The organism is Streptomyces sp. NPDC001222 (assembly GCF_042896945.1).
Lineage (GTDB): Bacteria > Actinomycetota > Actinomycetes > Streptomycetales > Streptomycetaceae > Streptomyces > Streptomyces gibsoniae.
This window is the reverse complement of the sequence record NZ_JBIAXT010000001.1, coordinates 554,786-667,181: the sequence shown is the minus strand read 5'-3', so window position 1 is coordinate 667,181 and position 112,396 is coordinate 554,786. Positions and strand designations below refer to the sequence as shown.

The 112,396-nt window shown below is 71.6% G+C and carries 103 protein-coding genes, 3 pseudogenes and 1 riboswitch (1 of these 107 only partly in view); of the genes and pseudogenes, 56 read left to right on the top strand and 50 right to left on the bottom strand.

Annotated features, from left to right (window positions below; all coding sequences use genetic code 11):
• Window positions 1–415: 415 nt before the first annotated feature.
• The 3 genes and pseudogenes from ACFY2Z_RS03065 to ACFY2Z_RS03055 all read right to left on the bottom strand — a co-directional run.
• Window positions 416–695 (bottom strand): annotated as a pseudogene (locus tag ACFY2Z_RS03065) (DNA-3-methyladenine glycosylase); the annotation flags it as partial.
• Window positions 696–800: 105 nt separating this feature from the next.
• Window positions 801–1,412: a DNA-3-methyladenine glycosylase gene (locus tag ACFY2Z_RS03060; RefSeq protein WP_390742402.1), complete on the bottom strand. Its 612-nt coding sequence runs from the start codon at window positions 1,410–1,412 to the stop codon at window positions 801–803.
• 14 nt (window positions 1,413–1,426) lie between these two features.
• Window positions 1,427–1,684 (bottom strand): annotated as a pseudogene (locus ACFY2Z_RS03055) (DNA-3-methyladenine glycosylase); the annotation flags it as partial.
• A gap of 177 nt (window positions 1,685–1,861) precedes the next feature.
• On the opposite strand from ACFY2Z_RS03055, the gene ACFY2Z_RS03050 reads away from it, so the two are divergent.
• From ACFY2Z_RS03050 to ACFY2Z_RS03040, 3 genes are all read left to right on the top strand, one after another.
• Window positions 1,862–2,647, top strand: coding sequence for a sporulation protein (locus ACFY2Z_RS03050; RefSeq protein ID WP_390742401.1), 786 nt, complete (start codon window positions 1,862–1,864; stop codon window positions 2,645–2,647).
• A 211-nt stretch (window positions 2,648–2,858) separates the two neighbouring features.
• Window positions 2,859–3,398 carry a YbhB/YbcL family Raf kinase inhibitor-like protein gene (locus ACFY2Z_RS03045; RefSeq protein WP_390742400.1) on the top strand — a complete coding sequence of 180 codons (540 nt, stop codon included), beginning with the start codon at window positions 2,859–2,861 and terminating at the stop codon, window positions 3,396–3,398.
• 161 nt (window positions 3,399–3,559) lie between these two features.
• Window positions 3,560–4,066, top strand: coding sequence for an HNH endonuclease (locus ACFY2Z_RS03040; RefSeq protein ID WP_311698192.1), 507 nt, complete (start codon window positions 3,560–3,562; stop codon window positions 4,064–4,066).
• A 288-nt stretch (window positions 4,067–4,354) separates the two neighbouring features.
• Here ACFY2Z_RS03040 and ACFY2Z_RS03035 read toward each other — a convergent pair whose 3' ends face one another.
• From ACFY2Z_RS03035 to ACFY2Z_RS03025, 3 genes are all read right to left on the bottom strand, one after another.
• Window positions 4,355–5,317, bottom strand: a complete 963-nt coding sequence (locus ACFY2Z_RS03035) for an SPFH domain-containing protein (protein WP_390742399.1) — start codon at window positions 5,315–5,317, stop codon at window positions 4,355–4,357.
• Window positions 5,318–5,448: 131 nt separating this feature from the next.
• Window positions 5,449–5,877, bottom strand: a complete 429-nt coding sequence (locus ACFY2Z_RS03030) for an NfeD family protein (protein WP_390742398.1) — start codon at window positions 5,875–5,877, stop codon at window positions 5,449–5,451.
• Window positions 5,878–5,957: 80 nt separating this feature from the next.
• The gene (locus ACFY2Z_RS03025; protein ID WP_390742397.1) at window positions 5,958–6,755 is read right to left on the bottom strand and encodes an ABC transporter ATP-binding protein; all 798 of its coding nucleotides are present in this window, start codon (window positions 6,753–6,755) and stop codon (window positions 5,958–5,960) included.
• Window positions 6,756–6,906: 151 nt separating this feature from the next.
• On the opposite strand from ACFY2Z_RS03025, the gene ACFY2Z_RS03020 reads away from it, so the two are divergent.
• Window positions 6,907–7,689 (top strand): hypothetical protein, encoded by a 783-nt coding sequence (locus ACFY2Z_RS03020; RefSeq protein WP_390742396.1) that lies wholly within the window; start codon window positions 6,907–6,909, stop codon window positions 7,687–7,689.
• Window positions 7,690–7,764: 75 nt separating this feature from the next.
• On the opposite strand, the gene ACFY2Z_RS03015 is transcribed toward ACFY2Z_RS03020, so the two are convergent.
• From ACFY2Z_RS03015 to ACFY2Z_RS03005, 3 genes are all read right to left on the bottom strand, one after another.
• Window positions 7,765–8,010, bottom strand: coding sequence for a chaplin (locus tag ACFY2Z_RS03015; RefSeq protein ID WP_390742395.1), 246 nt, complete (start codon window positions 8,008–8,010; stop codon window positions 7,765–7,767).
• A gap of 119 nt (window positions 8,011–8,129) precedes the next feature.
• Window positions 8,130–8,771, bottom strand: a complete 642-nt coding sequence (locus ACFY2Z_RS03010) for a response regulator transcription factor (protein ID WP_355903185.1) — start codon at window positions 8,769–8,771, stop codon at window positions 8,130–8,132.
• Entirely contained in the window at window positions 8,764–9,909 is a 1,146-nt protein-coding gene (locus tag ACFY2Z_RS03005; RefSeq protein WP_390742394.1) for a GAF domain-containing sensor histidine kinase, read from the bottom strand. Before ACFY2Z_RS03005 ends, ACFY2Z_RS03010 begins: the two co-directional genes overlap by 8 nt.
• 860 nt (window positions 9,910–10,769) lie before the next feature.
• Between ACFY2Z_RS03005 and ACFY2Z_RS03000 the strand changes: the two genes are divergently transcribed.
• Complete coding sequence (locus tag ACFY2Z_RS03000; RefSeq protein ID WP_390742393.1) at window positions 10,770–11,495, top strand: transglycosylase SLT domain-containing protein; 726 nt, start codon at window positions 10,770–10,772, stop codon at window positions 11,493–11,495.
• An 86-nt stretch (window positions 11,496–11,581) separates the two neighbouring features.
• Here the strand turns inward: ACFY2Z_RS03000 and ACFY2Z_RS02995 are convergent, their stop codons facing one another.
• On the bottom strand, window positions 11,582–14,113 hold the full coding sequence (locus ACFY2Z_RS02995) for an FHA domain-containing protein (protein WP_390742392.1): 2,532 nt from the start codon (window positions 14,111–14,113) through the stop codon (window positions 11,582–11,584).
• Between the two features lie 240 nt (window positions 14,114–14,353).
• On the opposite strand from ACFY2Z_RS02995, the gene ACFY2Z_RS02990 reads away from it, so the two are divergent.
• Window positions 14,354–16,129, top strand: coding sequence for a streptophobe family protein (locus ACFY2Z_RS02990; RefSeq protein ID WP_390742391.1), 1,776 nt, complete (start codon window positions 14,354–14,356; stop codon window positions 16,127–16,129).
• Between the two features lie 181 nt (window positions 16,130–16,310).
• Window positions 16,311–17,522 (top strand): phosphoserine phosphatase SerB, encoded by a 1,212-nt coding sequence (serB, locus tag ACFY2Z_RS02985; protein WP_390742390.1) that lies wholly within the window; start codon window positions 16,311–16,313, stop codon window positions 17,520–17,522.
• A gap of 95 nt (window positions 17,523–17,617) precedes the next feature.
• Here the strand turns inward: serB and ACFY2Z_RS02980 are convergent, their stop codons facing one another.
• The 4 genes from ACFY2Z_RS02980 to ACFY2Z_RS02965 form a co-directional block, all read right to left on the bottom strand.
• The gene (locus ACFY2Z_RS02980; protein ID WP_390742389.1) at window positions 17,618–18,136 is read right to left on the bottom strand and encodes a SixA phosphatase family protein; all 519 of its coding nucleotides are present in this window, start codon (window positions 18,134–18,136) and stop codon (window positions 17,618–17,620) included.
• 142 nt (window positions 18,137–18,278) lie between these two features.
• Window positions 18,279–18,497, bottom strand: a complete 219-nt coding sequence (locus tag ACFY2Z_RS02975) for a hypothetical protein (protein WP_390742388.1) — start codon at window positions 18,495–18,497, stop codon at window positions 18,279–18,281.
• 173 nt (window positions 18,498–18,670) lie between these two features.
• A complete protein-coding gene (locus tag ACFY2Z_RS02970; RefSeq protein ID WP_311698178.1) occupies window positions 18,671–18,787 on the bottom strand; it encodes an SGM_5486 family transporter-associated protein in 117 nt (38 codons plus the stop codon).
• A gap of 149 nt (window positions 18,788–18,936) precedes the next feature.
• Window positions 18,937–20,274, bottom strand: a complete 1,338-nt coding sequence (locus ACFY2Z_RS02965; RefSeq protein ID WP_390742387.1) for a CynX/NimT family MFS transporter — start codon at window positions 20,272–20,274, stop codon at window positions 18,937–18,939.
• 88 nt (window positions 20,275–20,362) lie between these two features.
• Between ACFY2Z_RS02965 and ACFY2Z_RS02960 the strand changes: the two genes are divergently transcribed.
• Complete coding sequence (locus ACFY2Z_RS02960) at window positions 20,363–21,052, top strand: FadR/GntR family transcriptional regulator (protein ID WP_390742386.1); 690 nt, start codon at window positions 20,363–20,365, stop codon at window positions 21,050–21,052.
• 102 nt (window positions 21,053–21,154) lie between these two features.
• Here ACFY2Z_RS02960 and fabI read toward each other — a convergent pair whose 3' ends face one another.
• Both fabI and fabG read right to left on the bottom strand, forming a co-directional pair.
• A complete protein-coding gene (gene fabI / locus ACFY2Z_RS02955; protein WP_311698175.1) occupies window positions 21,155–21,922 on the bottom strand; it encodes an enoyl-ACP reductase FabI in 768 nt (255 codons plus the stop codon).
• A 5-nt stretch (window positions 21,923–21,927) separates the two neighbouring features.
• Window positions 21,928–22,632: a 3-oxoacyl-[acyl-carrier-protein] reductase gene (gene fabG, locus ACFY2Z_RS02950; RefSeq protein WP_311698174.1), complete on the bottom strand. Its 705-nt coding sequence runs from the start codon at window positions 22,630–22,632 to the stop codon at window positions 21,928–21,930.
• A gap of 270 nt (window positions 22,633–22,902) precedes the next feature.
• Here fabG and ACFY2Z_RS02945 point away from each other — a divergent pair, with 270 nt between their 5' ends.
• From ACFY2Z_RS02945 to tyrS, 3 genes are all read left to right on the top strand, one after another.
• A complete protein-coding gene (locus tag ACFY2Z_RS02945; RefSeq protein ID WP_390742385.1) occupies window positions 22,903–24,426 on the top strand; it encodes a TldD/PmbA family protein in 1,524 nt (507 codons plus the stop codon).
• Window positions 24,423–25,817, top strand: a complete 1,395-nt coding sequence (locus tag ACFY2Z_RS02940; protein ID WP_390742384.1) for a metallopeptidase TldD-related protein — start codon at window positions 24,423–24,425, stop codon at window positions 25,815–25,817. The genes ACFY2Z_RS02945 and ACFY2Z_RS02940 overlap by 4 nt, the downstream gene beginning before the upstream one ends.
• A gap of 78 nt (window positions 25,818–25,895) precedes the next feature.
• On the top strand, window positions 25,896–27,164 hold the full coding sequence (gene tyrS, locus ACFY2Z_RS02935; protein WP_390742383.1) for a tyrosine--tRNA ligase: 1,269 nt from the start codon (window positions 25,896–25,898) through the stop codon (window positions 27,162–27,164).
• Window positions 27,165–27,208: 44 nt separating this feature from the next.
• Here tyrS and ACFY2Z_RS02930 read toward each other — a convergent pair whose 3' ends face one another.
• Window positions 27,209–27,487: a GlsB/YeaQ/YmgE family stress response membrane protein gene (locus ACFY2Z_RS02930; RefSeq protein WP_390742382.1), complete on the bottom strand. Its 279-nt coding sequence runs from the start codon at window positions 27,485–27,487 to the stop codon at window positions 27,209–27,211.
• Between the two features lie 243 nt (window positions 27,488–27,730).
• On the opposite strand from ACFY2Z_RS02930, the gene ACFY2Z_RS02925 reads away from it, so the two are divergent.
• Both ACFY2Z_RS02925 and ACFY2Z_RS02920 read left to right on the top strand, forming a co-directional pair.
• A complete protein-coding gene (locus tag ACFY2Z_RS02925) occupies window positions 27,731–28,126 on the top strand; it encodes a DUF3099 domain-containing protein (protein WP_390742381.1) in 396 nt (131 codons plus the stop codon).
• A 259-nt stretch (window positions 28,127–28,385) separates the two neighbouring features.
• Entirely contained in the window at window positions 28,386–28,622 is a 237-nt protein-coding gene (locus ACFY2Z_RS02920; protein ID WP_390742380.1) for a hypothetical protein, read from the top strand.
• A gap of 21 nt (window positions 28,623–28,643) precedes the next feature.
• Here the strand turns inward: ACFY2Z_RS02920 and moaA are convergent, their stop codons facing one another.
• From moaA to ACFY2Z_RS02905, 3 genes are all read right to left on the bottom strand, one after another.
• Complete coding sequence (gene moaA, locus ACFY2Z_RS02915) at window positions 28,644–29,633, bottom strand: GTP 3',8-cyclase MoaA (protein ID WP_390742379.1); 990 nt, start codon at window positions 29,631–29,633, stop codon at window positions 28,644–28,646.
• 145 nt (window positions 29,634–29,778) lie between these two features.
• Window positions 29,779–31,398 (bottom strand): cation acetate symporter, encoded by a 1,620-nt coding sequence (locus ACFY2Z_RS02910; RefSeq protein WP_390742378.1) that lies wholly within the window; start codon window positions 31,396–31,398, stop codon window positions 29,779–29,781.
• Window positions 31,395–31,751: a DUF485 domain-containing protein gene (locus tag ACFY2Z_RS02905; RefSeq protein WP_311698166.1), complete on the bottom strand. Its 357-nt coding sequence runs from the start codon at window positions 31,749–31,751 to the stop codon at window positions 31,395–31,397. The genes ACFY2Z_RS02910 and ACFY2Z_RS02905 overlap by 4 nt, the downstream gene beginning before the upstream one ends.
• Window positions 31,752–32,049: 298 nt before the next feature.
• Here ACFY2Z_RS02905 and ACFY2Z_RS02900 point away from each other — a divergent pair, with 298 nt between their 5' ends.
• From ACFY2Z_RS02900 to ACFY2Z_RS02890, 3 genes and pseudogenes are all read left to right on the top strand, one after another.
• The gene (locus ACFY2Z_RS02900) at window positions 32,050–33,582 is read left to right on the top strand and encodes a S8 family serine peptidase (RefSeq protein WP_390742377.1); all 1,533 of its coding nucleotides are present in this window, start codon (window positions 32,050–32,052) and stop codon (window positions 33,580–33,582) included.
• Window positions 33,583–33,715: 133 nt separating this feature from the next.
• Window positions 33,716–35,149, top strand: coding sequence for a CoA transferase (locus ACFY2Z_RS02895; protein ID WP_390742376.1), 1,434 nt, complete (start codon window positions 33,716–33,718; stop codon window positions 35,147–35,149).
• Between the two features lie 39 nt (window positions 35,150–35,188).
• Window positions 35,189–35,884, top strand: a pseudogene (locus tag ACFY2Z_RS02890) (CopD family protein); the annotation flags it as partial.
• On the opposite strand, the gene ACFY2Z_RS02885 reads toward ACFY2Z_RS02890, so the two are convergent.
• Together ACFY2Z_RS02885 and ACFY2Z_RS02880 are read right to left on the bottom strand one after the other, a co-directional pair.
• Window positions 35,885–36,931, bottom strand: coding sequence for a zinc-dependent alcohol dehydrogenase family protein (locus ACFY2Z_RS02885; RefSeq protein WP_390742375.1), 1,047 nt, complete (start codon window positions 36,929–36,931; stop codon window positions 35,885–35,887).
• 158 nt (window positions 36,932–37,089) lie between these two features.
• Complete coding sequence (locus ACFY2Z_RS02880; protein ID WP_390742433.1) at window positions 37,090–37,800, bottom strand: VIT family protein; 711 nt, start codon at window positions 37,798–37,800, stop codon at window positions 37,090–37,092.
• A gap of 341 nt (window positions 37,801–38,141) precedes the next feature.
• Here ACFY2Z_RS02880 and ACFY2Z_RS02875 point away from each other — a divergent pair, with 341 nt between their 5' ends.
• The 5 genes from ACFY2Z_RS02875 (at window position 38,142) to ACFY2Z_RS02855 (ending at window position 43,007) form a co-directional block, all read left to right on the top strand.
• Window positions 38,142–39,170, top strand: a complete 1,029-nt coding sequence (locus ACFY2Z_RS02875) for a DEDDh family exonuclease (protein WP_390742374.1) — start codon at window positions 38,142–38,144, stop codon at window positions 39,168–39,170.
• A gap of 93 nt (window positions 39,171–39,263) precedes the next feature.
• Window positions 39,264–39,497: a hypothetical protein gene (locus ACFY2Z_RS02870; protein WP_311698160.1), complete on the top strand. Its 234-nt coding sequence runs from the start codon at window positions 39,264–39,266 to the stop codon at window positions 39,495–39,497.
• Window positions 39,498–39,545: 48 nt separating this feature from the next.
• Window positions 39,546–40,334 carry an SURF1 family protein gene (locus ACFY2Z_RS02865; protein ID WP_390742373.1) on the top strand — a complete coding sequence of 263 codons (789 nt, stop codon included), beginning with the start codon at window positions 39,546–39,548 and terminating at the stop codon, window positions 40,332–40,334.
• 127 nt (window positions 40,335–40,461) lie between these two features.
• Window positions 40,462–42,246 (top strand): glycoside hydrolase family 15 protein, encoded by a 1,785-nt coding sequence (locus ACFY2Z_RS02860; RefSeq protein WP_390742372.1) that lies wholly within the window; start codon window positions 40,462–40,464, stop codon window positions 42,244–42,246.
• Window positions 42,247–42,251: 5 nt separating this feature from the next.
• Complete coding sequence (locus ACFY2Z_RS02855; protein WP_390742371.1) at window positions 42,252–43,007, top strand: SDR family oxidoreductase; 756 nt, start codon at window positions 42,252–42,254, stop codon at window positions 43,005–43,007.
• Between the two features lie 125 nt (window positions 43,008–43,132).
• Here the strand turns inward: ACFY2Z_RS02855 and ACFY2Z_RS02850 are convergent, their stop codons facing one another.
• From ACFY2Z_RS02850 to ACFY2Z_RS02840, 3 genes are all read right to left on the bottom strand, one after another.
• Window positions 43,133–43,945 (bottom strand): enoyl-CoA hydratase/isomerase family protein, encoded by an 813-nt coding sequence (locus ACFY2Z_RS02850; RefSeq protein WP_390742370.1) that lies wholly within the window; start codon window positions 43,943–43,945, stop codon window positions 43,133–43,135.
• Between the two features lie 137 nt (window positions 43,946–44,082).
• Window positions 44,083–44,304 (bottom strand): helix-turn-helix domain-containing protein, encoded by a 222-nt coding sequence (locus ACFY2Z_RS02845; protein WP_010987827.1) that lies wholly within the window; start codon window positions 44,302–44,304, stop codon window positions 44,083–44,085.
• A gap of 367 nt (window positions 44,305–44,671) precedes the next feature.
• Window positions 44,672–46,270, bottom strand: a complete 1,599-nt coding sequence (locus ACFY2Z_RS02840; RefSeq protein WP_390742369.1) for an ABC-F family ATP-binding cassette domain-containing protein — start codon at window positions 46,268–46,270, stop codon at window positions 44,672–44,674.
• Between the two features lie 323 nt (window positions 46,271–46,593).
• Between ACFY2Z_RS02840 and ACFY2Z_RS02835 the strand changes: the two genes are divergently transcribed.
• Entirely contained in the window at window positions 46,594–47,022 is a 429-nt protein-coding gene (locus ACFY2Z_RS02835) for a VOC family protein (RefSeq protein WP_390742368.1), read from the top strand.
• Window positions 47,023–47,029: 7 nt separating this feature from the next.
• Here the strand turns inward: ACFY2Z_RS02835 and ACFY2Z_RS02830 are convergent, their stop codons facing one another.
• From ACFY2Z_RS02830 to ACFY2Z_RS02820, 3 genes are all read right to left on the bottom strand, one after another.
• On the bottom strand, window positions 47,030–48,493 hold the full coding sequence (locus ACFY2Z_RS02830; protein WP_390742367.1) for a hypothetical protein: 1,464 nt from the start codon (window positions 48,491–48,493) through the stop codon (window positions 47,030–47,032).
• A 226-nt stretch (window positions 48,494–48,719) separates the two neighbouring features.
• The gene (locus ACFY2Z_RS02825) at window positions 48,720–49,847 is read right to left on the bottom strand and encodes an alpha/beta hydrolase family protein (protein WP_390742366.1); all 1,128 of its coding nucleotides are present in this window, start codon (window positions 49,845–49,847) and stop codon (window positions 48,720–48,722) included.
• A 111-nt stretch (window positions 49,848–49,958) separates the two neighbouring features.
• Window positions 49,959–50,678, bottom strand: a complete 720-nt coding sequence (locus ACFY2Z_RS02820; protein ID WP_390742365.1) for a class II aldolase/adducin family protein — start codon at window positions 50,676–50,678, stop codon at window positions 49,959–49,961.
• 462 nt (window positions 50,679–51,140) lie between these two features.
• On the opposite strand from ACFY2Z_RS02820, the gene ACFY2Z_RS02815 reads away from it, so the two are divergent.
• From ACFY2Z_RS02815 to ACFY2Z_RS02800, 4 genes are all read left to right on the top strand, one after another.
• The gene (locus ACFY2Z_RS02815) at window positions 51,141–52,424 is read left to right on the top strand and encodes an anion permease (protein WP_390742364.1); all 1,284 of its coding nucleotides are present in this window, start codon (window positions 51,141–51,143) and stop codon (window positions 52,422–52,424) included.
• A 15-nt stretch (window positions 52,425–52,439) separates the two neighbouring features.
• Window positions 52,440–52,652, top strand: coding sequence for a hypothetical protein (locus tag ACFY2Z_RS02810; protein WP_390742363.1), 213 nt, complete (start codon window positions 52,440–52,442; stop codon window positions 52,650–52,652).
• A gap of 249 nt (window positions 52,653–52,901) precedes the next feature.
• The gene (locus tag ACFY2Z_RS02805) at window positions 52,902–53,759 is read left to right on the top strand and encodes a helix-turn-helix domain-containing protein (protein ID WP_390742362.1); all 858 of its coding nucleotides are present in this window, start codon (window positions 52,902–52,904) and stop codon (window positions 53,757–53,759) included.
• 45 nt (window positions 53,760–53,804) lie between these two features.
• Window positions 53,805–54,290 (top strand): hypothetical protein, encoded by a 486-nt coding sequence (locus tag ACFY2Z_RS02800; protein WP_390742361.1) that lies wholly within the window; start codon window positions 53,805–53,807, stop codon window positions 54,288–54,290.
• Window positions 54,291–54,555: 265 nt separating this feature from the next.
• On the opposite strand, the gene ACFY2Z_RS02795 is transcribed toward ACFY2Z_RS02800, so the two are convergent.
• Window positions 54,556–54,765, bottom strand: a complete 210-nt coding sequence (locus ACFY2Z_RS02795; protein WP_390742432.1) for a DUF397 domain-containing protein — start codon at window positions 54,763–54,765, stop codon at window positions 54,556–54,558.
• 374 nt (window positions 54,766–55,139) lie between these two features.
• Window positions 55,140–55,215: riboswitch (cobalamin riboswitch) on the top strand.
• Window positions 55,216–55,335: 120 nt separating this feature from the next.
• On the opposite strand from ACFY2Z_RS02795, the gene ACFY2Z_RS02790 reads away from it, so the two are divergent.
• The 13 genes from ACFY2Z_RS02790 (at window position 55,336) to cobC (ending at window position 72,659) form a co-directional block, all read left to right on the top strand.
• Entirely contained in the window at window positions 55,336–56,304 is a 969-nt protein-coding gene (locus ACFY2Z_RS02790; protein WP_390742360.1) for a cobalamin biosynthesis protein, read from the top strand.
• Window positions 56,301–57,809 (top strand): cobyric acid synthase, encoded by a 1,509-nt coding sequence (locus ACFY2Z_RS02785; RefSeq protein WP_390742359.1) that lies wholly within the window; start codon window positions 56,301–56,303, stop codon window positions 57,807–57,809. The genes ACFY2Z_RS02790 and ACFY2Z_RS02785 overlap by 4 nt, the downstream gene beginning before the upstream one ends.
• Entirely contained in the window at window positions 57,806–61,459 is a 3,654-nt protein-coding gene (gene cobN / locus ACFY2Z_RS02780; protein ID WP_390742358.1) for a cobaltochelatase subunit CobN, read from the top strand. Before ACFY2Z_RS02785 ends, cobN begins: the two co-directional genes overlap by 4 nt.
• Window positions 61,456–63,462 (top strand): putative cobaltochelatase, encoded by a 2,007-nt coding sequence (locus tag ACFY2Z_RS02775; RefSeq protein ID WP_390742357.1) that lies wholly within the window; start codon window positions 61,456–61,458, stop codon window positions 63,460–63,462. Before cobN ends, ACFY2Z_RS02775 begins: the two co-directional genes overlap by 4 nt.
• A complete protein-coding gene (gene cobO, locus ACFY2Z_RS02770; RefSeq protein WP_390742356.1) occupies window positions 63,462–64,061 on the top strand; it encodes a cob(I)yrinic acid a,c-diamide adenosyltransferase in 600 nt (199 codons plus the stop codon). The genes ACFY2Z_RS02775 and cobO overlap by 1 nt, the downstream gene beginning before the upstream one ends.
• Window positions 64,061–65,416 carry a cobyrinate a,c-diamide synthase gene (locus ACFY2Z_RS02765; protein WP_390742355.1) on the top strand — a complete coding sequence of 452 codons (1,356 nt, stop codon included), beginning with the start codon at window positions 64,061–64,063 and terminating at the stop codon, window positions 65,414–65,416. Before cobO ends, ACFY2Z_RS02765 begins: the two co-directional genes overlap by 1 nt.
• Window positions 65,413–66,162: a precorrin-2 C(20)-methyltransferase gene (cobI, locus tag ACFY2Z_RS02760; RefSeq protein ID WP_390742354.1), complete on the top strand. Its 750-nt coding sequence runs from the start codon at window positions 65,413–65,415 to the stop codon at window positions 66,160–66,162. The genes ACFY2Z_RS02765 and cobI overlap by 4 nt, the downstream gene beginning before the upstream one ends.
• Window positions 66,163–66,344: 182 nt before the next feature.
• Window positions 66,345–67,163: a precorrin-4 C(11)-methyltransferase gene (gene cobM / locus ACFY2Z_RS02755; RefSeq protein WP_390742353.1), complete on the top strand. Its 819-nt coding sequence runs from the start codon at window positions 66,345–66,347 to the stop codon at window positions 67,161–67,163.
• The gene (gene cbiE, locus ACFY2Z_RS02750) at window positions 67,160–68,401 is read left to right on the top strand and encodes a precorrin-6y C5,15-methyltransferase (decarboxylating) subunit CbiE (protein ID WP_390742352.1); all 1,242 of its coding nucleotides are present in this window, start codon (window positions 67,160–67,162) and stop codon (window positions 68,399–68,401) included. Before cobM ends, cbiE begins: the two co-directional genes overlap by 4 nt.
• Complete coding sequence (gene cobJ, locus ACFY2Z_RS02745; RefSeq protein WP_390742351.1) at window positions 68,398–70,080, top strand: precorrin-3B C(17)-methyltransferase; 1,683 nt, start codon at window positions 68,398–68,400, stop codon at window positions 70,078–70,080. The genes cbiE and cobJ overlap by 4 nt, the downstream gene beginning before the upstream one ends.
• On the top strand, window positions 70,077–70,661 hold the full coding sequence (locus ACFY2Z_RS02740) for a precorrin-8X methylmutase (protein ID WP_390742350.1): 585 nt from the start codon (window positions 70,077–70,079) through the stop codon (window positions 70,659–70,661). Before cobJ ends, ACFY2Z_RS02740 begins: the two co-directional genes overlap by 4 nt.
• On the top strand, window positions 70,658–71,596 hold the full coding sequence (locus ACFY2Z_RS02735; RefSeq protein ID WP_390742349.1) for a sirohydrochlorin chelatase: 939 nt from the start codon (window positions 70,658–70,660) through the stop codon (window positions 71,594–71,596). The genes ACFY2Z_RS02740 and ACFY2Z_RS02735 overlap by 4 nt, the downstream gene beginning before the upstream one ends.
• Complete coding sequence (gene cobC / locus ACFY2Z_RS02730) at window positions 71,586–72,659, top strand: Rv2231c family pyridoxal phosphate-dependent protein CobC (RefSeq protein ID WP_390742348.1); 1,074 nt, start codon at window positions 71,586–71,588, stop codon at window positions 72,657–72,659. The genes ACFY2Z_RS02735 and cobC overlap by 11 nt, the downstream gene beginning before the upstream one ends.
• Window positions 72,660–72,693: 34 nt before the next feature.
• Here cobC and ACFY2Z_RS02725 read toward each other — a convergent pair whose 3' ends face one another.
• From ACFY2Z_RS02725 to ACFY2Z_RS02705, 5 genes are all read right to left on the bottom strand, one after another.
• Window positions 72,694–73,656 (bottom strand): SCO1860 family LAETG-anchored protein, encoded by a 963-nt coding sequence (locus tag ACFY2Z_RS02725; RefSeq protein WP_390742347.1) that lies wholly within the window; start codon window positions 73,654–73,656, stop codon window positions 72,694–72,696.
• A 241-nt stretch (window positions 73,657–73,897) separates the two neighbouring features.
• A complete protein-coding gene (locus ACFY2Z_RS02720) occupies window positions 73,898–74,989 on the bottom strand; it encodes an amidohydrolase family protein (protein ID WP_390742346.1) in 1,092 nt (363 codons plus the stop codon).
• A gap of 22 nt (window positions 74,990–75,011) precedes the next feature.
• Window positions 75,012–75,806: an amino acid ABC transporter ATP-binding protein gene (locus ACFY2Z_RS02715; protein ID WP_390742345.1), complete on the bottom strand. Its 795-nt coding sequence runs from the start codon at window positions 75,804–75,806 to the stop codon at window positions 75,012–75,014.
• Window positions 75,803–76,648 carry an amino acid ABC transporter permease gene (locus tag ACFY2Z_RS02710; protein ID WP_390742344.1) on the bottom strand — a complete coding sequence of 282 codons (846 nt, stop codon included), beginning with the start codon at window positions 76,646–76,648 and terminating at the stop codon, window positions 75,803–75,805. Before ACFY2Z_RS02710 ends, ACFY2Z_RS02715 begins: the two co-directional genes overlap by 4 nt.
• Window positions 76,645–77,493, bottom strand: coding sequence for a transporter substrate-binding domain-containing protein (locus ACFY2Z_RS02705; protein WP_390742343.1), 849 nt, complete (start codon window positions 77,491–77,493; stop codon window positions 76,645–76,647). The genes ACFY2Z_RS02710 and ACFY2Z_RS02705 overlap by 4 nt, the downstream gene beginning before the upstream one ends.
• A 230-nt stretch (window positions 77,494–77,723) precedes the next feature.
• Here ACFY2Z_RS02705 and ACFY2Z_RS02700 point away from each other — a divergent pair, with 230 nt between their 5' ends.
• From ACFY2Z_RS02700 to thpD, 5 genes are all read left to right on the top strand, one after another.
• Window positions 77,724–78,830: a pyridoxal-phosphate-dependent aminotransferase family protein gene (locus ACFY2Z_RS02700; protein WP_390742431.1), complete on the top strand. Its 1,107-nt coding sequence runs from the start codon at window positions 77,724–77,726 to the stop codon at window positions 78,828–78,830.
• A gap of 445 nt (window positions 78,831–79,275) precedes the next feature.
• Window positions 79,276–79,818: a diaminobutyrate acetyltransferase gene (ectA, locus tag ACFY2Z_RS02695; protein ID WP_390742342.1), complete on the top strand. Its 543-nt coding sequence runs from the start codon at window positions 79,276–79,278 to the stop codon at window positions 79,816–79,818.
• Between the two features lie 97 nt (window positions 79,819–79,915).
• Window positions 79,916–81,187: a diaminobutyrate--2-oxoglutarate transaminase gene (gene ectB / locus ACFY2Z_RS02690; protein ID WP_390742341.1), complete on the top strand. Its 1,272-nt coding sequence runs from the start codon at window positions 79,916–79,918 to the stop codon at window positions 81,185–81,187.
• A gap of 20 nt (window positions 81,188–81,207) precedes the next feature.
• Complete coding sequence (locus tag ACFY2Z_RS02685) at window positions 81,208–81,606, top strand: ectoine synthase (RefSeq protein ID WP_390742340.1); 399 nt, start codon at window positions 81,208–81,210, stop codon at window positions 81,604–81,606.
• A 1-nt stretch (window position 81,607) separates the two neighbouring features.
• Window positions 81,608–82,498: an ectoine hydroxylase gene (gene thpD / locus ACFY2Z_RS02680; protein WP_390742339.1), complete on the top strand. Its 891-nt coding sequence runs from the start codon at window positions 81,608–81,610 to the stop codon at window positions 82,496–82,498.
• Between the two features lie 71 nt (window positions 82,499–82,569).
• Here the strand turns inward: thpD and ACFY2Z_RS02675 are convergent, their stop codons facing one another.
• From ACFY2Z_RS02675 to ACFY2Z_RS02655, 5 genes are all read right to left on the bottom strand, one after another.
• The gene (locus tag ACFY2Z_RS02675) at window positions 82,570–83,619 is read right to left on the bottom strand and encodes an aminotransferase class V-fold PLP-dependent enzyme (protein ID WP_390742338.1); all 1,050 of its coding nucleotides are present in this window, start codon (window positions 83,617–83,619) and stop codon (window positions 82,570–82,572) included.
• A 99-nt stretch (window positions 83,620–83,718) separates the two neighbouring features.
• Window positions 83,719–84,435, bottom strand: coding sequence for a DsbA family oxidoreductase (locus ACFY2Z_RS02670; protein WP_390742337.1), 717 nt, complete (start codon window positions 84,433–84,435; stop codon window positions 83,719–83,721).
• A 77-nt stretch (window positions 84,436–84,512) separates the two neighbouring features.
• Window positions 84,513–85,016 carry a GNAT family N-acetyltransferase gene (locus ACFY2Z_RS02665; RefSeq protein ID WP_390742336.1) on the bottom strand — a complete coding sequence of 168 codons (504 nt, stop codon included), beginning with the start codon at window positions 85,014–85,016 and terminating at the stop codon, window positions 84,513–84,515.
• Between the two features lie 85 nt (window positions 85,017–85,101).
• Window positions 85,102–85,710 carry a DUF1349 domain-containing protein gene (locus tag ACFY2Z_RS02660; RefSeq protein ID WP_390742335.1) on the bottom strand — a complete coding sequence of 203 codons (609 nt, stop codon included), beginning with the start codon at window positions 85,708–85,710 and terminating at the stop codon, window positions 85,102–85,104.
• A 96-nt stretch (window positions 85,711–85,806) separates the two neighbouring features.
• On the bottom strand, window positions 85,807–87,336 hold the full coding sequence (locus tag ACFY2Z_RS02655; protein WP_390742334.1) for an aldehyde dehydrogenase (NADP(+)): 1,530 nt from the start codon (window positions 87,334–87,336) through the stop codon (window positions 85,807–85,809).
• A gap of 141 nt (window positions 87,337–87,477) precedes the next feature.
• On the opposite strand from ACFY2Z_RS02655, the gene ACFY2Z_RS02650 reads away from it, so the two are divergent.
• From ACFY2Z_RS02650 to ACFY2Z_RS02640, 3 genes are all read left to right on the top strand, one after another.
• A complete protein-coding gene (locus ACFY2Z_RS02650; protein ID WP_311700487.1) occupies window positions 87,478–88,251 on the top strand; it encodes an IclR family transcriptional regulator in 774 nt (257 codons plus the stop codon).
• Window position 88,252: 1 nt separating this feature from the next.
• A complete protein-coding gene (locus ACFY2Z_RS02645; protein ID WP_390742333.1) occupies window positions 88,253–88,726 on the top strand; it encodes a GNAT family N-acetyltransferase in 474 nt (157 codons plus the stop codon).
• Between the two features lie 117 nt (window positions 88,727–88,843).
• The gene (locus ACFY2Z_RS02640) at window positions 88,844–90,301 is read left to right on the top strand and encodes a peptidoglycan D,D-transpeptidase FtsI family protein (protein ID WP_390742332.1); all 1,458 of its coding nucleotides are present in this window, start codon (window positions 88,844–88,846) and stop codon (window positions 90,299–90,301) included.
• 42 nt (window positions 90,302–90,343) lie between these two features.
• On the opposite strand, the gene ACFY2Z_RS02635 is transcribed toward ACFY2Z_RS02640, so the two are convergent.
• The 8 genes from ACFY2Z_RS02635 to ACFY2Z_RS02600 form a co-directional block, all read right to left on the bottom strand.
• On the bottom strand, window positions 90,344–91,654 hold the full coding sequence (locus tag ACFY2Z_RS02635) for an NCS2 family permease (protein WP_390742331.1): 1,311 nt from the start codon (window positions 91,652–91,654) through the stop codon (window positions 90,344–90,346).
• Window positions 91,655–91,996: 342 nt separating this feature from the next.
• Window positions 91,997–92,791, bottom strand: a complete 795-nt coding sequence (locus tag ACFY2Z_RS02630; protein WP_390742330.1) for an HAD family acid phosphatase — start codon at window positions 92,789–92,791, stop codon at window positions 91,997–91,999.
• A gap of 74 nt (window positions 92,792–92,865) precedes the next feature.
• Window positions 92,866–94,599 (bottom strand): L-arabinonate dehydratase, encoded by a 1,734-nt coding sequence (gene araD / locus ACFY2Z_RS02625; RefSeq protein ID WP_390742329.1) that lies wholly within the window; start codon window positions 94,597–94,599, stop codon window positions 92,866–92,868.
• Entirely contained in the window at window positions 94,596–95,504 is a 909-nt protein-coding gene (locus ACFY2Z_RS02620) for a dihydrodipicolinate synthase family protein (RefSeq protein ID WP_390742328.1), read from the bottom strand. The genes araD and ACFY2Z_RS02620 overlap by 4 nt, the downstream gene beginning before the upstream one ends.
• Window positions 95,501–96,163 carry a GntR family transcriptional regulator gene (locus ACFY2Z_RS02615; protein WP_390742327.1) on the bottom strand — a complete coding sequence of 221 codons (663 nt, stop codon included), beginning with the start codon at window positions 96,161–96,163 and terminating at the stop codon, window positions 95,501–95,503. Before ACFY2Z_RS02615 ends, ACFY2Z_RS02620 begins: the two co-directional genes overlap by 4 nt.
• 114 nt (window positions 96,164–96,277) lie before the next feature.
• Window positions 96,278–96,694 (bottom strand): DUF6010 family protein, encoded by a 417-nt coding sequence (locus tag ACFY2Z_RS02610; RefSeq protein ID WP_390742326.1) that lies wholly within the window; start codon window positions 96,692–96,694, stop codon window positions 96,278–96,280.
• 133 nt (window positions 96,695–96,827) lie between these two features.
• The gene (locus ACFY2Z_RS02605; RefSeq protein WP_390742325.1) at window positions 96,828–98,006 is read right to left on the bottom strand and encodes a hypothetical protein; all 1,179 of its coding nucleotides are present in this window, start codon (window positions 98,004–98,006) and stop codon (window positions 96,828–96,830) included.
• The gene (locus tag ACFY2Z_RS02600) at window positions 98,003–98,944 is read right to left on the bottom strand and encodes a 5-dehydro-4-deoxyglucarate dehydratase (protein ID WP_390742324.1); all 942 of its coding nucleotides are present in this window, start codon (window positions 98,942–98,944) and stop codon (window positions 98,003–98,005) included. The genes ACFY2Z_RS02605 and ACFY2Z_RS02600 overlap by 4 nt, the downstream gene beginning before the upstream one ends.
• Window positions 98,945–99,193: 249 nt before the next feature.
• Here ACFY2Z_RS02600 and ACFY2Z_RS02595 point away from each other — a divergent pair, with 249 nt between their 5' ends.
• The 7 genes from ACFY2Z_RS02595 (at window position 99,194) to ACFY2Z_RS02565 (ending at window position 106,683) form a co-directional block, all read left to right on the top strand.
• The gene (locus tag ACFY2Z_RS02595) at window positions 99,194–100,003 is read left to right on the top strand and encodes an NAD-dependent epimerase/dehydratase family protein (RefSeq protein WP_390742323.1); all 810 of its coding nucleotides are present in this window, start codon (window positions 99,194–99,196) and stop codon (window positions 100,001–100,003) included.
• A 327-nt stretch (window positions 100,004–100,330) separates the two neighbouring features.
• Window positions 100,331–101,101, top strand: a complete 771-nt coding sequence (locus ACFY2Z_RS02590) for a DeoR/GlpR family DNA-binding transcription regulator (RefSeq protein WP_390742322.1) — start codon at window positions 100,331–100,333, stop codon at window positions 101,099–101,101.
• Window positions 101,102–101,193: 92 nt separating this feature from the next.
• Window positions 101,194–102,567 (top strand): ABC transporter substrate-binding protein, encoded by a 1,374-nt coding sequence (locus tag ACFY2Z_RS02585; protein WP_390742321.1) that lies wholly within the window; start codon window positions 101,194–101,196, stop codon window positions 102,565–102,567.
• On the top strand, window positions 102,564–103,502 hold the full coding sequence (locus ACFY2Z_RS02580) for a carbohydrate ABC transporter permease (protein WP_390742320.1): 939 nt from the start codon (window positions 102,564–102,566) through the stop codon (window positions 103,500–103,502). The genes ACFY2Z_RS02585 and ACFY2Z_RS02580 overlap by 4 nt, the downstream gene beginning before the upstream one ends.
• Window positions 103,499–104,374, top strand: coding sequence for a carbohydrate ABC transporter permease (locus ACFY2Z_RS02575; protein WP_390742319.1), 876 nt, complete (start codon window positions 103,499–103,501; stop codon window positions 104,372–104,374). The genes ACFY2Z_RS02580 and ACFY2Z_RS02575 overlap by 4 nt, the downstream gene beginning before the upstream one ends.
• Entirely contained in the window at window positions 104,371–105,360 is a 990-nt protein-coding gene (locus ACFY2Z_RS02570) for a zinc-dependent alcohol dehydrogenase family protein (protein ID WP_390742318.1), read from the top strand. The genes ACFY2Z_RS02575 and ACFY2Z_RS02570 overlap by 4 nt, the downstream gene beginning before the upstream one ends.
• Window positions 105,361–105,477: 117 nt before the next feature.
• The gene (locus ACFY2Z_RS02565; protein ID WP_390742317.1) at window positions 105,478–106,683 is read left to right on the top strand and encodes a TerD family protein; all 1,206 of its coding nucleotides are present in this window, start codon (window positions 105,478–105,480) and stop codon (window positions 106,681–106,683) included.
• A 222-nt stretch (window positions 106,684–106,905) separates the two neighbouring features.
• On the opposite strand, the gene ACFY2Z_RS02560 is transcribed toward ACFY2Z_RS02565, so the two are convergent.
• A complete protein-coding gene (locus tag ACFY2Z_RS02560) occupies window positions 106,906–107,472 on the bottom strand; it encodes a TetR/AcrR family transcriptional regulator (protein WP_390742316.1) in 567 nt (188 codons plus the stop codon).
• A gap of 143 nt (window positions 107,473–107,615) precedes the next feature.
• On the opposite strand from ACFY2Z_RS02560, the gene ACFY2Z_RS02555 reads away from it, so the two are divergent.
• A complete protein-coding gene (locus tag ACFY2Z_RS02555; protein ID WP_390742315.1) occupies window positions 107,616–108,083 on the top strand; it encodes a nuclear transport factor 2 family protein in 468 nt (155 codons plus the stop codon).
• 80 nt (window positions 108,084–108,163) lie between these two features.
• Here the strand turns inward: ACFY2Z_RS02555 and ACFY2Z_RS02550 are convergent, their stop codons facing one another.
• Window positions 108,164–109,609, bottom strand: a complete 1,446-nt coding sequence (locus ACFY2Z_RS02550; protein ID WP_390742314.1) for an alkaline phosphatase PhoX — start codon at window positions 109,607–109,609, stop codon at window positions 108,164–108,166.
• Window positions 109,610–109,965: 356 nt separating this feature from the next.
• On the bottom strand, window positions 109,966–111,393 hold the full coding sequence (locus tag ACFY2Z_RS02545) for a hypothetical protein (RefSeq protein WP_390742313.1): 1,428 nt from the start codon (window positions 111,391–111,393) through the stop codon (window positions 109,966–109,968).
• Between the two features lie 469 nt (window positions 111,394–111,862).
• Here ACFY2Z_RS02545 and ACFY2Z_RS02540 point away from each other — a divergent pair, with 469 nt between their 5' ends.
• Window positions 111,863–112,396: the start of an endonuclease/exonuclease/phosphatase family protein gene (locus ACFY2Z_RS02540; RefSeq protein ID WP_390742312.1), read on the top strand. It continues 1,293 nt past the right edge of the window; the window shows 534 of its 1,827 coding nt (coding positions 1–534); it begins with the start codon at window positions 111,863–111,865; its stop codon lies off the right edge, out of view.

Here is a 112,396-nt window from a genome sequence, read left to right as displayed (position 1 = left end):
GTACTCACCCGAGAGACTCTCTCAGGCTTTCCTCCGGGCACTTCCCTTCGGTGTTCCCGACTCTATCAGATCTTTTCTCGACCCGATTTCCTCGGCGCTTTCCAGGTTCCCGCTCCCGCGTTTCCCTTTCCGGCTTTCCCGACTCTATCAGACCTTTTCGGATCCGATTCCCGGTCGGCGGGATTCGCCTTGGGTCCGGGTTTTCGGCCCGGCCTTTCGACATTCACTACGTTAGCCGATTCCCGTCGCGACTCATAATCGAGTTCCGCGGGTTTGAATTCGGACGTGCGGGCACACCGAATTCACCCTCTGCGAGGGAGGACGTGAGTAGTGGGTTGGCCGCTTCCGGCTGCTGGCGAAACGCCGTACCCGGTTCAAGCGGCTCGGGCTACCTTACGCATCTCCCAGGGGCGCGTCAACTTCGGCGTCGGCGGGGTGTGTGGGCCCGATAGGGGCTCACCGTCGGGTCGTTGGCGATCCAGAAGCGCCAGGGGTGGACCGCTCCCTCCCCGGCGACACCGGTGCGCGGACCGCTGCGTACCTGGCCGGAGGACACCGGCGTGCCCGTCAGCATGCGCAACGGGGTCTCGCCGACCGCGCACGCGCGTGCCGTCGAGCGCGCGGTCCACGTCCAGGGCCGTCGCCAGGCGCGCGGGGCCTTTGGCCAGTTCCTTGTCGTTGCGGGCCGAGAACCGACCGGCCAGGGACGCGTCACGTGCCACGCGCGCGGGCGATCACGCGTCTCCCGGCCCAACTCCGCGCCGGCTCAACGGCGAGCCGCGAGCGAGGCCTACAACGGCTCAGGCGCCGGCGGGCGGCTTGGCTCTCGGGCTCAGTCGGTACGCCGAGACCGTTGGATCATCGGCGAGGTAGAAGCGGTGCTGCCAGTCGTGGGCTTTGCTCACACCTACCCGGGGACCAACCCGGATGAGTGCGGCGGGTACCGGCTCGCCCTCGGACAGCGCGACCGAGGCGCCTGTCAGCAGGTCTGTGCCGTTGTGCTCTGCCGTGATGCCGAGCGCTTGGCAGAAGTTCCCCGGGCCCCGCGCGAGACGTGGGCTCTCGACCTTGCTCCCTCGCCGCTCGCGGGCCAGGTCCTCCCCTTCGATGACCCTGCCTGCCCGAATGAGGACAGCTGTAGCGATGCCGTCTGCCCCGGTGACGACGTTGGCGCACCAGTGGAGTCCGTGAGACCGGTAGACGTACAGGTACCCCGCAGGTCCGAACATGACGGCGTTTCGTGGCGTCCTGCCTCGGTAGGCGTGGGAGGCGGGATCGGCCGAACCGGAGTACGCCTCGGTCTCCGTGATGGTGATGCTCACGGTTCCCTCGGGGGTTTCGTGGGTGAGGATGGCGCCGAGCAGCTTGGGGGCGACTTCTTCAGCCGGGTGAGCAAGATCCATGGCCTTCATGCTGACCGCCTTGACATGCCATGGGTGAAGTAGACGTACACATGCCCGGGCGGACCGAACGTCACCTCGTTGCGGGGTGTGCGGCCGCGACAGGTATGGGAGCCGGGGTCGTTCTGGCCGTCGTAGGCCTCGACCTCCGTCAGGCGCAGTTCTATCGGGCCGTCCGGAGTGGTGCGGACTGGGATGCGGCCCAGCAGGTCGGGGGCGACCTCCAGGACGGGGCGGTCGAAGAAGTCCCCGGGCAGGGGCGTACGGTCGAGGGTCGCGATCACGCCGTACGAGCGTAGTCCAGATGGCTGCGTACCAAGGGGTGGTCAAGGGTCCTCGCCCTTGTAAGGGTGTGGCACGGAACCGGCCCGGGGCCGGATCGCGTTTGTAGGGATCAAGGATCCACGTACGCGTGCACGAAGCGGGGCGACGGATCGGACGTCGTCCGGGAGGGAAGATTCATGGGGTTCAAGCGGCTGCTCGCGAGCCTGGGGGCCGGCGGGGCGTCGGTCGAGACGGTGCTGACCGAGGGCAACGTCGTACCGGGTGGTGTGGTCCAGGGCGAGGTGCGGATCCAGGGCGGGTCCGTGAACCAGTCGATCGAGGGCCTGAACGTGGGTCTGCAGGCCAAGGTCGAGGTCGAGGGACACGACGACACGGAGTACAAGCAGAACATCGAGTTCACCAAGGTGCGGCTCGGTGGTGCCTTCGAGCTCCAGGCCGGCGCCGTGCACACCGTGCCGTTCGGGCTGGAGATCCCCTGGGAGACGCCGATCACCATGATCGACGGGCAGGCGCTGCGCGGGATGCACATCGGGGTGACCACGGAGCTGGAGATCGCGCGTGCCGTGGACTCCGGGGATCTGGACCCGATCAATGTGCATCCGCTGCCGGCACAGAAGGCGACCCTGGACGCGTTCATCCAGCTGGGCTTCCGCTTCAAGAACGCGGACATGGAGCGCGGTGTCATCCGCGGCACGCGGCAGCGGCTGCCGTTCTACCAGGAGATCGAGTTCTTCCCGCCGTCGCAGTACCGCGGGCTGAACCAGGTCGAGCTGAGCTTCGTCGCGGACGAGCGGGAGATGGACGTCATCCTGGAGATGGACAAGAAGCCGGGCCTGTTCAGCGAGGGCAGCGACTCCTATCGGGCCTTCACGGTCGGTCTGCACGACTTCCACGGCACGGACTGGGCCGGCTACCTCCACCAGTGGCTGTCGGAGGTCGGCAGCAAGCGCAGCTGGTTCTAGTGCCCCGACGGGCGAAGTTCGCCCCGTAGCGACGCCAGGCACGCCACCTCGCCGCGTGGTCGCATCACCCGGGTACATCCAGTACACGCGATGCTCCGCCTTGCGATGCACCGCACGGGACGCCGCGAGCTGTCCGGCAGACCTTCCCGGCCACAGCACTAGGCTCTGCACTTGGAACCGGATGATCCACTGATTTCTTGGAGGTGCCGAGGTGACCGACCTGAAGAGGCCGCCACTGCCGCACGACTTCCTTCCGCCCGTGCCGTCGTTCACGGTGACGAGTGAGGACGTCGAGCCGGGGGCCACACTCAAGGACGCTCAGGTCTACGCGGCTGGGAACACCTCGCCGCAGCTCCGCTGGGAGGGCTTCCCGGCCGAGACCAAGAGCTTCGCCGTGACCTGCTACGACCCGGACGCCCCGACCGGCAGCGGGTTCTGGCACTGGGTGCTGTTCGACATCCCGGTGTCGGTCACCGAGCTGCCGGCGGGCGCCGGCACCGGGAAGTTCGAGGGGCTGCCCTCGGGTGTGCACCAGGCGCGCAACGACTACGGGACGAAGGACTTCGGCGGTGCCGCGCCGCCGCCCGGGGACGGGCCGCACCGGTACGTCTTCACCGTGTACGCCGTCGACCAGGAGAAGCTCGGTCCGGACTCGGACGCCTCTCCCGCGGTGGTCGGCTTCAATCTGCGCTTCCACACGCTGGCGCGCGCCCACCTCATCGGTGAGTACGAGAACCCCGCTGAGGGCTGACACACGTCGAAGACTGACGTTCATTGAACGTTTGCCCGCCTCCGGTCTTGGAAGTGATCGGAGGCGGGCATTTTTTATTGCGTTGTCCATCTCGGCGCGCCCGTCCAGAGTTGATCCAAGCCCGCCTGGGAGTGGGCCGGTGCACACGGGAGGTGGGCTGGATGCGTGACACGCTGGTGCTGAACGCGAGCTTCGAGCCGCTGTCGACGGTGACGCTGAACCGAGCCGTCGTGCTGGTGCTGCAGGACAAGGCCGTCGTCGAGCAGGCCCACCCCGAACTCCGGATGCGGGGCGCCGATGTGGACATACCGGCGCCCCGCGTCATCAGGCTCTGCCGATATGTACGGGTGCCCTTCCGAAGACAAGCTCCATGGTCGAGGCGGGGTGTCCTGGTGCGGGACCGGCACAGGTGCGCGTACTGCGGGCGGCGGGCGACGACCGTGGACCACGTGGTGCCGCGGTCGCACGGCGGCGGCGACACCTGGCTGAACACGGTGGCCTCCTGCGCCGAGGACAACCACCGCAAGGCGAACCGCACCCCGGAGCAGGCGGGGATGCCGCTGCTGCGGCAGCCCTTCGAACCGACGCCCGCGGACGCGATGCTACTGGCGCTCGGGCACGACGAGTTCGAGGCGCTGCCGGAGTGGCTGGGACAGCCTGCGGCCTAGGACGTGTTCGAAAGCCCCGCCCGGCCCGCGACGCCTGGCACGGCACCTCGCCGCGTTGTCGGGATCGTCCGCGTACGCCCAGTGCGCGCACGACCGCTCCTCCTTGCGATGCGCGGCACCAGACGCCGCGGACCCCGCCCTTCGGCGGACGACGCTGCTTTCGAAACATGCACTAGCCCCACAGACGGCTCCATAGCGGCCGCTCGCGGGGCCGTGAGGCCAGGGGATGTGCACCGGGGCCCGCCTCCTTCGGAAGGCGGGCCCCGGTGTCGTACGACCGCTGTCGGGTCAGTCGATGGACGGGCGCTCGCGGCGCTCGGTCGCGGTGCTCGAACCGCCGCTGCCGGAGGAGCCGCCGTTGCCCGAACCGCCGCTCAGGGGACCGAAGTTGCCCATGGCGCCGGAGAGTCCCTTCAGGGCGTCGCCGATCTCACTGGGGACGATCCAGAGCTTGTTGGCGTCGCCTTCGGCGATCTTCGGGAGCATCTGGAGGTACTGGTAGGAGAGCAGCTTCTGGTCCGGGTCGCCGGCGTGGATGGCCTCGAAGACCGTACGGACGGCCTGCGCCTCACCTTCGGCGCGCAGGGCGGCGGCCTTGGCCTCACCTTCGGCACGCAGGATCTGGGACTGCTTCTCACCTTCGGCGGTGAGGATGGCGGCCTGTCGCGTACCTTCCGCGGTGAGGATCGCGGCGCGCTTGTCACGGTCGGCGCGCATCTGCTTCTCCATCGAGTCCTGGATGGAGGTCGGGGGCTCGATCGCCTTCAGCTCCACGCGGTTGACGCGGATGCCCCACTTGCCGGTGGCCTCGTCGAGGACGCCGCGCAGGGCCGCGTTGATCTCCTCACGGGAGGTCAGGGTGCGCTCCAGGTCCATGCCGCCGATGATGTTGCGGAGCGTGGTGACGGTGAGCTGCTCGATGGCCTGGATGTAGCTGGCGACCTCGTAGGTCGCGGCCCGGGCATCGGTCACCTGGTAGTAGATGACGGTGTCGATGTTGACGACCAGGTTGTCCTGGGTGATCACCGGCTGCGGCGGGAACGGCACGACCTGTTCGCGCAGGTCGATGCGGTTGCGGATCGAGTCTATGAACGGGACCACGATGTTCAGGCCCGCGTTCAGGGTGCGTGTGTAGCGGCCGAAGCGCTCGACGATGGCGGCGCTCGCCTGTGGGATGACCTGAATCGTCTTGATCAGGGCGATGAAGACCAACACCACCAGAATGATCAGGACGATGATGATCGGTTCCATCGTGATTCCCCGTACCCTTCTCCGCCTCGGCGCCTGTGGAAGATCTTATGGTTGTTGAAGATCTTGCTGGTCGAGTCTGACAGACCGTCGCGTGCCTCGTGGCCTGTTCGGTCGAGTTAAGTCCTACGAGGTCACATCACAATCGCCGTGGCTCCGTCGATGTCCACGACGTCGACTTCCTGGCCGACCTCAAAGGCGAGTTCGGCGTCGAGCGAGCGCGCCGACCAGACCTCTCCGGCGAGCTTGATCCGGCCGCCGTTGCCGTCGACGCGCTCCAGGACGAGGGCATGCCTGCCCTTCAACGCATCGATGCCGGTGGCGAGTTGGGGCCGCTGGGCGCGGTGCCGGGCGGCGATGGGCCGGACCACGGCGATGAGGGCGACGGAGACGACGGCGAAGGCCACGACCTGGAGGACGGCGTCGCCGCCCACGGCGCCGACCGCGGCGGCCGCGACGGCGCCCGCCGCGAGCATCCCGAGCTCCGGCATCGCGGTGATCACGAGCCCGATGCCGAGCCCCGCCGCGCCGATCAGCCACCACACCCACGCGTCGATGTTCACATGGTCATGGTAGGGGCGGGGCCCGGTCGCGGACAGGGCGCCTTCGGGGTTGTGCGAGCCTGTGTCAGGGGCGTTCGGGGTCAGGACAGGGGCAGACCGTGAGCGGTCCAGCGCTCGCCGACCTGCTCCACCACGAGCGGGAGGCCGAAGCACAGGGAGAGGTTGCGCGAGGTCAGTTCCAGCTCCAGCGGACCCGCGGCGAGCACCTTGCCCTGACGGATCATCAGGACATGGGTGAAGCCGGGGGCGATCTCCTCGACATGGTGGGTGACCATGATCATGGAGGGGGCGATCGGGTCGCGGGCGAGGCGGCCGAGACGGCGTACGAGGTCCTCGCGGCCGCCGAGGTCGAGACCGGCGGCGGGCTCGTCGAGCAGCAGCAGCTCGGGGTCGGACATCAGGGCGCGGGCGATGAGGGTGCGCTTGCGCTCGCCCTCGGAGAGGGTGCCGAACTTGCGGTCCAGGTACTCGCTCATGCCCAGGCGGTCGAGGAAGGCGCGGGCGCGCTGCTCGTCGACGTCCTCGTACTCCTCCTGCCAGCCGGCCGTCATGCCGTACGCGGCGGTCAGCACGGTCTGCAGGACCGTCTGGCGCTTGGGGAGCTTCTCGGTCATGGCGACGCCGGCCACGCCGATGCGCGGGCGCAGCTCGAAGACGTCGGTGCCGGGCCTGCCGAGGGTCTCGCCGAGGATGGTGGCGGTGCCCTTGGTCGGGTAGAGGTAGCTGGAGGCGACGTTCAGAAGGGTGGTCTTGCCGGCGCCGTTGGGGCCGAGGATGACCCAGCGCTCGCCCTCCTTGACCGACCAGGAGACCTGGTCCACGAGAGCCCGGCCCTCGCGGACCACGGATACGTCCTCCAGCTCCAGAACATCGCTCATGAGCGCGTTGTCTCCCCTTGCAGTGTGGCCGGTGTCGGCTCTCGCGTACGCCTGTGGGCGTGGTCCGCCACGCCGGTGGGCGGGGCCCCCATGAAATCTACGCCACTGGTCGCCCGGTCGATTCCGTAGGTCCGGTCCGTAGGGTGGAGGCATGCTCTCGGAACCACGCTCAGGTCGATTGGCCGCATGGGGGAATGCCCTGTTGGCCGGATTTGTCTCGCCGGACGACGCCGCGTCCGCCATCGTCGGGGAGGACGCGGTGCACCGGGTGGAGGGGCTGCCGGGTGAGTCGGCGCCCGTCGGTCTCACCCTCGCCCTGGGGCGGCTGCGCACGCTCGGGGTGACGGGTCTGCGGGTGGCGCTGCCCGCGCCGGGGCATCCGCTGGGGCTGAGCGGCCCGCCGGAGTTCAACGCGCGGGCGCTGGAGGCCGAGGAGGCGGTGGTCTGTCACGGGGCCGCGTTCGGGCTGGTGCCGCAGGTCGACGAGGCGGGGCCGGACGGCGATGTGCATGTCGAGGTCGTCTGGCACTGTCTGCCGGTGCGGGAGGCGCCGCCCGCCGACGTGCCCTCGCTCGGGGAGGCCGAGCGGGAGCTGGCGGAGGCGCTGCGCGAGGCGACGGAGGTGCTCTCGCGGCTGGACGTGGCGGCGTCGGGTCCGGTGGCGGAGGCGGCGATCGACGCGTACCGGGCGCGGGCCGAGCGGGGACGGGAGGTTCTGGCACCGGGGTATCCGCCGCGGGCGGTGCGGGTGCTGGAGCTGGCCCGGCGTGTGGGGCTGCTGATCTCGGTCGCGTACGAGAACGGGCAGGGGGGCGCGGTGAGCGCCTCCGAGATGGCGGCCCGGACCCAGGCGCTGCGCCCGGTGGAGCGGACGGCCCGGCGGGCGCAGGTGGCCGCCTACAACGCGATCGTGGAGCAGCGGGAGATGCGGTGATCCGTGGCCGCACCCGAAACCGGCCTCCCGGGAGTCCCCGGGAGGCCGGTCAGGAAGAGTGGACCGTCGCCGGCGTCAGCGGTTGAGGCCCAGGTTGCCGAAGGCCGGGTTCAGGAGGCCGATCACGTTCACGGTGTTGCCGACCGCGTTGACGGGGACGTGCACCGGGACCTGGATGACGTTGCCCGACACGACGCCCGGGGAACCCACGGCCCGTCCGTCGGCGTGAGAGCCGTCGTGGGCCGAGGCGAGGCCGGCGCTGGCGGCGATCAGTCCCCCGGCCACCATGGTGACGGCTGCGGCCTTCTTCAGGTTCTTCACTTCTGAGCCCTCTCCTTGCGATCACTGCGGCAGGCGCCGCAGTACGCCTTGGAGAACGGCCGGGATCGATCGAGGATGCGCCACCCGGGGGACATACACCCGACGGTATGAAGATCCGCTCAGCCGTTAACGCCGTGGCGGACGGCCCAGAGCGCGGCCTGGGTACGGTCGGCCAGGTCCAGCTTCATCAGGATGTTGGAGACATGGGTCTTCACCGTCTTCTCCGAGAGCACCAGCGCGCGGGCGATCTCCCGGTTGGACCGCCCGTCCGCGATCAGACCCAGCACCTCCCGCTCCCGCTCCGTGAGCGAGCCGCCCCTGCCCTGGCCGGCATTGGTCTCCTCCTGGGACAGCAGCGCGCCCGCCACCTCCGGCTGGAGGAGGATGTGGCCCGCGTGCACCGACCGGATGGCTCCGGCCAGGGCATCGGGGTCCACGTCCTTGTACACATAGCCGGCGGCGCCCGCGCGCAGGGCCGGCACCACCGTGCGCTGCTCGGTGAAGCTGGTGACGATCAGCACGCGTGCGGGGTGGTCGAGTTCGCGGAGCCTGCGGAGGGCGTCGATGCCGTCCATCCCCGGCATCTTGACGTCCATGAGGATGACGTCGGGGGTCAGCTCCTGGGCGAGGGCGACTCCTTCGGCGCCGTCGGAGGCCTCTCCGACGACCTCGATGTCGTCCTGCACCTCGAGGAAGGTGCGCAGCCCCCGGCGGACGACCTGGTGGTCGTCGACGAGCAGCACCTTGATTGTGTCAGCCACCAGGGACCTCCATCTCGATGGTGGTGCCCTTCCCGGGCGCCGATTCCACGGTCAGCGTGCCGCCGACCCCGCTCGCCCGGTCGCGCATGGAGACCAGGCCGAGGTGGCGTCCCGCCCGGCGCACCGCCTGGGGCTCGAATCCGCCGCCGTCGTCCGTGACGCGCAGGACGGCGCCCGGGCCGCTCTTCTCCAGGGTCACCCCGACCCGCTGGGCGCCGGAGTGCCGCAGGGCGTTGTGCAGCGCCTCCTGGGCGACCCGCAGCAGCGCCTCCTCCTGGGCGGCCGGCAGGGCGCGGACCCCCAGGCTGACGAAGGTCACACGCGCGGTGTGGGCGCGGTCGAGGACCTGGACCTGGGTGCGCAGGGTGTTGACGAGCCCGTCCTCGTCGAGCGCGGCGGGGCGCAGCTCGACCACGGCGGCCCGCAGTTCGTCGGCGGCCTCGGCGGCGAGCGCGGCCACCTGCTGCAGCTCGCCCTTGGCCCGCTCCGGGTCCCGGTGGACCAGGGCGGCCGCCGCCTGGGCGGTGAGCCGCAGGGAGAAGAGCTTCTGGCTGACCGCGTCGTGCAGCTCGTGGGCCAGCCGGGAGCGCTCCTCGGCGATGGTCAGCTCGCGGCTGCGCTCGTAGAGGCGGGCGTTGGTGAGGGCGATCGCGGCGTGCTGGGCGAGGATCGAGAGCAGTTCCACGTCGTCCTCGGTGAAGCCGCAGCCGCCTTCCTGTCTCGCGCACCTCTTGTTGGCCAGGAACAGTGCGCCGATGGTCTCGTCGCCGTCGCGGATGGGCAGGCCGAGGAAATCGGACATCTGCGGGTGAGCGCTCGGCCAGCCCTCGAAGCGCGGGTCCTCGCGGACGTCGGCGAGCCGTTCCGTCTTCGCCTCGCGCAGCATCGCGGCGAGGATGCCGTGCTGGCGCGGGAGCGGACCGATGGCCTTCCACTGCTCCTCGGAGACACCGTCCACGACGAACTGGGCGAAGCCCCCGTGGTCGTCCGGGACGCCCAGCGCCGCATACTCCGCGTCGAGCAGCTCGCGGGCCGAGGCGACGATCGTCTTGAGGACGTCGCGCACCTCCAGATGCCTGCTCATGGCCAGCAGCGCGGAGCTCACCGCGTACAGGCCCGACCGGGGTCCATGGCTCATGACCTCACCGTACCGGCGAGATGTGACAGGGCGTATCCGCCCGCCGACCACCGTCTTCTACACCGGTGGGCCTAGGGCCTGTCGTCAAACTCGCGTCGTCGGCCCGGGGGGCGGCCGTGCGGCGTCAGGTGCGTGCTCTCGGCGGGCCGGGCTCGGACCCTCGTACTGGACGTACTCGGGTCCGAGCCCGGTGCGGCGCTGGGGGCACCGCCCGCGCGAGCGAAGCCGAGCGTGGGGGAGCGTGCATGGCGTCGCGGGGCAGGCGGGAGTTTGACGACAGGCCCTGAGGCCCGGCCTCGCCCGGGCCCGGGCCCGAAGGGCTCACGGGCCCGGGCCCGAAGGGGCTCTGCTCCTTGCGCCCGAGCCGCCACCGCCAGCTCGGGCGGCACCCCGTCTCCTCTATATGGGGTCCGCTATATGGGGTCCGCACCGCCTCCTCATGTACGGCTGCGGCCCGCACGGCGCATGCCTGCCGCACGGCCCGGATCAGCCGGGCCGACCCCCGCGATCCGCCGTGGAACCGGCCCTCACACAGAGCGTTGCTCCAGCAACTCTCGGTGAGACGTGCCCGACCCGGATGTGAGGCCGCGCATAGGACCCACATCACGTACGAATGCGCATAGGAGACAAAGAAGCCCGTGATGAACGGGGAAGACCGGAGATTTTGTCCCGTTTTGCCCTTCCTGTGTCCACTACCGGGGATCGTACGTCACGCCTTTGCCACGTGTTTTTGCGGCAGCTAAGAATTACCCCCGTCGCTCGGCGCCGCAGGGCTCTACCCGCGGCGCTTGTGCTGGAAACATCCGTCTTCCGCCGGCACCAGAAGCGACCTCCGCGCTCATACAAAGAGGTCCCTCAACATGCCCAAGAACATCACCGCTCTCCGTGCCCGCAGTCGTGAGCTCACCAAGGCCCACAAGATGTCCATCGCCGGTGTGGCCGTTCTCGGCTGCTGCGCCCTCGCGGCCACCGCCGCACCCAGCGAGGCACAGAGCAAGACCCAGGCGGCCCCCGCCGCCTCCGTCCCGGTGAAGATCGGCAACCAGCCGGCCAAGGCGATCAAGGTCAGCGTCACCGACCAGATGGCTGCCCAGTCCCTCAAGGCCGAGGCCATCGCCGCCAAGCAGACGGCCGCCGTCAAGCAGGCGCCCGTGCGGCAGGCCGTCGCGCAGCCGGTGCAGCAGCGTCCGGCCCAGCAGGCCGCGAGCCGGTCCGCGGCGCGCCCGCAGATCCAGCAGCAGGCCACTCCTGCCCCGAGGAGCTACACCAACAACCTCGACGGCTGGATCCGCCAGTCGCTCGACATCATGCACCAGAAGGGCATCCCGGGCTCGTACAACGGCCTGTACCGCAACATCATGCGGGAGTCCTCGGGCAACCCGATGGCCATCAACCTCTGGGACATCAACGCCCAGAACGGCATCCCGTCCAAGGGTCTGCTCCAGGTCATCCAGCCGACCTTCAACACGTACCACGTCGAAGGCACGTCCTGGAACATCTACGACCCGGTCGCCAACATCACCGCCGCCTGCAACTACGCGGCGCACCGGTACGGCTCGATGGACAACGTCAACAGCGCGTACTGAGGCCGGCGCGGGGCCTCTTCTCGCCTGAGAACGGAAAAGGGCGGCATCCCCTGGGGGTGCCGCCCTTCCGCGCGTCTCGGGGACGGTTACTTCCGCATGACCTCCGGCTCGTGGCGGCGCAGGAAGCGGGCCACGAGGAAGCCGCAGACCACGCCGAGCACGATCAGGGCGGCCATGTCCAGGGTCCAGGCCGACGCCGTGTGGTTCCACAGCGGATCGGTGCTGGTCGGATCGTCCGTGTTCGGGGCGATCTTGTTGAAGTCCAGCGTGGCGCCGGCGGCGGCGACCGCCCAGCGGGAAGGCATCAGGTACGAGAACTGGTTGACGCCCATCGTGCCGTTCAGCGTGAACAGGCAGCCGGTGAACACGACCTGGATGATCGCGAACATGACCAGCAGCGGCATCGTCTTCTCGGCGGTCTTCACCAGCGAGGAGATGACCAGGCCGACCATCATCGAGGTGAAGCCGAGCGCCATGACCGGCAGACACAGCTCGAACAGCGTGGCATGGCCGAGGATCAGGCCCTGGTCCGGGATCGTCCGGCTGGAGAAGCCGATCAGGCCGACCATCAGGCCCTGCAGCACGGTGATCGCGCCGAGCACGGCCACCTTGGACATCAGATACGCCGAGCGGGACAGGCCGGTGGCGCGCTCCCGCTCGTAGATGACCCGTTCCTTGATCAGTTCGCGGACGGAGTTGGCGGCGCCCGCGAAGCACGCGCCGACCGCGAGGATCAGCAGGACCGTGGTGGCCGTGCCGTTGGGGACGGGCACGCCGGTCTTCGGGTTGACCGGGTTGACCAGCAGGGTCTTGTCACTGTCGATGAGCAGGCTGACCGCGCCGAGCACCGCCGGCAGGATCACCGTCAGCGCCAGGAAGCCCTTGTCGGAGGCTATGACCGCGACATAGCGCCGGATCAGGGTGGCGAGCTGGGAGAACCAGCCCTGCGGCTTGGCCGGCTTGATCGCCTGGGGCGGCGGCATATGGACCGACTGCGGGGCCACGGCGTCGATCTCCGCGGCGTACATCTGGTAGTGCTGTGAGCCCTTCCAGCGACCCGACCAGTCGTAGTCGCGGTAGTTCTCGAAGGCGGAGAAGACATCGGCCCAGGATGCGTAGCCGAAGAAGTTCAGCGCCTCCTCCGGCGGGCCGAAGTAGGCGACGGCCCCGCCCGGCGCCATCACCAGGAGCTTGTCGCACAGGGCCAGCTCGGCCACGGAGTGGGTGACGACGAGGACCGTACGGCCGTCGTCGGCGAGACCTCGCAGCAGCTGCATGACGTCGCGGTCCATGCCCGGGTCGAGACCGGAGGTCGGCTCGTCCAGGAAGATCAGTGACGGCTTGGTGAGCAGTTCCAGAGCCACCGAGACACGCTTGCGCTGACCGCCGGAGAGCGAGGTGACCTTCTTCTCCTTGTGCACGTCCAGCTTCAGCTCGCGCAGCACCTCGTCGATGCGGGCCTCGCGCTCGGCGGCCGTGGTGTCGGCGGGGAAGCGCAGCTTGGCCGCGTACTTCAGGGCCTTCTTGACGGTCAGCTCCTTGTGCAGGATGTCGTCCTGCGGGACCAGACCGATGCGCTGGCGCAGCTCGGCGAACTGCTTGTACAGGTTCCGGTTGTCGTAGAGGACGTCGCCCTGGTTCGCGGGGCGGTAACCGGTGAGCGCCTTCAGCAGCGTCGACTTGCCGGAGCCGGACGGGCCGATGACCGCGATCAGCGACTTCTCCGGGACGCCGAAGGAGACGTCCTTGAGGATCTGCTTGCCGCCGTCGACCGTGACGGTCAGATGGCGGGCGGAGAAGGAGACCTCACCGGTGTCGACGAACTCCTCGAGTCGGTCGCCGACCAGACGGAACGTCGAGTGGCCGACGCCGACGATGTCGTTCGGGCCGAGCAGCGCCGAACCGCCCTTGCCGATCGGCATACCGTTGACGAACGTGCCGTTGTGCGAGCCCAGGTCGCGGATCTCGAAACGGCCGTCGGGCGTGGCGTGGAACTCGGCGTGGTGACGGGAGACCTGGAGGTCGGAGACGACCAGATCGTTCTCCAGCGCACGCCCGATGCGCATCACCCGGCCGAGGGCGAACTGGTGGAACGTGGTCGGGCTGCGGTCGCCGTAGGCGGGGGACGCCCCCGCGTCGGCGCCGGCACCCTGCTGCTGCGGGACGCGGGCAGCGGACTGCTGCGGCGCCTGCGGGGGAGCCGGTTGAGGTGCCTGCTGCCGGGCTGCCTGTTGCTGCGGGGCCGACTGGGCCCAGCCGGCCCCCGCGCTCTGGGCCGCGTACGGCTGCTGCCGCGGCCCGGCTTGCGGGGCGGCCACTGCGGTCGCGGCATTGGACAGACTCAGTCCGGGCCCGTCGGTCGCGTTGCCGAGGTGCACGGTCGTGCCCGCGCCGATCTCCAGCTGCTGGATGCGCCGGCCCCCGACGAACGTGCCGTTGGTGCTCCCCCGGTCCTCGAGGATCCAACTGCGGCCGTTCCAGCTGATCGTGGCGTGGCGCCAGGAGACCCTGGCGTCCTCGAGCACGATGTCCCCCTCCGGATCACGTCCGAGGGCATACGGCCTGGACGCGTCGAGCGTCCAGGTGCGTCCATTGAATTCCACTACGAGTTCAGGCACTCCATGCCCCACTGAGTTGTCCCCCGAGTTACCCCCATCACGGGGAGTGTAGGGATGTCGAACATCGTGGGGAACTATTTCAGGCTCAGCGCTCTGACTGAAAGTCGGGCCTTGTGACAGGCGTGAACGGGCGTTTCGGTGCGCGCCGTTGACGGAGCTTAAACCCGGCCGGAGAGTGGTAATCCGACGCGAGAGGGACATCCGCGGTGGAACGCCGCGGGGCGGACCGGGGGGCTGGCGATGGGCGACAAGACCGCGAAGGGCGGTGGGAGGCTGCCCTGGACGGATCTGCTGCTGTCCGCGATCGCCTCCGTGAGCTGGGCGTTGATCGGCATGACCGGGACGGCGGCGCTCGGGCTGCATCTGCTCCAGGCGGATGCGGCCGGCTCGCTCGGGCCGATGACTGCGGCCCTCGTGACGCTGGGTGTGAACGGGTCGGTCCGGCCGTCCGGGGACGTGTCGGCGTTCGGTCTGAAGGGGGCCGAGACGACGACCGCCGTCGACATCACGCCACTGGGCGTCGGTCTGGTGGGTGCGCTGCTGCTGTCGTGGTTCTTCCTGCGTTCCCTGCGGGCGGCGGGAGCGGTCGTCGCCCCGTCGGAACTCCTCGCACGCGTGGGTGCGGTGGTGGGGTTGTTCGTCGCGATGCTGGGCGGCCTCGCCTGGGTCGGCCACGACGTGGTCACCCTCGACGGGAGCTCGCTCGGGCTGGACAGACTGCCGGGCGGCGGGGGCGGGGGCGGCATCGACGTCCCGGGACTCGGGAACATCGGCGGGCTGCTGCCGGACCGGATCGGGGACCTCGTCCGGGCGAAGGCCTCGGTCGGCTTCAGCGTCGATACGGTGCCCACACTGCTCGGGGGCGCCGCATGGGCGGCGGGTGTCCTGGTGATCGCGCTGCTCGCGTCCCGGCGCACGCCCCTGCCCCGAGGCTGGGACGCCGTGCACCGGGTCGTCCGCCCGGCCGCGTCGTCGCTGGTGACGGTCGCGCTGGTCGCCGTGGTCGCCGGTCTCGCGGCGGCGGCGTACGCGGCGGTCGGCGACGACCATCCGGCGCGGATCGCGGGGGCGGCGCTGCTCGGGGCGCCCAACGGGGTGTGGCTGGCGGTCCCGCTCGGCCTGTTCGTCCCGTGGGACGGCACGGCGTCGGGCGCGCTGGCGACCGTGCTGCCGTATCCGCTGGACCGGCTGCTCGGCGTGCGGACGCAGCAGCCGGTGACGCTGGACCGGCTGGCCGGGCTGGACGGCAGGGTGTGGCTGCTGGCGGTGGCCGCGGCGCTCATGATGCTGTTCGCCGGTGTGCTGACGGCGGTGCGTACGCCTCTCGTACGAGCCGGGGATGCCGCGGCCGTACCGGGCACGACCGGCTCTGTCGTACGGGCCCCGGGTCCCCTCGGCTTCGCAGGGCGCTGTGCGCTTCGGCTCGGGATCGCGACGGCGGTGGTGCTGCCGTTCCTCGCCTGGCTGACGGAGGTGTCGGTGGACGCCTCGCTGTCCGTGTTCGGATTCGACGCGTTCGGCGCCGGGATCGAACTGCACGGGCACCTCGGCGCGGCGTTGTTGCTGGGCGCGGCGTGGGGTGCGGGCGCCGGGGCGGCCGGGGCTCTGCCGGCGTGGGCGACCGGGGCGGCGGGGAGCCGGGCGGCGCCCCTGGCACGAGGTGACACGACGTCGCGGGCGACCGTCGCACCCCCGTTCGCACCACGCCCGGCCGGTCCCTACGCTCCGGGCAGTCCCTACCGTCCCCCGAACCCGGACACCAATCCCTATCTACGGCTGCCGGAGCAGCTCCGTGAGCCGGAGGACGCACGGCCCGAGCCGCCGGACGGGGGCACGCGGCCCGGCGGCGACGGCGTGTACGGGGCGCCCACGGTGATCGGGCCGATCGAGCGACCCGCCTCGCCGCCCGGACGCCGTCCCCGGGGGACACTGCCGCCCTCGGACCCTGGACCGCCCCCGCCGCCTCCCCCGCCCCCTGCGTCTCCGCCACCCGAGCGGCCCCGGAGGCGCGGCTGACCGGCCTACGAGGGCCCGCCTCCCCGGGCGCGGGCCCGCGCGCAGGCCCGCGCGCCCGCCCCGTCCTGCGTCTTCGTCACCGGGCCAGCCGTTCGTCACCCGCCCGCCATCCACTGTTCCGTGTCCGCTAGACGGACCGGGCACGCGGTCGGCACTGGGTGCCGGATACGGTGGAAACACCATGAGCGCTTCGCAGACCACCGACGCCCCGACCCTCCTTGTCAAGATCTTCGGCAAGGACCGGCCCGGCCTGACGGCCGGACTGTTCGACACCCTGGCCGCCTACAGCGTCGACGTCGTCGACATCGAGCAGGTCGTCACCCGGGGCCGGATGGTGTTGTGCGTCCTCGTCACGATGCCCCCGTCCGGGGTGGAGGGTGATCTTCGGGCGACCGTCCACAGTTGGGCGGAGTCCATGAAGATGCAGGCGGAGATCATCTCCGGGATCGGCGACAACCGTCCGCGCGGCCTCGGACGTTCCCTGGTCACGGTGCTCGGCCATCCGCTCACCGCCGAGTCGACGGCCGCCATCGCCGCCCGTATCGCCGACACAGGCGGCAACATCGACCGTATCTTCCGGCTCGCCAAGTACCCGGTGACGGCTGTCGAGTTCGCCGTGTCCGGTGTGGAGACCGAGCCGCTGCGCACCGCCCTGGTGACCGATGCCGCGGCACTCGGTGTCGACGTCGCCGTCGTCGCGGCCGGTCTGCACCGGCGGGCCCAGCGTCTGGTCGTCATGGACGTGGACTCGACGCTCATCCAGGACGAGGTCATCGAGCTGTTCGCCGCGCACGCCGGGTGCGAGGCGGAGGTGGCCGAGGTGACGGCGGCCGCCATGCGCGGCGAGCTGGACTTCGAGCAGTCGCTGCACGCACGCGTGGCGCTGCTCAAGGGGCTGGACGCGTCGGTGATCGACAAGGTGCGTGCCGAGGTGCGGCTCACTCCGGGCGCGCGCACCTTGATCCGCACGCTGAAACGACTCGGCTTCCAGGTGGGTGTCGTCTCCGGCGGCTTCACCCAGGTCACGGACGACCTCAAGGAGCGGCTCGGCCTGGACTTCGCGCAGGCCAACACGCTGGAGATCGTCGACGGAAAACTGACCGGCAAGGTCGTCGGCGAGATCGTGGACCGGGCGGGCAAGGCGCGGCTGCTGCGCCGGTTCGCCGCCGAGGCGGGTGTGCCGCTGGCGCAGACCGTGGCGATCGGGGACGGGGCCAACGACCTCGACATGCTGAACGCGGCCGGCCTGGGCGTCGCCTTCAACGCCAAGCCCGTGGTCCGCGAGGCCGCGCACACCGCCGTGAACTTCCCCTTCCTGGACACCGTCCTGTATCTGCTCGGTGTCACCCGGGAAGAGGTCGAGGCGGCGGACATACACGACGACATCCTCTGAGGGCCCTGAGCCGCACGGCGTCTCCGAGGGCCTCGGACTCCGCCGGGGGTCGGCACCGTCACCGGTGCCGGCCCCCGCTGCCGTCCGTGAGGGGGTTACTCGCTCGGCGCCCAGAAGTCGAGCAGGGTGGCCGTGCCCGGCTCCAGTGACTTCCAGGAGCCGTCGAGGGAGAGCACGACGAAGCCTGCGGCGGGGAAGCCGCGTCGGCCCATCCGCTCGGCGGCCTCGTCCTCGGCTGCTCCCGCAAGGACCTCGGCGAGACCGTGGATGCCCGGATTGTGGCCGATCAGGACCATGTTCTGGACGTCGTCCGGGGTCTCGTTGACCACGGCGATCAGCTCGCCGGGCGAAGCGTCGTAGATCCGCTCCTCATAGATGGTTTTCGGCCGGTGCGGAAGCTCCTGGACCGCGAGCTTCCAGGTCTCCCGGGTCCGTGTCGCTGTGGAGCAGAGGGCCAGGTCGAGGAGGATGCCGGTGTCGGCCAGCTTGCGGCCGGCGACGGCCGCGTCCTTGCGGCCCCGGTCTGCGAGGGGCCGCTCATGGTCGGCCACCTGCGGCCAGTCGGCCTTCGCATGCCGGAAGAGGACAATCCTGCGAGGTTCTGCGGAGCTCATGGGTCCCAGCTTTGCATGAAAGAGGCCGGGGAGCGCAGGCAGTTGACCTCGTCGGAAGCACACCCGCGGCCGGGCGTCCGACCAGGCCCTTCCGGGGCCCACCTCGGCAGACGCGGGCCGTCACCGGCGGGCGTCGGAGGCGTCACCGCGCGTGGTGGGTGATCGTCTGCTGGATCCGCTCGACGAGATGGCCGAGAGCGGGGTCACCACCCGCCCGCGCGTCCGCCGGATTGAGTATCAGCGCCAGCAGCAGCACGAAGGCCAGCGTGGGCAGCGCGAGGGCCCACCAGGGCAGTCGCATGTCGATGCCGCCCGGGCCCGTGGGCGCCGGGTGGGGCCGAGGGTGTGCAGGGGCCGACATGGGTGCCTCCGTGGGTCTTCGAACGGTCCGTGGTCCGCTGTTCGCGGACACATCTCGAAGGTAGGGATTCGGAGGCCGTCAACCCATCCGGTGATCCACCCACTTGACCCTGACACTCACCCCCTAAGGGTTGCGGGGGACAACCCCCGCCCGGGGGCTGGGGGCACCCCCCGTCAGGGTGAGGCGATCGTGGCGATGATGGCGATGATCACGAAGATGGCGAAGAACGCGCCGAAGACGAGCAGCATCTTCTTCTGGCCGTTCTGGGGATTCGGGTCGAGCACGGGCATACGGTCAGTTTCGCACCCCTCCCCCGCCCCTCTTCCGGCGGGGTCGCCACCCACCGGCGGACCGCACCCGGCGGGTTCGCCCGGCCGGTTCGTGCCCGGCCGGTTCGTGCCCGGTCCACGCACTCCGGGTCCCAAGATCACCCCCTCCTTCAGCGCACCGCCTCGTCCTCCACCGTCCGGTCGCGGCCCGCCAGGACGCCCACCGCGACCTGCGGGACCATCAGCCCGGCCATCAGGGCGAGCGGCAGGCCCCAGCCGCCGCTGTGCTGGTAGAGGACGCCCACCAGCAGCGGCCCCGGGATCGACAGCAGATAGCCGGTGCTCTGCGCGAAGGCCGACAGTTTGGCCACGCCCGCGCTCGTCCGGGCCCGCATGCCCACCATGGTCAGGGCCAGGGGGAAGGAGCAGTTGGCGATCCCGAGCAGCAGCGCCCAGGCCCAGGCGCCGGCCGCCGGGGCCCAGTACAAGCCCGCGTACCCGGCGAGACCGCAGATGCCGAGCACCACCGCGATCGGCCCCTGGTGCGGCAGCCGGGTGGCCAGCCGCGGGATGACGAAGGCGAGGGGCACGCCCATCGCCATGGTGACGGCCAGCAGCACTCCGGCCGCGCCCGCGGACACCCCGGCGTCACGGAAGATCTGCGCCATCCAGCCCATCGTGATGTAGGCGGCCGTGGCCTGGAGCCCGAAGAAGACGGCCAGCGCCCATGCGGTGCGGCTCCGGGTGATCCGCAGCCCGTCGGGTTCGCCCCGGTCGGTGTCGGCGGCGGGGGCGCTCTGCGCGGAACGGGCGCCGCGCGCGCGGACGAACGGGATCCACGGCAGCACGGCCGCCGCCGACAGCGCCGCCCAGAGCGCGAGACCCGACTGCCAGTGACCGCCCAGTGCGTCGGTCAGGGGGACCGTGGCCGCCGCCGCGGCGGACGTGCCCAGGGCGAGCGCCATCGAGTACAGGCCGGTCATCGAACCCACCCGGTCCGGGAACCAGCGCTTGACGATCACCGGCATCAGGACGTTGCTGACGGCGATGCCCATCAGGGCGAGTGCGCTGGCGGCCAGGAAGCCCGCGGTGCTCCCGGTGTAGGGGCGGATCACGAGCCCGGCGGTGATCGCGACCATTCCGGCGCAGACCACGGCGCCGGGGCCGAGGCGGCGGGCCAGCCGGGGGGCCATGACGCCGAAGACGGCGAAGCACAGCGGGGGGACGGAGGTCAGCAGTCCGGCGACACTGCCGCTCATGCCGAGCCCGTCGCGCACCTCTTCGAGGAGGGCGCCGAAGCTGGTGATGGCGGGCCGCAGGTTGAGCGCGGTGAGCACGACGCCGACGACCAGCACACGCGTGGTCCACGTGTGCGTGCCGGCCGCCCCGCCCCCGGGGCGCGCGCCCGCGCCGTCGTGTGCGGGGGCGGAGCCGGGGACCGGTGTGGACGTGGGGGCAGGTGCGGACGTCGCCGTCCCGGTCTCATCGAAAGCCATAGGGCTCATCATAGAATCATAGGATGAATCCGAGGCCACTTCCCTTGCGTTACGCTCCGGATACCCCGGCCCCGCAACCAGGCCCGCACGAAGGACCGTCATGCCGCTGAGCCACCCCCGCCGATCCGCGTTGTCCGAACAGGTCATCGCCGAACTGCGGAACCAGATCACCTCGGGCGAATGGCCGGTGGGCTCCCGGATCCCGACCGAGACCGAGCTGGTCGACCAGCTCGGGGTCGCGCGGAACACGGTCCGTGAGGCCGTCCGCGCGCTCGCGCACAACGGTCTGCTGGACATCCGCCAGGGATCGGGCACCTATGTGGCGGCGACCAGCGAGCTGGCGGGCGTGATGCACCGGCGGTTCGCCGACGCCGACCCCACCCACGTCGCCGAGCTGCGCTCCACCCTGGAGTCGGGTGCCGCGCAGCTGGCCGCCGAGCGGCGCACCGAGCGCGACCTCAAGCAGCTGGACGCGCTTCTGCTGCGTCGTGAGGAGGCCTGGGAGTCCGGGCACGCGGAGGCGTTCGTGACCGCCGACGCCACGTTCCACATGGCCGTGGTGGCGGCGTCCCACAACGACGTCATGACGGCGATGTACGCGGACCTGGGCGAGGTGCTGCGGGACTGGCTGCGTGACGACGTCGGCGGGGAGCTCACGCCGGAGACGTACATGGACCACACGGGGCTGGTGGACGCGATCCGCGCGGGCGACGCCGCCGCGGCGGCCGCGGAGGCTGCGAGCTATCCGTTCATGTGCCGCCCCGGCCGGTCGCAGGCCGCGAAGGGCTGACCGAACGGATGATGCCCCGCTCCCCGCGCACAGCGGGAAACGGGGCATCGACCTCGTACGACGGGAGCCTGAGCCGCACAGGCGGCGTCGGCCCGTGGCGGCTCAGGCGCCGATGGCGTGCAGACCGCCGTCCACGTGGATGATCTCGCCGGTGGTCTTCGGGAACCAGTCGCTCAGCAGGGCGACGATGCCCCGGCCTGCCGGCTCCGGGTCCTTCAGGTCCCACTCCAGCGGAGAGCGGTTGTCCCACACGGAGGCCAGCTCGCCGAAGCCCGGGATGGACTTGGCGGCCATGGAGCCGAGCGGGCCCGCGGAGATCAGGTTGCAGCGGATGTTCTGCTTGCCCAGGTCACGCGCGATGTAGCGGCTGGTGGCCTCCAGGGCGGCCTTGGCCGGACCCATCCAGTCGTACTGCGGCCAGGCGAACTGCGCGTCGAAGGTGAGGCCGACGACCGAGCCGCCGTTCTGCATCAGCGGCAGGCAGGCCATGGTCAGCGACTTCAGGGAGTACGCCGAGACGTGCATGGCGGTGGCCACGGACTCGAACGGCGTGTTCAGGAAGTTGCCGCCGAGCGCGTCCTGCGGCGCGAAGCCGATGGAGTGGACGACGCCGTCGAGGCCGCCCAGCTCCTCACCGACGATGTCGGCCAGACGCCCGAGGTGCTCGTCGTTGGTGACGTCGAGCTCGATGACCTTGGTGGGCTTGGGGAGCTTCTTGGCGATGCGCTCGGTCAGCGTGGGCCGCGGGAAGGCGGTCAGGATGATCTCGGCGCCCTGCTCCTGGGCCAGCTTGGCGGCGTGGAAGGCGATGGAGGACTCCATCAGCACACCGGAGATCAGGACGCGCTTGCCCTCGAGAATTCCGCTCATGGTGATCAGTGACCCATTCCCAGTCCGCCGTCAACGGGGATGACGGCTCCAGTGATGTACGAGGCGTCGTCGGAGGCGAGGAACCGCACCGTCGCGGCGATCTCCTCCGGCCGCGCGTACCGGCCGAGCGGTACCTGCGACACGATGTTCTGGCGCTGCTCGTCGGTGAGCACCTTGGTCATGTCCGTGTCGACGAAGCCGGGGGCGACGACGTTGAAGGTGATGTTGCGCGAGCCCAGCTCACGGGCGAGGGAGCGCGCGAAGCCGACCAGGGCGGCCTTGGAGGCGGCGTAGTTCGCCTGCCCGGCGGACCCGAGCAGCCCCACGACCGACGAGATGAGCACGACGCGGCCCTTCTTGGCGCGCAGCATGCCGCGGTTGGCGCGCTTGACGACGCGGAAGGTGCCGGTGAGGTTGGTGTCGATGACCGAGGTGAAGTCCTCCTCGGACATCCGCATCAGAAGCTGGTCCTTGGTGACGCCGGCGTTGGCGACCAGGATCTCGACCGGGCCGTGCTCGGCCTCGATCTCCTTGTAGGCCTGCTCCACCTGCTCGGTGTCGGTGATGTCGCACTTGACCGCGAGGAAGCCGGCCGGCGGCTCGCCCGAGCGGTACGTGATCGCGACCTTGTCGCCGGCGTCGGCGAACGCGCGGGCGATGGCGAGGCCGATGCCCCGGTTGCCTCCAGTGACGAGAACCGAGCGGCTCAACGGATCACCCTTTCGATAGCGGTCTGGAACCCCTGCACAGACAGGCGCCTTCATCGAAAACCTATCGGTCCGGGCCGCCGCGCGGACAATCGGGCACCGACAGTGGCGCCGGGGGCACGCTGTCGGATCCCTACAGAATCGGCGGCCGTGGAGTGAGTCGGGACGGTCCTGGGAGGCGAAGGTCCGGTCGCCGGACGCAAAGGTGTGGTCCGTACGGTCACTCGCGAGACATGATCGGATCCGACAGGCCACGACAGCAGGGAGACCTCCGTGCCGCATTCCATCGACGAAGCCTTCACGGCACTGCCGCTGCGGGCCCTGGCCGACGCCGCGCTGGCACGCGCGCGTGCGCTGGGGGCCGAACACGCGGACTTCCGCTTCGAGCGGGTGCGCAGCGCCGCGTGGCGGTTGCGTGACGGCAAGCCCGCCGGGTCGTCGGACACGACCGACCTGGGGTACGCGGTGCGGGTCGTGCACGGCGGGACCTGGGGGTTCGCCTCGGGTGTCGACATGACGCTCGACGCCGCCGCCAAGGTCGCGTCGCAGGCGGTGGCGATGGCGAAGCTGTCGGCGCAGGTGATCAAGGCGGCTGGGTCGCAGGAGCACGTGGAGCTGGCCCAGGAGCCGGTGCACGCGGAGCGGACCTGGGTGTCCTCGTACGAGATCGATCCGTTCACCGTGCCCGACGAGCACAAGACGGGGCTGCTGGCCGACTGGAGCGCGCGGCTGCTCGCGGCCGACGGCGTCGACCATGTGGACGCCTCGCTGCTGACCGTCCACGAGAACAAGTTCTACGCCGATACGGCGGGCACCGTGACCACCCAGCAGCGCGTACGGCTGCATCCGGAGCTGACCGCGGTCTCGGTCGACGAGTCCACCGGTGAGTTCGACTCGATGCGCACGCTCGCGCCGCCGGCCGGCCGCGGCTGGGAGTATCTGACGGGCACCGGCTGGGACTGGGACGCGGAGCTGGAGCAGATGCCGGAGCTGCTCGCCGAGAAGATGCGCGCCCCCAGTGTGCAGGCGGGCGTGTACGACCTGGTCGTCGACCCCTCCAACCTTTGGCTGACCATTCACGAGTCCATCGGCCACGCCACCGAGCTGGACCGGGCGCTCGGCTACGAGGCCGCGTACGCCGGTACCTCCTTCGCCACCTTCGACCAGCTCGGCAAGCTGCGGTACGGCTCCGAGCTGATGAACGTCACCGGCGACCGCACCGCCGAGCACGGCCTCGCGACGATCGGCTACGACGACGAGGGCGTCGAGGCCCAGTCCTGGGACCTGGTCAAGGACGGCACGCTGGTCGGCTACCAGCTGGACCGGCGCATGGCCCGGCTGACCGGGTTCGAGCGGTCCAACGGATGCGCCTACGCCGACTCGCCCGGGCACGTTCCCGTGCAGCGCATGGCCAACGTGTCGCTCCGGCCGGACCCGGCCGGGCTGTCGACCGAGGACCTGATCGGCAGCGTGGACCGCGGCATCTACGTCGTCGGGGACCGCTCCTGGTCCATCGACATGCAGCGCTACAACTTTCAATTCACGGGCCAGCGGTTCTTCCGGATCGAGAACGGGCGGATCACCGGCCAGCTGCGCGATGTCGCCTACCAGGCCACGACCACGGACTTCTGGGGTTCCATGTCGGCCGTCGGCGGTCCGCAGACGTATGTCCTGGGCGGCGCCTTCAACTGCGGCAAGGCCCAGCCGGGCCAGGTCGCCGCGGTCTCGCACGGCTGCCCGTCCGCCCTGTTCAGGGGAGTCAACATTCTCAACACCACGCAGGAGGCCGGTCGATGAGCGCCCGTACGAACAAGCCGCACGAGATCGTCGAGCGCGCCCTCGCGATGTCCCGCGCGGACGGGTGCGTCGTCATCGCCGACGAGCACTCCACGGCCAACCTCCGCTGGGCGGGCAACGCGCTGACCACCAACGGGGTCACGCGCGGACGCACCCTCACCGTCGTGGCGACCGTCGACGGCGCGCAGGGGACGGCGTCCGGGGTGGTCTCCCGCTCGGCCGTCACCGCGGACGAGCTGGAGTCGCTGGTCCTGGCCGCGGAGGCCGCCGCGCGCGGCGCGGGCCCCGCCGAGGACGCGCAGCCGCTGGTGACGGGGGTGACGCAGTCCCCGGACTTCACGGAGCCGCCCGTGGAGACCTCCTCCGCCGTGTTCACGGACTTCGCGCCGGCGCTCGGCGAGTCCTTCGCACGCGCGCGTGCGGGCGGCCGCGAGCTGTACGGCTTCGCCAACCACGAACTCGTCTCGACGTATGTCGGCACGTCGACCGGGCTGCGGCTGCGCCACGACCAGCCGAGCGGCACCCTGGAGCTCAACGCCAAGTCCCCGGACCGCCTGCGCTCGGCGTGGGCGGGACGTTCGACGCGGGACTTCAAGGACGTCGACCCGGCGGCGCTGGACGCCGAGCTGGCGCAGCGGCTGGCCTGGGCGAAGCGCAAGGTCGAGCTGCCCGCGGGCCGGTACGAGACGCTGCTGCCGCCGACCGCGGTCGCGGACCTGCTGATCTACCAGATGTGGTCGTCGACGGCCCGGAACGCGGCCGAGGGCCGCACGGTCTTCAGCAAGCCCGGCGGCGGCACCCGCGTGGGCGAGCGGCTCTCCCGTCTGCCGCTGGCCCTGCGCAGCGACCCGAACGAGCCCGGCCTGGAGACGGCGCCCTTCGTGATCGCGCACTCCTCCGGCGACGCCGCGTCGGTCTTCGACAACGGGCTGCCGCTGACGGCCACCGAGTGGATCGGCGACGGAGAGCTGAGGCGTCTGACGACCACCCGGCACAGCGCGGCCCTGACCGGCCTCCCGCTCGCCCCGGCGATCGGGAACCTGATCCTGGACGGCGGCTCCGACCGCTCCCTGGAGGAGATGGTCGCGGACACCGAGCGCGGACTGCTGCTGACCTGTCTCTGGTACATCCGCGAGGTCGACCCGGCGACGCTGCTGCTGACCGGACTGACCCGGGACGGCGTCTACCTCGTGGAGAACGGCGAGGTCACCGGGGAGGTCAACAACTTCCGGTTCAACGAGTCCCCGGTCGACCTGCTCGGGCGGGCCGAGGAGGCCGGGCGCACGGAAAAGACGCTGCCGAGGGAGTGGAGCGACTGGTTCACTAGGGCTGCGATGCCGGCCCTGCGGGTGCCGGACTTCAATATGAGCTCTGTCAGCCAGGGCGTATAACCTCGTAGCCGGTGGTCGTTCGACCGCCGCCGACGTCATCCAGGGCCATCCAAGGTCATCCAAGGAGATACGAGAACCGTGACGGACATCGTCGACGAGCTGAAGTGGCGCGGGCTGATCGCCCTCTCCACGGACGAGGACGCATTGCGCAAGGCGTTCGCGGACGGTCCCGTCACGTTCTATTGCGGCTTCGACCCGACCGCGCCCAGCCTGCACCTCGGCAACCTCGTGCAGATCCTGACGATGCGCCGCATCCAGCAGGCGGGCAACCGCCCGCTGGGCCTGGTCGGGGGTGCCACGGGCCTGATCGGCGACCCCAAGCCGACCGCGGAGCGCACGCTGAACGACCCCGAGGTCGTGGCCGGCTGGGTGGCGCGGCTGCGCGGCCAGATCGAGAAGTTCCTCGACTTCGAGGGCCCGAACGCCGCGACCATGGTCAACAACCTGGACTGGACCCAGGGCCTGTCGGCCATCGACTTCCTGCGGGACATCGGCAAGCACTTCCGGGTCAACAAGATGATCGCGAAGGAGGCCGTCTCCCGGCGGCTGAACTCGGACGCGGGCATCAGTTACACCGAGTTCAGCTACCAGATCCTTCAGGGCATGGACTTCCTGGAGCTGTTCCGGAGGTACGGCTGCACGCTCCAGACCGGTGGCAGCGACCAGTGGGGCAACCTCACGGCGGGTGCGGACCTGATCCACAAGGTGGAGCCGCATGTCCCGGTGCACGCGCTGGCCACGCCGCTGATCACCAAGGCGGACGGCACCAAGTTCGGCAAGACGGAGTCCGGCACGGTCTGGCTCGACCCGGAGCTGACCACGCCGTACGCCTTCTACCAGTTCTGGCTGAACGCCGACGACCGTGACATCTCCAAGTTCCTGCGCATCTTCAGCTTCAGGTCCCGTGAGGAGATCGAGGAGCTGGAGCAGCAGACCGAGGAGCGTCCGCAGGCCCGTGCCGCGCAGCGCGCACTCGCCGAGGAGCTGACGACGCTGGTCCACGGCGCCGAGCAGACGGCCGCCGTGACCGCCGCGTCCAAGGCCCTCTTCGGCCAGGGCGAGCTGGCGGACCTCGACGCGACGACGCTGGCCGCGGCCCTCTCCGAGGTGCCGAACGTGCAGGTCTCCGAGCTGCCGACGGTCGTGGACCTGTTCGCCGAGGTCGGCCTTGTGGCCAGCAAGTCGGCCGCGCGTCGCACGGTGAAGGAGGGCGGCGCCTACGTGAACAACGCGAAGGTCACCTCCGAGGACGCGGTGCCCTCCCAGGAGGACCTGCTGCACGGGCGCTGGCTGGTGCTGCGCCGCGGCAAGAAGAACCTGGCCGCGGTCGAGGTCACGGGCGCCTGAAGAGGGGCGTTCCCGTCGGGGAACGCCCCTCTTCTCTCGGTGCTTCAGACCCTCTCCCGGCGTCTGCCCTTCGTCGACATGTACGCCATCTCGCCGAGGAAGACGAGGACGACCGCGGCGGCGAGCTGCAGACCGTGCCGGCCCCAGTCGATCCCCCGGGTCTCCGCGATCCCGATGGCGCGGGCCACGGCGTTGCCGACGATGCCGCCGATCATGCCCATGATGGTGGTCAGCCAGAGCGGGCTGTGCTGTCTGCCCGGCAGGATGAGCTTGGCCAGCAGACCCAGGATGAATCCGACGATGATCGCCCACAACCAGCCCATGGCTGCCTCCTCGTACGGCTCGACGCGAGCGGTACGCCCAGTCTCGGGGGGTCCGCCATACGGCGCATGTCGGGTGCAGCCGTACGCGCGAGTGCGCAGCGCGTACGCCCAGGCAGGGTGCCCCCGGTCTCGTGGCCGCCGCAGGCGCGGCGTAACGTGGTGAGTGTTCGGGCTCGGCCCCTGACCGGCTACGGACCAGGTACGGGCCGGGGAGGGTCCGATGCAGGCGGGTGGTGGAATGTGATGCGGAAGCTGCACAGCGGTGAGCAGACCCAGGTGTACCGGATCACGGGCGCCCGGCAGGGACTGGCGGCGGACGTACGCGGCCGGCAGCGTCGCTATGTCATCTCCATGAGCATCCGCACGGTCGCGGTGATCCTCGCCGCCACGCTCTGGAACGTGGAGCGGCCGTTCGCCGTCGTCGCGCTGGTCCTGGGGGCGGTCCTGCCCTATGTCGCGGTGGTCGTCGCGAACGCGGGCCGGGAGAACGCGCCGTCGCTGCCGTCGTCGTTCCTCAACGTCCCGGTGCGCCCGATGATCACGCCGCCCGACGCGGGCAAGCACACGGAATCCGTCCCGGAGGAAGAGCCGGCCGAACCCTCGGCCGACGCCCGGGAAGAGCCGCGCGAGCGGGCCTGAGCACGGCGGGCGCCGGATACGGAATTCCGCCCTTCGCGAAGCTCAAGAAAAGCTCAGGACAATCATGTTGTTCCGGTGCCGGGCACCGGGTCACCCGTGACATACTTCGTACGCGCTCCGCATCCCCCGTCGGAGCGAAAGACCGACGCCGGGCAGCTCCCCCCGTGGCTGCTCGGCGTCGCCTTTCGGTGCCGTCGCGCTGTCACGTGTCGACCGGCTCATGGAGCGCGCGCGGGAGCACGTTAGGGTCGGGCATGTGATGCTCCCTGATCCCGACTCCCCCATCTGCTCCGCCAAGGGCTGCCGAGCCGCCGCCGTGTGGGTGCTCGCCTGGAACAACCCGAAGCTGCACACACCGGAGCGCCGCAAGACCTGGCTGGCGTGCGATGAGCACCGCGAGTATCTGTCGAAGTTCCTGAGCGTACGAGGGTTCCTCAAGGACGTCGTGGCGCTCGCGGAGTGGGAGTCCCCCGAGAGCGGCCCCTCGGCGGGCTGAGCACCCATTTGCGCGGGGCCCTCAGCCGCCGATCGCGGACATCGGCCGCTCCGGCTGCAGGAACGAGGGGTCGTCCAGTCCCGAGCCCGCCTTCTTGCCCCACATCGCGAGGCGCCAGATGCGGGCGATCTCCTCGTCGGGGGCGCCCGAGCGCAGCGCCGCGCGCAGATCGGTCTCCTCGGTGGCGAACAGACAGGTGCGTATCTGGCCGTCGGCTGTCAGCCGGGTGCGGTCGCAGGCCGCGCAGAAGGGCCGGGTGACCGAGGCGATCACGCCCACGCGATGCGGGCCCCCGTCGACGATCCAGCGCTCGGCCGGAGCCGAGCCCCGCTCCTCGGCACTCTCGGCGGTCAGCTCGAAGCGGGTGCGCAGGGAGGCGAGGATGTCCCCCGCGGTGACCATGCCCTCGCGCTTCCAGCCGTGCTGGGCGTCCAGCGGCATCTGTTCGATGAAGCGCAGCTCGTACCCCTCGCGGACCGCCCAGGCGAGGAGGTCCGGTGCCTCGTCGTCGTTGAGCCCCGGCATCAGGACGGTGTTGACCTTGATCGGGACGAGGTCCGCCTCGTGCGCGGCCCGGAGGCCGTCGATGACGTCCCGGTGGCGGTCCCGGCGGGTGAGCGCCTTGAAGACGTCGGGGCGGAGGGTGTCCAGGGAGACGTTCACCCGGTCCAGGCCCGCCGCCTTCAGGGCCGCGGCCGTGCGCTTGAGGCCGATGCCGTTGGTGGTGAGGGATATCTGGGGCCGGGGATCCAGCGCGGCGACCCGCTCCACGATGCCGACCAGGCCGGGGCGCAGCAGCGGCTCGCCGCCGGTGAAGCGGACCTCCTCGATCCCGAGGGTGGTGACCGCGATGTCGATCAGGCGGACGATCTCGTCGTCCGTCAGCAGATCGGGCTTGGCGAGCCACTGCAGGCCCTCCTCGGGCATGCAGTAGGTGCACCGCAGATTGCACCGGTCGGTCAGGGAGACTCTCAGGTCGGTGGCCACCCGGCCATAGGTGTCGATGAGCACGGGGCCCCCTCCCTCGTCGCGGATCACTCTTCCGTCAACTGCGAGCCTACGCGACGGCGCAGACAACGGCAGCGGCCCGATCCCATGCGGTGCGCGACGGCCGTGTCGCGGATGGAGCTCTCCGCGACACGGCCTCGGCGGGCGGTCAGTGCGCCCCGGTGCCGGTCAGGGACCGTACCTCCAGCTCCGCGTACTTGCCGGGGTCCGGCTGCTCCTTGGACAGGAGCGTGCCGAGCCAGCCCAGCAGGAAGCCGACCGGGATGGAGATGATCCCGGGGTTCTCCAGCGGGAACCACTGGAAGTCGGCGTGCGGGAACATCGACGTCTCCTTTCCGGAGACCACCGGCGAGAACAGCACCAGGCCGACGGCGGTCACCAGGCCGCCGTAGATCGACCACAGGGCGCCGGCGGTGGTGAACCGCTTCCAGAAGAGGCTGTAGAGGATCGTCGGCAGATTGGCGGAGGCGGCGACCGCGAAGGCGAGGGCGACCAGGCCCGCCACGTTCAGGTCGCGGGCGAGGGCGCCCAGGGCGATGGAGACGGCGCCGATGCCGACCGTCGCCCAGCGGGCCGCGTTCACCTCCTGTTTCTCGCTCGCCTGCCCCCTCCTGATGACGTTCGCGTAGATGTCGTGCGCGAACGAGGAGGACGAGGCGAGGGTCAGGCCCGCGACCACCGCGAGGATCGTGGCGAAGGCGACCGCGGAGATGGAGGCGAGCAGGATCGCCCCCCAGTCGGAGTGCGTGCCTCCCAGATGCAGGGCGAGCAGGGGCGCCGCCGTGTTGCCCGCCTTGTTGGAGGCGATGATCTCGTCGGGCTTGATCAGGGCGGCGGCACCGAAGCCGAGGGCGAGGGTCATCAGGTAGAAGGCGCCGATGAGGCCGATGGCCCAGTTCACCGACTTCCGGGCGGCCTTGGCGGTGGGCACCGTGTAGAAGCGGATCAGGATGTGCGGCAGGCCCGCGGTGCCGAGGACCAGGGCGATGCCCAGGGAGAGAAAGTCCAGCTTGCTGGTGCCGGTGGCGCCGTACTTCAGTCCGGGCTCCAGGAAGGCCGACCCCTTGCCGCTGTTGCTCGCGGCCTTGCCGAGCAGGTCCGAGAGGTTGAAGTGGAACTTCAGCAGCACCAGGAAGGTCAGCAGCAGGGCGCCCAGGATCAGCAGGACGGCCTTGACCATCTGCACCCAGGTGGTGCCTTTCATGCCGCCGACGGTGACGTAGACGATCATCAGGACGCCGACCAGGGCGACGATGCCGACCTTGCCGCCGTCGCTGGTGATGCCGAGGAGCAGGGAGACCAGGACGCCCGCTCCCGCCATCTGGGCCAGCAGGTAGAAGATCGACACCACGATCGTGGAGGTGCCGGCCGCGGTGCGGACCGGGCGCTGGCGCATGCGGTACGCGAGGACGTCGCCCATGGTGTACCGGCCGGAGTTGCGCAACGGCTCGGCGACCAGCAGCAGGGCCACCAGCCAGGCGACCAGGAAGCCGATGGAGTACAGGAAGCCGTCGTAGCCGAAGAGGGCGATGGCGCCCGCGATCCCGAGGAAGGACGCGGCGGACATGTAGTCGCCGGAGACCGCGAGTCCGTTCTGGAAGGCGGTGAACTGGCGGCCGCCCGCGTAGAAGTCGGCGGCGCTGCGGGTCTGGCGGCCCGCCCAGACTGTGATGACGAGGGTCGCCAGGACGAAGACCGCGAACAGCGTGATGATCAGCGGTCGGTGCTCGCTCGCCTCACCGGCGGCCAGGACGAGGTCCGGGCTCATGCGCCGCCCTCCATCCGGGACTTGATGGCCTCGGCCTTGGGATCGAGCTGGGCGGCGGCGTGGCGCGAGTACCACCACGCGATCAGGAACGTGGTGAGGAACTGGGCGAGGCCGAGCACCAGGGCGACGTTGACGTTGCCGAAGAGCTTGGTGCCCATGAACCCGTCCGCGTAGTTCGACAGCAGCACATAGGCCAGGTACCAGGCGATGAACGCCACGGTCAGCGGAAAGGCGAACGAGCGGTGGGAGCGGCGCAGTTCACCGAACTCGGCGCTCTCCTGGACCGCGATGAACGCGTCGGTGGACGGAAGACCTGTTCCGGTCTTGGAGGGGGGAGGTGCGTCGGTGGCCACGATGTCTCCTCGCATTGCGGACCTCATAGTGACGCGGGTCACATCACCGAATGCGAACGTAACGCTCCGATGTGTGATCCGACAGGGGGCGGTGACCGCCGGGGTGCCCCCTGCCCGAGGTCACGGCGCGACTCATGGGCCGGTTCAACTCTCTTGGTTTCTTTTTTACGTGGTCTCCGCAATCTCATTGCCCACCGGTCGGGACCCGGATAGCGTCGCACTGCACCACCCGTCATGTACCTGCCGGGATGCCACCGCGTTCCGGCACGTTCACGTTTCCGGATGATGTGGAGATCCCATGGCTCATCTGCGTTCCAGACGCCGGCTCGCCCTCGCCGTGCCGGCCGTGCTGTCGCTCACCGCCTCTCTGGGCTTCCTGCCGAGCGCCGCGTCGGCCGCCGCCCCGCGCACCGACACCGTGGCACGGACCGCCGACGCGCCCGAACTCGCCTACGTCGTCAACACCCGGACGGACCGTCACACGCTCACCTCGGTGCAGCGGGCGATCACCGCGGCGGGCGGCACGATCGTGGTGACGTACGACAGGATCGGTGTGTTCGTCGTCCACTCCGCGAACCCCGACTTCGCCAGGACGCTGCGCGGCGTGCGCGGGGTGCAGTCCGCGGGCGCGACCCGGACCGCCCCGCTGACCGCGGCGGGCACGACGGACGAGGGCGCGGCCCAGTACCTGACGAAGACGCAGGCGGCGAAGGCCGCGAGCGCCTCGGCGAGTGCGGGCGAGAGCGAGCCCCTCGAAGCCGACCAGTGGGACCTGCGCGCCATCGGCGCCGACAAGGCCGCGAAGATCAACCCCGGCAGCCGCGAGGTCACGGTCGCCGTCATCGACACCGGGGTCGACGACACCCACCCGGACCTCGCCCCCAACTTCTCCGCGTCGCAGTCCGCGAACTGCGTCGGCGGCAAGGCGGACACCTCCTACGGCGCCTGGCGGCCCGCGAAGCCCGATCACTACCACGGCACGCATGTCGCGGGTGAGATCGCGGCGGCCCGCAACGGCATCGGCGTCGCCGGTGTCGCGCCGAACGTCGAGGTCTCCGCGATCAAGGTGGCCGACCCGGTCAACGAGCTGTTCTACCCCGAGAGCGTCGTCTGCGCGTTCGTGTTCGCCGCCGACCACGGCGTGGAGATCACGAACAACAGCTACTACGTGGACCCGTGGCTCTACAACTGCATGGACGACCCGGACCAGCGGGCCATCGTGGACGCGGTCGACCGGGCTCAGCGGTACGCCCAGCACAAGGGCACCCTCAGCATCGCCTCCGCGGGCAACTCCAACGACGATCTCGACTCCCACTCCCTGGTCGACGCCTCCAGCCCGGACGACTCCACCGCGACGACCCGCACGGTCGACCCGCACGAGTGCTTCGACGTGCCGACCCAGCTGCCGGGTGTGGTCACGGTCAGCGCGACGGGTGTCACGAAGGCCAAGTCGTACTACTCCAGTTACGGCGACGGCGTGATCGACGTGGCAGGGCCGGGCGGTGACAAGTACCAGATCCCGGACACCCCGTCGAAGAACGGCCGCATCCTCTCCACCATGCCGGGCGGCCAGTACGCCTATCTGCAGGGCACCTCGATGGCGTCGCCGCACGTCGCGGGCGTGGCCGCGCTGCTGAAGTCGGCCCATCCGCGGGCGACTCCGGGCCAGCTCCAGGCACTGCTCAAGGCGCAGGCCGACAACCCCGGCTGCCCGGCCGGCCCCTACGACGGCAACGGCGACGGGGTCGTGGACGCCACCTGCGTGGGCGGCAAGCGCGTGAACGGGTTCTACGGCTTCGGCATCGTCAACGCGCTGCGCGCGGTCAAGTAGCCCTCTACAGCGCGAGTTCGCCGAAGGGCGCGGGCTTCCGCGCCGTCGACGACAGGCCCCGGTGAAGCCGCCGCACCGGGGCCTGTCCCGGCGCCCTCTGGCCATGATCCAGTACACCGGGCATAGTCCGTCCATGACCGATACGGACGTGGCATGGGCGGCACTGGGCGGGGACCCCGCACTGGTGCACAGGATCTCGAACGTCGTACGCGAGGGGACGCTGCCCTCGACGCTGCCGGTACGCGAGGTGGCGCGGGCCTGTGTCGGGGTCTGCGCGCTGGCCGCCGCCGAGTGGGGCGCCCGGCGGGCCGGGCTGCCGGACGTGCCCGAGGTACGCGTGGACGACGGGGCCGTGGCCACCGCCTTCCACAGCGAGCGGCAGCTGCGGGTCGACGGCCGCGCCCCGGTCAACTTCGCACCTCTGTCCCGGTTCTGGCGCGCGACGGACGGCTGGGTGCGCACGCACGCCAACTATCCCCATCACCGCGCGCGGCTGCTCGGCGCTCTCGGACTGGCGGCGGACGCGTCCGTGGACATCGTGGCCGCCGCGATCGCCGAGCGGTCGGCCGTCGAGGTGGAGGACAGCGTCTACGCGGCCGGAGGGCTCGCGGTCGCATTGCGCACGCCCGGGGAGTGGGCGGCGCACGAGCAGGGGCGCGTAGTGGCCGCGCAACCATTGGTGGGCCGTGAGCGGCTCGACAAGGCGCCTGTACGCCCCCTCGTCCCGCTCGTACGCTCCGCCGCCGAGCCGCTGCTCCCCGCCGCCGGTCTGCGGGTGCTCGACCTCACCCGGGTCATCGCCGGCCCCGTGGCCACCCGCACGCTGGCGCTGCTCGGCGCGGACGTGCTGCGGATCGACAGTCCGCAGCTTCCCGAACTCCCCGATCACCACGCCGACATGAACTTCGGGAAGCGCTCCGCCGCCCTCGACCTGGCGGCGCCCGCCGACCGGCGGGCCTTCGAGGAACTGCTGGCCGAGGCGGACGTGGTCGTCACGGGCTACCGGCCCGGCGCGCTCGACCGCTGGGGGCTCACCGCCGGGCAACTGGCCGAGCGGCGGCCGGGACTCGTCGTGGCGCAGCTGTCGGCGTGGGGGGCGTACGGGCCCTGGGGCGGGCGACGGGGCTTCGACAGCCTGGTTCAGGTCGCCACCGGGATCGCGGTGACCGAGGGGTCGGTGGAGGAGCCGGGTGCCCTGCCCGCCCAGGCGCTGGATCACGGCTCGGGGTATGTGCTGGCCGCGGCGGTCCTGCGGTCGCTCACCGAGCAGACGGAGGAGGGCGGCACCCGGGTCGTACGGCTGGCACTGGCACGGACGGCGGCCTGGCTGACGGACGGCAGGGACCGGGCGGCCGAGCGCACCGGGGCCGGGTACGACGGCCCGGCGGTCGCGGCGGCGTACGACGGCCCGGAGCCCTGGCTGGCGGAGACCGACAGCGCCCTGGGACGGCTGCGGTACTCCCTGCCACCGGTGCACTTCACGGACGGACCGTCCGACTGGACACGGCCGCCCGGGCAGTGGGGGCAGGATCCGGTCCGGTGGGCCACGGCGGCGTCGGCGGGCTGAACGAGCCGGAGACGGGACCGGGCGCCGGGGCATCGGGCGGCGCCCGGGCGGGGGCGTGTCGCCGGAATGCCGCTCCCCTACTTGCCGCACGCGGTCGTGCCCACCGGCGATCTGATCCCGCACCGGCTCTCCGGGATCGACGTCGGCGGGCTGTACGGGACCCGGGACGGCCTGCCGGCCCTCCTGGAGGTCGACGCGTTCCTCGCCGCCGGGCTGTGCGCGCTGCCCCGGCGGCCGTGGCCGCTCGCCGCGGTCGCCGTCGCCGAGACGCCGTGCGCTCCCGGCGGAACCGAGCCCGCTGCTCGGCTTCGCACCGACCCTCGTCCACCTCGGGTGCGCGTCCCTGTGGGCGGGGTCTGGCGCATGTGCTGCGGACGCTGCGGCACATGCCCCCGGGAGGCGGGCGCCGCGCTGCTGGGGCGCTACGCGCGCGTGGCGGCCGCCCTGCTCGCCGCGATCACCGCGACGGGGGTCCGCAGTTCACTGCGCCGGATGCCGCCGGACAGGCTCCCCGACCGGCTGACGTCCACGGCGTACTGCCGCGCCCTGCTCGCCGAGGTGCTGCTGGTGGCCGTGGTCGCCGTACTCGCCCTGAGCGCGCGGCGGCGGCTGCGGCGCGCGCCCGGCCCGCTCGGCGCCGCCACTCCCGCGCGTGCGGAGGTGGCGGCGCCGGGCCTGGTCGTCGCGGTGTCCGGACCGCTGACGGCGCTGCCGCTGCCGATCCGCCGCTCGTGATCAGCCGGCCGTGACGAGCACCTTCAGCGCCGTGCGCTGGTCCATCGCCTGGTAGCCCTCGGGCACGCCTTCCAGGCCGACCGTCCGGTCGAAGACCGGCGAGGGGTCGATGGTGCCGTCGAGGATGTCCGGGAGCAGCTCGGGGATGTACGCGCGCACCGGCGCGACGCCGCCGCGCAGGGCGAGGTTCCGGTCGAACATGATGCTCAGGTCGAGGCCGGTGCCGCTGCCGTGCGGAACACCGACGAAGCCGATGGCGCCGCCGTCGCGGGCGATGTTCACGGCGGTCCGCATCGACTGCTCGGTGCCGACGGCCTCGACGACGGCGTGCGCGCCCTGACCTCGGGTCAGTTCCCGAACGGCTTCCACGGCTTCGTCGCCGCGCTCGGCGACGACGTCGGTGGCGCCGAAGCGGCGGGCGATGTCCGTACGGACCTGGTGGCGGCCCAGTGCGATGATCCGCTCGGCGCCGAGCCGCTTGGCGGCCAGCACGGCGCACAGGCCGACGGCCCCGTCACCGACCACGGCGACCGTGGCGCCCGGGCGGGCGCCCGCGCCGAGGGCGGCGTGGTGGCCGGTGCCCATGACGTCGGAGAGCGTCAGCAACGCGGACAGCAGACGGTCGTCGGAGGCGGCCTCCCTGGGCAGCCGGACGAGGGTGCCGTCGGCGAAGGGCACGCGCACGGCCTCGCCCTGGCCGCCGTCGTAGCCTACGGAGCCCCAGAAGCCGCCGTGCTCGCAGGAGGTGTTCAGTCCCTCGCGGCAGTAGTCGCAGACGCCGTCTGACCACATGAAGGGCGCGACGACGAGGTCACCGCGCCGGACGCCGGTGACGTCGGAGCCGGTCTCCTCCACGAAACCGAGGAACTCGTGCCCGATCCGCTGTCCCGGCTGCCGGACGGCCTCACCGCGGTAGGCCCACAGGTCGCTGCCGCAGATACAGGCCCGCAGCACACGGACGACCGCGTCGGTGGGCTCCTGCACCACGGGCTCGGGCACGTCCTCCACCCGCATGTCGAAGGGGGCGTGGATGGTGGTGGCGCGCATGGCGAGGATCCTTCTCGTGCGATCGTTCGGGGTGCGCTCGGGGGGTGGTCGAGCGCACTTCACGGTACGCCGTGACGGTCTTCGGTCGCGCGCCGAGGGGGCCTCGGACCAGCGCCGCCGCAACGGCGGAGACAGCCCGTGCCGGGGGGTGGACCCCCTCACACCCCCGCCGCGCCCAGCAGCGCCCCAGCCGCATAGGTGACCCCCATCGCCAGCGCCCCGCCCGCCACGTTCCGCAGCACGGCGCGGCGGGGCCTCGCCGCGCCGAGGCGGGCGCTGGTCCAGCCGGTGACCACCAGGGCGGCCAGGACGGACAGGACCGTCACCGGGAGCCGCCAGACCATGGGCGGCAGCACGATGGCGAGCAGCGGCAGCAGCGCGCCCACCGTGAAGGCGAGGAAGCTGGCCCATGCCGCGTGCCACGGGTTCGCCAGCTCGTCGGGGTCGATGCCGAGCTCCACGCGCGCGTGGGCGCGCAGCGCGTCCCGTGCCGTCAACTGGGCGGCGGCCTCACGGGCCACCTCCCGCGTGAGGCCCCGGCGCTCCAGCAGTTCGGTGAGCTCCGCCAGCTCCGCCTCCGGCTGCTCCGTCAGCTCCCGCCGCTCCAGGGCCAGCGCCGCCTTCTCCGAGTCCCGCTGCGTCGAGACGGACACGTACTCGCCCGCGGCCATCGACATGGACCCGGCGAGCAGACCCGCGAGCCCGGCCGTCAGCAGCGCCCCGCGGTCGGTGGTGGCGCCCGCGACGCCGACGACGAGTCCCGCGGTGGAGACGATGCCGTCGTTGGCGCCGAGCACCGCGGCCCGCAGCCAGTTCAGCCGCGAGCCGAGCGCGCCCGCATGGGCCTCGTCGTGTGCCGGGCCGCCCATGGGCGCTCCACCGGATACCGCATCGCTCACGCCGGGAGGGTCTCATTCCGGGCGGGAAGGGACAGCGGGCCACGCCGACGGGCGCAAGGAGGATTCCGGTGCCGTCGTCCGCACCGGCCCGAAGGCACGGCGAAGCGGGCGGCGGCGCACCGGAGTTCTGGGGATCCGTGTGCAGCTCCCCGCTCACGACACGCCCTGCCGACGCCCTGCCGGCCGACCGGGGGCGAACTCCGATGAGGGGCCGCGGGGTTGTGCGCACCCCCGCGCGCAGGGTGCGCGAAGGGCCCCGCCGGGCCGGGCAGGCGCGCTGGTGTCAGCCGCGGCCCGTATCCTCAGTGACCATGCTCGAAGACCAGACGACCGCAGCGTCCTCCCCCACACCGTGGCCGGCCGCGTATCCGAAGGGATACGCGGTCGTTGACGTGGAGACCACCGGCCTGGCCCGGGACGACCGGATAATCTCCGCGGCCGTCTACCGCCTGGACGCACGCGGCGAGGTCGAGGACCACTGGTACACGATGGTCAACCCGGAGCGCGACCCGGGCCCGGTGTGGATCCACGGTCTGACGAGCGAGATGCTCGAAGGCGCCCCGCTCTTCGGGGACATCGCCGAGGAGTTCGCCACTCGGCTCGCGGACCGGGTGCTCGTCGCGCACAACGCCGTCTTCGACTGGCAGATGATCGCGCGGGAATACGCGCGTGCGCGAGGCGAGGCGCCGGTGCGTCAGCGACTGTGCACCATCGCGCTCTCCAAGGAACTGGGCCTTCCGTTGCCCAACCACAAGCTGGAGTCGCTGGCCGCGCACTTCGGCGTGGTCCAGCAGCGCGCCCACCACGCGCTCGACGACGCCCGGGTGCTGGCGGAGGCGTTCCGGCCCAGCCTGCGGGCCGCCGCGGCGGACGATCTGCGGCTGCCGTTGCAGGAGTGCCGGGCGCTGACCGAATGGGCGGACCGGCCCGCGCCGCTCATCGGACAGCAGCCGGGCGGCTACGGCGGCTACCGGCCGAGCAGCTGGCGCCCCTCCCGTAAGAGGCCCGCATGCCCCTTCCCCAACCCCGGGCGGTACGAAGAGGGCAGACCCCTCAAGCAGGGCATGCGAGTCGCCTTCTCCGGGGACACCTCGGTCGACCGGGAACTGCTGGAGGACCGCGCGACGGAGGCCGGCCTGCATGTCTCGACGAGCCTGTCCCGGCTGACGAGCCTGCTCGTCACCAACGATCCGGACTCGAGTACGTCCAAGGTGGTCAAGGCGCGGCAGTACGGCACACCGGTGATGGACGAGGCGGCGTTCGGCCAGCTGCTGCGAGACGTCGAGCCGGCGGCGGACAGAGCGGCCTCCGCCGCGGGGCGCGGGCCCGGCGGCCGCTGACGGACGGACCGGCGGTCGGCGTACGGGTGATTACCGTACGACTCGCCCGCCGCCCGCTCGCCCGCGCCCCGGCGACGGCTCACCCTGTGGCGCATGGCGAGATGCGAAGTGTGCGGCAATGACTATGGAATGACCTTCGAGGTGCACGCGCAGGGCGAGGTGCATGTCTTCGACTGTTTCTCCTGTGCGATCCACCGGATGGCGCCGATCTGCGAGCACTGTCGTGTGCAGATCATCGGTCAGGGTGTCGAGGCGGAGGGCCACTGGTACTGCGGAGCCCACTGCGCCCGCGCCGAGGGGAGGGTGGGGATCGTCGACCGGGTCTGAGGAGACCCCCCTCACGGCGCCCCACGTACCGAGATGTACGGTCGTGGGGTGTACCGCTTCCTGTTGTCCCGGCAATGGGTGATCCTTACCCTTGTCGCCGTCGCGCTCATCCCGACGATGATCGATCTGGGCTTCTGGCAGCTGCACCGCCATGAGCACAAGGTCGCGCTGAACAAGGTGATCACCGCCTCGCTGGCGGCGACGCCCGTGCCGGCCGAATCGCTGACCTCGCCCGGGGCCAGGATCCCGCACGACGACCTGTACCGACGGGTCACGGCCAAGGGCACCTTCGACACCGCCCACGAGGTCGTGGTGCGCCGCCGCACCAACGCCGACGGCGAGGTCGGCTACCACGTCCTGACCCCCTTCGTCCTGGACGACGGGAAGGTCCTGATGGTCAACCGGGGCTGGATCCCGGCGAACGGCGCGCAGACCGCCTTCCCCAGGATCCCCGCACCCGCGCAGGGCGAGACCACCGTCACGGGCCGGCTGATGCCGGACGAGACGACGGCGGAGAGCGGCATCAAGAACGTCCAGGGCCTGCCGGAGCGCCAGGTCATGCTGATCAGCAGCGGACAGCAGGCGCAGAGTCTGGGCAAGCAGGTCCTCGGCGGCTATGTCGAGCTGACCTCGCCCGCCCCGAAGGACGGCAGCCCCGAGCTGCTGCCCGACCCCGAGCACAGCGACATCGGCCCGCACATGGCCTACGCCATCCAGTGGTGGCTGTTCTCGGCGGGCGTGCCCTTCGGCTGGTTCGTCCTGGCCCGACGGGAGGCGCGCGACCGCACCGAGGCGGCCGAGCAGCCGGTGGAGGAACCCGAACCGGCCACGGCCTGACCGCCGCACCGGCCACGCCATCCAGGCTCCCCGGCGCGACCGCCGGAGCCTCAAGGCCGGTAGGCCGACCGGGCCACCGGCACGATCAGGCTGATTTGAGGTGCGGTGCGCCGGGAACCCGCACCCCGTGCATCCCCGGATCGAGGATTACGCGCTCATCGGCGACGAGCAGACCGCCGCCCTGGTCGGCCGCGACGGCTCCGTCGACTGGCTGTGTCTGCCCCGTTTCGACTCGCCGGCCTGCTTCGCCAGACTGCTCGGCGACGAGGAGAACGGCCACTGGACCATCGCCCCGGAGGGCGCCGGCCCCTGCACCCGCCGCGCCTACCGCCATGACACCCTCGTCCTCGACTCCGAGTGGGACACCCCCGACGGCTCGGTCCGCCTCACCGACTTCATGCCCCAGCGCGACCGCGCCCCCGACCTCGTCCGCGTGGTCGAGGGCCTCGAAGGCCGCGTCACCCTGCACGGCCGGCTCCGGCTGCGCTTCGACTACGGATCGATCGTGCCGTGGGTGCGCCGCACCGACAGCGACCGCCTGGCCATCGCGGGACCCGACGCGGTGTGGCTGCGCAGCGAGCCGGCGGTGCACACCTGGGGCCAGGACTTCGCCACCCACTCCCAGTTCACCGTCGGCAAGGGCGAGAAGGTCGTCTTCGTCCTCACCTGGCACCCCTCGCACCACCCCCGTCCCCCGCTCATCGACCCGTTCGAGGCACTGGAGAACAGCGTCGGCGACTGGCGTGCCTGGGCGGCCCGCTGCCGTTACCGGGGGCCGCACCGGGACGCGGTGGTCCGCTCCCTGATCACCCTCAAGGCCCTCACCCACGAACCCACCGGCGGTATCGTCGCCGCCCCCACCACCTCCCTGCCGGAGGCGCTGGGCGGCGTCCGCAACTGGGACTACCGCTACAGCTGGCTGCGTGACTCCACGCTCACCCTGGAGGCCCTGCTGACGGCCGGTTACCACGAGGAGGCCGAGGCCTGGCGCGACTGGCTGCTCCGCGCGGTGGCCGGTGATCCGGCGGATCTGCAGATCATGTACGGGCTGTCGGGCGAGCGGCGCATGCACGAGTACGAGCTGCCCTGGCTGACCGGCTTCGGGGGTTCGGCACCGGTCCGGGTCGGCAACGACGCGGTGCGACAGCTTCAGCTGGACGTGTACGGCGAGGTCATCGACTCGCTGTCGCTGGCCCGGAGCGCGGGCCTGCCGGTCAGGCCGCACATGTGGCGGGTGCAGTGCGCGCTGATGGAATTCGTGCGCACTGCGTGGCGCGAGCCGGACGCGGGGCTGTGGGAGGTGCGCGGCAAGCGCCGCCACTTCGTGTACTCGAAGGTCATGGCGTGGGTGGCCGCCGACCGGGCCGTCAGGGCCCTGGAGTCCGATCCCGGGCTCGAAGGCGATCTGGAGGGATGGCGGGCCATGCGGGACGAGGTGCACGAGGAGGTGTGCGCACGCGGGTTCGACCCCGAGCGCAACACGTTCACGCAGTATTACGGCTCGCGCGCGCTCGACGCCTCGCTGCTGCTGCTCCCGCGCGTGGGCTTTCTGCCCGGGGACGACCCCCGGATCGTCGGCACCATCGACGCGGTGCGCGCGGAGCTGGCGGTCGACGGCCTCCTGCGCCGGTACAGCACGGAGAACTCCGATGTGGACCCGCTGCCCGGCGGTGAGGGCGCCTTCGTCGTCTGCTCCTTCTGGCTGGCCCAGGCCCTGCACCGCGCGGGCCGCACCGAAGAGGCCCGCGAACTGTTCGACCGGCTGGTGGGGCTCTGCAACGACGTCGGGCTGCTCTCCGAGGAGTACGACCCGGCGGCCGGCCGCCAGCTCGGGAACTTCCCGCAGGCGTTCAGCCACCTCGGTCTGGTGGGGACCGCCCTCGCTCTCTACGGGGACCGGACGGCAGGATAGGGGCCATGGATCTTGGACTGAAAGACCGGGTGTACGTCGTCACCGGCGCCACCCGCGGGCTGGGCAACGCGGCCGCGAGAGAGCTCGTCGCCGACGGGGCGAAGGTGGTCGTCACGGGCCGCGACGAGCAGCGGGCCGCCGAGGCCGCGGCCGAGCTGGGTGCGAACGCGGTGGGGATGGCCGTCGACAACGCCGACCCGGCGGCGCCCGCCCGGCTGATCTCCGCCGCGCGCGAGCACTTCGGCGGCTTCGACGGCATCCTCATCAGCGTCGGCGGACCGCCGCCCGGCTATCTCGCCGACAACACCGACGAGCAGTGGACGACGGCCTTCGAGTCGGTGTTCCTGGGCGCGGTACGGCTGGCCCGCGCGGCCGCCGAGGAGCTGACCGAGGGCGGCGTCATCGGATTCGTGCTGTCCGGTTCCGTGCACGAGCCGATCCCGGGTCTGACCATCTCCAACGGTCTGCGCCCCGGACTCGCGGGCTTCACCAAGTCCATCTCGGACGAGCTGGGCCCGCGCGGCATCCGTGCCGTGGCCCTGCTCCCGGCCCGCATCGACACCGACCGGGTGCGCGAGCTGGATGCGCTCTCGGCGGACCCGGAGGCGACGCGGGCGGCCAACGAGGCCCGGATCCCGCTGCGCCGCTACGGCAGCCCGGAGGAGTTCGGCCGCGCCGCCGCGTTCCTGCTGTCACCGGCGGCCTCGTATCTGACGGGCGTCATGCTCCCGGTGGACGGCGGCTTCCGGCACGGTTTCTAGGGCGTGTTCGAACTCCCGTCGGGCACGCGGGCCTGCCCCCGGGACGCCACGACGCGCCACGCTTCCACGCCCGCCGCGTCGACCGGTCCGGTCGGCGGGCGGGCAGGGGAAACGGCCGTCGTGCCTCAGTCGCCGCTGCCGGCCAGGTCCCGCAGGCGTCGGGCCTGCGCGGCCCGCTCGGCGGCGCGCTGCTCCTCGTAGGTCCGCTCCTGGGCCCCGCGCAGCAGTGTCTTGGTCTCGATGACCGCGTTCCGGTCCGCGGCGAGCAGGGCGGATGCCAGGTCGCGCACGGTGCCGTCGAGTTCCTCCCGCGGCACGGAGATGTTCGCGAGCCCGCTGGCCACGGCCTCCTCGGCCAGGACGAAGCGGCCCGTCACACAGATCTCCAGTGCGCGGGCGTACCCGACCAGGCTCACCAGCGGATGCGTGCCGGTCAGGTCCGGGACGAGGCCCAGGCTGGTCTCGCGCATGGCGAACTGCACATCGTCCGCCACGACCCGCAGGTCACAGGCGAGCGCGAGCTGGAACCCCGCACCGATGGCGTGTCCCTGCACGGCGGCGATGGACACGATGTCGTTGCGGCGCCACCAGGTGAACGCCTCCTGGAACCCGGCGATGGCCGCGTCCAGCTCGGCGTCGCTGCTGCGCGCGAGGTCGATGAAGTTCGGCTCGCCGGGCAGCCCCTCGGGCGTGAACATCTGGCGGTCCAGCCCCGCCGAGAACGACTTGCCCTCGCCGCGCAGCACCACCACACGAACGGAACCGGGCAGCGCACGGCCGGCTTCCGCCAGCGCCCGCCACAGAGCGGGGCTCTGCGCGTTGCGCTTGTCGGGGTTGGTCAGCGTCACCGTGGCGATCGCGCCGTCGACGGTGAGCCGTACGCCGTCCGTGTAGAGGACCGGGCCGTCCTTGTCGAATTCCGGGTCGAGCGAAGCCATGCGGCGCCTCCGATGGGTGCGGTCAGGAGAGGATGTCGTACGACGACATCACATCCGTAAGTGACTGCACAGTAACCACCCGGCCGGTCACCCGACCGACCGGGTGGCCACCGTCGAAGCCGATGAGCCGCCCGGCGTCAGGCCGTCGTGGCCTTCTTGCCCCTTGTCGCCCCGCCACGCCCTCGCAGCGTGACGCCCGACTCGCTGAGCATCCGGTGAACGAAGCCATACGAGCGGCCGGTTTCCTCGGCCAGCGCCCGGATGCTCGCACCGGAGTCGTACTTCTTCTTCAGGTCTGCCGCGAGCTTGTCGCGCGCGGCGCCGGTCACCCGGCTGCCCTTCTTCAGAGTCTCGGCCACCCGTGCCTCCTCATGGGAAGTGCGCTCTGGTCTCCTCATGATCACCCCTCGGGGGCGCGATGGCCACCCATTCGGCAAGGTCCGTGCCACAAGCTTGTGACGACAGGAGCGCGTCCCCACGAGTGGAATCAGGGGTTCCGCCCGGTCGCGTCCGTACGCCCGAACGGGTTCATCCGGGAACCACCAGGTCAGCGACGCACCACGGCCGAGCCCTTGGGACAAAAGGGCTCGGCCGCGAAATGCGTGTAGGACACACCCCGGTACGAGGAGATCTCACACAGATGATGGATCACGGATCGGCCGAATGATCCATACGCAGGGGATCATCCGTGCGGTCGACCGGGGCTGACGCCCGCGGGTGCGGGCGTCAGGCGAGGGTGACGAGGTCGGCGTAGTCGGCGCCCCACAGGTCCTCGACGCCGTCGGGCAGCAGGATGATCCGCTCCGGCTGGAGCGCCTCGACCGCGCCCTCGTCGTGGGTGACCAGGACGACGGCGCCCTTGTAGGTGCGCAGCGCGCCGAGGATCTCCTCGCGGCTGGCCGGGTCGAGGTTGTTGGTGGGCTCGTCGAGCAGCAGCACGTTCGCCGACGACACCACGAGGGTGGCGAGGGCGAGACGGGTCTTCTCGCCGCCGGAGAGCACTCCGGCCGGCTTGTCGACGTCGTCGCCGGAGAACAGGAAGGAGCCGAGCACCTTGCGGACCTCGACGAGGTCCATGTCGGGGGCGGCGGAACGCATGTTCTCCAGGACCGTGCGCTCCGGGTCGAGGGTCTCGTGCTCCTGGGCGTAGTAGCCGAGCTTGAGACCGTGACCGGGCACGACGGCACCCGTGTCCGGCTGCTCCACACCGCCGAGCAGACGCAGCAGGGTGGTCTTGCCGGCGCCGTTGAGGCCGAGGATGACGACCCGGGAGCCCTTGTCGATGGCCAGGTCGACGTCGGTGAAGATCTCCAGCGAGCCGTACGACTTCGACAGGCCCTCGGCCATCAGCGGGGTCTTGCCGCAGGGCGCGGGCTCCGGGAAGCGGAGCTTGGCGACCTTGTCGGACACGCGGGCGGCCTCCAGGCCGGCCAGCAGCTTGTCCGCGCGGCGGGCCATGTTCTGCGCGGCGACCGTCTTGGTGGCCTTGGCGCGCATCTTGTCCGCCTGCGCGTTCAGCGCGGCGGCCTTCTTCTCGGCGTTCTGCCGCTCGCGCCTGCGGCGCTTCTCGTCGGCCTCGCGCTGCTGCTGGTAGAGCTTCCAGCCCATGTTGTAGATGTCGATCGCGGCGCGGTTGGCGTCCAGGTAGAACACCTTGTTGACGACCGTGTCGACCAGTTCCACGTCGTGCGAGATCACGATGAAGCCACCGCGGTAGGTCTTCAGGTAGTCGCGCAGCCAGACGATGGAGTCGGCGTCGAGGTGGTTGGTCGGCTCGTCGAGCAGCAGGGTGTCCGCGTCGGAGAACAGGATGCGGGCCAGCTCGATACGGCGGCGCTGACCGCCGGAGAGCGTGTGCAGGGGCTGGCCGAGCACACGGTCGGGCAGATTGAGCGCGGCGGCGATGGTGGCGGCCTCGGCCTCGGCGGCGTACCCGCCCTTCGTGAGGAACTCGGTCTCCTGGCGCTCGTACTGCTTCATCGCCTTGTCGCGGGTGGAGCCCTTGCCGGTGGCGATGCGCTGTTCGTTCTCGCGCATCTTGCGGATCAGCACGTCGAGGCCGCGCGCGGAGAGGATGCGGTCGCGGGCCAGCACGTCCAGGTCGCCGGTACGCGGGTCCTGGGGCAGATAGCCGACCTCGCCGGAGCGGGTGACGGTGCCCGCGGCGGGGATGCCCTCGCCGGCGAGCACCTTGGTGAGGGTGGTCTTGCCCGCGCCGTTGCGGCCGACCAGGCCGATGCGGTCGCCCTTGGCGACACGGAAGCTGGCGTTCTCGATGAGGATGCGGGCACCGGCGCGCAGCTCGATACCGGAGGCGGAGATCACGGACAGACTCCAGGGCTCGGAATCCCCCTGCTCGCAGCACGGGCGGCGGGGGAGGGTGGCGGGATGGACGGCTGAGGACGTTCCCGCCGTCTAATGCGCGAGGAGAATGGCCATGGGCCCCAGTCTAACGGTGGCGTGCAAGCGCATTTTCGTACGCGGCCCTTCGGCACTGTGATGCTCATTGCTGTGCGGTCGCCGTCCGGGGCCGGGGCGTCGGCCCGGCCGGGCGGTCTCCCGGCGCGCGGCGGGGCGTTGTCGGTGGCCGGTGCCAGACTGGATGACGGGCCGGGTCCCCGGCCGGTACTGCGGGAGGGGTGAGCGGGATGGCGGGCATGGACGGCAGGCGTCCGAGCATCTACCCGACGCTGCTGTACGCGGACGCGAAGGCGGCGATCAGACAGCTCACGGAGGCGTTCGGCTTCACGGAGCTCTCGGTCTACGAGACCGACGAACAGGACGGACAGGCCGGCTCGGTGCTGCACGCCGAGCTGGTGCAGGGCAACGGCGCGGTGATGCTCGGCTCGAAGGGCCGCGGCGGCCTCTTCGACCAGGCCATGAAGGGGGCCGGCCCGAGCGCGGTGTACGTCGTCGTGGACGACGTCGACGCCCACCACCAGCGGGCCGCGGAGCACGGCGCGGAGATCCTGATGCCCCCCACGGACCAGGAGTACGGCTCACGGGAGTACCTGGCCCGCGACGCCGAGGGCAACATCTGGAGCTTCGGCACCTACGCCCCCGACCCGACCGTCTGAGCGGCGGTCAGCTGCCCCCGGTGTGCACCTGGAACGCGGCACGGCGCACGGCCTTGGCGAGCGCCGGGTCCGGGTGCGCGGCGGCGAGCGCCACCAGGACCTGCACGGTGCGGGGATGCCCGACCGCGCGGACCTCGTCGAGGAGCGCGGGCACGGTGGCCTGCACCGCGGACTCCAGGTGGCGCACCAGGAGCGGGGCCTCGCCGTGGTCGGCGACGGCCGCGGCGGTGTCGACCCACAGCCAGGTGGCCTCCTCCCGGGTGAGCACCTCATGGGCGTCCTCCGGGTCGGTGCCCTCCTGCTCGGCGAGCCACATCAGCGCGTAGGGGCGCAGCGTGGTCTCGTCGGCGGCGGCGCGCACAGCGGACTCGGCCGGCGCCCCGACCACGCGCAGCGCCTCGAAGGCCAGGCCGCGCAGCAGGGCGTCCTCGCCTCGGGCGGCGTCCAGCAGCTCGGTGACCGCGCTGCCGACGGGCCGGGCGGCGAGCCAGGCGCGGTACTCGGCGCGGGCCGCGTTCGGGCGGAGCCCGGCGCAGCCGCGCAGCATGCCCTCCGCGTTCTGCTCGATGTTCCCGGCGGGGCTCTGCGCGGCGACGCAGATCTGCTCCAGCTTGACCCAGACCGCCCAGCTGCCGAGCGGGGTCAGGGTGGCCTGTCCGTCTGCGCAGGTCAGGGCCCCGACGGAGGCAAGCGCGTCGAGCGCCCAGTCGAGCAGCGGGGCGAGCGGGGTGTCCTCGGCCGGCTCCTGCGCGAGGCCCTGGGCCACTGCCGTCCCGGCAGCCACGGGTGTGGCGCGGAGCTGCTCCTCGTATGGGTGCGAGGCGACGGGTGGCACGTAGTCGATCTCGCACCGTTCGGTGCGCAGCTCGGTGACCCGCTGCTCGAGGAGGTCGAGGAGCTGCTCGACGGGGACGGGCCCTGCGGACAACTGCAGGAAGGAGAGCACCTGGGGCATGGCCGAGACGACCTCGGCGACGGCCGCGTGCTCCCGGTCCGCGGGCTCGGGGTAGGCCAGCGACCAGGCGTCGAAGAGGGCGACCCAGCCGCGCAGCACCGCCGAGTCGTCGCGGTTCCAGGCGCGCAGCCGCCAGCCGGGGCGGGCGATGTCGCCGTGCACCTCGACGAGACCGGACAGGCGCGCGGTGTCCCAGTCGGCGCGCACCTGAGCGTCGGTCAGGCCGAGGTCGGCGGCGGCCCGTTCGGCGGTCGTGACGGAGAGGGTGCCCCTGCCGTCGGAGGTCGCGCCGTCACGGCCCGGCCCGAGCGAGCTGTCGGCCCAGCGGGCGACGCGGGCCGCGCCGGCCAGTCGGGCACGGGCCATTCCGGCCAGCTCCGCGGGTGGGGGCGTGCCCTCGGGGGGCCGAGGGGCGGGGCGGCGCGAGCGGCCCTGGGCCACCGCTCGGGGAGCGGCGGCCAGCGGCCGCGGGCGTACGAGTCGGAGCCTGGAGTCGCGCGGGGTACGGGACGTCACAGGTGCAGTCTTCCGGTTGACGGTCCGAAAACCCAAACGGAATGTCACGGGCCGCGACAGGGCTGGCCAACGCACTGGGTCCGAAAACCGTGTGTGACCGGGCAGCCGCGCCTCAGGAGGGGCTAAGCGGAAGGGCCCCGACCGGGACGGGTCGAGGTGTCGGGGCGGGGCGGGGGCCGTCGCGGGCCATGCGGCGGCACGGGGGCGCGGGGTCACGCCGGCGAGGTCACATCAGCGGGGTGAGGAAGCGCCGCAGGGCCTCTTCGTAGGTCCTGGGGTCGGCGTTCCACATCGCGGCGTGCGGGGCCTCCCGCACGGTGTGCAGGGTGACGAGATCGGGACGGCGTTCCGCGAGACGGCGTGAGGGCGCCCAGGGCGCGACGGCGTCGTCGGGGCCGTGGAAGATCAGGGTCGGCACCGAGAGCTGGTGCGGGTCCGCGGGCCCGTGGACGTGGTCGCCGTACAGGCCGGTGCGACCCTGGGCGGCGCGGACGGCCAGCGGCAGCAGTGCGCCCGGGGTGCGGCGGGCCGCGGCCAGGGCACGCAGCGTGGCCTCCCAGTTCAGCACGGGCGAGTCCAGCACCAGCCCGCAGATCCGCCCGCGCAGCTCGGAGTACGCGGCGGCGCGCAGGGCCATGGTGGCGCCGGTGGACCAGCCGTGCAGGACCACGCGCTCGGCGCCCCGGTGCACGGCATGGCGGACGGCGGCCTCCACGTCGCGCCACTCGGTCTCGCCGAGGTGGTTCAGGCCGTCCAGCGGGCGCGGCGCCCCGGGGTCGCCGCGGTAGGCGAGGTCGAGCACCGGGAACTGGTGCCGGTTGAGGAAGTCCATGACGTTCATCGGGTGTTCCCGAGTGGCACCGAGCCCGTGCACGGTGATCACCCAGGTGTCGCGGGCACCGCGCACGAACCAGGCGGGCAGTGCCCCGAGTTCGCCGGGGATCTCGACGTCGTCGTGGCGGAGGCCGAGGGCGGCGCCCGGGTCGCCGACGTAGAGGTTCGGGGTGAGCCATGCCCGGTCGCCGGGTTCCAGCGTGCCCTTGAGCACACGTTCGAGACGGCGTACGACGGTGTCGGCGGAGCGGGAGGCGGTGTTCAGCACCGGGCCGACGATGGCGTGGGAGTCGTCGCCGGACAGGCCGTAGACACCGGGGCGCTGGGAGGCCAGGGCGCGGGTGAGCGTGATCTGCCCGGCCGCCGTGGAGTGCACGGTGAGCCGCGGTTCGGTGGGCAGCGGGCGGCCGGGCGGCGCCTTGAGTGCGGCGTTGCTGGCGAAGCGACCGGCTGCGACGCCGGCCGCGCCCGCGGCTATGGCTACGGTGGCGGCTGCGGCCGCCGCTTTCACGGTGCGCACTTGTCCAGTCTCCCGTCGCGGGTCGCCCCCGGCCAGCCGGAGGACCGCACCGCCGTGCGGGGCGCGCGGCGGTGCGGCCCCGGCAGCGGCCTCCCCGACGTGGCCTTCCTGCTACTGCTGCCCGTACCCCCGCAAGCGCTCCTCAGCCTCCGCCAGCTGTGCCCGGGTGAGGAGGGCCGGGGTGAGGCCCGGCACCGACGACGCCGTCAGCCACACCCGGCACATCCACTCCAGCTGGGCCGTGCGGTCGTACGCCTGGCCGAGCGAGGACCCGTAGGCGATCGTGCCGTGGTTCTGCAGCAGGCACGCGGTGCGGTCCGTGAGGGCGCCGAGCATGTTCTCGGCCAACTCCTCGGTGCCGTAGGTCGCGTAGGGAGCCACCCGGACCGCGCCGCCGAGCGCCCCCGCCATGTAGTGGATCAGCGGCAGCTCCGGTACCAGCGTGGAGACGGCCGTCGCGTGCACGGCGTGGGTGTGGACGACGGCCCGCGCCCCGGTGGCGCGGTAGACGGCGAGATGCATCGGAAGCTCGCTCGTCGGCCGCAGGGAGCCGAGCACCTGTCGGCCGTCGAGGCCGACCCCCACGACGTCGCCGGGCGTCAGCCGCTCGTACGGCATTCCGGTGGGTGTGACCAGGACGGTGTCGCCGACGCGTACGGAGACGTTGCCGGACGTGCCGACGACCAGTCCGTCGGCCACGGTCCGGCGGGCCGTCGCGACCAGCTCGTCCCAGGCGCGCGCCACCGTGTCCCCCGTCTCCGGCACCACCGCCCCCGCTCCCCCGCGTCCGTCCTCCCGCGCGTCCTGTGCGTCGCGTCGCTGTTCCGCCATGCCGCGATCCTCCCAGGCGGGCGTCCGGCCCACCCGCGCCCGGGCGGACCGCAGGCCGCGAGCCGTACGTCCGCAAGAGGCGCGTCCACGGGTGTACGCGGCACCCCGGGGAGACCGGTGAGGCGACCTGCTTGCGAAGATCGCCCGGTATCTTCTGGGCGGCTTGTCCGTCTTATCCGACATGTCAGCATTTCTATATCGACCATCTGACGGGTGACCAAAGTCTCTTCAACGGCCCCCGAAGCCGGGCGAGAACACCCACCAGGGGGGAGCCGGAAGCCCACCAAGGCTTACGGAGGCTGAAATTCCGGCTTTGTTCGACAACGTGACCGGCGCCACTACATCCAAGCGGAGGGGTGAGACCCGGCTTGATACACCCTCAGGTATCTCTTAGTTCATCTTCCGTTCACTCAGGTTGCCTACGGTCAACCAGCCACTGACCTCCCACAGAAGCCTGGGTAAATGGAACACATCACGCTCCTCCTCGGAATCGTGATCGTCACCGCTCTCGTGTTCGATTTCACGAACGGTTTCCACGACACTGCCAACGCGATGGCGACCACCATCTCGACCGGCGCCCTGAGGCCCAAGACGGCGGTGGCGATGTCCGCCACGCTGAACCTCGTCGGCGCCTTCCTCTCCGTCGAGGTCGCCAAGACGATCTCCGGCGGCATCATCAACGAACAGGGCATACGCGTCGAAGTCATCTTCGCGGCCCTGGTGGGTGCCATCCTCTGGAACCTGCTGACCTGGCTTCTCGGTCTGCCCTCCAGCTCCTCGCACGCGCTCTTCGGAGGTCTGATCGGCGCGGCCGTCTCCTCGGCGGGCTGGTCCGCGGTCAACGGCTCGACCATCGTCACCAAGGTCCTGATCCCCGCGGTCGCCGCACCGATCGTGGCGGGCCTCGCCGCGCTGCTGGCGACGCGCCTCTCCTACGCCATCGGCAACCGAGCCGACGAGAAGGCGACCGCCAAGGGCTACCGCGCCGGCTCCATTGCCTCCGCCGCCCTGGTCTCCCTGGCGCACGGCACCAACGACGCCCAGAAGACGATGGGCATCATCACCCTCGCGCTCGTCACCGGCGGTGTCATCGCCCCCGGTTCGAACCCTCCCACCTGGGTCATCGTCTCCGCCGGTCTCGCCATCGCGCTCGGCACCTACCTGGGCGGCTGGCGCATCATCCGCACCCTGGGCAAGGGCCTGACCGACCTGGCCCCGCAGCAGGGCTTCGCCGCCCAGACCAGCGCGGCGACCGCCATCCTCGCCTCCTCGCACATCGGCTTCTCGCTCTCCACCACCCAGGTCTGCTCCGGTGCCGTCATGGGCGCGGGCGTCGGCCGCAAGGGCGGCGTGGTGCGGTGGTCCACCGCGACCCGGATGCTGGTCGCCTGGGTGATGACCCTCCCGGCCGCCGGTCTGGTCGGCGCGGGCGCCGAACTGCTCACCAAGCAGGGCACCTGGGGCACGGTCGCCACCGGCGTGCTGCTGGTCGCCGGTGCCGGTGTCATCTGGGCCCTGGCCCGCCGGGCCCCGGTCACGATCGACAACGTCAACGACGTCGAGACGGAGCCCGCGGGCGTCGTCACGACGGCCATCGCCGCGGTGACCCCGCCGCCGGCGGGCCCGCTCACGGCGGAGGCCGTGACGGCCCCGGCGGCCGGCCCGACCGGCCCGAGGATCACCATCCCCGCCCAGTCCACCGGCTCTTCCACGGAGGCGGAGCCGACCCGCCCCGCGACGGTTTAAGGAAGCACACCCCTCATGAAGATCGACTGGGCAGCACTCGGCTCCGTCTTCGGCGTCAGTCTCGTGGTCACGGTGGCCCTGGTGAGCCTGTTCACCCTGGGCGTCGTGGGCCTCACGAAGAAGGAGTCGCCCCGGGGCGGCGGCACCCTCGCGGTCACCGGCGCGTACGCCTGCTTCGCGGCGTGCGCGGCGGCGGTGGCGTACGGGATCTATCTGATCGTGTCCTGACCGGCGCACCACGGCGCCCTCCCGGGCCTCACCTCAAGCCCCGCAGCGATCCCCGCTGCGGGGCTTGGTCTTTGGTGGGAGATGTGCCGGTTTGCTACGTTCTCCCCCGCATCGCGACCACGTCGAAAAGACAGGTGGCAGAACGCAGGTGTCTGGCCGCCCACGCCCAACTCACCTAGTCTAGGGGGCGAGTTGCTGCTCGACGTCGGCCGCCCGACCACACGAAGACGACGTGTAGCAGGGAGCGACATGGCCAGGGACATCGATCCGAGCCTGAACCGACGCAGGCTCCGCGTCGAACTACGCAAGGCGCGCGAAGGAGCCGGTCTCACCCAGCGGGAGGCCACCGACGCGCTGGAGTGGTCCCTGTCCAAGCTCATCCGGCTGGAGGCCGGGACGGTCAGTCTGAGCGTCACCGATCTGCGCGCGCTGCTCCAGCTGTACGACGTGACCGACCCCCTGCTGGTGGCCGAACTGGAAGGGGCCGCCCGCGGGTCGAAGGGACCGTCCTGGTGGGCGCCGTACAACGACATGGTGCGGGCACAGTTCGCCCAGTACCTGGGCTACGAGAGCGCCGCGACCTCGATCCGCTTCTACCACCCCTCCGTCGTCTGCCCGCTGCTGCAGATCGAGGACTACACGCTGGCCCAGCTCGCGCCCCGGGAGAACGGGGAGCTGGCCCGTCGCTCGGCGGAGCTGCGCACCACACGGCAGGAACGGATCTTCGACGGGGACAGCGGCCCGGACGTGCACATCGTCCTGGACGAGGCGGTCGTCCGACGGGTCATCGGCGGGCCGGGGGTGATGCGCCGGCAGCTGGAGCACCTCAAGACGATGGCCCGGCACCCCCGGGTCAGCCTGCGTCTGCTGCCGTTCTCGGCCGGCGCGCACTACAGCATGGGCGCCTCCTTCACCCTGCTCGGCTTCACGGACGGCGACGACCTGCTCTACCTCGAGGGCGCCACCGGCAGCGTGGCCAACCGTGACGACCTCGGTCTCACGGCCCGCTACCAGGAGTGCTTCGAGGACATCAGCACCAAGGCGTACGACGGCGACCGGATGATCGAACTGATCGACGCGGTCGAGGAGAGTCTCGGCAACAGCTGAATCCCGGGAGGGACGGCCCGGGCGGACAACGGGGAGGAATGGCCCATGGCGGTCCTCGGGTTCCTTGAGTGGTGGAGGCAGCTGCGCGCGTGCCGCTTCCCGGCCGCGGACGACTCTCCCGGCTCCCCGGCGGTATCCGCCGCCCCGCCCGATGCGGGCCCTCTCATAGAGGAGGCACACCTCATGGAGGAGGCGCACTCCCCCGGCGCGGACGGGTCAGGCCCGACCACGACCCGTCTGCTGCTCGGCACGACGTGCGGCAGCGCGCTGCTGCTCAGCATCGCCGTGTCGGCCCGGGTGGCGCCCAGGCTGGGCCCGGAGACGCTGACACCCCTGACCGAGACGGTGCTGGCAGCGCTCGGCGCGGCCGTCGTCACCGCCCTCGCCGCACGGGTCGGCCGGGCACTGCGCGGCCGCTCGGCAGCGGCGCGCGAACCGGGAGTCAGCGGGTCCCCGAGCCCCGGGGACGAACCGTCGCCGCAGCCCGGCCGCGAACGCCCAGAGCGCCGAGAACACGGCGACGTTCCATGACCGGGGTGAGGCCCCACCACAGACCGGCACAGGCCGCCGCGACGATCGTCACCACCAGCCAGACGAGGGCCCGTGCCGTCGACCCCGGCACGAGCAGTGCGGCCAGCGCGCCGAGACCCACCGCGAACACCCCCGTGGTCAGGGAGAAGAGCGTCAGCGGGACCGCCGCCGCCAGTGCGGATCGTGGAGTGTGGGATCCTCCCGCACACGCCGAAACCTTCTTGGCATCCCCCATGCCGGCTCCTCCCGCCCTCTGGACGGACTTTCAGAGACTGTCCGCTGCCCGGACTTCTCGAACTGCCTGAACTGCCTGGTCATCGAGTCCAGCCAGCAAACCACACCACGCGGTACGGCGAAAGACGAGCACCGGGCCGGTGCGCCGTTTCGAGTCACGCACCAGTACGTGCGCCCCCTCGACGGCCACTTCGACACAGTCGGTGTTGTCACCTTCCGAATGACTGCTCTTCCGCCACACACGCCCCGACGCCACCCTGCCGACCACACCGACCTCCGTCTCACCAGTCAGCGCACCGACCAGGCGTCCTCACCGCGACGCTCCCGAGCGCCGTGCCCCACCGCTGCCGGGGCAGCGGAGGCCGGCCACACCAGGGTCGTCTCCCCGCAACGAATCACCCAATGCCGCTCGTCGGCGCTCTCACGTTCGTCCTGCCGCTGTTCTTTGAGTCTTCCCAGGTTCCACGGCCGGAAAGAGAACAGAGGGCGCCGATTCGAGCGGCTGACGACATTTCAGCGATGTGGGGCTCGGCACACCGCTGCGTCGCAGGTCAAGAGCAAGTTGACGGGTGTTCGGGGAGCGTGGTGGACTTCCGGGGCCAATACGGCGGCAGGAGAGGAAGCCGGTGCGATTCCGGCGCGGTCCCGCCACTGTCACCGGGGCACCACACGCCCCGGGAGCCAGGAACTCTCACCGCCGGTCTCGTCGAGCCAGGGCGTGGACACCCTGAGTGAGGACATATCGCCATGCGCGGCTGCCGGTTGAGGTCCCGTACCCGGATCCTGCTCTCCCCCACGCTCGGCTGAGCCGATGGGTGCCGATCGCGTCTTCGCGTACGGCGCCGCCGCCGGCCTCCTGGGCGACCTGCTGCTCGGCGATCCGCGCCGGGGACATCCGGTCGCCGCGTTCGGGCGGGCCGCTGGTGCCGTGGAGCAGGTGCTGTGGCGGGACCATCGCGGGTGGGGTGCGTTGCACACCGCCGTGTGCGTGGGGGGTGCGGTGTCGTCCGCGGCGCTCGCCGCAGCGGCCGTCCGTCGCTCCCGTACCGCGTCCGTCGCCCTGACCGCCGCCGCCACCTGGGCCGTCGTCGGCGGGACATCACTGGCGCGTGAGGCCCGGACGATCGGGCACGCCCTCGCGTCCGGGGATGTCGAGGGTGCCCGTGCACGGCTGCCGCATCTGTGCGGGCGGGATCCGCAGGCGCTGGACGCCGACGGGATCGCCCGGGCCGTGGTCGAGTCCGTCGCCGAGAACACCTCGGACGCCGTGGTGGGCGCGCTGGTGTGGGGAGCCGTGGGCGGGGTGCCCGGACTCGTCGGGTTCCGGGCCGTCAACACCCTTGACGCCATGGTCGGGCACAAGTCGCCGCGCCACCGGCGCTACGGCTGGGCCTCGGCGCGTCTCGACGACCTCGCGGGCTGGCCGGGGGCCCGGCTGACCGCGCTCCTCGCGGCGGCGACGGGACCGGACCGGCGGGGAGCCCTGCGCGCCTGGCGGGCGGACGCCCGACGGCATCCGAGCCCCAACGCCGGTCCCGTGGAGGCCTCGTTCGCGGGGGCGCTCGGGGTGCGGCTGGGCGGCACGTTGTCGTACGGGGGGCGCCTGGAGCACCGGCCGCTGCTCAATGCGCCGGGGCGCGCCGTGCGTACCCACGACATCGAGCGCGCGGTGCGGCTCTCCCGCCGTGTGACCGTGCTCGCGCTGGGTGCCACCGTCGCCGGCCGCCTGGTCGGCCGGCGGTTCACCCGAGGGCTTCTCGCGAAGGGACGTACGTCATGAACGGTGGTCTCCTCGTCGCCGGCACCACCTCCGACGCGGGCAAGAGCGTCGTCACCGCCGGGATCTGCCGGTGGCTGGTGCGGCAGGGCGTCAAGGTCGCGCCCTTCAAGGCGCAGAACATGTCCCTGAATTCGTTCGTCACGCGGGAGGGCGCCGAGATCGGGCGCGCCCAGGCCATGCAGGCGCAGGCCTGCCGTATCGAGCCGACCGCGCTGATGAACCCCGTGCTGCTCAAGCCTGGCGGTGAGCAGAGCAGCCAGGTCGTGCTGCTCGGCAGGCCGGTCGGCGAGCTGAGCGCGCGCGGCTACCACGGAGGCCGGCAGCAGCGGCTCCTCGGCACGGTCCTCGACTGTCTGGCCGAGTTGCGGGGCACGTATGACGCGGTGATCTGTGAAGGGGCGGGCAGTCCCGCCGAGATCAATCTGCGGCGGACGGACATCGTGAACATGGGCATCGCGCGGGGCGCGCGGCTGCCCGTGCTGGTCGTCGGCGACATCGACCGCGGCGGGGTGTTCGCCTCCTTCTTCGGGACCGTCGCCCTGCTCTCCCGCGAGGACCAGGAACTGATCGCGGGGTTTCTCGTGAACAAGTTCCGCGGGGACGTCTCCCTGCTGGAGCCCGGGCTCGACATGCTGCACGGGCTCACCGGGCGACGGACGTACGGCGTGCTGCCGTTCCGGCACGGCCTCGGGATCGACGAGGAGGACGGACTGAGGGTGTCCCTGCGGGGCGCCGTGCGCGAGTCGGCGGTGGCCGCGCCCCTCGGCGAGGACGTGCTGCGGGTCGCCGTGTGCGCGATCCCGCTCATGTCCAACTTCACCGATGTCGACGCCCTCGCCGCCGAACCGGGCGTCGTGGTGCGGTTCGTGGACCGGCCCGAGGAGCTTGCCGACGCCGATCTCGTCGTCGTCCCGGGGACCCGGGGCACCGTCAGGGCCCTGGAGTGGCTGCGCGAGCGCGGTCTCGCGCAGGCCCTTGCCCGCAGGGCCGCCGAGGGGCGTCCGATCCTCGGCATCTGCGGCGGTTTCCAGATCCTCGGCGAGCACATCGAGGACGAGGTGGAGAGCCGCAGGGGTGACGTGGACGGGCTCGGAGTGCTGCCGGTACGGGTGCGGTTCGCCCGTGAGAAGACGCTGACCCGTCCGGCCGGCGAGGCGCTCGGCGAGCGCGTCGAGGGCTACGAGATCCACCACGGTGTCGCCGAGGTGACGGGCGGCGAGCCCTTCCTGGACGGCTGCCGGGTCGGCCAGAGCTGGGGCACGCACTGGCACGGTTCCCTGGAGTCGGACGGTTTCCGGCGGGCGTTCCTGCGCGAGGTGGCCGCCGCCGCGGGCCGCCGCTTCGTGCCGGCCGCCGACACGTCGTTCGCCGCACTGCGCGAGGAGCAGCTCGACCGGCTCGGCGACCTGATCGAACAGCACGCGGACACGGACGCGCTGTGGCGGCTCATCGAGTCGGGCGCGCCGCAAGGACTGCCTTTCATTCCACCGGGAGCGCCCGCATGAGCACAGTGTTGTTGTTGTCGACCGCCGACACCGATCTGCTGGCGGCCCGCGCCTCCGGCGCGCCCTACCGGATCGGCAACCCGGCCCGCGTGGATGTCGCGGAGGAGCTGCCGCGGCTGATCCAGGGCGCGGACATCGCCGTGGTTCGGCTGCTGGGCGGGAAGCGCGCCTGGGAGGACGGGCTCGCCGCCCTCAGGGCCGCCGGCATCCCCACCGTCCTGCTCGGCGGGGAGACCGTGCCGGACGCCGAGTTGATGGCCGAGTCGTCGGTGCCCGCGGGTGTCGTGGCGGAGGCGCTGCGGTATCTCGTCGAGGGCGGTCCCGCCAACCTCACCGAACTGGCCCGCTTCCTGTCCGACACCGTGCTGCTGACCGGCGAGGGCTTCACCGAGCCGCAGAAGATGCCCGAGTACGGCGTCCACGGGGAGCGTGCGTACTCCGAGGGCCGTCCCACCGTGGGCGTGCTCTTCTACCGCGCCCATGAACTCAGCGGGAACACCGCCTTCGTGGACACGCTGTGCGACGCGATCGAGGAGCGGGGCGCCAACGCCCTTGCGGTATACTGCGGTTCGCTCCGCGGCGCCGCCCCGGGGCTGTACGAGCTGCTCGCGAAGGCCGACGCACTCGTGGCGACCGTGCTCGCCGCGGGCGGTACGCACGCCTCTCAGGCGTCGGCAGGCGGCGACGAGGAGGCCTGGGACATCGGGGCGCTCGCCGACCTGGACGTTCCCGTGCTGCAGGGCCTGTGCCTGACCTCCTCGCGCGCCGCGTGGGAGGAGTCCGACGCCGCGCTCTCGCCCATGGACGCGGCGATGCAGGTGGCGATCCCGGAGTTCGACGGCCGCCTCGTCACGGTTCCGTTCTCCTTCAAGGAACACGGCCCGGACGACGTGCCGGTGTATGTCGCCGACCCGGAGCGGGCCGCGCGCGTCGCCGGAATCGCTGAGCGGCACGCCCGGCTGAAGCACAGGCCGAACGCCGAGAAGAAGCTCGCGCTCGTCTTCACCGCCTACCCGACCAAGCACTCGCGGGTCGGCAACGCCGTCGGCCTGGACACGCCCGCGTCGGCCGTACGGGTGCTGGACGCGCTCCGGGACGCCGGGTACGGCCTCACCGAGTACCCGTCGGACGGCGACGAGCTGATCCACCGGCTCATCGAGGCCGGCGGCCACGACGTGGAGTGGCTGACGGAGGAGCAGCTGGCCGCCGCGCCCGCGCGGGTGCCCCTGGCCGACTACCGGGCGTGGTTCGACACCCTCGACCCCGAGCTGCGGGACGCGATGCTCCAGGCGTGGGGCGAGCCGCCGGGCTCGCTGTACGTCGACGGCGACGACATCGTCCTCGCCTCCCTGCAGTTCGGGAACGTCGTCGTGATGATCCAGCCGCCGCGCGGCTTCGGCGAGAACCCGATCGCGATCTACCACGACCCCGACATGCCGCCGTCGCACCACTACATGGCGGCGTACAGGTGGCTGGAGAACTCGTTCGGCGCCGACGCGATCGTCCACATGGGCAAGCACGGCACCATGGAGTGGCTGCCGGGCAAGGGCCTCGGGCTGTCGCGCGGGTGCGCCCCGGACGCCGTCCTCGGTGAACTGCCCCTGATCTACCCGTTCATCGTCAACGACCCCGGCGAGGGCACCCAGGCCAAGCGGCGCGGGCACGCCACGGTCGTCGACCACCTCGTGCCGCCGATGGCGCGCGCCGACACCTACGGCGACCTGGCCAAGCTGGAGCAGCTCCTCGACGAGTACGCGCTCGTCTCCGATCTGGACCCGGCCAAGGCGCCCGCCGTACGGGCCCAGATCTGGACCCTGGTCAAGGCCGCGGAGCTGCACCACGACCTGCATGTGGACGAGCAGCCGGAGGACGGCGACTTCGACGAGTTCGTCATGCACATCGACGGCTATCTGTGCGAGATCAAGGACGTGCAGATCCGCGACGGTCTGCACATCCTGGGCGGCGGCCCGGTCGGCGAGCCCCGGGTGAACCTCGTGCTCGCCGTGCTGCGCGCCTCGCAGGTGTGGGGCGGGCAGGCGAACGCCCTGCCGGGGCTTCGGGCCTCGCTCGCCGCTCATTTCGGCCTGGTGGAGAAGGAGTTGCTGGCCGAGCCCGGCACGCCGGTGAAGGTGCCGGTGGAGCTGACCGACCTGGTCGAGGGCCCGTCCCGTACCGCCGCCGACGCGATCGACCTGCTGGAGCAGCTGTGCCGGCGGATCGCGGAGGGCATGGAGGAGCGTGCCTGGGACGCGGCCGCCGCGCCGGCGCTGGTGCGTGAGGTCCTGGGCACCGAACTGCCGGACGCCGTGACCGTCGTGGAGTTCGCCTGCACCGAGGTCGTACCCCGGCTCGCCCGTACCACCGACGAGATCGGGCACATCCTCAAGGCGCTCGACGGCGGCTATGTCCCGGCCGGTCCCTCCGGCTCCCCGACCCGCGGTCTCGTCAACGTGCTGCCGACCGGCCGCAACTTCTACTCCGTCGACCCCAAGGCCATTCCCTCGCGGCTGAGCTGGGAGGTCGGGCAGTCGCTCGCCGACTCGCTGGTCGCGCGCTACCTCCAGGACACCGGCGAGTACCCCCGGTCCGTCGGCCTCACCGTCTGGGGCACGTCGGCCATGCGGACCCAGGGCGACGACATCGCCGAGATCCTCGCGCTGCTCGGCTGCCGCCCGGTCTGGGACGACGCCTCGCGCCGGGTGACCGGCTTCGAGGTGATCCCCCTGGCGGAGCTGGACCGTCCTCGGATCGATGTCACGGTGCGCATCTCCGGCTTCTTCCGGGACGCCTTCCCGCATGTCGTCGGTCTCGTCGACGACGCCGTACGCGCCGTCGCCGAGCTGGACGAGCCCGCCGAGCGGAACTTCGTCCGTGCCCACGCCGACGAGGACACCGCCGAGCACGGCGACCGGCGGCGCGCGACGGCTCGTGTCTTCGGCTCCAAGCCGGGCGCGTACGGCGCCGGTCTGCTGCCGCTGATCGACGCCCGCAACTGGCGCTCCGACGCCGACCTCGCCGAGGTGTACGCGGTGTGGGGCGGCTACGCGTACGGGCGCGGGCTGAACGGGCGGGCGGCGCGCGGGGACATGGAGACCGCGTTCCGGCGGATCGCCGTCGCGGCGAAGAACGTGGACACCCGGGAGCACGACCTCGTCGACGCGGACGACTACTTCCAGTACCACGGCGGAATGGTCGCGATGGTCAGGCATCTGACCGGCGCGTCCCCCGAGGCGTACGTCGGCGACTCGGCCGTGCCCGACCAGGTGAAGACCCGCACCCTGGGCGAGGAGACCCATCGCGTCTTCCGCGCCCGCGTGGTCAACCCGCGCTGGATGGCGGCCATGCGGCGCCACGGCTACAAGGGCGCGTTCGAGATGGCGGCGACCGTCGACTACCTGTTCGGCTACGACGCCACGGCCGGAGTCGTCGACGACTGGATGTACGAGAAGCTCAGCGCGGAGTACGTCTTCGACGCCGAGAACCGCGACTTCATGAAGAAGTCCAACCCGTGGGCGCTGCGCGGCATCACCGAGCGCCTGCTGGAGGCCGCCGACCGCGGCCTGTGGGCCGAGCCCGACGCGGACACGCTGGAGCGGCTGCGCGCCACCTATCTGGAGCTGGAAGGCGACTTGGAGGGCGACGAGAAGTGAGCACCCCCTTTCCGTTCACGGCCGTCGTCGGCCAGGACGATCTGCGCCTCGCGCTGCTGCTGAACGCCGTGTCACCGGCGGTCGGCGGAGTACTGGTACGCGGCGAGAAGGGCACCGCCAAGTCCACGGCGGTCAGGGCGCTGTCCGCGCTGCTGCCGCAGGTGGGCGTCGTCGTCGGCTGCCGGTTCTCCTGCGACCCCGCCGCACCCGACCCGGTCTGTCCCGACGGGCCGCACGAGCCGGGGCCGGGCGCCCACCGGCCCTCCCGCATGGTCGAACTCCCCGTCGGCGCCTCCGAGGACCGGCTCGTCGGGGCCCTCGACATCGAACGCGCGCTGGCCGAGGGCGTGAAGAGCTTCGAGCCGGGGCTCCTGGCCCAGGCGCACCGCGGCATCCTCTACGTCGACGAGGTCAACCTCCTCCACGACCACCTGGTCGACCTGCTGCTGGACGCGGCCGCGATGGGCGCGTCGTACGTCGAGCGCGAGGGCGTCTCCGTACGGCACGCCGCCCGTTTCCTGCTCGTCGGCACCATGAACCCGGAGGAGGGCGAGCTGCGGCCGCAGCTGCTCGACCGGTTCGGGCTGACCGTCGAGGTGTCCGCCTCGCGGGAGCCCGACCAGCGCGTGGAGGTCGTACGACGGCGGCTCGCCTACGACGACGACCCCGACGGCTTCGCGGCGCGCTGGGCCGAGGAGGAGGCCGCCGTACGGGCACGGATCGTGGCGGCCCGGGAGCTGCTGCCGTCCGTGCGGCTCGGGGACGGGGCGCTGCGGCAGATCGCGGCGACCTGTGCCGCGTTCGAGGTGGACGGCATGCGCGCCGACATCGTGATGGCGCGCACGGCGACCGCGCTGGCCGCGTGGGCCGGGCGGACCGAGGTGCTCGCCGAGGACGTCCGGCAGGCCGCGCTGCTGGCGCTGCCGCACCGGCGGCGGCGCAACCCCTTCGACGCGCCGGGGCTCGACGAGGACAAGCTCGACGAGACGCTGGAGCAGTTCGGGGACGGCGACGAGGACGACGACCCGGATCCGGACGGGCCCGGCGGCGGGGGCGGGCAGCCCACGCCGGACGACGGTCCCGAGAGCGGCGGTGACACGGCCGCACAGCCCGAGGCCGGGGAGAGCGGGCAGCCGCAGTCCTCGGGCACCGGGGAACAGCAGGCCGTGCGCGCCGGGGAGCCCTTTCGCACCAAGGTGCTGACCGTGCCGGGGCTCGGCGACGGCGCCGCGGGGCGGCGTTCGCGGGCGCGCACCGAGCACGGGCGGACCACCGGGGCCCGGCGGCCCCAGGGTGCGCTGACCAAGCTGCATCTGGCGGCCACCGTGCGGGCCGCGGCACCGCACCAGCGGGCGCGGGGACGTTCGGGGCCCGGGCTCGTGGTGCGCCGGGACGATCTGCGGCAGGCGACGCGGGAGGGGCGCGAGGGCAATCTCGTGCTGTTCGTGGTCGACGCCTCCGGGTCGATGGCGGCCCGGCAGCGGATGAGCGCGGTCAAGGGCGCCGTGCTGTCGCTGCTGCTCGACGCCTACCAGCGGCGGGACAAGGTGGGTCTGGTGACCTTCCGGGGCACGGCGGCCGAGGTGGCGCTGCCGCCGACGTCGTCGGTGGACGCGGCGGCGGTCCGGCTTCAGTCGCTGCCGACGGGCGGCCGGACGCCGCTGGCCGCCGGGCTGCTCAAGGCCCATGACGTGCTGCGGGTCGAGCGGCTGCGGGATCCCGCGCGGCGCGCCCTGGTCGTGGTGGTGACCGACGGGCGGGCCACCGGGGGCGCCGAACCGGTGGCGTTCGCGGGGCGGGCGGCCTCCTTGCTGGCCGCCGAGAGCGTCGCGTCCGTGGTCGTGGACTGCGAGTCGGGGCCGGTGCGACTGGGACTGGCCGGGCGGCTCGCCGAGGAACTGGGCGGTACGGCGGTGACGCTGGACGAGCTGCGCGCGGACAGCATCGCCGGGCTCGTACGCCATGTGCAGGGGACACAGGGGACCGCAAGGAGGGCCGCGTGATGCCGCAGGGACAGCCGAGTGCCGTACCCGACGACGGACTGACGACCCGTCAGCGCCGTAACCGTCCGCTCGTCGTCGTGCACACGGGCATCGGCAAGGGGAAGTCGACCGCCGCCTTCGGGCTCGCGCTGCGCGCCTGGAACCAGGGCTGGCCGATCGGGGTGTTCCAGTTCGTCAAGTCGGCCAAGTGGAAGGTCGGCGAGGAGAACGCGCTGCGGGTGCTGGGGGCGTCCGGGCAGGGCGGGACCGTCGACTGGCACAAGATGGGCGAGGGCTGGTCGTGGGTGCAGCGGGACGATCAGACGGACAACGAGGAGAAGGCCCGGGAGGGCTGGGAGCAGGTCAAGCGTGACCTGGCCGCCGAGACGTACCGGCTGTACGTGCTGGACGAGTTCGCGTACCCGATGCACTGGGGCTGGGTCGACACCGACGAGGTCGTCGAGGTGCTGCGGAACCGCCCCGGCACCCAGCATGTGGTGATCACCGGGCGGAACGCGCCCGAGAAGCTGGTGGAGTGCGCCGACCTGGTGACCGACATGTCCAAGGTGAAGCACCCGATGGACGTGGGGCAGAAGGGCCAGAAGGGCATCGAGTGGTGATGTCCTCCCCTTCCTCCGTCCCCCGGCTGGTCGTCGCCGCGCCCTCCTCGGGCAGCGGCAAGACCACCGTGGCCACGGGTCTGATGGCGGCCTTCGCCGAGCGGGGGCTCGCCGTGTCCCCGCACAAGGTGGGGCCCGACTACATCGACCCCGGCTATCACGCGCTCGCGACCGGGCGTGCGGGACGGAACCTCGACGCGTATCTGTGCGGGCCGGAGCTGATCGCTCCGCTGTTTCTGCACGGCGCGCGCGGCTGCGACCTGGCCGTGGTCGAGGGCGTGATGGGGCTGTACGACGGGGCCGCCGGCGAAGGGGAGCTGGCCTCCACGGCGCAGGTGGCGAAGGCGCTGAGGGCGCCGGTGGTCCTGGTCGTCGACGCGTCCTCGCAGTCGCGGTCGGTGGCGGCGCTGGTGCACGGGTTCGCGTCCTGGGATCCGCAGGTGCGGATCGGGGGCGTGATCCTGAACAAGGTCGCCTCGGACCGGCACGAGGAACTGCTGCGGGACGCCCTGGACGCGTCCGGGGTGCCCGTGCTGGGGGTGCTGCGCAGGGTGGCCCAGATGGACACGCCGTCGCGGCACCTGGGGCTGATACCGGTGGCCGAGCGGCGGGCGGAGGCGGTCGGCGCGGTCGCCGCCATGGCCGCGCAGGTGCGCCGAGGCTGCGACCTGGACGCGCTGTGGGCGCTGGCGCACAGTGCGGGTGCGCTGCCGGACGAGCCCTGGGAGCCGCCGGCGTACGACACCGGCGCGCGGGAGGTGGTCGCCGTGGCCGGCGGTCCCGCCTTCACGTTCTCCTACGCCGAGCACGCCGAGCTGCTCACCGCCGCCGGGGCCGAGGTCGTCGTGTTCGACCCCCTGCGGGACGAGTGCCTGCCGGACGGTACGGCGGGGCTGGTGATCGGCGGCGGCTTCCCGGAGGTGTACGCCGCCGAGCTGTCCGCGAACGAGCCGCTGCGCAAGGCGGTGGCCGAGCTGGCGCTCGGCGGCGGGCCGGTCGCCGCCGAGTGCGCCGGACTGCTGTACCTGTGCCGGGAGCTGGACGGGCAGCCCATGTGCGGGGTGCTCGACGCGAGCGCCCGGATGAGCGAACGGCTGACCCTCGGCTACCGGGCCGCGGTGGCCGTGAGCGACAGTGTCCTCGCCGCGGCCGGGACACGGATGCGCGGCCACGAGTTCCACCGGACCGTGGTGGAGCCCGCGGCGGGGGCGGCTCCCGCCTGGGGGGTACGCGCCCCCGAGCGGCGCGTCGAAGGTTTCGTACAACAAGGTGTGCACGCCAGTTATCTGCACACGCACTGGGCCGCCGCGCCCGGTGCGGCCCGTCGGTTCGTGGAGAGGTGCCGGACGTCATGAGCAGCAGGCTGATCGGAGTCGGGGTGGGCCCCGGCGACCCCGAGCTGGTGACCGTCAAGGGCGTCAACGCGCTGCGGGAGGCCGACGTGGTCGTCGTGCCCGTGATGGGTGACGCCGAGGGACGGGACGGCGGGGAGCGCGGGCGCGCCGAGGCGACCGTGCTGCACTACGTGCCCGAGGAGAAGGTCGTCCGGGTCGTGTTCGCGCTCAACGAGCGCGGCGACCGGGCGCGGCGCGAGGCGGCCTGGGACGCGGCCGGGGAGCGCGTGGCCGGGCTTCTGGGGCGGCACTCCGCCGTCGCCTTCGCCACCATCGGTGACCCCAACGTGTACTCCACGTTCACGTATCTCGCGCACACCGTCCAGGAGTCGGTGCCGGACGTCCGCGTCGAGACCGTGCCCGGCATCACCGCCATGCAGGACCTGGCCGCGCGCTCGGGGGCCGTGCTGACCGAGGGCACCGAACCGCTCACGCTCGTACCCGTCACGGCGGGTTCCGCGGTGCTCAAGGACGCCCTCAGCGGTCCGGGGACCGTCGTCGCCTACAAGTTCGGGCGGCAGACGCACGAGGTGGCCGAGGCGCTGCGGGAGACCGGGCGCATCGGCGACGCCGTCTGGGGGGCGTCGCTCGGGCTGCCGGAGGAGACCGTCGGGCCGGCCACCGACCTCGACGAGGGTCCTCTCCCCTATCTGTCCACCCTGATCTCGCCGGCCCGCCGCGACGGCACCCGCGGCGGCAAGCTGTGACCGGCGGCAGACCGGCCCGGTCGCGGTCCCGGGGTCCTCGGGCCGCGGGCGCGGACGGCTCGCGGCGAAGGCCGCCCTGACCCCTCGCCACCCGATCACCCCCGCTGCGCGCCGGATGGGCGGCCGAGTGCGCACCCGTGTTCCGCACCGCCCGAGTTTCCGTAGGAGAGGACCGATTCCCCATGGCCGATGCCCCCACCGGCAAGGTGACCTTCGTCGGCGCCGGCCCCGGCGCCGCCGATCTGCTGACGTTCCGTGCCGCGCGTGCCATCGCCGAGGCCGACGTCGTGATCTGGGCGGCCAGCCTGGTGCAGGCGGAGGTCCTCGAGCACGCGCGCGAGGGCGCCGAGATCCTGGACTCGGCGACCATGTCCCTGGAGGACGTCGTCGCCGTGTACGAGCGGGCCCGTGCGCAGGGCCTGCGGGTGGCCCGGATCCACTCCGGCGACCCGGCCCTGTGGGGCGGTACGCAGGAGCAGCTGGACCGGTGTGCCGGGATCGGCATCGAGACCGAGGTCGTACCGGGTGTCTCCGCCTTCTCCGCCGTCGCCGCGCTCGCGCAGCGGGAGCTGACGATCCCCGAGGTCGCCCAGTCCGTCGTGCTGACCCGGCTCGGCGGTGGCAAGACGCCGATGCCGCCCGGCGAGGAGGTGCGCGAGTTCGCCCGGCACGGCACCACGATGGCGATCTTCCTGTCGGCGGCCCGCAGCGGTCAGTTGGTGCGGGAGCTGCTGGAGGGCGGCTATCCGACGAGCACCCCGGTCGTGGTCGCGTACCAGGCGACCTGGCCGGAGGAGCTGGTGGTCCGGTGCACCCTCGGCACGCTGGAGGAGACCGTCAAGGAACACAAGCTGTGGAAGCACACGCTGTTCCTGGTCGGCCCGGCGCTGGACGCGCACGGCACCCGTTCGCATCTGTACCACCCCGGTCACTTCCACGGCTTCCGCAAGGCCGATCCCGAGGCCCGCAAGGCGCTGCGCTCCCAGGGCGCGAGCACATGATCACGGTCGTCGGTACGGGCACGGGGGCGCCCCTCCCCGCCGAGGCGGTCGCCGGGGCGGACCTGGTGGTGGGCGCCCGGCGGCATCTGGCGGCGGCCCGGCTGCCCGAGGAGGCGGAGCGGATCGTCCTCGGGCCGCTGGCGCCCGCCCTCGACGCGATCGAGCGGTACCTCGACAAGGGGCGGCGGGTGGCCGTGCTCGCCTCCGGGGACCCCGCCTTCTTCGGCATCGTCCGTGCGCTGGCCGAACGGTTCGGGCCCGAGCGGCTGGACGTGCGGCCCGGGGTCTCCTCCGTGGCCACCGCCTTCGCGCGGCTCGGGCTGCCGTGGGACGACGCGGTGGTGGTGAGCGCACATGGCCGTGCGCTGCGGACCGCGGTGCAGGTGTGCCGGGCGCGGCCGAAGGTCGCCGTGCTGACCGGTCCGGGGGCCGGCCCCGCCGAGCTGGGGGCGGCGCTCGCCGGCGCCCCCGGCGAGCGGGTCCTCGTCGTGGCGAGGGGGCTCGGCGATCCGGAGCACGAGCGCGTGGAGCGGGTGACGCCCGCCGAGGCAGCGGGGCGTGACTGGGGTACGGCGGTCAGCGTGGTGCTGTGCCTGGATCCGGCGGCGGCGCTCGGGCCGGTCCGTACGGTCGCGGGGCCGCAGCCCGGGCCGAGCGCCTGGGCCCTTGAGGAGAGCGCGTTCGCCCACCGCGACTCGATGATCACCAAGTTCGAGGTCCGTGCGCTGGCGCTGGCCCGGCTGGGGCCGCGGCTCGGCGATCTGGTCTGGGACATCGGCTCGGGCTCGGGCTCGGTGGCCGTGGAGTGCGCACGGCTCGGTGCGGCCGTCACCGCGGTCGAGAAGACGGCGGACGGGGTCGCCCGGATCCGCGCCAACGCCACGGCGCACGGCGTCGAGGTCCAGGTGGTGCACGGCATGGCGCCCGATGCGCTGGCCGGTCTGGACGAGCCCGACGCCGTGTTCATCGGGGGCGGCGGACGCGAGCTGCCCGCCATCGTGACCGCGTGCGCGCGGCGGGCCCGGCGGGCGGTGGTGGTCGCCATGGCCGCGCTGGACCGCGTGCCCGCGGCGCGCGAGGCGCTCGTCGCCGCCGGGTTCGGCTGCGACGGCGTGCTGTTGCAGTCGTCGCGGCTCGCGCCGCTGCCGGGGGACGTGACCCGGCTCGCGGCGACCAACCCTGTTTTTCTGCTGTGGGGCACGCGGCCTCCGGCGCGTAGCGAAGGAGTTGCTCAGTGATCGGCCTCATTTCCGCCACCGCGGCGGGGGCGGCTGCGCGGGACCGGCTGGCGGCGGCCTGGCCCGGCCGGGCGCGGGTGTACGACGGCCCGGTCGGGGACGCCGTACGGGCCGCGTTCGCGGAGTGCGAGCAGCTCGTGTGCTTCCTGGCGACCGGCGCGGTCGTCCGGCTGCTCGCCCCGCTGCTGGCTGACAAGGTGTCCGACCCGGGTGTGGTGTGCGTCGACGAGGGCGGGCGGTTCGCGGTGTCCCTGGTCGGCGGGCACGCGGGCGGGGCCAATGAACTCGCCCGGGCGGTGGGCGAGGTGCTCGGGGCCACGCCCGTGGTGACGACCGCGACGGACGCGGTGGGACTGCCGGGCCTCGACACGCTCGGGCTCCCGGTCGAGGGCGATGTCGCCGGGGTCTCGCGGGCGCTGCTCGACGGGGAGCCGGTGGCCCTGGCGGCGGAGGTGGACTGGCCGCTGCCGCCGCTGCCCCTCGCCACGGAGGGCGCGTACACGATCCGGGTCACGGACCGGGCCGTCGTACCCGCCGAGCGTGAGGTGGTGCTGCGGCCGCCGACCCTGGTCGCCGGCGTCGGCGCCTCCCGGGGCGCTCCCGTCGCGGAGGTCCTGGAGCTCGTCGAGGACGCGCTGCGGGACGCCGGGCTCAGCGCCGCGTCGCTCACCGCGCTCGCCACCGTCGACGCCAAGGCCGGCGAGCCCGGCATCGTGGCGGCGGCCGAGCGGCTCGGGGTTCCCGTGGTGACGTATCCCGCCGAGGAGTTGGCGAGGGTCGAGGTGCCCAACCCCTCCGACGCGCCGCTCGCCGCGGTCGGCACGCCGTCGGTCGCGGAGGCCGCAGCGCTGGCGGGGGGCGGTGAACTCCTGGTCCCCAAGCGCAAGTCGGCCGGGACCCCGGCGACGGCGACCTGTGCCGTGGTCCGCCGGCCGGGGCGCGGGCGGCTCGCCGTCGTCGGCCTCGGCCCCGGTGCCCGGGACCTGCTGACGCCGCGCGCGAAGGCGGAACTACGGCGCGCTTCGGTGCTGGTCGGGCTCGACCAGTACGTCGACCAGATCCGCGATCTGCTGCGGCCCGGCACCCGGGTCCTTCAGTCGGGGCTCGGCGCCGAGGAGGAGCGGGCGCGCACGGCGGTCGCCGAGGCCCGCAAGGGCCAGGCGGTGGCGCTGATCGGCAGCGGGGACGCCGGGGTGTACGCGATGGCGTCGCCCGCGCTGGCCGAGGCGTCCGACGACATCGACGTGATCGGGGTGCCCGGGGTCACGGCGGCGCTCGCGGCCGGGGCGATCCTCGGCGCGCCGCTCGGCCACGACCATGTGTCGATCAGCCTCTCCGACCTGCACACCCCCTGGGAGGTCATCGAGCGGCGGGTGCGCGCCGCGGCCGAGGCGGATCTCGTGGTGACGTTCTACAACCCGCGCAGCCGGGGCCGCGACTGGCAGCTGCCCAAGGCGCTCGCGATCCTCGCCGGGCACCGGGAGGCGGCGACGCCGGTCGGTGTCGTACGCAACGCGTCCCGGCCGGACGAGTCGAGCCGGGTGACGACCCTGGCCGGTCTCGACCCGGCGACGGTCGACATGATGACGGTCGTGACCGTGGGCAACACGGCGACCCGTGAGATCGCGGGGCGCATGGTCACGCCGCGCGGCTACCGCTGGCAGGAGGAGCCCCGGTGAACCGTGTGGTCCACCCCATCGAGCAGGAGTCGTTCCGGCGGCTGCGCGCCCGCCTGGACACCTCGCACTTCCCTCCGCTGACGCGGGCGGTGGTGGAGCGGGTCATCCACTCGGCCGCCGACCTGGAGTACGCGAGCGATCTCGTGCTGGACGAGGCCGAGCTGGTCCGGGCGCACGCCGCGCTGCACGACGGGGCGCCGGTGGTCGTGGACGTGGAGATGGTGGCCGCCGGGATCACCCGGCGCGAGACCGTCTGCCGGCTGAAGGACGCCAGGTCCGGCCCCGGGATGACGCGTTCGGCGCATGCGGTCCGGCTGGCGTACGAGGACGTGGGCCCCGGAGCGATCTGGGTGATCGGCTGTGCACCGACCGCCCTGGAGGAACTGCTGACCCTGGACGCCTCCCCCGCGCTCGTCATCGGTCTGCCCGTCGGCTTCGTCGGCGCGGCCGAGTCCAAGGCCGCGCTGCGCGAGAGCGGGCTGCCCGCCGTGAGCAACGTGTCCGAGAAGGGCGGCTCGGCGGTCGCCGCCGCCGCGCTCAACGCCTTGCTGTACCACCCCACTTCGAAGGAGAGCCTGTGACCATCCCGCCGCCCGCCCTGCTCATCGCCGGCCATGGCACCCGGGACGAGGCCGGAGCCGAGGCGTTCCGCGACTTCGTACGGGAGCTGGGGCGCCGCCACCCCGAACTGCCCGTCGCGGGCGGCTTCATCGAGCTGTCGCCGCCGCCGCTGGGCGAGGCCGTGGCGGAGCTGGTGGAGCGGGGGGTGCGCCGGTTCGCCGCCGTGCCGCTGATGCTGGTGTCCGCCGGGCACGCCAAGGGCGACATCCCGGCGGCACTGGCCCGCGAGAAGGAGCGTCACCCGGGGATCTCGTACACCTACGGCCGTCCGCTCGGCCCGCACCCGGCGCTGCTGTCGGTGCTGGAGCGGCGGCTCGACGAGGCGCTGGGCGGCTCGGCCCGCTCTCCCGAGGACCGGGCCGAGGTGACCGTGCTGCTGGTCGGCCGCGGCTCCACCGACCCCGACGCCAACGCCGAGGTGCACAAGGCGGCGCGGCTGCTGTGGGAGGGGCGCGGGTACGCGGGCGTGGAGACGGCGTTCGTGTCGCTGGCGGCGCCGGATGTGCCGAGCGGCCTCGACCGGTGCGCGAGGCTGGGCGCCGAGCGGATCGTCGTGCTGCCGTACTTCCTGTTCACCGGCATCCTGCCGGACCGGGTGCGGCAGCAGACCGAGGGCTGGGCGGCGGCGCACCCGGACGTCGAGGTGCGCTCGGCGGATGTCATCGGGCCGGAGCCGGAGCTGCTCGATCTGGTGATGGAGCGGTACCGGGAGGCGGTGCGGGGCGATCTGCGGATGAACTGCGACTCGTGTGTGTACCGGATCGCGCTGCCGGGCTTCGAGGACAAGGTGGGGCTGCCGCAGCAGCCGCACTTCCATCCCGACGACGACGGCCACGACCATGGTCATGGGCATCACCACCACCACGGGGGGCACCCCCACTCCCATGCACACTGAACACGACGGCGGCCCACATGATCTGCGGCACCACGGGGACGCCGAGGTCCGGGACGACGGCGCGGCGCTGACCGACCTCGCGGTGAACGTGCGCGCGGACACGCCCCCGGCGTGGCTGCGCGAGGTGATCGCCGGGTCGCTGGACGGGCTCGCGGCGTACCCCGACGGGCGGGCCGCCCGCGTGGCGGTGGCGGCGCGGCACGGTCTGCCCGTCGAGGGGGTGCTGCTGACGGCGGGCACGGCCGAGGCGTTCGTGCTGCTCGCGCGGGCCCTGAAGGTGCGTCAACCGGTCGTGGTGCACCCGCAGTTCACCGAGCCGGAGGCGGCGCTGCGGGACGCCGGGTACGCGGTGGGCCGGGTTCTGCTGCGGCAGCACGACGACTTCCGTCTGGATCCGTCGCTGGTGCCCGAGGACGCGGACCTGGTGCTGATCGGCAATCCGACGAACCCGACGTCGGTACTGCACCCGGCCGCCTCGATCGTCGAACTTGCCCGCCCCGGGCGCACGTTGGTGGTCGACGAGGCGTTCATGGACGCGGTGCCCGGGGAGCGGGAGGCGCTGGCGGGCCGCACGGACGTGCCCGGTCTGGTGGTCCTGCGCAGTCTGACCAAGACCTGGGGGCTGGCCGGCCTGCGCATCGGCTATGTCCTGGCCGACCCGGGGACGATCGCCGAGCTGGAACGGGCACAGCCGCTGTGGCCGGTGTCCACGCCCGCGCTCGCGGCGGCCGAGGCGTGTGTGTCGCCCCGGGCACTGGCGGAGGCGGCGCACGCCGCGCACCGGGTGGCGGCGGACCGGGCCCATCTGGTGGCGGGGTTGCGGGAGTTCGGGCCCGACGGACTGCAGGTGGTCGAGCCCGCCGAGGGCCCGTTCGTGCTGATCCGTCTGGCGCGGGCGGCGGCCGTGCGCCGCCATCTGCGGGACCTGGGCTTCGCGGTGCGGCGCGGGGACACGTTCCCGGGCCTGAACGAGGAGTGGCTACGGCTGGCGGTGCGGGACCGGACGACGGTGAACCGCTTCGTGCAGGCCCTGGACCGTGCGGTGACGCTGGCGGGGCGATGAGTCCGGCGCCGGACGGACCGGCGCCGGACTGAGGTCAGCCGCGTCGGCGGCGTGCCAGGCCCACCGCTCCCCCGCCCGCCACGAGCAGGACGACCGCGCCGCCCAGGACGTACGGGGTCACCGTGCTCGCTCCGGTCTCCGCGAGCCCGGACTTCCTCACGGGCGCCCCCTGCGGCTTCAGGTCCTCGGCGGGGTGGGTGCCGGAGTCGGTGGGGGCCGCCGGTGCGCCGCCGTCCGCGGTCGGGGTCGCGGAGGCGCCGCCGTCCGTGGCAGGGGCCCCGGGTGCCTCACAGGTGACACCGCCCAGCGTCATGGTCCCCTGCACCTCCGCCACGTTCAGCTTCAGCGGGTTCACGGTCACCGTCAGCCGCAGCGCCGCGGCCGCCGCCGTCCGTGACGTCGTGCTGGTCGGCGACACCTCCAGCCGGACCTCTCCGACACCGGGGACCTTCACGTCGGAGGGGCCGCCCGCCGTCACCCTCACCTTGCGGCCGAGCACCGTCACCGCGCCCAGCAGGTTCGCCGTGGCGACCGGCTTCTTCCCGGCCTCGCACACGGCCTTCGAGGTGACGCCGTCGACCTCGATCAGGGACAGCAGGGGCAGTCCGGGCACATGGACCCGGGCGTGCGCGAGACGGGTGGAGCCCTCCGCCCTGGTCGCGGTCACCGTGGCGTTCGCCGTGGCGACGTCGGCGGTGAGCACATTGAACGGCTGGCCGCCGTCGACGCCGTCGAGCCGGGCCGACAGGGCGGTGCGATCCGCGCTGTCCGGCGCCTCCACGGCGTTGAGGGACGCGGTGAGCGGGACGTTCACCGTCTTGTTGACCAGGGACACCTCCAGTCCGGTGCGCAGGACGGCCGCGCTCGCCCGCCCATGGTTCTCGGTGGCGGCGGCGGAACCGGCGCCGACGAGCACGGTGGGACCGGCGGCCAGGGCGGTGGCCAGTGCGACGGTGGCCAGTCGGCGGGCGGGCAGGCGGGAAGTGGTGCCGTTCACGGGTGGGACCCCCAGGTACGTCAGGCTTGGGACCCGGAAAGAATCGCGGCACCGCGAGCACACCGTCAGCGATACGGGACGACTTCACCCCATCGTGGATGTTTCGCGCGTTTTTTCGAAAACGACGGCACGTCTGTTCACCCGCGTCTCCCGGGCATCCCCCACACCGGGGGCGCGAGGGGGCGCGCGTGGTCGTGGGCGCCCCGGCCGGCCCAGACCCGATCAGCTCCCCGTGGGCCCCCTAACCGGCGATCCGCCCGTTCAGCACCACGCGCCGCGGCGCCGCCAGCACCCGGACGTCCGCGCGGGGGTCCGCCTCGTACACCACGAGGTCCGCCGCCGCCCCCTCCTCCAGGCCGGGCCGACCCAGCCACCGCCGCGCGCCCCACGCGGTCGCGGACAGGGCGGCCACCGGCGGGATGCCCGCCGTCACCAGCTCGGCCACCTCGCCGGCCACCAGACCGTGCGCCAGCGAACCGCCCGCGTCGGTGCCGACGTACACGGGGATCCCGGCGTCGTAGGCGGCGCGCACGGTGTCGTAGCGCCGCTCGTGGAGCTGACGCATATGAGCCGACCAGCGCGGGAACTTGCTCTCCCCGCCCCGGGCGAGCTGTGGGAAGGTCGCGATGTTCACCAGGGTCGGGACGATCGCGACGCCCCGCTCCGCGAACAGCGGGATCGTCTCCTCCGTGAGGCCCGTCGCGTGCTCGATGCAGTCGATGCCCGCCTCGACCAGATCGCGCAGCGAGTCCTCCGCGAAACAGTGCGCGGTGACCCGCGCTCCCAGCCGGTGCGCCTCCTCGATCGCCGCCCGGACCGCCTCGCGCGGCCAGCAGGCGGTCAGGTCCCCGGCGTCCCGGTCGATCCAGTCGCCGACGAGCTTGACCCAGCCGTCGCCGCGCCGGGCCTCCTGGGCGACATGGGCGACCAGGTCCTCGGGCTCGATCTCCCAGGCGTAGTTGCGGATGTAGCGGCGGGTGCGCGCGATGTGCCGGCCGGCCCGGATGATCTTCGGCAGGTCGTCGCGGTCGTCGATCCAGCGGGTGTCCGACGGGGACCCCGCGTCCCGGATCAGCAGGGTGCCGGCGTCCCGGTCGGTGAGCGCCTGCTTCTCGGCGACGTCCTCGGAGACCGGTCCATGGGTGTCGAGGCCGACATGGCAGTGCGCGTCGACGAGACCGGGCAGCGCCCAGCCCTCGACGGTACGGACGTCCCGGGCCCCGGACGGCCGGTGGTAGGAGACCCGGCCGTCGATCACCCACAGCTCGTCCCGGACCTCCTCCGGCCCGACGAGCACCCGCCCCTTCACGTGCAGTACCGCGTGATCGCTCATGTACCGCACCCTAGTCCGCCCGCTACGCCTTCCCACCGGCCCGGTCGGAGGTCCCCTCCTCCACCTCGGCCATCGCGGGGTCGAGCAGCCGGGCCAGGAAGTGGCGGGTGCGCTCGTGCCGGGGGGCGCCGATGACCTGGTCGGGGGTGCCGTCCTCGACGACCACACCACCGTCCATGAAGACGACCCGATCGGCGACCTCCCGGGCGAAGGACATCTCGTGGGTGACGACCATCATCGTCATGCCCTCGTGGGCGAGCATCCGCATCACGGCGAGCACGTCGCCCACCAGCTCGGGGTCGAGCGCGGAGGTCGGCTCGTCGAAGAGCATCACCTCGGGGCCCATGGCGAGCGCGCGGGCTATCGCCACGCGCTGCTGCTGGCCGCCGGAGAGGGAGGAGGGGTAGGCGTCCGCCTTCTCGGCGAGGCCCACGCGCCGCAGGTTCTCGGCGGCGATCCGCGCGGCCTGCGCCTTGTCCCGCTTGAGGACGCGGCGCTGCGGCAGCGCGAGGTTCTCGGTCACCGTGAGGTGCGGGAACAGGTTGAACTGCTGGAACACCATGCCGATGCGGCGGCGTGCGGCGTCGATGTCCACGTCGGGATCCGTCAGCTCGGTACCGCCGACGAAGACCTGCCCCCGGGTGGGCTCCTCCAGGAGGTTCACGCAGCGCAGCAGGGTGGACTTGCCGGAGCCGGACGGGCCGATGACACAGACCACCTCGCCCTGGCCGATCTCCAGGTCGATGCCGCGCAGCACCTCGTTGTCGCCGAAGGACTTGTGCAGGTCCTGGATCCGGATCTCTGGGGTACGGCTCACTTGACGGCCTCCTGGGCCTTGGCCTCCATACGGCGTACGACGAAGCCGAGCGGGATCGTGACCAGCAGATAGCACAGGCCGGCCACCAGGATCGGGGTGGAGTTGGCGGTCTGGCTGGCCAGGTCGCGGCCGAACTTGGACAGTTCGCGCTCCTCCAGGGTGACGCCGAGGAACAGCACCAGCGAGGAGTCCTTGAAGAGCAGGACCAGCTCGTTGGTCAGCGGCGGGAGGATGATCCGGAACGCCTGGGGAATGATGATCGAGACCATGGCCCGGGCGGGCGAGAAGCCCAGCGAACGGGCCGCCTCCAGCTGCCCCTTGGGCACCGCCTGGATGCCCGCGCGGATGGTCTCCGCCATATAGGCCGCCGACACCAGGCCGAGCGCGAGGGCCACCTTGCCGTAGGTGCCGCCGACGATCTCCGTCCCGGGGAAGGCCAGCGGCACGGCGACGCCGACGAAGATGAAGATCAGCAGGGCGGGCAGACCGCGGAAGATCTCGATGTAGATGCCGGCGACCCACCGGTAGGGACCCACGGACGACAGCCGCATCAACGCGATGACCATGCCGAGCACCAGGCCGACGACGAAGCCGGACAGGGTGTAGAGCACGGTGTTCTTCAACGCCAGCGTGATGACGTCGGGGAACATCTGCTTCGCGATGTCCGCCTGCGCGAACTGGTTCTGCAGCCGCCCCCAGTCCGCCGAGACCGCCAGAGCGATCACGGCGGCGACGAAGACGGTGTACTGCAGGCCGCGCGAGAGCCTGCGCTTCTGGCGTCGGGTCAGGCCCGTCCTGCGCGGCGCGAGGGTCGGGACGGCCGTGTCCGTGGAGTCGCTCATGAGGCCGACGGCGAGGCGACGGACGGGGTGTACGGGCCGATCCACTGCTCGTACAGCTTCTTGTACGTGCCGTCGGCCTTGGCTCCGGCGATCGCCTTGTTCACGGCGGCGAGCAGCTTCTTGTTGCCCTTCTTCACCGTGAAGCCGTACTGCTCACCGGTGTTGAGGTTGTCGACCACCTTGAAGGCGTCCGCGTTGGCCTTGTCCTTGAGCCAGCCCTGGACGACCGGGTAGTCGATGATGACGGCCTGTACCTGGCCGGTGCGCAGACCGTTGATGACGGCGTCGGAGGACTCGAAGGAGATGGGGTCGAAGCCCTGCTTCCTGGCGTAGTCCTCACCCGTGGTCTGGGCCTGGGCGCCGAGCTTCCTGCCCTTGGCCTTCAGGTCGGCCAGCGAGCTGACGCCGCTCTTCTTGTCGACCAGGACCGCCTGGGTGGCGTCGAAGTACGGGTCGGAGAAGTCGACGTTCTTCTTGCGCTCGGGGGTGATGGTCATGCCGGCCGCGGCCACGTCGCACTCGCCGGAGTTGAGGAACGCGCCGGTCTTGAAGTTCTCGAAGGGCGTGTCGAGGATCTGCTGCTTCACCCCGAGGTCCTTGGCGACCAGGTCGATCAGCGAGACGTCGAAGCCCTGCACCTTGCCGTTGATCTCGGACTGGAAGGGCGGGTACGGCAGGTGCGTGCAGGTCGTGATCTGACCCGCCTTGACGAGGTCGACCCCGCCGGCGGCCGACTTGCCTGCGCCGCCGCTGCCGCTGGAGGTGCAGCCGGCCACGAGCACGGCGCCGGCCGTCGCGGTGATGGCGGCCAGGAAGCGGGCCCGGCGCCCGAGGAGCGTCTTCACGGGGGACCTCTCTGTGGGGGTGTGGGGTGGTGTGCGGGTTCCGATTATAAGGAGATGTTTGGGTCTCTCAAATTATTCCGATGGCTCCAAGGTCGTCCGACCTAAGAACCAACCAGCCGAAAGGGTGAAAGACCCGCCGGTACGCTCGACCCGTCCACTCCCGCGATCTACCCCGCGATCCCCCTGGTGATCCACCCCGCGATCCACCCGTGACCGAAGAGAGCACCGCCGTGACGCACCCCTTCCTGGACCTCCCTCCGCTGAGCGCCGACCGCTTCGCCTCGATCGAGGACGGTGTGGCACGGCTCATGTCCACCGAGCAGAACGTCGTGATCATGCAGGGCGAGGCGCTGCTGCCGCTGGAGGGCGCGATCCGCGGATGCGCCGGGCCCGGCACGACGGCACTGAACGTGATCACCGGCCCCTACGGGCAGACCTTCGGCGACTGGCTGCGGGACTGCGGGGCGACCGTGCACGACCTGGCCGTGCCGTTCCACACGGCGGTCACGGCGGCGCAGATCCGCGGGGCCCTCGCCGAGCACCCGGAGATCGACTTCGTGTCGCTGGTGCACGCGGAGGCGGCCACCGGCAACACCAACCCGGTCGAGGAGATCGGCGCGGTGGTGCGGGAGCACGGCGCGCTGTTCTATCTGGACGCCGTCGCGTCCATCGGCGCGGAGCCGGTGCTGCCGGACGCCTGGGGCGTGGACCTGTGCGTCATCGGGGCCCAGAAGGCCATGGGCGGGCCCGCCGGAGTCTCGGCGGTGTCGGTGAGCGAGCGGGCGTGGGCCCGGATGGCGGCGAACCCGGAGGCGCCGCGCCGCTCGTATCTGTCGCTCCTGGACTGGAAGGAGCGCTGGATCGACGGCGGCCGCTCCGCGCTGCTGCATGCGCCCGCCCAGCTGGAGATGCTGGCCCTGGAGGCGTGCGTCGAGCGGATCGAGACGGAGGGCCTGGACATCGTGACGGGCCGGCACCGGTCCGCCGCCGCGGCCACCCGGGCCGGCGCGCTGGCGCTGGGCGGGGGTCTGGAGCCGTTCGTGCACCGGGACGCGGAGGCGGCACCGGTCGCCACGACGCTGCGGGCTCCGTCCGGGGTGGTCGCGTCGGAGCTGGTCGCCGCGGCGCTCAGGTCGGAGCCCGCGCTGCCGCTGGCCGCGGGTGGAGGCGTGCTGGCGAAGGAGATGATCCGGGTCAACCACTACGGGGCCGACGCGACGCCCGAGGTCGTCGGGGCGAGCCTGGCCGCGCTGGGGGCCGCGCTGCGCGAGTCCGGGGCCACGGTGGACCTGGCGGCGGCCCGGCAGGCGGCGGCCGAGGCCTGGCCGCAGGACTGACGACGGACGGCACCGCCTCCCGCCCCACCTCCGCTCCCGCCCTCTCCCCGAGCCAGAGGGCGGGAACGGAGGCGTGTTTTCCCGAGTATGTCGCCTCCCCCGGACAACGCGAACCTAATAGGCATTGCGCCCGGAATCTTTACGCGCAATTATCGAATTCGCGCGAGGATAGAACCCAGCATTCTTCTGCCCGCTCTTCCCGAACCTAAACGCAAAGATTCTGCGAACGCGGAGCGGCACAATTCGAGCAGATCCCGTGATGATTACACGGATGTGACCGACTCCACACCGCACCCTTTTTGTCACGATATCTTCCACACATACCCGGCAAAACCGCCATCGATCTCGCACGCCCGCACGCGCCCGCGTGATAACACATGTGCTGCCCGTCCGTAACCGAATTCGGCGATGCAATTTTCCATTTCGCTGGGTAAGTTCCAACGGCATGACCGCCGCACAAGCAGACCTGCAAGCGGAATTTCTGGAAAAGCCGGAGGAGCCCCGGATCGACCGTCCGGAGGTGGCGGACGGGGCCGCGCTCTGGCGCATCGCCAGGGATTCCGGACAACTCGACCTGAACTCCTCCTACAGCTATCTGCTGTGGTGCCGTGACTTCGCCGGCACCTCGGCCGTGGCACGCAGCGGCCCCGACGGCCGCCCCGTCGGTTTCGTCACCGCCTACCTCCGGCCCGACCGCCCGCACACCCTTCTGGTGTGGCAGGTGGCGGTGGACGCCGACCAGCGCGGGCGCGGGCTCGCGGCACGGCTGCTGGACGGGCTGACGGAACGGGTCGCGGCCGAGCACGGGGTCACCGCGATCGAGACGACGATCACCCCGGGCAACACCGCCTCCGAGCGCCTGTTCAGCTCGTACGCCCGGCGCCACGGCGCGGCCGTCGAGACGGAGGTCCTCTTCGAACGGGGCCAGTTCCCCGACGCACCCCACGACCCCGAGGTGCTCTACCGCATCGGTCCCCTGTCCGTCTGACCCCCACGATCCCGGACCGCCCACCGGCACCCCGGGCCCCGCACTCCGCACTCCCCGGACACACTCCCTCCCCCCACGCACGAGGAGCGATTTCGCCGTGACCATCACCCAGCCGGACCTCAGTGTCTTCGAGACTCTCGAGTCGGAGGTGCGCAGCTACTGCCGCGGCTGGCCCACCGTCTTCGACCGCGCGCAGGGCAGCCGTATGTACGACGAGGACGGCCACGAGTACCTGGACTTCTTCGCCGGTGCGGGCTCCCTCAACTACGGCCACAACAACCCCGTGCTCAAACGGGCGTTGATCGACTACCTGGAGCGGGACGGCCTCACCCACGGTCTGGACATGTCCACCGTCGCCAAACGGTCGTTCCTCCAGACGTTCCAGGACCTCGTGCTGCGCCCCCGCGATCTGCCGTACAAGGTCATGTTCCCGGGGCCCACGGGCACCAACGCGGTCGAGTCCGCCCTCAAACTGGCCCGGAAGGTGAAGGGGCGCGAGGCCATCGTGTCCTTCACCAACGCCTTCCACGGGATGTCCCTGGGCTCCCTGGCCGTCACCGGCAACGCCTTCAAGCGCGCCGGGGCCGGGATTCCCCTGGTGCATGGGACCCCCATGCCCTTCGACCACTACCTGGACGGCAAGGTCCCGGACTTCCTGTGGTTCGAGCGGCTGCTTGAGGACCAGGGCTCGGGGCTCAACCGCCCGGCGGCCGTGATCGTCGAGACCGTGCAGGGCGAGGGCGGCATCAACGTGGCCCGGCCCGAGTGGCTGCGGGCGCTCGCCGATCTGTGCGCACGCCGTGACATGCTGCTGATCGTCGACGACATCCAGATGGGCTGCGGCCGTACCGGCGCCTTCTTCTCCTTCGAGGAGGCCGGGATCGTGCCGGACATCGTCACCGTGTCCAAGTCCATCAGCGGCTACGGGCTGCCCATGTCGCTGTGCCTGTTCAAGCCCGAGCTGGACATCTGGGAGCCGGGCGAGCACAACGGCACGTTCCGCGGGAACAACCCCGCGTTCGTCACGGCCACCGCCGCCCTGGAGATGTACTGGGCCGACGGATCCGCCATGGAGAAGCAGACCCGGGCGCGCGGCGAGCAGATCGAGCAGTGGCTGATCTCGATCACCGAGGAGAACCTCGCCGACGTCAAGGAGTACCGCGGGCGCGGGCTGGTGTGGGGCCTGGAGTTCCACGACAAGCAGCGCGCCGGGCGGGTCGCGAACCGCGCCTTCGAGCTCGGGCTGCTCGTGGAGACCTCGGGCCCCGAGAGCGAGGTCGCCAAGCTGCTGCCCGCCCTCACCATCAGCCCGGAGGAACTGGACGAGGGCATGAGCGTCCTCGCCCGCGCCGTCCGGGAAACCGTCTAGCAAGAAGGAAGAACACCACCGTGATCGTCCGCTCGTTCAAGGACATCGAAGGCACCGACCGGCATGTGAAGGCGGCGTCCGGGACCTGGGAGAGCAAACGCATCGTCCTCGCCAAGGAGCGGGTCGGCTTCTCCGTCCACGAGACGGTCCTGTACGCGGGCACGGAGACGTCGATGTGGTACGCCAACCACATCGAGGCCGTCGTCTGCGTAGAGGGCGAGGCCGAACTCACCGACCACGAGACCGGGAAGACGTACTCGATCACTCCCGGCACCATGTACCTCCTGGACGGACACGAGCGGCACACGCTGCGCGTCAAGGAGGACTTCCGCTGCATCTGCGTGTTCAACCCGCCCGTCACCGGACGGGAGGACCACGACGAGAACGGCGTCTACCCGCTGCTGACCGAGGAGGTGTGAAGTGACCGTGACCACCACCGATCTGTACCCCAGCCGCGGCACCACCGAGGTGTCCGTCCCCCGTCAGGACCCGGTCGTCTGGGGCTCCCCCGACACGCCCGGCCCGGCCTCGACCACCGACCTCCAGGCGTACGAGCGTGACGGCTTCCTCGCCGTCGACCAGCTGATCACCCCGGACGAGGTCGAGGTCTACCACCGTGAGCTGGAGCGGCTAGTCTCCGACCCGGCGATCCGCGCCGACGAGCGGTCGATCGTGGAGCCGAAGTCGAAGGAGATCCGGTCCGTCTTCGAGGTCCACCGGATCAGCGAGGTGTTCGCGCGGCTGGTCCGCGACGAGCGCGTGGTCGGGCGGGCGCGGCAGATCCTCGGCTCGGACGTGTACGTCCACCAGTCGCGGATCAACGTCAAGCCGGGCTTCGGCGCCAGCGGCTTCTACTGGCACTCCGACTTCGAGACCTGGCACGCCGAGGACGGTCTGCCGAACATGCGGACAGTGTCCGTCTCGATCGCCCTGACCGAGAACCACGACACCAACGGTGGGCTCATGATCATGCCGGGCTCGCACCGGACGTTCCTGGGGTGTGCCGGGGCCACGCCGAAGGACAACTACAAGAAGTCGCTGCAGATGCAGGACGCGGGCACGCCCTCCGACGAGGCGCTCACCGAGATGGCGGGCCGGTACGGCATCAAGCTGTTCACGGGCAAGGCCGGTTCGGCGACCTGGTTCGACTGCAACTGCATGCACGGCTCGGGGGACAACATCACCCCGTTCCCGCGCAGCAACGTCTTCATCGTGTTCAACAGCGTGGAGAACGCGGCGGTGGAGCCCTTCGCGGCACCGGTGCGACGTCCCGAGTTCATCGGCGCGCGGGACTTCACTCCGGTGCGCTGAGCCGATGTCGGCGCCGCTCTGACCGCCGGGCCGGGCCTCCTCGTGTGGGACGGGAGGCCCGGGCCCGGTTCTCATCCGGCCAGCGCTCCCAGCAGCCGTTCGACGTCCTCCGGCGTGTTGTACAGGTGGAAGGCGGCGCGAAGACTGCCCGCGCGGTCGGAGACCTCGATACCCTTCCCGCTCAACTCGCCCTGCCTCCGGCCGAGTCCCGGCACAGAGACGATCGGGGAGGCCGGCGCGGGGAGCGGCTCATGGCCGAGCGAGCCGAGGCCGGTGCGGAAACGCTCGGCGAGCGCGAGGTCATGGGCGCGTACGGCGTCCACCCCGAGTTCCTCCAGGAGTTCGAGGGAGCGGCGGGCGCCGGCGTAGGAGAAGAGCGCGGGGCTCTCGTCGAACCGCCGGGCGGAATGGGCGAGTTCGTCGATCGGGCCGTAACAGCTGTCCCAGGGCCGCTCCCCCGCGACCCAGCCGGCGAACAGCGGGCTGAGGCCCCCGAGGTCCTCCGGGACGATCAGGAAGGCCACGCCCCGGGGGCACAGCAGCCATTTGAAGGCGACGGCTGCGACATAGTCGTTCGCGCCCGCGTCGAGGTCCAGCCAGCCGGCGGCCTGTGACGCGTCGATGTAGGTACGTGCCCCGTGCTCCCGGGCCGCGGCGCGGATCGCGGGCAGGTCCGCGATCCGGCCGTCCGCCGACTGGGCGGCGCTCACGGCGACCAGCGCCGTGCCGGGCCGCACGGCCTCGGCGATCTGCTCCAGGGGCACACTGCGCACCTTCAGATCGCGGCGGACGTGGAAGGGGTTCACCACGGAGCTGAAGTCGCCCTCGGCGGTGAGCACCTCGGCCCCCTCGGGCAGCGAGGCGGCGATCAGGCCGGTGTAGACGGCGACCGAGGCCCCGGCCGCCACCCGGCCGGCGGGGACCCCGGCCAGCCGGGCGAAGGAGGCGCGGGTGGCCTCGACGTCGGCGAACATGTCGGTCGGCTGCCCGGCGGCCGACGACTCCACGGCGGTGTGCATGGCGGCCACCGTGCGGGCGGGCAGCAGCCCGGTGCTCGCGGTGTTCAGATAGGTGTTCTTCGGGGCGAACTCGGTCCGGACGAGGGTCTCGAAGGTCTCCATGAGACCACTCTGCGGCCCGGAGAAGTCACAGTCCATCGCGGGTTCCTACGCAGTTCCCCGAAGGAACGCTTATGCGACCGCCGTGACCTGGGTCTTCGCTCAGCTCTGCGGAACCGCGCACCCGTCCGGGCCGCAGGCCTCCGCTCCGCCGTCCTCGATCAGCCGCAGCGGGGAGCGCTCGCCCCAGGCCTGGGTGAGCGCCTGGGCGAAGAGCTCGGCGGGCTGGGCACCGGAGACGCCGTACTTGCGGTCCAGGACGAAGAACGGCACACCGTTCGCACCCAGCTCGGCGGCCTCGCGCTCGTCGGCGCGCACGGCGTCCGCGTAGGCGGTGGGGTCGGCGAGCACCCGGCGGACGTCCTCGGTGTCGAGTCCGGCCTCCACGGCCAGCTCCACCAGCCGCTCGTCGCCCTCGGAGAAGACGGAGCGCTCCTCGGCGAAGTTCGCCCGGTACAGGATCTGGATCAGCTCGTCCTGCCGGCCCTGCTCCTTGGCGAGGTGCAGCAGCCGGTGCATGTCGAAGGTGTTGCCGTGGTCACGGCCGGTGGTGCGGTACTCCAGGCCCTCGGCGGCGGCCTGCGCGCCCAGGTTGTCCTCCCCGGCCTGCGCCTGTGCCTGGCTCATGCCGTACTTCTTGGACAGCATCGTGAGAACCGGCTGGACGTCGTCCTTGGCGCGGTGCGGATCCAGTTCGAAGGAGCGGTGCACCACCTCGACCTCGTCGCGGTGGGGGAAGGCCTGGAGCGCCTTCTCGAAGCGGGCCTTTCCGACATAACACCACGGGCAAGCGATGTCGGACCAGATCTCCACGCGCATGTCTTCGGCTTCTCTCCAGGTCGTACGGCCGCGGAGACCTCCCCCGCGAACGTAAGTGAACGTTCAAGCGACCGGTTTCATTCCCCTGGCACGGCGTAGCGGAGGAACAGGTGGTGAGCACCCTCGGCGGGCGGGTTCTCCGGGTCGGGGAGCCAGCCGTGACGGGCGTAGAAGGCCTGGGCGCGCCGGTTGTCCACATGCACGTCGAGGACGGCCGTGCGCCTGCCGTCCGCCTGCCACGCCTCGACGCAGGCCGCGTGCAGCTCACTGCCGACACCCCGGCGCCAGTGGTCGGGGTCGACATGGAACTGGAAGAGCTTGACGGTCCGCCCGGGGGAGCCCTCCGGGACACGGAAGGAGGCGACGCCGACGATACGGCCCTGTTCCACGAAGCACAGCACCTGGCCGTCCGGCCGCCGGACGGCGCTCAGCCAGGCTGCGGGCCAGTCGATGCCGTCCTGCGGCAGTCCGTCCGGGTAGTACGTCGCCCGGGCCCGTGCGTGCAGTGCGGCGACGGCCTGCGTGTCGGCGGACAGCGCGGTACGGATCACCCGGCGTCCGGTCACACGGTCTTCGATCATGCAACGGAGGACGTGCCGCGGCCGGGGAAGGTTCCCGGCCGGCTCACCGCGGACCGGCAGGCTCACCCCCGAGGGGGGTGGCGCGTCAGGAACCGTCCCGCAGGCTCTCCGGCCAGGAGTTCCGGTATTCCAGGTGGTCGAAGGTGACCACGCACCCCTCCCCCACCGGCGACTGCGTCATGAAGCCCACCAGGGCCGCACCCGTCTCCTTCTCCTCCGCCAGGGTGAACAGCCTGACGAACGTCCACCGCTGCCCGTCCCGGGAGGCGTGGAAGGCGAACGCCCGGCCCGTGCGGCTGACCCGGAGCCACACCGAACTGCTCTCCACGGTGAAGGAGTTCGCGTCGTCGGAGTGGTCACGCGTCACCACCGTGCAGACCGTGGGCACGTCCGGCGAGTACTCCAGGCACAGCTTGGCCCACGCCCGCTCCCCCACGTGCACATAGAGCACGCCCGCGTCGAAGGACGCGTTGAAGCCGACCGTGACCCGGGCGATCAGCTGGAAGTCGCCCTCGGGCGCGCCGAGCAGCCGGGGCGCGTCCGAGGCCGGGTCCAGTCCCTCACCGGTGGGCGGAACGAAACGATCCTGCCGGGCCCCCGCCCAGCCGGTGAGGACCCCGTCCTCGTAGGACCAGTTGCCACCGGGTCCGTAGGTGCGCAGCAGGAAGGGGAGTTCGGGAAGTTCGAGGTCCATGGGGAGAGTCTCCCAGGTCCTGACGGGGAGCTCGTCCTTTCGGAAAGGCGGGGCGCCGCGCGGAGGACCGCGCACGCCCCGCCCGTCCGAAACCGGTCAGCGCTCCAGCCGCCCGTCGAACCGTCGCGGCAGCCCCAGCGGGTTGTCGTCCCGCAGCTCCGGCGGAAGCAGCGCCTCGGGGGCGCCCTGGTACGCGACCGGCCGCATCCAGCGCTCGATCGCCGTGCCGCCGACCGAGGTGGAGGTGGAGGTCGTGGCCGGGTAGGGGCCGCCGTGGTGCTGGGCTGGCGCCACCGCCACCCCGGTCGGCCAGCCGTTCACCAGGACACGGCCCGCGAGCGGGGTCAGCTCCGCGAGGATCTCCGCGCCGCGGCCCGCACCGGCGGCCTCCTGCGTGGACAGATGCACGGTCGCCGTGAGGTTGCCGGGCAGACGGGACAGCACGGTGTGCGCCTCGGAGTCGTCCTCGTACCGGGCCACCACGGTGACCGGCCCGAAGCACTCCTCCAGCAGCAGGTCGTAGGCGCCCTCGGCGGTCAGCTTCGCGGCCGGGACGGTCAGGAATCCCGGGCTCACCGTGTGCTCGCCGCCCGCGCCCGGCGTCACCGGGGTCTCCACGTCCGGCAGTCCGGCGCGCTCGGCGATGCCGCTGAGGAAGTTCTCCCGCATACGGTGGTCCAGCAGGACTCCGGCCCCGGCGCCGCCGACGGCCTCCGTCAGGGACTTCACCAGCCGGTCGCCCGCCGCGCCGGTGGGGGCGAGGACCAGACCGGGCTTCACACAGAACTGGCCGACGCCCAGGGTCATCGAGCCCGCGAGCCCCGTCCCGATCGCCTCGGCACGCTCGGCGGCCGCCGCCTCCGTGACCAGGACCGGGTTGAGCGAGCCCAGCTCGCCGTGGAACGGGATCGGCACGGGGCGCGCGGCCGCCGCGTCGAAGAGCGCCCGGCCACCGCGCACGGACCCGGTGAACCCGGCGGCCGCCACCAGCGGATGCCGGACGAGCTCGACGCCCGCCTCGAAGCCGTGGACGAGCCCGACGACGCCCTCCGGGATGCCGTGCTCGGCGGCGGCCTCGCGCAGGACCGCCGCGACCTGCCCGGACAGGGCCGGGTGGTCCGGGTGGGCCTTGACGACCACCGGGCAGCCGGCGGCCAGCGCGCTCGCGGTGTCCCCACCGGCGACCGAGAAGGCGAAGGGGAAGTTGGAGGCGGAGTAGACGGCGACGACGCCGAGGGGGACCTTGTAGCGCCGCAGGTCAGGGATCGGCGGGGTCGCGGTGTCGTCGGGGTGGTTGATGATCACGTCGAGGAAGGCGCCCTCGTCGACGATGTCCGCGAAGGCCCGCAACTGGTAGCAGGTGCGGGCAAGTTCGCCGGTGAGGCGGGCCGGGCCGAGCGCGCTCTCGGCGTCGGCGGTCTCGACGAGCCGGTCCCCCGCGGCCTGCAACTGGTCGGCCGCGGTACGCAGAAAGGCGGCTCGGACCGTGCGGTCGGCGAGGGCTCCCCGCGCGGCGTGGGCCGCGCGGACGGCGGCGTCCACCGCCTCGGCCGTGGCCTCGATCGCAACCTGTTCCCGCTGCTTCCCGGTTCGGGGGTCGACGCTCCAGACTGGTGCTGCTGCCACGGCGGGTCCTCCAGTTGTCATGCCGCAGTTCGTCCGTCAGCCATCAGCGGCGTTCGATATACTGAACGCTGTCTCTGATGATGAATATGCTGCTCGGAGACTATATCTCCGGCTTCCCGTCGAACGAAGGGGTCAAGGGCGATGTCGGCAGGCGAGACAGGCGGCGGAGCACAGGTCAAGTCCGCGGTGCGGACGGTCGAGTTGCTCGAGTATTTCGCCGGACGCCCCGGAATGCACTCCCTGGCCGCGGTCCAGGAGGCGGTGGGCTATCCGAAGTCCAGCCTGTACATGCTGCTGCGCACACTCGTGGAGCTGGGCTGGGTGGAGACGGACGCGACCGGCACGCGCTACGGCATCGGGGTGCGGGCGCTGCTGGTGGGCACGTCGTACATCGACGGCGACGAGGTGGTGGCGGCGGCCCGCCCCACCCTGGACCGGCTGTCGGACGACACGACGGAGACGATCCACCTGGCGCGGCTGGACGGCACGAACGTGGTGTACCTCGCGACCCGCCAGTCGCAGCACTATCTGCGGCCGTTCACCCGGGTCGGCCGCCGGCTGCCCGCCCACTCGACCTCCCTGGGCAAGGCGCTGCTGAGCACCTACCCGGACGAGCAGGTGCGCAAGATGCTCCCCGAGACGCTCCCCGCACTGACCGAGCACACCATCACGGACCGTGAGAAGCTCATCGAGGAGCTGCACCAGGTCCGTGAGCAGGGCTACGCGGTCGACCGCGAGGAGAACACGCTCGGGCTGCGCTGCTTCGGGGTCGCCATCCCCTATCGCACCCCGGCCCGCGACGCGATCAGCTGCTCGGTTCCGGTGGCCCGGCTGACCCCGGCGCACGAACAGATGATCAAGGATGCGCTCTTCGACGCCCGGGACCGGCTGACGCTGGCGACGCGGAGGCTGTGACATGGAGGTCGTGCTGCGCGAGGTCCACGACAGCGATCTGCCGGTCTTCTATCGGCAGCTGAACGACCCCGTGGCGCTCCGGATGGCCGCGTTCACCCCCGAGGACCCGGCCGACCGGTCCGGCTTCGACGCCCACTGGGCACGGCTGCGGGACTCAGGTGACGTCGATGTGCGCACGGTCCTGGCGGACGGTGACGTGGTGGGCACGGCGGCGGTGTACGGCGAACCGGGCGAGCGCGAGGTGACGTACTGGATCGACCGCGCCCTGTGGGGCCGGGGCATCGCGACGGCCGCCCTGCGGATGCTGCTGGAGGAGATCCCGGAGCGTCCGCTGTACGCCCGTGCCGCCGCCGACAACGTGGCCTCCGCCCGGGTCCTCGGCAAGTGCGGCTTCGAGGAGACTGCCCGGGCCACGGGGTACGCCCACGCCCGCGGGGAGGAGATCGAGGAGATCGTCCTCGTTCTGAAGGCGTGAGGGCGTGAGGACCGGCCCCTTGTTCTGAAGGTGGGGGCCGGTCCCTTGATGAAGTCCCGATGAGAAAGCGGGGCGGAAGGGAACGTTCCACCCGATCCCGTTCGTCTTCCGGGCGGGATGAACAAGACGATCAGACGCGCATCCGTCTTCACGCTGCTCCTTGTGGTCTCTCTGCTGGTCAGGGCCACCTGGTTGCAGTTCTACGACGGCAAGGCGCTTGCAGACGACAAGGACAACCGGCGGAACGCGATCCAGACCTACGCGGGGCCGCTCGGAAACATCATCGTGGGCGGCCGGTCGGTCACGGGCTCGGCACGGACAGACGGCAGTGACCTCGCGTACCGACGCACGTACACGGACGGCAAGCTGTACGCGGCGGTGACGGGCTACGCCTCGCAGAGTTACGCGCCGACCCAGCTGGAGGGCATCTACCAGGACGTGCTCAACGGCACGGACACCCGCCTCAAGACCGTCCTGGACACGGTCACCGCCAAACGGGCCGACCCGGGCAACGTGGTGACGACCCTCGACCCGGACGTGCAGAAAGCGGCCTACCGGGCGCTGGGCGACAAGAAGGGTGCGGCCGTCGCGATCGACCCCGCCACCGGCCGGATCCTCGCGGTCGTGTCGACCCCGTCCTACGACCCGTCCTCGCTCACCGACGCCAACGCCGCCGGAGCGGCCTGGAAGCAGCTGAACAGCGACCCGGACAAACCCCTCACCAACCGTGCGCTGCGCCAGCCGCTGCCGCCGGGCTCGACGTTCAAGCTGGTCGTCGCGGCGGCCGCGCTGGAGGACGGACTGTACTCCTCGGTGGACCAGAAGACGGACAGCCCGAACCCCTACCGGCTGCCGGGTTCGACCCACCCCCTGGCCAACGAGAACCCCGCCGCCCCCTGTGCCGACGCCCCGATCCGGGTGGCCCTGCGCTACTCGTGCAACAACGTCTTCGGCAAGATGGCCGTCGACCTCGGCCAGGACAAGGTCCGCGCGATGGCCGACAAGTTCGGCTTCGACGACGACCAGCAGGACGTGCCGGTGCGGGCGTACCCGAGCGTGTATCCCAAGGGCATGGACCAGGCGCAGACGGCCCTGTCGGGCATCGGGCAGTTCGATGTCACGGCCACCCCGTTGCAGATGGCCATGGTGTCGGCGGCGATAGCCAACGACGGAAAGCTGGTCTCGCCGCACATGGTCGCGCAGATCACCGACAGCGGTGGCGATGTCCTCAAGAACTACGACGACGCCCCGGGGAACCGGCGGATCATCAGCTCCTCGACCGCAGCGCAGCTGCGGTCCGCGATGCAGACGGTCGTCGAGCAGGGCACCGGCACGAACGCCCGGATCACGGGCGCGACGGTGGGCGGCAAGACGGGTACGGCCCAGCACGGCGAGAACAACAGCAAGACGCCGTACGCCTGGTTCACGTCGTACGCCAAGTCCGACACGAACGGCAAGGAGGTCGCCGTCGCGGTGCTGGTCGAGCAGTCGGACGCGGCCCGCTCGGAGGTCAGCGGCAACGGGCTCGCGGCACCGGTCGCCCAGGCCATGATGCGGGCGGCGCTGAAGAAGTAGGACTCCGGTGGGACGGCCCCGCCCCGGGGCCGTCCGCCCGTCTCACCTGACGCCCAGCAGCTGCTCCACCGGATCGATCGCGAAGTACACGAGGAACAGCGCCGACACTCCCCACAGCAGCCAGTTGACCTCCTTGGCCTTGCCGAGGACCGTCTTGACGACGACGTACGACAGGAACCCCGCACCGATGCCGTCGGTGATCGAGTACGTGAACGGCATGGCGGCGATGGTCAGGAAGGCCGGGACGGCGATCTCGTACCGGTCCCAGTCGATGTGCTTGACGTGCGTCATCATCAGAAAGCCCACGGCGATCAGGGCGGGTGCTGCCGCCTGGAGCGGCACGATCGTCAGCAGCGGGGCGAGGAAGAGCGCGAGGCCGAAGAGGCCGCCGGTGATCAGATTGGCGAAGCCGGTGCGGGCGCCCTCGCCGACACCGGCCGCGGACTCGATGTAGGCGGTGTTGGACGAGCCGGAGGCGACACCGCCGGCCACCGCAGCCGCGCCGTCGATGAACAGGACTCGGCCGATGCCCGGGACCGTGCCGTTCTCGTCGAGCAGCCCCGCCTCCGCGCTGATGCCGACGATGGTGCCCATCGCGTCGAAGAAGTCCGACAGGATCAGCGTGAAGACCAGCAGTACGACGGTGAGTGCCCCGGCCTTCCCGAAGGCGCCGAACAGGCTGAAGTGACCGAGGAGTCCGAAGTCGGGAGTGGCCACGATCGTGTCGGGCACCTTCGGGGTGGTCAGGCCCCAGCTCTTGATGTCCGCCGCGGAGTCGATGACGATGGCGACGACCGTCATGGTCACGATGCTGATCAGGATCGCGCCCTTGACCTTGCGCGCGAGCAGGGCGATGGTCAGCAGCACACCGAGGCAGAACACCAGCACGGGCCAGCCGGTCAGCCGTCCGACGGCACCCAGCTGTACCGGCACCGTGGTGTCGGCGGCGTCCGGGACGCGGCTGACGAACCCGGCGTCCACGAAGCCGATGAAGGCGATGAAGAGGCCGATGCCGACGCCGATGGCCTGTTTGAGCTGCTGGGGGATCGCGTTCATGATCGCCTCCCGGAGGCCGGTGACGACCAGCACACAGATCAGCACACCCTCGATGACCACCAGGCCCATGGCGTCGGGCCAGCTCATCAGCGGGGCGATCTGGAAGGCGACGACGGCGTTGAGACCGAGCCCCGCGGCGATGGCGAGTGGCAGATTGCCGCCGACGCCCATGACGACGGTCATCACACAGGCCACCAGGGCGGTGGCGGTGACCAGTTGGCCCGCGTCCAGATGGTGCCCGAACTTGTCCTTGCCGCTCCCGAGGATGATCGGGTTCAGCACAAGTATGTAGGCCATGGTGAAGAACGTGGCGAAACCGCCGCGTATCTCACGGCCGAAGGTGGAGCCCCGTTCCGAGATTCTGAAAAACCGGTCGACAGCGTTCCGTTCGGGGGGCGCTGCGTTCGTGTTCGACCACCTGCTGTCCGTCGGGCATGACGACACTCCTCGTTGCCTGGTGAACCGGTGCGGGATGCTGGCTGGATTGTTCCCTCGCCGCATCGGTTTCAGGTTTTCGGCGTGTTACGGAATCGACGGGGGTGGCCCGGGCAACGCCCCCCTCGGCCGGACAGCGGAAACGCCCCCGCCGGTGACGACCGGCGGGGGCGTTCGCCGAGGCGAGCCGAAGAACGAGAAGGACTAGCCGACGAAGTACGTCGGGTTCGGCAGCTTGTACGTGCGGTCGGCGTGGCCACCCTCGAGGTCCGAGTACTGGTCGCCGAAGTTGGCGATGATGTCGTACCCGAGGTCCTCGATGTGCCCGCGCGTGCCGGACTTGTACTGGACGGTCGTGCACTTCCAGCTGCCCGGGGCGGCACAGTCCTTCAGGTACGACGGCGGGTTTGCCGCGTCCTTGAGGAACATGTGGCCGGCGTCGAGGTCGATGTCGGCGCCGACCTTCTTCAGGTTCTCGACCGCGGCGGAGCGCTGGGCCTCCGTCAGACCCGAGTTGTAGAAGACCTCGACGCCCCTGGACTCGGCGTACCGGACGAGCGCCGGGGTGCCGGGGACGGCCGGGCGGTCGGCCTTGCCCACGTAAGCGGCCCAGGTGGCCGAGTTGTACGTGTAGTTGGTCTTCTTCTCGTAGTCGAGGCTGAGCAGCAGCGTGTCGTCGATGTCGAACACGACCGCGGGCTTCTCGCCGTGGCGGTGCGCCTTGCGAGCCGCCTTGTCGATGTAGCGCTCCGCGGACGACTCGATGTGCGCCAGGTCCTTGGCGTACGGGCTGTCGGCAGACGCCTGGTAGACGCCGCCGCTGTCGAGCGTGGCCCCGTAGTAGGTGTCGATGTCCTTGACCAGGAGCCCGATGTTGTACGGCTCGTGGGTGGAGTTCGCCGTCGACTGACCGGCGGTGGCCGCGCCGGCACCGTACAGGGCCCCGCCGGCGACGACACAGGCGGCAACGAGGGCCGCGATACGAAGTGACTTATGCATGACAGGTGTTCTACGCGCGTCACCCCTTCGAGCGCGAGGTCCGTTGCGCGATCGATACCTTCGGTGAGGGGTATTCACCCCGCGTACGGGTCGGGCACGTTGCCGGGCCGCGCCAGGAACGCGAAGTCGCACCCGGTGTCCGCCTGGGTGATCTGGTCGGCGTAGAGCGCGCCGTAGCCCCGCTCGTACCGTTCGGGCGGCGGCGTCCACCGTGTCCTGCGGCGCTCCAGCTCCGCGTCGTCCACATCGAGCCGCAGCGTCCGTGCCTCGACGTCCAGGGTGATCGAGTCCCCCGTGCATACCAGCGCCAGGGGTCCCCCGACATACGACTCGGGTGCCACATGCAGCACACACGCGCCGTAACTGGTGCCGCTCATCCGGGCGTCGGAGATCCGCACCATGTCCCGCACCCCCTGTCTGAGCAGATGGCCGGGGATGGGCAGCATGCCGTACTCGGGCATCCCCGGGCCGCCCTTGGGGCCGGCGTTGCGCAGTACCAGCACACTGTCGGCGGTGATGCCGAGGGAGGGGTCGTCGATGGTCCGCTGCATGGTCCGGTAGTCGTCGAAGACGACCGCGCGGCCGGTGTGCCGGAGCAGCCGCGGCTCGGCGGCGATGTGCTTGATGACGGCGCCGTCCGGGCAGAGGTTGCCGCGCAGCACGGCCACCCCGCCCTCGCTCGCGACCGGGTTGTCCCTGGGCCGGATGACATCGCCGTCGTACACCCGCGCACCGGCGATCTGTTCGCGCAGGGTGTCGTGCGACACCGTCGGCCGGTCCAGGTGCAGCAGGTCCGGGATGCGGGAGAGAAACCCGGGCAGGCCGCCGGCGAAGTGGAAGTCCTCCATCAGATGGGTCCGGCCGCCCGGGCGGACGTCGGCGAGCACCGGGACCGTGCGGGCGATGCGGTCGAAGTCGTCGAGGGTGAGCCGGACCCCGGCGCGGCCGGCCATGGCGATCAGATGGATCACGGCGTTGGTCGACCCGCCGAGTCCCAGGACGGTGGTGACCGCGTCCTCGAAGGCCTCGCGGGTCAGGATCCGGCTCAGCCTCCGGTCCTGGTGGACGAGTTCCACGATCGTCTGTCCGGCCCTGGCGGCCATCCGCTCATGGCCGGAGTCGACGGCCGGGATGCTGGACGCGCCGGGCACGGTGACGCCGAGCGCCTCGGCGGCGGCCGTGAGCGTCGAGGCCGTCCCCATGGTCATGCAGTGCCCCGGCGACCGCGCGAGTCCGCTCTCCAGCTCCGCCATCTCGCAGTCGCCGAGCAGCCCGGCACGCTTGTCGTCCCAGTACTTCCACATGTCGGTACCGGAGCCGAGGACCTCGCCCCGCCAGTGGCCGGGCAGCATGGGACCGGCCGGCACGAAGACGGTGGGCAGGTCGACGGAGGCGGCGCCCATCAGGAGCGCGGGCGTGGACTTGTCGCAGCCGCCCATCAGCACGGCCCCGTCGACCGGGTAGGACCGCAGGAGTTCCTCGGTCTCCATCGCGAGCAGATTGCGGTAGAGCATCGGGGTCGGCTTCTGGAAGGTCTCGCTGAGCGTGGCGACCGGGAACTCCAGCGGGAAACCGCCCGCCTGCCACACACCCCGCTTCACGGCCTGGGCGCGCTCGCGGAGGTGGACGTGACAGGGGTTGATGTCCGACCAGGTGTTGAGGATCGCGACGACCGGCTTGCCCAGGTGCTCCTCGGGCAGATAGCCGAGCTGACGGGTGCGGGCCCGGTGGCTGAAGGAGCGCAGCCCGTCCGTGCCGTACCACTGGTGGCTTCTGAGGTCCTCCGGACGCCTCCTGGAAAGGCTCATACCGGCCACCCGGCGACGATGGCGGCGACCTCGGCGCGCGTCTCCTCGGGCAGCGGTGTGCTCGGCGGGCGCACATCGCGGCGGCACAGGCCGAGCGAGGCGAGGGCCTCCTTGACGACGCTGACGTTGTCGGCGGAGCCGTTCGCGGCGCGCAGTTCCTCGAAGCGGCGGATCCGCTCCCAGACCTTCATGGCGCCCGGGTGGTCACCGGACCGCAACGCGTCGAGCATGGCGAGGGAGAGGGCCGGGGCGACGTTCACGAGCCCGGAGGTGAATCCACCGGCGCCGGCCGAGAAGTACGAGGGGGCGTACGGCTCGGCGAGGCCCGCCACCCAGGTGAAGCGCTCCAGCCCGGCGTCCCGGGCGAAGGCGGCGAAGCGGACGGCGTCGGGGACGGCGTACTTCGCGCCGATGACGTTCGGGCAGCGGTCGGCCAGCTCGGCGAGCCGGGCGCCGGGCAGCTGCGCGGCACGGATGTAGGGGACCACGCCCAGCTCGGGCACGGCCTCGGCGACGGCCCGGTGGTAGTCCACCCAGCCGCCGGGCGAGAGGTAGGGATGGACGGGCTGGTGCACCATCACCATCGCCACGCCCAGCTCGCGGGCGTGCCGGGCGGAGGCGACCGCGGTGGGCACGTCGTGCCCCACTCCGACGAGGACCGCGGCCCGTTCCCCCGCCTCCGCCACTGTCAGTTCCGTGACCAGGCGCCGCTCCTCGGGGGTGAGGGCGTAGAACTCACCGGTGTTGCCGCCCGGGGTCACGGTGGTGACCCCGGCGTCGAGCAGCCGGCGCAGCAGGGTGCGATGGGCGTCCCGGTCCACGGAGCCGTCCTCGGCGAACGGGGTCACCGGGATCGCCACCACGCCGGCCAGGGCCGCGCGCCGGGTGGTGAACGTGGTGGTCATGCCGGACCGTCCTCTCCCTGGGTGCCGGCCTCGGGGAAGGCCCGTCGGACGAACGAGGCGATATGGGCGTGCAGGGCGGTGGCCGCTCCCTCGGCGTCGCCCTCCAGGGCCAGCCGCAGGATCCGCCGGTGCTCGGCGGCCTCCCGCTGCCAGGAGGGGTCGGCGGCCCAGGCGACGGCGGAGACGAGGGCGGCCTGGTCGCGGACCTCGTCGAGCATCCGGCCGAGCAGCGGGTTGCCGCACGGTGTGTACAGGGCGCGGTGGAACTCCCGGTTGGCCAGGGAGCGTTCGGCGGTGTCGGCGGCCGCGTCCGCCCGGTGCAGCGCGTCCAGTGCGGCGTCCAGCGGGGCGCCCCGGCGCACCGTCCGGCGCAGCGCCTCCGGCTCCAGCAGCAGCCGCACGTCGTAGACCTCGCGGGCCATGTCGGCGTCCACCGTGCGCACCGTGACGCCCTTGTACTGACTCATCACGACGAGCCCGGTCCCGGCCAGGGTCTTGAGCGCCTCGCGCACGGGGGTCTTGGACACCCCGTACTGTGCGGCGAGTTCGGTCTCCACCAGCGCCTGGCCGGGCGTGAGCCGGCCGGTGAGGATGCGGTGCTTGATCCCCTCCAGCACGAACTGGGTGCGGGAGGGGATCGGTGCGGGCACAGACGTCATCGCGCGCCTCTCATATGTCGCGTATCGCGTCTCATATATGACGTATGAAGTACGACGCGACGACCGTAGGCGCGTGTTGACGAGCCGTCAATGCTCCAGACTCGGGGGCGTTGTTCAAGCGGCGAACCGGTCCGGGACGGCGGGCCGCCCGCCGCGGACGAGTTCGCGCAGCGAGGGTCCGCCGCGCAGGCACCACAGGGCGATCACCGGGTCGCAGATCGCGCAGCCCAGCGACGAGCTGTGGGCGAAGGGGATGATGGGGCTGCCCTTGAAGTGGTGCACGACGTCCCACGCGGTGTGCAGCAGCCAGCCGATGCCGATGAAGGTCCAGGACTCCAGGCCCCGGTAGGCGACATAGGTGAGGAGCGCGGTGAACGCGAGCTCCCAGCCCCCGAGCCCTCCGCCGCTGATGTAGACGGCGCCCGCCCCGGCGATCATCAGCGCGTTGAACCGCCGTCGGTGCGGTTCGCGGAGCAGGGAGTTCACAAGCGCGTAGAGGACGCCGATGACGACCGGCATGACGTACTGCATGGGGGTGCCTCTTCCTGGAGTGCTACGGGCTGCGCGGCCGGCCGGCGCGGGAACGGACACCCACGCTAGGACCGCGCACCCGCACACCCCAGGGGCATTACCGACAGGTTCCAACGGGTTCCCGTCGGGCCGGTCAGAGCGCGGCGAGCGCCTTCCGTACGGCCTCCAGATCGCCGTCGGAGGCCAGCCCGGCGTGATAGAGCCGCAGCTGCGTGGCGCCCCGCTCCGCCGCCGCCCGAGCGTCCCGCTCCAGGGTCGCCGGGCTGCCGCCCATCCCTGAGATCACGGTGAAGTTGGCCGCGAGGACGGCGTCCGCCCGGCGCTGCTCCGCGAACGGCGTCAGCGGGCCCGTGCCGCCCGTGCAGGGCACCACCACCCCGTCCGCGACGGACAGGATGTGCGCGGGGTCCACGCCGGCGTTCGCCCCGCAGTGGTACGACACCGGGTCCGCGTGCAGCAGCACCTGGAAGCCGTCCGGTGCGGCCGCACGGACCGCCGTCACTGCCGCCTCCTGGAGGCTGCGGGCGGTGTCGTCGCGCCACACGCGCGTGGCGGACGCCCGGTCCTCGCCCAGGAGCTTCTCGATCTCCGCCCAGCCTCCCCCGGCCCCGCCCTCGGTGGCGGACGCGCCGCGCCACAGCGGCTCCAGGGCGGCCCGTACCGCCGCCGCCAGCTCGTCGGCGTCCGGGCCCCGCGCCGCGTAGCCCTCACGGCACACGGCGCAGAAGCACAGTGACATCAGGTACTGCCCGGCCTCCCCGAGCCCCACCCCGCCGATCTTGTCGTGGGCGTGCAGATGCGCGAGGCCGTACCAGCCGAGCGACTCCAGTTCGGTGCCCCGGGCGCCCGGCCGCACGGCCGCCTCGGCGGCGAGATCCACGAGGTACGCGCGCGTGGCGGGCTGTGCGATGCAGGGGGCCCAGGGGTAGCGGTCGCCGTAGGCGTTGACGACCGAGGTGTCCGGATGCTCCTCGCCGAGGCGGGAGTTGTGGGCGAGGATCACCCAGGAGTGCACCTCCAGGCCGGCGGCGGTGAGCGCCTTCGCCGCCTCGCCGAACGCGTCGCCCGGGGCCCAGTCCCCGGGCGGGTGGGGCCGCAGCTCGTGGCCGTCCCAGCGCCCGTCCGGCGGGTAGAGCACGGCGGCGTGGCGGGCGGTCACGACGCGGTGGCGCGGGTGGCGGGGCGTGAGCGCGCGCGTGGAGTGGTACGCGGACGCGAGGGTCACCTGGCGTACGCCGAGCGCGGCGACGCGGCCGGCCGCCTCCGGGTCCCCGACGACGTCCCAGGGGTAGAGGAACGCCGATGCCCTCACATGCCCTCCCGCAGCAGGGCGTGGCCCCGGTCGATGAGGCGGGCGAGCCGTTCGACGTGCTCCGGGGCCGGCTCGTGCAGCGGCGGCCGTACCTCGCCGACGTCGAGGCCGCACAGCCGGACGCCCGCCTTGACGAGCGAGACGGCGTAGCCACGGCCCTCCGCGCGCAGTTCGACGAACGGGCGGTAGAAGCCGTCGAGGAGGCGGTGGACGGTGGTGTCGTCGCCGGCGTTGAGCGCCTTGTGGAAGGCGAGGGCGATCTCCGGCACGAAGCAGAACGCGGCGGAGGAGTACAGCGTGATGCCGATGCCGTGGTAGGCGAGCTGGGTCTGCTCGGCGGTCGGCAGTCCGTTGAAGTAGAGGAAGTCACCGGGGGCCTCGGTCCGTACGGCGCTGACGATGCGCTGCATCAGGTCCAGGTCGCCGAGTCCGTCCTTGAAGCCGATGATGCCGTCCGTGCGGGCCAGTTCGACCACGGTGTCCGGGGTGAAGACCGCGTTGTCGCGCTGGTAGACGACGACCGGCAGCGATGTCGCCGCGGCCAGTTCCCGGTAGTGCCGCAGCAGGCCCTCCTGACCGGCGACCACCAGGTAGGGCGGCATCGCGAGCAGTCCGTCGGCCCCGGCCTCCTCGGCGAGCCGGGCGTAGCGCACCGCGAGCGCGGTCCCGTATCCGGCGCCCGCCACGACCGGCACCCGGCCGGCGGCCGTCTCGACGGCGGCCCGTACGCACTGCTCGAACTCCTCGGGCGTGAGCGCGTGGAACTCACCGGTGCCGCAGCAGGCGAAGACGGCGGCGGCACCCGCCTCCACCCCCTTGCGCACATGCGCGCGAAAGGCGTCCAGGGCGAGGGAGCCGTCGGGCCCGTACGCGGTCACGGGGAAGAACAGCGGCCCGCTGGGGATGCTGAGTCGAGCGGCGAGAGGGGCTGACGTCACGGGCTCTCCCTTGAACAGGCGCTGACACGCGGACCGTCCGCATCAGTGCATGTTTCTGATCCATGTCCATATTTCTGAACGCGCCCACGCTAAGGCGCCACCTAAGGGCGGGTCAAGCGCGCAAACCGGCAACACAGAGGCGGATTCCGCGTCGACACGCGACACTTGACGGGCCGGACCAGAGATCCCTAGCGTGTCCATGAATGTGAATGCTGTACACGAATGCGGTCGATCAGAGGAGACCCGAGGATGTCCGCTCCCCGCACCGTCCTGCTCACCGGCGCCGCCGGCGGACTCGGCACCCTGATGCGGGACCTGCTGCCGAAGTACGGCTACCGGCTGCGCCTCCTCGACCTGCGGCCCATCGAGGACGAGCCGGATGCGATCACCGCGGACCTCGCGGACCGGGAGGCCCTGCGGGAGGCCGTGCGGGGTGTCGACGCGATCATCCACCTCGCGGGCATCTCCCTGGAGTCCACGTTCGAGAAGATCCTGAAGTCCAACATCGAGGGCACGTACCACCTGTACGAGGCGGCGCGCGAGGAGGGCGTACGCCGGATCGTGTTCGCCTCCTCCAACCACGCGGTCGGCTACACCCCGCGTCCCCAGGGCGACGACCCGCTGATCCCCATCGACACCCCGCGCCGCCCGGACACCTTCTACGGGCTGTCGAAGTCCTTCGGCGAGGACCTCGCCCAGTTGTACTGGGACAGGCACGGCCTGGAGACGGTGTCCGTGCGCATCGGCTCCTGCTTTCCCGAGCCGACCAGCGTGCGCATGCTCTCCGTCTGGATGAGCCCCGAGGACGGCGCCCGCCTCTTCCACGCGGCCCTGACCGCCGAGCACGTCGGACACACCGTCGTCTACGGCTCCTCCGCCAACACCCGCCTGTGGTGGGACCTGACCGCCGCCCGGGCGCTCGGCTACGACCCGCAGGACGACTCCGAGCCCTACGCCGCGGCGCTCATCGCCGAGCAGGGCGAGCTGGACCCGGACAACCCGGCCCATGCGTGCCTCGGTGGCCACTTCGTCACCGACCCTCCGATCTGGCCGTACTGACGGAACGCGCCGAGACGGGCGGGCGGGCACCGAACGGGCCCGCCCGCTCCGCTTTTCGGGCACCAAATGCGCCCGATCTCACCGATCACCCCGCTCCGCCGCAGGTCCGAGGCGGACGCACTTTCAGCCATACGGGCCCGATCGGGCACAGTCGGGCAAGCAACAGACCTGGTCAGCGCCGCACGACCGCTGTAGAACTTCCCCCATGGTCCCCACCGGGCCCGTTCGGGCCTGTTCGGGCCCGAACGGGCGGCACCGGTTCGGGCGTCGCAAAAGCGCCCGAGCACGGGGCGCACAGGCACAGGGCACAGCAGGGAGGTGTCGGCGATGGCCGCGAAGAGTGCGGAAGAACGCCAGCGCGAGATCGTCAAGGCCGCCCGCCGGGCGGGCTCGGTCGACGTCACCGCACTGGCCGCCGAGCTGGGCGTGGCCAAGGAGACCGTACGCCGTGATCTGCGCGCCCTGGAGGACCACGGGCTGGTCCGCCGCACCCACGGCGGCGCGTATCCCGTGGAGAGCGCCGGCTTCGAGACGACCCTCGCCTTCCGCGCCACCAGCCATGTGCCCGAGAAACGCCGGATCGCGGCCGCCGCGGCGGAGCTGCTCGGGGACGCCGAGACCGTCTTCGTGGACGAGGGCTTCACCCCGCAGCTGATCGCCGAGGCCCTGCCCCGGGACCGTCCGCTGACGGTGGTCACCGCGTCCCTGGCCACCGCGGGCGCGCTGGCGGAGGCCGAGAACACCTCGGTCCTGCTGCTGGGCGGCCGGGTGCGGCCCGGCACCCTCGCCACCGTCGACCACTGGACGACGAAGATGCTCGCGGGGTTCGTCATCGACCTGGCGTACATCGGCGCCAACGGCATCTCCCGCGAACACGGGCTCACCACGCCCGACCCGGCGGTCAGCGAGGTCAAGGCCCAGGCGATCCGGGCCTCGCGCCGCACGGTCTTCGCGGGGGTGCACACCAAGTTCGGGGCGGTGAGCTTCTGCCGGTTCGCGGAGGTCGGCGCCCTGGAGGCAATCGTCACGAGCACGCTGCTGCCCGCGTCCGAGGCCCACCGCTACTCGCTGCAGGGCCCGCATGTCATCCGCGTCTGAAACAGACCGCCGAACGACCCGACACCGTCCCCCAGGGGGCACACCCACGCCCGTGTGACCCCCGTATCTCCCCATATGTCCAGGAGCACCCCATGGGAACCCAGAGCCGACGAACCCCCCGAACCCTGTACGCCGTGGCCGCCGCAGGGACGCTGATCACTCCACTGCTCACCGGCTGCTCGGGCGCCGGCGGCGCAGGCGGAGGCTCCTCCGCCCACACGGTCAACGTCCTGATGGTGAACAACCCGCAGATGGTGGAGCTGCAGAAGCTCACCGCCGACAACTTCACCAAGGACACCGGGATCAAGGTGAACTTCACCGTCCTCCCGGAGAACGACGTCAGGGACAAGATCAGCCAGGACTTCGCCAACCAGGCGGGCCAGTACGACGTCGCCACGCTCAGCAACTACGAGATCCCGATCTACGCCAAGAACGGCTGGCTCCACCCGATCGACTCGTACGTCAAGAGCGACACCGCCTTCGACCAGCAGGACATCCTCGCCCCCATGCGGCAGGCCCTCACCGCCGCGGACGGCAAGCTCTACGGCGAGCCCTTCTACGGCGAGTCCTCCTTCCTGATGTACCGCAAGGACGTCTTCCAGAAGAAGGGCCTCACCATGCCGGCCAAGCCGACCTGGCAGCAGGTCGCCGACCTGGCCGCCAAGGCGGACGGCGCCGAGCCCGGGATGAAGGGCATCTGCCTGCGCGGGCTGCCCGGCTGGGGCGAGGTCATGGCGCCGCTGACCACGGTCGTCAACACCTTCGGCGGCACCTGGTTCGACAAGAGCTGGAAGGCACAGGTGGACTCCCCGGAGTTCAAGAAGGCCACGCAGTTCTACGTCGACCTGGTCCGCAGGCACGGAGAGTCCGGGGCCGCGCAGTCCGGCTTCGCCGAGTGCCTGAACAACATGACGCAGGGCAAGACGGCCATGTGGTACGACGCCACGTCGGGCGCGGGCTCGCTGGAGGCCGCCGGCTCCCCGGTCAAGGGCAAGATCGGCTACGTCCCGGCCCCGGTCGAGAAGACGGAGAGCTCCGGCTGGCTCTACACCTGGGCCTGGGGCATCCAGAAGGCGTCCCAGCACCCCGACGACGCCTGGAAGTTCATCTCCTGGGCGTCCGGCAAGGGCTACGAGAACCTCGTGGGCAAGAAGGCGGGCTGGTCCAACGTGCCGGCCGGCAAGCGCTCGTCGACCTATGACATCCCGGAGTACCGCAAGGAGGCGTCCGCCTTCGCGGACGTCACCCGGAACGCCATATCCGGTGCCAAGCCGAACGACCCGGGTGTGCAGCCTCGTCCCGCCCCCGGCATCCAGTTCGTCGGCATCCCCGAGTTCACCGACCTGGGCACCAAGGTCTCCCAGGAGATCAGCTCCGCCATCGCCGGCCGGGAGTCCGTGGACAGCGCGCTGAAGAAGTCGCAGGCGCTCGCCGAGGCCGTCGCCAAGAAGTACGAGGGATCATGAGCATCACCACCTCCGCCCGGATCGCCGCCGCCCCCGCGCGGCCGGCGACCCGGCCGCCGAACCGTATGCGCGCGTGGGCCACCCGGGCCCCGCTGCTGCCCGCGCTGATCTTCATGATCGTGGTGACCCAGCTGCCGTTCGTGGCCACCCTGGTGATCTCGTTCTTCGACTGGAACGCCCTCTACCCGAAGGACCGTCACTTCACCGGTGTCGACAACTACCGCCAGGTCCTGACCGACCCCGATCTGCGCCACTCGGTGTGGACGACGGTCCTGCTGACGGCCACGGTGGTCCTGGTCAGCCTGGTCCTCGGCCTGGTCATGGCGTTGCTGCTCAACCGGAGGTTCCGGGGCCGCGGCGTGGTTCGCACCCTGCTGATCGCCCCCTTCCTGGTGGTCCCGGTCGCCGCGGCCCTGCTGTGGAAGCATGTGCTCTACAACCCCGAATACGGTCTGCTCAACGGGCTGTTGCACTACGTGGGCGGCCCCCAGCCCGACTGGATCTCGAACACCCCGCTGCTCGCGGTCGAGGCCTCGCTGGTCTGGCAGTGGACGCCGTTCATGATGCTGATCCTGCTGGCCGGCCTGCAGAGCCGGGACCAGCAGCAGATCGAGGCCGCGCGGGTGGACGGCGCGAGCGACTGGCAGATCTTCCGCCATCTCACCCTTCCGCACCTGCGCCGCTACCTGGAACTCAGCGCCCTGCTGGGTTCGATCTACATCGTCCAGAACTTCGACGCGGTGTTCACCCTCACCTCCGGCGGGCTGGGCACCGCGAACCTCCCCTACACCGTCTATCAGAGCTTCTACCAGGCCCACGAGAACGGCCTGGCCTCGGCCGCCGGCGTCCTGGTCGTCATCGGCTCGATCATCATCGCGACCTTCGCCCTGCGCGTGGTGTCGTCCCTGTTCCGCGAGGAGGTGACCCGCGCATGAGTGCCGTCGCCGAACGTACCGCCGGCCGTCGCACCGCCACCGTACGCACCCGGCGCCGCCGGGGAGCGGGGCTCGGCCTGCTGGCCTGGCTGGTCGCTGTGGTGTTCTTCCTGCCCATCGCCTGGATGGCCCTGACGTCGTTCCACTCGGAGGCCGACGCCGCGACCAACCCGCCGTCCTTCGGGGCCGCCCTGACCCTGGACGGCTACCGCGACTTCTTCGGCGCGGGCGGCGGCGCGAGCCCCTGGCCCGCACTGATCAACTCGATGACGGCGTCCCTGGTGTCGACGCTGTGCGTCCTGCTGCTGGCCCTCCCGGCGGCGTACGCGCTGTCCGTCCGCCGGGTGAAGAAGTGGACGGACGTCCTGTTCTTCTTCCTGTCCACCAAGATGCTGCCGGTGGTGGCGGGACTGCTGCCCATCTATCTGTTCGCGAAGAACACCGGGATGCTCGACAACATCTGGCTGCTCGTCATCCTCTACACCTCCATGAACCTGCCGATCGCGGTGTGGATGATGCAGTCGTTCCTCGCCGAGGTCCCGATGGCGGTGATCGAGGCGGCGCAGATCGACGGCGCCCGGCTGCCCACGATCCTCGCGCGCGTGGTGGCCCCGATCGCCCTGCCCGGTATCGCCGCCACCGCCCTGATCTGCTTCATCTTCAGCTGGAACGAACTGCTCTTCGCCCGGGTGCTCACGGGTGTGGTCGCCGAGACCGCCCCCGTCTTCCTGACCGGCTTCATCACCAGTCAGGGACTGTTCCTGGCGAAGGTGTGCGCCGCGTCGCTCGTCGTCTCCCTGCCGGTGCTCGCCGCGGGGTTCGCCGCCCAGGACAAGCTGGTCCAGGGCCTGTCGTTGGGAGCTGTGAAATGAAGGCCGCCGTCATCGAGTCCGTGGGCCGCGCCGTCGTCACCGAGGTCCCGGACCCGGCGCCCGGGCCTCGCGAGGTCGTCGTCGAGGTCGCGGCCTGCGGGCTGTGCGGCACCGATCTGCACATCCTCCAGGGCGAGTTCGCGCCCAAGCTGCCGATCGTGCCCGGGCACGAGTTCGCGGGCGTGGTGGTCGGCGTGGGCACGCAGGTCACCGAGGTGTCGGTCGGCGACCGGGTGGCGGTGGACCCGTCCCTGTACTGCTTCGAGTGCCGCTACTGCCGTAGGGGACACAACAACCTCTGCGAACGCTGGGCGGCGATCGGGGTGACGACGGCCGGCGGGGCGGCGCAGTACGCGGTCGCGCCCGTGGCCAACTGTGTGAAGCTCCCCGAGCACGTCCGCACCGAGGACGCCGCGCTCATCGAACCGCTGTCCTGCGCGGTGCGCGGCTACGACGTGCTGAAGTCGCAGCTGGGCGCGCATGTGCTGATCTACGGCTCCGGGACGATGGGCCTGATGATGCTGGAGCTGGCCAAGCGCACCGGCGCGGCGAGCGTGGACGTGCTGGACGTGAACCCGGCGCGGCTGGAGACGGCGCGCCGGCTCGGTGTCACGGCGTCCGCGGCGAGCGCCGACGAGCTGGACCGCCCGCAGGGCTGGGACCTGGTGGTGGACGCCACGGGCAACGCGGCGGCGATCCAGGACGGCCTCGGGCGGGTGGCCAAGGCGGGCACGTTTCTTCAGTTCGGTGTCGCGGACTACGCGACCCGGGTCTCGATCGACCCGTACCGCATCTACAACCAGGAGATCACCATCACCGGTTCGATGGCGGTGCTGCACAGCTTCGAGCGGGCGGCCGAGCTGTTCGCGGGCGGGGTGCTCGACCCCGGCGTGTTCATCAGCGACCGCATCCCGCTGGAGCGGTACCCCGAGGCGCTGGAGCAGTTCGCGGCGGGAGTGGGACGCAAGATCGTGGTCGTGCCGTAGGGGCGGCGCTCGTGGTCCTGCCGTAGCGGCGCGGGCCGGGGGTCTGCCGTCTCAGCCGGACGGTCGTCGGTAAGGGAACGGTAAAGCGGCCTCGTTCGTTCACGAGGCATGACAGCTATGACCCCTGGCTCGAACATCCCGCTCGGAGCCACTCGCGTGACGGTCGACGTCGCCGCCCCGGTGCGGCTCGACGTCTCGGCCCTGCTGCTCACCGCCGACGGCAAGGTGCGCTCCGACGACGACTTCATCTTCTACAACCAGCCCGCGGGCCCGGGGGTCACCTACCGCTCCGGCGGGGGTACGAGCCCCGACTCGATCACGGTGGACACGACCGGCGTCCCCACGGGCATCGAGAAGATCGTCGTCACGGCGAGCCCCGACGCCGCCGGCCAGACCTTCCAGGGCATCGAGCCGACGGCCACCATCCGCAACGCGGACGACAACACCGTCCTGGCCACGTTCACACCGCCGCAACTGGGCACGGAGACGGCACTGGTGGTCGTGGAGGTCTATGCGCGAGGCGGCGCGTGGAAGGCCCGCGCGGTCGGGCAGGGGTATGCGAACGGGCTGGCGGGCATCGCCACGGACTTCGGTGTCACGGTGGAGGAGCCGGCCGCACCCCCGCAACCGGTGGCGGGGCCCGTGCCCGCGGCACAGCCCCCGGTCGTCCCGCCGGCCGCGGCCGTCGTCGCTCCCCCGGCGCCGGCCGTGCCCCCGGCTCCGCCCGCCCCGGCTCCCGGCGCGGGGAAGATCAACCTCGACAAGGGCCGGGTCAGCCTCCAGAAGAACCAGACCGTGTCCCTGGTCAAGGCCGGCCGTCCGCTGCTGTCCCAGGTCAGGATGGGTCTCGGCTGGGAGCCCGCGTTCCGGGGCAAGGACATCGACCTGGACGCGTCGGTCATCGCCTACGGTCCGCAGCGCAACCACATCGACAGCTGCTACTTCGGCAAGCTGAGCATTCTCAACGGCGCGGTCAAGCACTCCGGCGACAACCTCACGGGCGAGGGCGGAGGCGACGACGAGGTCATCACGGTCGACCTCGGACGCCTTCCCCAGGAGGTCACGGGCCTGGTCTTCACCGTGAACTCCTTCTCCGGGCAGAAGTTCACGGAGGTCGCCAAGGCCTACTGCCGTCTCGTGGACGCCGCGACCGACGAGGAACTGGTCCGCTTCGACCTCACGAACGCCGAGCCGCGGACCGGCGTGATGATGGCCAAGCTGGTCCGGCAGTTCTCCGGGGAGTGGGACATGACCGCCATGGGCGACTTCGTCGAGGCGCGCACGGTGCGCAACATGGTGAAGCCGGCGGCGGGGGCCCTGTAGACAGTCGTACGACACCTGCGGGCCCTCGGCCGGGGCCCGCAGTTCCGCAGCGGAGCTCTAAGAGCTCCGGACAAAATGGGAGTCCGATCAGCTCGCGGCGTCTGGTGCGTGCGATCGCAAGTCGCCGAAAGGCCCTGGTAGCTCCGCTACCAGGGCCTTTCGGCGACGCCGCGAGCGTGCGTGCCAGACGCCGCGAGCCGGGCGCCCATTTCGTCCGGGGCTCTAAGGCCGCAGCCCCTCCGTGAGCAGCGAGAGATAGCGGCGGATGTGTGTGCCCTCGCCGTCCGCCAGTTCCGATGCCGTCGCCACGCCGTGCGCCAGCCTCAGCACCTCGATCGGCTCGATGTCCGCGCGCAGGGTTCCCTCTCGCTGCGCCGCCTCCACCAGACGCGTCGCCGCCCCCTTGATCGAGGTGCCGCAGACCGTGAGCGCGGCCGAACCGCCGTCCGCGACGGCCGACCCCACAAGGGCCTTGAGCCCGCGCACCTGGATCGTCCCGACGCACAGTTCGTGCAGCCACTGCGTCAGGGCCTCACCCGGAGGCAGTTCGGCCGCGAGCGCGTCGGCCCTGGCCGCGATCGCCTCGATCCGGTCGACGTAGGCCGCCTCCAACAGCGCCTGACGCGTGGGGAAGTGCCGGTACAGGGTGCCTGATCCGACGCCCGCCCGCTTGGCGATGTCATCGAGCGACGCGTTCTCGCCGTGCTCGGCGAAGGCGGCGGCAGCCGCCTTCAGCAACCGTTCGTAGTTGCGCCTGGCGTCCGCTCGCATGGGCCTGACGTGTGCCATCCGGACACTCCTTGCGAACCGGGGATCCCTTCCGTACTTTAACGGGAGTCAACCGGAGACAGTCCCCGCTTAATTCCCGGGACCGTACGCCACCGCCCGGAAGGGGACCGCTCCGCCACGGCGACCGAAGGGACCCCGACGGCATGTCCCCCACTCCTCCGGCCGGGCTCGGCCCTCTCGGCGTACTGGCCCGCTACCGCCGCGCGATCCTCGACCGGTCCGCGGACGACCTGGCCGATCTGTACGCGGTCGACGGCGTGCACGAGTTCCCTTTCCTCTTCCCGGGCATGCCCGCCCGCCTCCACGGACGCGAGGAGGTGCGCGCGGGGTACAGGGCCGCCTGGGACGCGAGCCCGGCGCTGCCCGAGCGGATCCTCGAGGTGGCCGTCCACACGTCCACCGACCCCGAGGTGATCATCGTCGAGCAGACCGTCACGGGGACCGTGACCGGCACGGGAGAGCCGTTCGCGTTTCCGGGGCTTGTGGTGATGCGGGTCCGCGGCGGTGCGCTCGTGCGGGTGCGCGATTACATGGACGGTCTCTGCATGGCCCGGGCGCTGGGGCGGCTGCCCGCCGTGGCCGCCCTGCTCGACGGCCGCCGGTCCGGGTGACCGGGGCAGGGCGGGTCGCCCCCTCACGGGGCAGGGCCCGCGTCGGAGTGCGGGCCCTGCGGGGAACGGTACGCCGGAGATCAGTGGCGCTTCTGGCGCTTCCAGGGGCCGGTGACGGCCAGCATGATGCCGGGCTCCTGGATGTTGGCGAACAGGGTCTTCCCGTCGGGGGAGAAGGTGACGCCCGTGAACTCGCTGTACTCCGGCTCCTCCGCGGAGCCGATGTTCAGCTCGTTGCGGGCGATCGGATAGGTGCGGCCACTGTCGGTGGCGCCGAAGAGGTGCTGGACGCCCGCCCCGTCCTCGGCGATGACCAGGCCGCCGTACGGCGAGACGGTGATGTTGTCCGGACCGTCGAAGCCGCCGTCCTTCGCCGGGTCCGGGTTCACACCGAGCAGGACCTTCAGTGTCAGGGTGCGGCGCCGGGGGTCGTAGAACCAGACCTGGCCGTCATGCTGGACGGGGCTCTCCTCGCGGGCGTAGGACGAGACGATGTACGTGCCGCCGTCGCCCCACCACATGCCCTCCAGCTTGCGGGCGCGGGTGACCTCCCCGGACGCGAACTGCTTGCGCACGGAGACGGTCGTGGCGTCGCGGTCCGGCACGTCGATCCAGTCGACGCCGTAGACCGTGCCGATCCTCGTGGCCCGGGAGAGGTCGTCCACGAACCGGCCGCCGGAGTCGAAGCACTTGAAGGCCTGGAGACGGCCCGCGTCGTCGGCGAGGGTGCGCAGCCTGCCGCGGCCGTGATGGAAGCCCTCGGGCGGGGTCCAGCGGTAGAGCAGGCCGTTCGGGCCGGAGGCGTCCTCGGTCAGATAGAGGTGACCGCGCTTGGGATCGACGACGACGGCCTCGTGGGCGTAACGGCCCAGCGCCTTGAGGGGCTTGGGGTCGCGGTTGGCGCGGCGGTCCTCCGGGTCGACCTCGAAGACATAGCCGTGGTCCTTGGTCATGCCGTTCTTGCCGGCCTTGTCCTCGGTCTCCTCGCAGGTGAGCCACGTACCCCACGGGGTGTTGCCGCCCGCGCAGTTGGTGGAGGTGCCCGCGATGCCGACCCACTCGGCGACATGCTCGTGCCGGACCTCGACCACCGTGCAGCCGCCGGACGCGGCCGGGTCGTAGACGAGTCCCTCGGTGAGCGGTACGGGGTGGGCCCAGTCGGCGCGGGGGCCCTTCAGCTCATGGTTGTTGACGAGGAGGGTCGCGCCGCGCGGTCCGTCGAAGGCGGAGGTGCCGTCGTGGTTGGAGGGCGTGAACTCGCCCGACTCCAGCTTGGTCTTCCCGCTGTAGGTGACGATCCGGTAGGTGAATCCGGCCGGCAGCGCGAGGATGCCGTGGGGGTCGGGGATCAGCGGTCCGTAGCCGAGGCCGGTGTGCCGGTCCTCCGTCTGGTCGCCCACTGTCTCGGTGTCCGTGGAGGCGAGCGCGCCCGGCGCGGTGGCGAGGGCACCGACGCTGCCGGCCAGGGCGATGCCCGCGCCGGTGAGCGCGGAGCGTCTGGCGAAGTCCCTGCGGGTGAGCGACATGCTGGCTCCTGGGAGAGGGGAGTGAGTCGGTCGGGGGGTGGCTCGGCGGACCTCGTCGCCGGGCACACAGTTCCCCCCGGCCGTGAACTCCGGCTGAACACCCGCCGACGCCCGGGGACGCTGTTCCATGAATCCCCCAAGCCCTGCCCAGGAAGAGCTCCCGCGTCTCAACGACGAGCCATGACAGGGCAATGACGAGGGGACCCGCCGCCCTCTCCTCCACGACGTTCACCGACGCCGCCGGGCCGCAGACTCACCCGGTCCTCGGACTCAGCCGCCTCCGGACTCAGCCGGCCCTCGGCTTCCACCGGGCCGCGGACTCACCGGGCACCCGCCCGCGGCCGAACCCCCGCTTCTCAATTGCTTTGCTGGCTGCGCGCCTTGAACGCCGCCTTCCGGGCCTCCTTCGCCAGCTTCTTGTCCGGGTGCAGGCGCCCCATCGCCTCCAGGACGTCCGGGGTCGCGGGGTGGTCCACCCGCCACGCCGTGGCGAAGAAACCGCTGTGCTGTGCCGCCAGACCCTCCACCAGGCCCTGCAGCTCGGCGGAGTTGCCCTCCGCCGCCAGCTGCGCGGCCACGGTGTCGATGGTCAGCCAGAAGACCATCGACTCCGGCGGCGCGGGCACATCGGCCACCCCGCGCTCGGCGAGCCAGACCCGTGCCAGGCCGCCCAGTTCCGCGTCGTCCAGCACCTCGCGCAGCGCGGGCTCCGCCTCCGGCCCGACCAGCGACAGCGCCTGCTGACAGCGCAGCCGGCGCAGCGGCGCACCCGCGTCCGAACCGCGCGCCGCAACCAGCAACTCCTGTGCGGCCGCGAGCGGTTCGCGGCGGGCGAGCCACTGCTCGGTCTCGGCCTGCGCCGCCGCCGGGGGAAACACCGAGGTGCCGTCGAGCAGCGCGTCCGCGCCCTTGTCCGCCAGTTCGCCGACCGCGGGGGCGGCCATCCCGGCCTCCAGCAGCCGCGCGCGCATCCCGTACAGACCGAGCGGGGTCAGCCGCACCATCCCGTACCGGCTGACGTCCGTCTCGTCGACGGCCGCGGCCGGGTCCTCCTCGGGGTCGGCCATCAGCGCCTCGTCGACCGGCTGGAAGTCGACGAGTCCGATCGGTTCGAGGATCCGGAACTGGTCGTCGAGCCGCATCATGGCGTCCGACACCTGCTCGAGGACGTCGTTGGTGGGGTCGCCCATGTCGTCCGGCACGATCATCGACGCGGCGAGCGCGGGCAGCGGCACCGGGCCGTCGCCGGGCCCCTGCTCGCTGACCGTCAGCAGATAGAGGTTGGCGAGCACACCGTCGAGGAAGTCGGCCTCGGCCTCCGGGTCCCAGTCGAGGGACGAGAGGTCGATCTCGCCGCCCTCGTCCATGGCGTCGACGAGGTCGTCGAGGTTGGGCACGCTCGCGTCGGCGAGCACGGTCTCCAGCGCGCCGAGCCACACGGCGAGCACGTCGTTCGGGCTGCCGGAGGTGAGCAGCGCCAGGTCGGCGCCCGGGGTGACCGTCCCCTCCTCCTCGTCGACGATCTCGACCAGTGCGGTGTCGACGGCGACCCGCCAGGCCTCACCGGCGAGCGCGGCGGCGTCTTCGCCGGTCAGGCCGAGGACCTCGGCCGCGGCGGGCAGCTGCTCCTCGACGAGTTCGCCCCCGCCGCCGACGCGGGTGTCCGGCCCGGCCCAGCGGGCGAGCCGGGCGGCGCGGGAGAGCAGCGGTGCGGCGAGCGCGTCCCGTGCGAGCTCCGCTTCGGAGCGAAGCCGAACAGGCGGCAAGGGGGAGCTGTCTGACATCGGCTGGGTCTCCTTGGGACGTACGTAGTGGCCGAGGGGGCACCCCGAAACACACGGCTCAGCCTAGACGGATTTCCACCCATGCCGCCCGGTTCATCTCCCGTCCGGGCCCCGTACATGGCCGAAACCTTGACAACTGGCCCGGATACACAGGAGATTGACGCGCGTAGAAGTCGGGGGACACTTGTTCACCAAGATGCGTTCGGTGATCGTGAGCGTGCGGCCTGTGCACGTCGGCGGTCATCGACGCCGTCGGTGGTCATGACGTTCACCGGTGCTCGCCGTGCGTTCAGCGGTGCTCACGCGTGCTCATCGGTGCCCTTCGCCTTCCACATGTTCCACGCGTGGAACGTGTGCAACTTGCGCAACCTGCCCAACTTGTGCCGCCACCGCCCCACCGGTCGCGGCCGCCACCGTTCCACGCTCCACTCTCGTCCCGGCGCCCACGTATGTCCCCGGAGGGATCCCGTTGCCGAGCAAGTCTTCCGCGCGTCTCGCCGCGCTCACCGTCGCTGCCGTCTGTTCCACGCTGTCCGGTGTGGTGCTCACCGCGCCGGCTCACGCGGACACCGTGCGTATCCATGACATCCAGGGCACCACCCGTATATCTCCGCTCGCGGGCCAGAAGGTCACGGATGTGGCCGGAATCGTCACGGGTGTGCGGACGTACGGCTCGTCGAAGGGGTTCTGGATGCAGGACCCGAACCCGGACGACAATCCGGCCACCAGCGAGGGCGTCTTCGTCTTCACCAGCTCCACCCCGAAGGTCGCGGCGGGCGACTCGGTCACGGTGACGGGCACGGTCTCGGAGTACGTCCCGGGCGGCACCGCGTCCGGCAACCAGTCGGTGACGGAGATCACCAAGCCGACGGTGACGGTCCTCTCCAGCGGCAACGCCGTTCCGGCGCCCGTCGTCATCGACGCGGAGTCGGTGCCCGCCGCGTACGCCCCGGCGGGCGACACCGCCGCGAGCGGCTCGATCAACGGCCTCACCCTGCAGCCG

Coding starts and splice junctions, on each gene's coding strand:
- ACFY2Z_RS03060 (WP_390742402.1), bottom strand. CDS start 1,412: ATGAAGGCCATGGATCTTGCTCACCCGGCTGAAGAAGTCGCCCCCAAG.
- ACFY2Z_RS03050 (WP_390742401.1), top strand. CDS start 1,862: ATGGGGTTCAAGCGGCTGCTCGCGAGCCTGGGGGCCGGCGGGGCGTCG.
- ACFY2Z_RS03040 (WP_311698192.1), top strand. CDS start 3,560: ATGCGTGACACGCTGGTGCTGAACGCGAGCTTCGAGCCGCTGTCGACG.
- ACFY2Z_RS03035 (WP_390742399.1), bottom strand. CDS start 5,317: ATGGAACCGATCATCATCGTCCTGATCATTCTGGTGGTGTTGGTCTTC.
- ACFY2Z_RS03025 (WP_390742397.1), bottom strand. CDS start 6,755: ATGAGCGATGTTCTGGAGCTGGAGGACGTATCCGTGGTCCGCGAGGGC.
- ACFY2Z_RS03020 (WP_390742396.1), top strand. CDS start 6,907: ATGCTCTCGGAACCACGCTCAGGTCGATTGGCCGCATGGGGGAATGCC.
- ACFY2Z_RS03005 (WP_390742394.1), bottom strand. CDS start 9,909: ATGAGCCATGGACCCCGGTCGGGCCTGTACGCGGTGAGCTCCGCGCTG.
- ACFY2Z_RS03000 (WP_390742393.1), top strand. CDS start 10,770: ATGCCCAAGAACATCACCGCTCTCCGTGCCCGCAGTCGTGAGCTCACC.
- ACFY2Z_RS02990 (WP_390742391.1), top strand. CDS start 14,354: ATGGGCGACAAGACCGCGAAGGGCGGTGGGAGGCTGCCCTGGACGGAT.
- serB (WP_390742390.1), top strand. CDS start 16,311: ATGAGCGCTTCGCAGACCACCGACGCCCCGACCCTCCTTGTCAAGATC.
- ACFY2Z_RS02980 (WP_390742389.1), bottom strand. CDS start 18,136: ATGAGCTCCGCAGAACCTCGCAGGATTGTCCTCTTCCGGCATGCGAAG.
- ACFY2Z_RS02975 (WP_390742388.1), bottom strand. CDS start 18,497: ATGTCGGCCCCTGCACACCCTCGGCCCCACCCGGCGCCCACGGGCCCG.
- ACFY2Z_RS02970 (WP_311698178.1), bottom strand. CDS start 18,787: ATGCCCGTGCTCGACCCGAATCCCCAGAACGGCCAGAAGAAGATGCTG.
- ACFY2Z_RS02965 (WP_390742387.1), bottom strand. CDS start 20,274: ATGATGAGCCCTATGGCTTTCGATGAGACCGGGACGGCGACGTCCGCA.
- ACFY2Z_RS02960 (WP_390742386.1), top strand. CDS start 20,363: ATGCCGCTGAGCCACCCCCGCCGATCCGCGTTGTCCGAACAGGTCATC.
- fabI (WP_311698175.1), bottom strand. CDS start 21,922: ATGAGCGGAATTCTCGAGGGCAAGCGCGTCCTGATCTCCGGTGTGCTG.
- ACFY2Z_RS02940 (WP_390742384.1), top strand. CDS start 24,423: ATGAGCGCCCGTACGAACAAGCCGCACGAGATCGTCGAGCGCGCCCTC.
- ACFY2Z_RS02930 (WP_390742382.1), bottom strand. CDS start 27,487: ATGGGCTGGTTGTGGGCGATCATCGTCGGATTCATCCTGGGTCTGCTG.
- ACFY2Z_RS02925 (WP_390742381.1), top strand. CDS start 27,731: ATGCGGAAGCTGCACAGCGGTGAGCAGACCCAGGTGTACCGGATCACG.
- ACFY2Z_RS02920 (WP_390742380.1), top strand. CDS start 28,386: ATGCTCCCTGATCCCGACTCCCCCATCTGCTCCGCCAAGGGCTGCCGA.
- ACFY2Z_RS02910 (WP_390742378.1), bottom strand. CDS start 31,398: ATGAGCCCGGACCTCGTCCTGGCCGCCGGTGAGGCGAGCGAGCACCGA.
- ACFY2Z_RS02900 (WP_390742377.1), top strand. CDS start 32,050: ATGGCTCATCTGCGTTCCAGACGCCGGCTCGCCCTCGCCGTGCCGGCC.
- ACFY2Z_RS02895 (WP_390742376.1), top strand. CDS start 33,716: ATGACCGATACGGACGTGGCATGGGCGGCACTGGGCGGGGACCCCGCA.
- ACFY2Z_RS02885 (WP_390742375.1), bottom strand. CDS start 36,931: ATGCGCGCCACCACCATCCACGCCCCCTTCGACATGCGGGTGGAGGAC.
- ACFY2Z_RS02880 (WP_390742433.1), bottom strand. CDS start 37,800: ATGGGCGGCCCGGCACACGACGAGGCCCATGCGGGCGCGCTCGGCTCG.
- ACFY2Z_RS02875 (WP_390742374.1), top strand. CDS start 38,142: ATGCTCGAAGACCAGACGACCGCAGCGTCCTCCCCCACACCGTGGCCG.
- ACFY2Z_RS02870 (WP_311698160.1), top strand. CDS start 39,264: ATGGCGAGATGCGAAGTGTGCGGCAATGACTATGGAATGACCTTCGAG.
- ACFY2Z_RS02855 (WP_390742371.1), top strand. CDS start 42,252: ATGGATCTTGGACTGAAAGACCGGGTGTACGTCGTCACCGGCGCCACC.
- ACFY2Z_RS02850 (WP_390742370.1), bottom strand. CDS start 43,945: ATGGCTTCGCTCGACCCGGAATTCGACAAGGACGGCCCGGTCCTCTAC.
- ACFY2Z_RS02835 (WP_390742368.1), top strand. CDS start 46,594: ATGGCGGGCATGGACGGCAGGCGTCCGAGCATCTACCCGACGCTGCTG.
- ACFY2Z_RS02820 (WP_390742365.1), bottom strand. CDS start 50,678: ATGGCGGAACAGCGACGCGACGCACAGGACGCGCGGGAGGACGGACGC.
- ACFY2Z_RS02815 (WP_390742364.1), top strand. CDS start 51,141: ATGGAACACATCACGCTCCTCCTCGGAATCGTGATCGTCACCGCTCTC.
- ACFY2Z_RS02810 (WP_390742363.1), top strand. CDS start 52,440: ATGAAGATCGACTGGGCAGCACTCGGCTCCGTCTTCGGCGTCAGTCTC.
- ACFY2Z_RS02805 (WP_390742362.1), top strand. CDS start 52,902: ATGGCCAGGGACATCGATCCGAGCCTGAACCGACGCAGGCTCCGCGTC.
- ACFY2Z_RS02800 (WP_390742361.1), top strand. CDS start 53,805: ATGGCGGTCCTCGGGTTCCTTGAGTGGTGGAGGCAGCTGCGCGCGTGC.
- ACFY2Z_RS02790 (WP_390742360.1), top strand. CDS start 55,336: ATGGGTGCCGATCGCGTCTTCGCGTACGGCGCCGCCGCCGGCCTCCTG.
- ACFY2Z_RS02785 (WP_390742359.1), top strand. CDS start 56,301: ATGAACGGTGGTCTCCTCGTCGCCGGCACCACCTCCGACGCGGGCAAG.
- cobN (WP_390742358.1), top strand. CDS start 57,806: ATGAGCACAGTGTTGTTGTTGTCGACCGCCGACACCGATCTGCTGGCG.
- cobO (WP_390742356.1), top strand. CDS start 63,462: ATGCCGCAGGGACAGCCGAGTGCCGTACCCGACGACGGACTGACGACC.
- ACFY2Z_RS02765 (WP_390742355.1), top strand. CDS start 64,061: ATGTCCTCCCCTTCCTCCGTCCCCCGGCTGGTCGTCGCCGCGCCCTCC.
- cobI (WP_390742354.1), top strand. CDS start 65,413: ATGAGCAGCAGGCTGATCGGAGTCGGGGTGGGCCCCGGCGACCCCGAG.
- cobM (WP_390742353.1), top strand. CDS start 66,345: ATGGCCGATGCCCCCACCGGCAAGGTGACCTTCGTCGGCGCCGGCCCC.
- cbiE (WP_390742352.1), top strand. CDS start 67,160: ATGATCACGGTCGTCGGTACGGGCACGGGGGCGCCCCTCCCCGCCGAG.
- cobC (WP_390742348.1), top strand. CDS start 71,586: ATGCACACTGAACACGACGGCGGCCCACATGATCTGCGGCACCACGGG.
- ACFY2Z_RS02720 (WP_390742346.1), bottom strand. CDS start 74,989: ATGAGCGATCACGCGGTACTGCACGTGAAGGGGCGGGTGCTCGTCGGG.
- ACFY2Z_RS02710 (WP_390742344.1), bottom strand. CDS start 76,648: ATGAGCGACTCCACGGACACGGCCGTCCCGACCCTCGCGCCGCGCAGG.
- ectA (WP_390742342.1), top strand. CDS start 79,276: ATGACCGCCGCACAAGCAGACCTGCAAGCGGAATTTCTGGAAAAGCCG.
- ACFY2Z_RS02675 (WP_390742338.1), bottom strand. CDS start 83,619: ATGGAGACCTTCGAGACCCTCGTCCGGACCGAGTTCGCCCCGAAGAAC.
- ACFY2Z_RS02670 (WP_390742337.1), bottom strand. CDS start 84,435: ATGCGCGTGGAGATCTGGTCCGACATCGCTTGCCCGTGGTGTTATGTC.
- ACFY2Z_RS02665 (WP_390742336.1), bottom strand. CDS start 85,016: ATGATCGAAGACCGTGTGACCGGACGCCGGGTGATCCGTACCGCGCTG.
- ACFY2Z_RS02660 (WP_390742335.1), bottom strand. CDS start 85,710: ATGGACCTCGAACTTCCCGAACTCCCCTTCCTGCTGCGCACCTACGGA.
- ACFY2Z_RS02650 (WP_311700487.1), top strand. CDS start 87,478: ATGTCGGCAGGCGAGACAGGCGGCGGAGCACAGGTCAAGTCCGCGGTG.
- ACFY2Z_RS02645 (WP_390742333.1), top strand. CDS start 88,253: ATGGAGGTCGTGCTGCGCGAGGTCCACGACAGCGATCTGCCGGTCTTC.
- ACFY2Z_RS02640 (WP_390742332.1), top strand. CDS start 88,844: ATGAACAAGACGATCAGACGCGCATCCGTCTTCACGCTGCTCCTTGTG.
- ACFY2Z_RS02635 (WP_390742331.1), bottom strand. CDS start 91,654: ATGGCCTACATACTTGTGCTGAACCCGATCATCCTCGGGAGCGGCAAG.
- ACFY2Z_RS02630 (WP_390742330.1), bottom strand. CDS start 92,791: ATGCATAAGTCACTTCGTATCGCGGCCCTCGTTGCCGCCTGTGTCGTC.
- araD (WP_390742329.1), bottom strand. CDS start 94,599: ATGAGCCTTTCCAGGAGGCGTCCGGAGGACCTCAGAAGCCACCAGTGG.
- ACFY2Z_RS02620 (WP_390742328.1), bottom strand. CDS start 95,504: ATGACCACCACGTTCACCACCCGGCGCGCGGCCCTGGCCGGCGTGGTG.
- ACFY2Z_RS02615 (WP_390742327.1), bottom strand. CDS start 96,163: ATGACGTCTGTGCCCGCACCGATCCCCTCCCGCACCCAGTTCGTGCTG.
- ACFY2Z_RS02610 (WP_390742326.1), bottom strand. CDS start 96,694: ATGCAGTACGTCATGCCGGTCGTCATCGGCGTCCTCTACGCGCTTGTG.
- ACFY2Z_RS02595 (WP_390742323.1), top strand. CDS start 99,194: ATGTCCGCTCCCCGCACCGTCCTGCTCACCGGCGCCGCCGGCGGACTC.
- ACFY2Z_RS02590 (WP_390742322.1), top strand. CDS start 100,331: ATGGCCGCGAAGAGTGCGGAAGAACGCCAGCGCGAGATCGTCAAGGCC.
- ACFY2Z_RS02585 (WP_390742321.1), top strand. CDS start 101,194: ATGGGAACCCAGAGCCGACGAACCCCCCGAACCCTGTACGCCGTGGCC.
- ACFY2Z_RS02580 (WP_390742320.1), top strand. CDS start 102,564: ATGAGCATCACCACCTCCGCCCGGATCGCCGCCGCCCCCGCGCGGCCG.
- ACFY2Z_RS02575 (WP_390742319.1), top strand. CDS start 103,499: ATGAGTGCCGTCGCCGAACGTACCGCCGGCCGTCGCACCGCCACCGTA.
- ACFY2Z_RS02570 (WP_390742318.1), top strand. CDS start 104,371: ATGAAGGCCGCCGTCATCGAGTCCGTGGGCCGCGCCGTCGTCACCGAG.
- ACFY2Z_RS02565 (WP_390742317.1), top strand. CDS start 105,478: ATGACCCCTGGCTCGAACATCCCGCTCGGAGCCACTCGCGTGACGGTC.
- ACFY2Z_RS02560 (WP_390742316.1), bottom strand. CDS start 107,472: ATGGCACACGTCAGGCCCATGCGAGCGGACGCCAGGCGCAACTACGAA.
- ACFY2Z_RS02555 (WP_390742315.1), top strand. CDS start 107,616: ATGTCCCCCACTCCTCCGGCCGGGCTCGGCCCTCTCGGCGTACTGGCC.
- ACFY2Z_RS02550 (WP_390742314.1), bottom strand. CDS start 109,609: ATGTCGCTCACCCGCAGGGACTTCGCCAGACGCTCCGCGCTCACCGGC.
- ACFY2Z_RS02545 (WP_390742313.1), bottom strand. CDS start 111,393: ATGTCAGACAGCTCCCCCTTGCCGCCTGTTCGGCTTCGCTCCGAAGCG.